This is a genomic window from Mesorhizobium sp. M8A.F.Ca.ET.208.01.1.1 (genome assembly GCF_004791315.1).
Classification (GTDB): domain Bacteria; phylum Pseudomonadota; class Alphaproteobacteria; order Rhizobiales; family Rhizobiaceae; genus Mesorhizobium.
Map to the genome: position 1 here is coordinate 57,672 of NZ_SRUT01000010.1, position 115,343 is coordinate 173,014.

Here is a 115,343-nt window from a genome sequence, read left to right on the forward strand (position 1 = left end):
CTGGCTGACGCGCACCATTCCGGGCCGCAATGTCTTTGCCGTCGGCTCCAATCCGGCGGCCGCCAAGGAGAGCGGCATCGCATCGGACCGCATCGTCTTTCTCGGCTTTGTCTTTGCCGGCACGCTTGCTGGCTTCGCCGGGGTTCTCCAGAGCCTCGTCACCAACACCGGGTCGCCCGTCTTCGGCTCGGAACTGACGGTTGCCGTCATCGCCGCGGTCGTTGTCGGCGGTACCCGCCTCGAAGGCGGCAGGGGATCCGCGCTCGGCACGCTTGGCGGCGTGCTGACGATCGGCTCGCTGACCATCGCGATGGAGTTCCAGTCCTTTCCCGCATACGTCCAGCAGGTCGTATCGGGGCTCATCCTGATCCTGCTCGTCATGCTCGATCGGGCCGTTACCACCACGGGGAGGGCTCAGGGCACACGCCCCGCGCTCGTTCGCGACAATCCAATCACTCAAGGAGGAAAAGCATGATTGGGAGGAAAAGCATGATTGGGAGGAAAGATATGATTGGCAAGAGAAGCATGCTCCAGATCGCCGCCGTGGCGTTGCTGGCGTCGACAGGCTGGGCCAATGCCAAGACGGTCTGCTATGTGACGGCGGCGGATTCGCACGCCTATGCGACGCCGGCCAACAAGGCGCTCGAGGCCCGTGCCAAGGAACTCGGCGTCGAGATTCTCAGCCTGAGTCAGGACTTCGACGTCCAGAAGGGCACCGAGCAGCTCAACACCTGCGTGGCGCGCAAGGTTGACGGCATCATCCTGTGGCCGCTCGACCCGCAGGCCTACATCCCTGGCCTGGCCCGCGCGCAGCAGGCCAACATCCCGGCGATCCTCATCAATTCGCCGATGAGCGACGACGCCAAGCCGTTCATCAAGTCCTTCACCGGACCTGACGTCTACGAGGAAGGCAAGCTGGCGGCGGATTCGCTGAGCAAGGCGCTCGGCGGCAAGGGCTCTGTCGTGATCATCGCCGGCCAGGCCGGCAACGGCACGACGATCGGCCGTGTCAGCGGCTTCACCGACCGCCTCAAGGAAACCAGCGCCGACATCAAGGTGCTCGACACCGTCAATGCCGATTTCGACCAGCAGAAGGCGCTTGTCGTGAGCCGCGACCTCATCACCCGCTTCGGTGATCAGATCAGCGGCGTCTATGCAAATGACGATACCATGGCACGCGGCTTCATCGACGCCTGGAAGGAGGCCAATCCCTCCAAGGCGGCGCCGCCGATCGTCGGCATCAACGGCCAGAAGGACGCGTTCGAATCGATCCGCACCAACGAAATGTATTCGACCATCGTGCAGTCGCCGGTCGAGGACGGCCGCCTGGCGATCGACACCATGGCCGAGATCATCGACGGCAAGGAGGTCAAGGACCGGCTGCCGATCCCGCTGACCGTCGTCACCAAGGACAATGTCAACGCGGTGGAACCGGCGTTCTGACAAGGCCAAGGCCGGCCCTGCATAGTGGGCCGGCCTCTCCGCTCGTTGCGGACGGCGCAGCATGAGGAAGAATTTCTAATTGCGGCGGAGGATTTGGAATAAACTAACTCTACAGAATTTATAGAATAAGCAATCTGCATCGGCGATCTGTTTCCCGGACAGGACCACGCCATGCCCGACCTTTTGCGCCTGCCTTCAACCGCCCCAGACCTAGGCCGTCACCGCCGCCATCCAGCGGGAGGCAGGTCATGAGCCGCGATGTCGCCGACCGCATCAAGGTGCTCTGGTTCCTGCCGACACATGGCGACAGCCGCTATCTCGGCACGACCGAAGGCGGCAGGGCTGTTGACCTGCCCTATCTGACGCAAGTGGCGAAAGCGGCCGACACGCTGGGCTATTACGGCGTGCTGTTGCCGACCGGCCGGGCCTGCGAGGATTCCTGGGTGATTGCCTCGGCGTTGGCGCCGCTGACCGAGCAGCTGCGTTTCCTCGTAGCCGTGCGGCCCGGCCTGCAGTCCCCAACGCTTGCCGCGCGCATGACCGCCACGCTCGACCGCATCTCCAACGGCCGCCTGCTGATCAACGTCGTCACCGGCGGCGATCCGCTGGAGAACAAGGGCGACGGCATTTTTCTCTCGCATGCCGAGCGCTACGAGGTGACGCAGGAATTCCTCCACATCTACAAGCGCGTGCTGAGCGGCGAGACGGTCGAGCACCAGGGCAAGCATTTCCGCATCGAGGACGGTCGCCTGCTGTTCCCGCCAGTGCAGACGCCGTATCCGCCGCTCTATTTCGGTGGCTCGTCGGACGCCGGATCGCAAGTGGCGGCGCAGGAAATCGATAAATATCTGACCTGGGGGGAACCCCCGGCCGATGTCGAACGCAAGCTCGACGCCGTGCGCGAGTTGGCCGAAAAGGCCGGCCGCAAACTTTCCTTTGGCATTCGCCTGCATGTCATCGCCCGCGAGACGACCGAACAGGCCTGGGCCGCCGCCGGCCGCCTGATCAGCCGGCTCGACGACGCGACCATCGCCTCGGCGCAGAAGGTTTTTGCCCGCATGGATTCGGTCGGCCAGGCGCGCATGAGCGCGCTGCATGGCGGCCGCCGCGACAAGCTCGAGATCGCGCCCAATCTGTGGGCCGGCGTCGGCTTGGTGCGCGGCGGCGCCGGAACCGCACTGGTCGGCGACCCGGACACGGTCGCCGAGCGCATCGACGAATACCGGCGCCTCGGCATCGATACCTTCATCCTGTCCGGCTACCCGCATCTGGAGGAAGCCTACCGTTTTGGCGAACTGGTGCTGCCGAAACTGCCGACCGATCATCCGGTCAAGGCCGCCAGCTCTTCGGTCAACACCGGACCGTTCGGCGAGACCATCGCCGGCGACCATCGGCCGAAGTCGCTCGCCAGCGCCTCGTGAACGCGCTGCCTCCGGCCCGCCGATTGCGCATCGCCATCATCGGCGGCGGTTTTTCCGGTGCCGCCGTGGCCTGGCACCTTGCGCGGACAAATCGGCCGGAGCGCCTGTGGATCTCGGTGATCGAGCCGCGTTCCGCGCTTGGCGGCGGCCTTGCCTATTCCAGCGAAGAACCATCCCACCGCGTCAACGTCCCGGCCATCCGCATGAGCATGGCTCCTGAAGACCCGCAGCATTTTGCGCGCTGGTTGGCCGGCAGTGGCGAAATCGAACGGGACCCGGATGCCTTGTGGAAGAACGGCGATGTGTTTCCGCGCCGGCGTGTGTTCGGCCGCTATGTCGCCGAGCACCTTGCACCCTGGCTCGACTCCGGTGCTGTCCGCCATGTCGAAGCTCAGGCTACGCAGGTAATACGAGAAGCCAATGGCGCGGCCTGGACCGTGCAGACCTCCGCCGGACCTGTCGCGGCGGACATCGTCGTGCTTGCCGCGACGCATCCTCTGCCGGCGATCCCAACTCCACTTGCCTCCTTGGCTGAAGCCCCCGGCTTCATCGCCGATCCCTATGCACCGTCGGCACTTGCCGGGATCGGCCCGGAGGCGTGGGTCCTGATCGTCGGCTCCGGGCTGACCTCGGCCGACATGGTGGCCGAACTTGATCGCCGCGGCCATCGCGGCCGCATCCTGGCACTGTCGCGCCGCGGCCTGCGCTCGCGCGGCCACCCGGATATCAGACATGAGCCTTTCGGCGACTTTGCGTCGGCACCGGCCACATCGGCGCTCGGCCTGCTGAAGAACATTCGCGGCACACTGGCGGCGGCGCAGGCCGCCAGGGTCAACTGGCAGTCGGTCTTCGACCAGCTGCGCCTGCAGGGGCCGGCGCTGTGGGCGGCCCTTTCTCCGCCGGAGCGTGCAAGGCTGGTCCGCCAGCTGCGCGTGTTCTGGGACGTGCATCGCTTCAGGATCGCCCCCCAGGTCGCCGCCGTGCTCGACCGCCGCCAGACGGACGGCGCGTTCGACACCATCGCCGCCAGGCTTGTCGCGTCGAACGACGAGGGCGAGAGCCTCGCGGTCAGCTTCCAACGGCGCGGACAGACGCGGATCGAGACGGCACGCTTCGATGCCGTCATCAACACGACAGGGCCGGCTCATGGCCAGGCGCTCCAGTCAAACCCGGCGCTGCTTTCGCTGACTGAGACCGGGCTGATCAGGGCCGACACATACGGGCTCGGTATCGAGACCAGCCTCGATAGCCTTGCGATCGGCAGCGATGCCAAGCCGGTTGCCGGGCTTTTCGTCGCCGGTCCGTTGGCGCGGGGCACGTTTGGCGAACTCATGGGCCTGCCGGAGGTCGCTCGTCATGCCCAAAGGGTCGCGGCCGAAATCGCTGGGTTGTTCGACACGCTCCCCTCAGCCGAACCGGTTGGCGCCAATGCCGGGAGCGTTGCGGTCGCGCGCTGACAAGCGCAAGCCGCCCCGGCCGGAGAAAATTGGTATTTCCGTCCCGCAAAGGGTTCAAAAACGGAAAATCCTTCTTTGTATATAAATTCCATAAACATAATAAATATTGAAGAAACCCGGCTACGCGCCGGACCGATCAACGACACGGCCTGGAATGGGAGACAGTTCATGGCACATGCAGGAACCGACGCGGTCAAATTCGCCTATTGGGTGCCCAATGTTTCGGGCGGCCTGGTGATTTCCAACATCGAGCAGCGCACCAACCATTCGGCCGAGTACAACCGCAAGCTGGCCCAGATCGCCGAAAAGGCGGGCTTCGACTACGCGCTGAGCCAGATCCGTTTCACCGCCGGCTACGGTGCCGACGAGCAGCATGAATCGGTCGCGTTCAGCCATGATCTGCTGGCGGCCACCACCACGCTGAAAGTCATCGCCGCGATCCTGCCTGGCCCCTGGAACCCGGCGCTGGCGGCCAAGCAGATTGCCACCATCAGCTATCTGACCAATGGCCGTGTCGCCATCAATCTCGTCTCCGGCTGGTTCCGTGGCGAATTCCACGCCATCGGCGAACACTGGCTCGACCATGACGAGCGCTATCGCCGCTCGGAGGAATTCATCCGCGCGCTGCGCGGAATATGGACGCAGGACAGCTTCACCTTCCGGGGTGATTTCTACCGCTTCAACGAATACTCCCTGAAGCCGAAGCCGCCGCAGCCGCTGCCCGAAATCTTCCAGGGCGGTTCCTCGCGCGCCGCCCGCGACATGGCATCGCGTGTTTCGGACTGGTACTTCACCAACGGCAACTCGCCGGCCGAAATCGCCAAGCAGGTCGATGATCTCAAGACCAAGGCACAGGCCAGCAATCATTCCGTCAAGGTCGGCGTCAACGCCTTCGCCATCGTCCGCGAGACCGAGGACGAGGCCAAGGCGGTGCTCGCCGAAATTATCGCCAAGGCTAACCCCGAGGCTGTCAACGCCTTCGGCCACGAGGTCAAGAATGCCGGCAAGGCCTCGCCGGAAGGCGAGGGCAACTGGGCAAAATCCTCCTTCGACGATCTGGTCCAGTACAATGACGGTTTTCGTTCGAACCTGATCGGCACGCCGAGGCAGGTCGCCGAGCGCATCGTCGACCTGAAGCGCGCCGGCGCCGATCTCATCCTGCTCGGCTTCCTGCACTTCCAGGAGGAGGTCGAGTATTTCGGCAACCACGTCATTCCGCTCGTTCGCGAGTTGGAAAACGCCGAACAGGCAGCGTCGCTGGCAGCGGAATAGTCATCTCCCCCAAAGGCTGGCCGGGCAGCCCGGCCAGCACAGGTTTTCAAGCGCGCTCGATCTTTCGGGCGGCATCGAGAATTCGTGCGCCTGCGGGCGAAATCGAGGACGATTGGAATGCCGTTGCCCAGCTATGCCTTAGGAGCGATGGAAGCCTCGGTCTACGCGCCGGAAGTCTTTGCGCGCGGCCTGCCCTCCGTGCTCCAGCCTGCACAGTTGTCCGAAGGCGACGCTGGGGCGGCCGGATCTACTGCCAATGCAACTGCTCCGCTGCTGTCGCTTCAGGGCATCGCCCTGTCGTTCGGCGGTGTCGTCGCGCTGGCCGATATCGACCTATCGGTTCGATCAGGTGAAATCCGCGCCATCATCGGCCCGAACGGCGCCGGCAAGAGCTCGCTGATCAACGTCATTAGCGGCGTCTACCGCCCAGATCGTGGCCAGGTCCGGCTCGCCGGCGTCGGCTATACCCAGGTGCCGACGCAGCGGCTGGCGCATTTGGGCGTCGCCAGGACCTTCCAGAACCTCGCTCTGTTCAAGGGGCTCACCGTCCTCGACAATGTTGCCTCCGGTCTCGCCTACAAGGTCCGTTCCAACTTCGCCGGCCAGGTGCTCGGCATCGGCCGCTCGCGCGGCGAGCGGCGCGACGCCTTGAGCCGCTCCGCCCAGATCCTGGAATTTCTCGACCTCGCCGCCGTTCGCGATCGTCTTGCCGGCACGCTGCCCTATGGATTGCAGAAACGGGTCGAACTCGCCCGGGCGCTGGTGGCGGAACCGCGCCTGCTGCTCCTCGACGAACCGATGGCCGGCATGACAGCGAGTGAGAAAAGCGAAATGGCTGATTTCGTCCGCGCCGCGCGCGACCGCTTTGCCACCACGGTCGTCCTGATCGAGCATGATGTCGGCGTCGTCATGGGCCTGTCCGACCGCATCGCCGTTCTGGACTATGGCCGCAAGATCGCTGACGGCACCCCCGAAGAGGTCCGCAACGACCAGCGCGTCATCGATGCCTATCTCGGCATCGCCTCCGACAATGAGGCCCTCTCCTGTGATGAAGGAAGGGCGGGCATATGATCGCCGATTTCGACTACCAGTTCTTCATCGAAGTGCTCGTCGGCGGCCTGCTGTCCGGTGTCATGTACTCGCTGGTCGCGATCGGCTTCGTGCTGATCTACAAGACCTCGGGCGTGCTCAACTTCGCCCAAGGCGCGATGCTGCTGTTCGCCGCGCTGACTTTCGTCAGCCTTGTCGAACGCGGTGTTCCGTTTGCACTGGCATTGGTGGCAACCTTCGCCATCATGGTGGTGATCGGCATCGCCATCGAGCGCACGGTGCTCCGGCCGCTCACCAACAAGCCGCCGATTACCCTGTTCATGGCGACGCTTGGCCTGTCCTACATCATCGAGGGCGCTTCCCAATTGATCTGGGGTACGCAGGTCCACGGTCTCGATCTCGGCATCGAGGACGTGCCGCTGGAAATCGGCGGCGTGCTGATCAGCCAGTTCGACATCTTCGCGGCGGTGGTCGCGGCCGGCATGGTTGTCGTGTTGTCGCTGTTCTTCCGCTACACCCGCATCGGCCTCGCCTTCCGCGCCGTCGCCGACGACCAGTTCGCCGCACTCGCGGTCGGCCTCAGGCTGCCGCTGATCTGGGCGACCGTCTGGGCGGCGGCCGGCCTCGTCGCGCTGGTCGCCGGGCTGCTCTGGGGTGCCCGCCTCGGCGTGCAGTTCTCGCTGTCGCTGGTGGTGCTCAAGGCGCTGCCGGTGCTGGTGCTGGGCGGCTTCGATTCCATCCTTGGCGCCATTGCCGGCGGGCTCCTGATCGGCGCCAGTGAGAAGCTCGCCGAGGTCTATATCGGCGACTATTTCGGCGGCGGCATCGAGAGCTGGTTCGCCTATGTCGTCGCGCTGGTTTTCCTCTTGATCCGTCCCTCCGGCCTGTTCGGCCAGAAGCTCGTGGAAAGGGTCTGACCATGGCCGCTATTGCAGCCGACTTCTCCGCGCCGGTGCTGCCGAAATGGATCGCGCCCGTCCTGTTGCTTGCCTTCGCCTATGGCGTGGTGCCGCTGATCGGATCGAGCTATTTGTTCGAGGCCATACTGCTGCCGTTCCTGGCGCTCGGTCTCGCCGGTGTGGGGTTGAACATCCTCACAGGCTATGCCGGCCAGGTCTCGCTGGGCAGCGCCGCCTTCATGGCGGCCGGCGCCTTCGCCGCCTATAATTTCAACTTGCGCGTCGAGGGCCTGCCGCTGATCGGCAGTATCGTTCTCGCCGGCATCGTCGCCGCTTCGATCGGCATCGTCTTCGGCCTGCCGAGCCTGCGGTTGAAGGGCTTTTATCTCGCCGTCTCGACGCTTGCCGCTCAGTTCTTCGTGCAATGGGCGCTGACCAAGTTCAGCTGGTTCTCGAACAACTCCGCCTCCGGCGTCATCGACGCGCCGAGGCTTTCGATAGGAGGCTTCGCGCTCGACGGCGCCGTCGGCCGCTATCTCTTCGCGTTGACCATCGTCAGCATCCTCACCTTCCTCGCCTACCGGCTGGTGTCGTCGCAGACGGGACGAAACTTCATCGCCATCCGCGACAATGAAATCGCCGCCCGCATCATCGGCATTCCGGTGCTGAAGACCAAGCTGCTGGCCTTCGCCATCTCCTCCTTCATCATCGGCGTCGCCGGCGTCATCTGGGCCTTCGCTTATCTCAGGACAGTCGAGCCTGATGGCTTCGACCTCGACCGCTCGTTCCAGATCCTGTTCATCATCATCATCGGCGGCCTGGCCTCGATCCGTGGCGCCTTCTTCGGTGCCGCCCTCATCGTCGTGTTCCCGCTCGCCCTGTCGCGCCTTGGCGGCTTCCTGCTTGGAGACGTCTTTGACTCGGGCGTGCTCGACATGAGCCAGCGCATCGTGCTCGGCGCCCTCATCATCCTGTTTCTGATCCTGGAACCCGATGGGCTGGTGGCCCTGTGGGACAGGGTCCGAAGACGGCTCCTGTTCGCCTGGCAGTCGACCTGAGCCCCGCATTCACGCCTGAAAATGAACCAGAGGCCGAACCCAAGACGGCCCATACCGGGAGTACCCCAACCATGACCTTCCTCAGCACACTCAAGGCGGCGGCTTTGTCCGCGGCGATGATCGTGTCGGTGGCCTTGCCATCAGCCCATGCCGACGAACAATATTTCCCGCTGCAGAGCTACCGCGTCGGGCCTTATGCGGCCGGCGGCACCGGCTTCTTCGGCGGCTTCATCGACTATCTCAACCTCATCAACATCCGCGACGGCGGCGTCAACGGCGTCAAGCTGACCTGGGACGAATGCGAGACCCAGTATGAGGTCGAGCGCGGCGTCGAATGCTATGAGCGCCAGAAGAGCCATGCCGGCGCGGCCGCCTGGAACCCGCTCTCGGTCGGCATCGCCTACGCCATGATCGACCGCATCACCGCCGACAAGGTGCCGCTGATAACGGTCAACCACGGCCGCACCGATTCCACCGACGGGCGTGTTTTCCCCTACGTCTTCCCGCTGCTGCTCAACCCCTACAGCGAGACGTCGGGCATCGTGAACTACATCGCCTCGAAGGAGGGCGGCATCGACAAGCTCAAGGGCAAGAAGATCGTCGTGCTCTATCACGGCTCGCCCTATGGCAAGGAGACCATACCGATCTACGAACTGCTGGCGCAGAAATACGGCTTCGCCGTGCAGCAGATCGAAGTGCCGCATCCCGGCAACGAGCAGCAGTCGCAGTGGCTGACCATCCGCCGCGCCAAGCCTGATTTCGTCGTCCTGCGCGGCTGGGGCGTCATGAACCCGGTGGCGCTGAAGACCGCCGTCAAGGTCGGCTACCCCGTCGATCACATCGTCGGCAATGTCTGGTCGAACTCGGAAGAGGACGTCATTCCCGCCGGCGACGCCGCCAAGGGCTACACCGCCATCACCACCCAGGCTTCGGGCAATTCCTATCCCGTGGTGCAGGAAATCGTGAAGACCGTCTACGGCGCCGGCAAGGGCAACCTCGAAGACAAGTCCCGCATCGGCTCGGTCTACCACAATCTCGGCATCGTCAACGGCATCCTGAACGTCGAGGCGATCCGCGTCGCCCAGGAGAAGTTCGGCCACCGCACGCTGACCGGCGACGAGGTCCGCTGGGGTTTCGAGCATCTCAAGCTCGATCCGGCCAAGGTCGAGGCGCTCGGCGCCAAGGACCTGTTCCACTCGATCAATGTCAGCTGGGACAACCATGAGGGCGAGGGCTACGTCACCTTCCAGCAGTGGGACGGCAAGAAGTGGAACGTCGTCTCCGACTGGATCGCGCCGGACTGGGCGCTGCTGCGGCCGATCATCGAGAAATCAGCCGAGGCCTATGCGGCCGAGAAAGGCATCAAACTACGCACCGCCGACGATGCCAACGCAGTGACCACCAACTGATCAACAGGCCGGGTGCCGCGGATGCCTTCCGCGGCGCCGGGCCGGTTCGGTTCCGACAAGTACGGAAGACAGTCATGCCCGACACCGAAATCATCCTTGCTGTCGACGCGGTCCACGCCACCTACAACCACGCCATCACGGCGCTGCACGGCGTCAGCTTCGAGATCAGGCGCGGTGAGATCCTGGCGCTGCTCGGCGCCAATGGCGCGGGCAAGACCACCACGCTGAAGGCCGTCTCCAACCTGCTGCCGGCCGAACGGGGCCAGGTCAACGCCGGCACCATCCGCTATGAGGGCTCGGATGTCGCGCGCCGCAAGCCCGGCGATCTGGTGCGTGCCGGCCTGGTGCCGGTACTGGAAGGCCGCCACTGCTTCAAGAGCCTCACCGTCGAGGACAATCTGGTCGCCGGCGGCATCGGCCGCAGCGGCCGCCGCGCCGAGATCAGCGCCGACCTCGAACGGATCTATGCCTTTTTCCCACGTCTGAAGGAAAAGCGCCGGACCTTGTCGGGCCTGACCTCTGGCGGCGAACAGCAGATGACGGCAATAGGCCGGGCGCTGATGTCGCGGCCGCGCCTGCTCGTGCTGGACGAACCGTCGATGGGGCTCGCCCCGCTCATCGTGCAGGACATTTTCCAGACGTTGAGGAAACTCAACCGCGAGACCGGCCTGTCGATCCTGGTCGCCGAGCAGAACTCGGCGGTAGCACTTCGCTATGCCGACCACGCCACCGTGCTCGAAAACGGCGTCTCCGTGCTCTCCGGCACAGCCGCCGATCTCCGCCAGCGCGAGGATATCAGGGCGCTCTATCTCGGCCAGCAGCCGACGCCCGCCGCCAAGTCCTCCCATCTCCATGCCGTTGCCTGAACCGAAATTCGAAGGAGCAATGAAATGACCGTCTCGACCGTCAAGACCGACCAGGCTTCCGCCGCCGTCCTGCCTGTCGCAAGGCCCTCGGCGCCGGCACACATCATCAGGGATGATGCCGAGGCGATCGCCGTCGCCCACGCGCTGGCCGCCGAATTCGTCAAGGATTCGTCGAAGCGCGACCGCGAGCGGATTTGGCCAGTCGCCGAACTCGATGCCTTTTCGCAAAGCGGCCTCTGGTCGATCAACGTGCCCAGGGCGTTCGGCGGCCCCGAAGTCTCCTATGCAACGCTGGCCAAGGTGATCGAGATCATCTCGGCGGCCGATTCTTCGATCGGCCAGGTCGCGCAGAACCATCTCGGCGTCGTCGCCGCCATCCGCACCGTCTCCGACATCGAGCAGCAGAAGCTGCTTTTCGCCGAGGCGCTGAAGGGCACGCGGTTCGGCAACGCCTTTTCCGAGTTCGGCTCCAAACGCGCCGCCGATTTCGAAACCCGCTTCACCGATGCCGGCGACCATGTCGTCGTCAATGGCCGCAAATTCTATTCCTCTGGCGCGCTGCTCGCCCATCTGGTGCCGATCGTGGCGCTCGATGACGAGGGCCGTGCCTGGTATGCTATCGCCGATCGCGGCGCGCCGGGCCTGACGGTCATCGACGACTGGTCGAGCTTCGGCCAGCGCACGACGCTGTCGGGCACCGTCATCATCGACAACGTCAAGGTGCCGAAGACGCATCTGGTGCCCGGCTACAAGGGCTACGACAAGCCGACCGCCGACGGCGCCATCTTCCAAATCATCCAGGTGGCGGTGGATACCGGTATCGCCCAGGCGGCGATCGACGAGACGGTCCACTTCGTCAGGACCAGGAGCCGCGCCTGGATCGACAGCGGTGTCGACAATGCCTGGGACGATCCCTACACGATCCAGGCGATCGGCGACCTGACGCTGCGCCTGCACGCGGCGCAGGCGCTGCTCGAAAAGGCTGGCCACGCGATCGACAAGGCGGTGGCCGAGCCGACCGCCGAGACGGTGGCGCACGCCCAGATCGTCACCGCGGAAGCAAAAATCCTGTCGACCGAGATCGCCATTGCGGCGACGAACAAGCTGTTCGAACTGGCCGGCACGCGCTCGACATTGGCCGAGCACAATCTCGACCGCCATTGGCGCAACGCCCGGACGCACACGCTGCACGATCCGGTGCGCTGGAAATATTCGATCCTCGGCAAATATTTCCTCAATGGCGAGAATCCGCCGCTGCACGCCTGGAGCTGATTTCCCACCGGCGGCCGGACGCGCGCCATCGTCGATACGGTCATCGCCAAGTGATTTCGCCCTGCCGGTTACCCCCTTCGGGGTGCCGATGGCGGGGAAAGCTTACGCGCAATTTACGACCATCGGCTACACCGGTTCCTGTCTGATTCGCCCGGGACAGGAACATCATGAGCAAAGCCCTCACATCCTTCGCACTGGTCGCGGTGCTGACCGCCTTGCTCATGGCGCTGAGCCTGGCGGTGGCCAGGCACGGCTATCCCTATGGCGCCATCGGTGTGAGACGGCTTGACGGCATCGCCGATGCAGGCACGTTCATTCCACTTGCCGCGGTCTATTTCTTCAGCGCCCTGCTGATGATGCTCCTGCCGATCAGGGCAGCCAGCATTGTGCTGACCAACGCCGCGGACGCGATCTTCTGGACCGTCATCGTACTGTTCGCGGCTATCCTTGGCTGCCTCGTCGCCAGATGGGCTTTCGGTCAGCGGGATGTCTTGTGGGCGGTGCTGAACTGGCGTTTCCTGTTTGCGGCCGCGATCATCGGCTGCCACTTCGTCATGAACGAGCTGCGCCGCAACGTGCTGCTGCGCAGCCTGTTCTTCGTGATCTTTGCCGCCGCTACGCTGGCCTGCCTGTTCTGGTCTTTCACGCTCTGAGCGTGAATGTCGCCGCCTAACTAACTCGGTGATTCGGCGGCGATGTTGGCGGCAGCCGTCTCCATCCACGTCCAGAGATAGGCGGCGAGACCGCGATCGACGTGGATGCGCAGCTTGCCGTCATGGCGATAGACGATGGCGCTGATGCCGGCGAAGGACAGCGCCGCGCTGGCACTTGGCTGCCTTGGGTCGAGCGTCGTTCCACGCGCGATGAAAGCATCGAGTGCCGGGCCTTCGGCCTCGAACACCTGCAGCCCGGCGCCGATCGCCGTCACCGCGAAGCCGTCCGCGTGCCAACCGGCGGAAATCGCAAGCGGCGTGTTCGACACGGCGAGCAGCCGGTCGCGCGCCAGCCGCGCGCCATAGCGGTCACCCTGAGCCGCGCCAAGGGCGCCCACGCCAGTCCCGTCCATGTCGGACAGGCGAGCCCAGGCGTCGAGGTCGCCGCTGACCAATATCTGGTCGAAGCCAGGGACAGCGCGCACCGCCAGGCCGGGGGAATTGATGGTCGCCGACGGCCAGTCCGGCGCGACAGACCATTTTTCCGCGAGATCAAGCATTGAGCCGGTCTCCCGACGGGTCGTAGGCGCAAGGGGCGGCGATCGTCGCGGTCCTGAGCTTGCCGAGATGTTGGATTTCGATCGTTTCGCCGTGCCGCGCCGCACCCCGTTCGATCAGGCCAAGCGCAACCGGCTGACCGAGGGTGGGGCTCTGATAACTGGAGGTGACAAAGCCCTGACTGTGCAGTCTGCCATCGCTCCGCTTGACGCCATGCGCGCCGGTTGGCAGAGGCGCTTCGCCTTGCGGCACCGTCAGGCCTACAAGCTGCAGGCGGTCGCCGCGCGAAGCCTCCTCGGTGAACAGCGAGCGGCGGCCGACGAACTCGCTCTGGCGCTTCGTCCGGGGACCCGCCACACCGAGATCGTGCGGCAGCGTGGTGCCGTCAGTGTCCTTGCCGATGACGATGAAGCCCTTCTCGGCACGCAGGATCATCAGTGCTTCGAGCCCGATGAGAACGGCATCGAACGCCTGGCCGGCCTGGCGCAGATGCGCCCACAAAGGTTCGGCGCGGTCGGCGCGGATAGAGACTTCATAGCTCCTGTCGCCGGTGAAACTGACGCGGGCAATCCGAACCTCGTCTTCGGCATAGTTGCCATGGCCGATCGCCATGTGCGGGAGGTCGGCGTCGGCGAGTGAAAGGCCGAGCCCCACCGTTTCGAGCAGCTTGCCGGCGTTCGGCCCGGAGACGGTCAGCGTCGCCATCTCCGAAGTCGCGTTGTGGATGTAGACGGCGCCGCGCGCGAACCGGTCCTGGCGCCATTCCTCCAGCCTGGCATGCACGGCGGTGACATGCGAGGACGAGCACGACACGACGAAACGGTGCTCGTCCAGCCGCACCAGCACGCCGTCATCGAAGACCACGCCGTTCTCCGACAGCATGAAGCCGTAGCGGCAGCGGCCCGGCTTCAGCGTCGACATGGTGTTGTAGTAGAGGAAATCGACGAATTCGGCCGCCCGGGGTCCGATCACCTCGATCTTGCCGAGCGTCGAACCGTCGAACAGCGCGACCGACCGGCGCGCGCGAAACGCCTCGTCCTGGATGGCGCGTCCCGCGTCCGCATTGGGACCGCCATAGTGCGCCGGGCGCAGCCAGCCGCCATATTCCTGGAAGACGGCGCCGCTGGCGCGGTGGACGTTTTCCAGCGGCAGCCGGCGCACCGGCGCCATCAACTCGCCAGCGCGCGCGCCGGCGAAACTCGCCAACGGCACCGGCGTGAAGGGTGGGCGGTAGGTGGTGGTGCCGACTTCCGGCACCGTTCGGCCGGTGATCCCGGCCATCAGCGCCAGTCCGGGCAGGTTGGAGGTCTTGCCCTGATCGGTCGCCATGCCGAGCGTGGTGTAGCGCTTCAGATGTTCGACCGAGACGAAGTTTTCGCGGGCCGCCAGTTCGACGTCCTTCACCGTGACGTCGTTCTGGTAGTCGATCCAGATTCGTCCTTTCGAGCCAGGCACCGGCCAGGCGGCTACAATCCCGGCTGTCGCTTCCGGACCGGTGCTGCGCGGGGTTACCGCCTCCGTCTGGCCGAGCGATGCGCCGGCTTTCTCCGCGGAGGCGAACACGTCCGACAAGGAAACCGCGCCGGCGGCGGCGCCCGCCACGGAAATGCCGTCAACCGGATTGCCAGGCAGGAAGGCGGCGCGGGCCTCGCTCCAGGCAAGCTTGCCCTTGGCCTGGCCAAAGAGATGAATGGTCGGCGTCCAGCCCCCCGAGACCAGCACGCAATCGGCGTCGAGCCTGGTGCCGTCGTCCAGCGTCACGCCTTCAACACGCAGCCTGCCCGCCGCAGAGGCAAGCGCCCGCCCCTTGAACAGCCGTATCCTGGCCGGCGCGGCGGGCATCCCGTCACGCCTGATGTCGACAAGCGTCACTTCGGCGCCGGCCTCGGCGATCGCCTCCGCGACCTCATAGGCGCTGTCATTGTTGGTGGCGACGACGACGCGCCGGCCAACCAGCACCGCGTGGCGCCTGAGATAGGCGAGCGCGGCATCGGCCGACAGGATTCCCGGCAGATCATTGTTGGCGAAAGGCAGCGGCCGCTCGATGGCGCCGGTAGCCAGCACGATCCGGCGCGGCCGGACCCGCCATAGCGTATCGGGCCGCCCATCGAAATGGCGCTGGTTCAGCCCGACCAGATTGTGGTCGTAGATGCCAAAGGCCGTGGTCGAAGGCAGGATCAGATGGCCCCCGGCGGCAAGTGTCGCGAGCGTCTCCTCGAGCCACCCGGCAGCCGGCCCGCCGTCGATCTCGCTGGCGCGGTGGCCGAGGGACCCGCCCGGCTTCCGCTGGTCGTCGACCAGCGTCACGGAGAGGCCCACGCCGGCCGCGAGCTTGGCCGCCGCCAGTCCGGCCGGACCGGCGCCCACCACCAGCACGTCGCAATGATGATTGATCTGGTCGGCCGGGCCTGATGAGGTCCAGTCCGTGTCGACCTTGCCCAGTCCGGCCATGGCGCGGATGCGCGGCTCGAACATGTGCCAGTCCGGCCACATGAAGGTCTTGTAGTAGAACGCCGCCGGAATGAAGCGCGAGAAGCGGTCGAGGAAGGCGTTGCGGTCGCTCAATGCATTGGGCGTCGCATTGACGCTTTTCGCCACCAGCCCATCGCGTGCCGGCTCGGTCGTGGCGCGCGTGTTCGGCGTCGCGCGTGAGCCGCCTATATCGACCAGCGCGTTGGGCTCCTCGACGCCGGCGCCCCAGATGCCGCGCGGCCTGTGGTATTTGAAACTGCGGCCGACGACCGCGACGTCGTTGGCGAGCAGCGCGGAGGCGATGGTGTCGCCGGCAAAGCCGTCCACGCTTGTGCCGTCGAAGCTGAAGCGGAGCGGGCGCGAGCGGTCGATGGCGCTGCCGCCGGTAGCAAGACGCGAGGCGGTCATGCCGCGTGCTCCTCGCCCAGCGCGGACGAGGACAGCACCTCGTGCGTGAGCGTGTCGCGCTCCATGACGAAGAACTCGCCGCAGTTCATGTGCACCCAGATTTCGCGCGCCGCGCCTTTCGGATTGGAGCGCAGGTAGAGATAGTTGGCCCAGCGATCGATGGGCACATCTCCGCCATCCGGCCTGGTATTGCCGGCATCGCCGCCATAGTGGAATTCGGTCTCGTCGCGCGGGCCGCAGAACGGGCAAGGAAAGAGCTGCATGACGCCTAGTCCTGGTCTCTGTGCATATCAGTGCGCGATGCCGGAGCCGGCCGCTTCGTCGATCAGCCGCCCACTGGCGAAGCGGTCGAGATCGAAGGGCCGGCTGATGTCGTTGTGCTTGCCGCTCGCCAGCAGGTTCGCCAGCAACGTGCCGCCGGCGGGGATCGCCTTGAAGCCGCCCGTGCCCCAGCCGCAATTGAGGAACAGGTTGGGCAGCGGCGATTCCCCGATGATCGGCGAGGAATCCGGCACGACGTCGACAATGCCCGCCCATTGCCGCATCAGCTTCAACTGGCCGAAGATCGGGAACATCTCCAGCACCCCCGCGATCACCGTCTCCAGCGTCGGCAAATTGCCGCGCTGTGCATAGGAAGGGATGCGGTCGAGCCCGCCGCCAATGACGATCTCGCCCTTGTCCGACTGGCTGACATAGACGCCGGTGCCGGGCGACAGGACCACCGTGTCGAGGATCGGCTTGACCGGTTCGGAAACGCAGGCTTGCAGCGCGTAGGAGTTGATCGGCAGCCGGAAGCCGGCTTTTTCAGCCAGAACCGAGGAGTGCCCGGCCACCGCCATGCCGATGCGCTCGGCACGGAACGTGCCGCGCGTCGTCTGGACACCGCGGCAGCGGCCGCCCTCGACGATGAAATCAGTGATCTCGCAATTCTGGATGATGTCGACGCCGAGCCGGCTCGCCGCGCGCGCATAACCCCAGGCGACCGCGTCATGGCGCGCCGTGCCGGCCCTGCCTTGCCAGATGCCGCCGAACACCGGAAACCGCGCGCCGGCCGAGAAATTATAGATCGGCGCCACCCGGCGCACGTCCTCGGGCGAAAACAGCTCCGCATCGATGCCGCTGATCTGCATGGCGTTGACGGTGCGCGCGCCGACTTCCATTTCGGCGGTCGAGTGACACAGATTGACCATGCCGCGCTGCGACAGCATGACGTTGTAATTCAGATCCTTGGACAGGCCTTCGTAGAGCCGGTGCGCCAGCCCGTAGAGCTCGACGCTCTGAGGATAGTAATAATTGGAGCGCACCACGGTGGTGTTGCGGCCGGTGTTGCCGCCGCCGATCCACCCTTTTTCCAGCACGGCCACTCGGGCGATGCCGTGATTCTTGGCCAGGTAATAGGCCGTCGCCAGTCCATGGCCACCGCCGCCGATGACGATCGCGTCGTAGGACGGCTTCGGCTCGGGCGAGCGCCAGGCCTGTTTCCAGCCGGTCTGGCCGGCCAGGCCTTCCTTGAACAGCGACAAAGCGGAATAGATGCGGGTCATTGTGTGGGCGACAAGCCTGGTTGATCAGGGCAAACCTAGTGGTAGTGGACATATCTGTCTAGTTGCCGGTCATCCCGACTTGCGGCAGCCAACGCTAACGGTTACGCGAGATGGTCTCCTCCACGTAACGTGAAAAATCCTCGACATCGCCCGCCGTAGGCTCTCGGCCTGTGAAGCTGCGCAGATACGCGGCAACATGCGGCAGGCGGCTGCTCATCGGCTCGTCGAGTTCGAGCGAATAGTAGCCGATCTGCATGAAATAGAGCACCCGAGCCCGCACGAACGCGTCTTCCTCCTCGTAGCCATGACGCATGAACATGCCGCGGATGGCATTGACCCGTTCTTCGTCGGCCTCGTCCAGCGCGCGCCTTGTCGCGGGGGAGCGGCGAGCCCATGCCCGGATCGCGAAATCCAGCCGCGGGTCGAACAGCTTTTCGTCCACCCAGCATTCGAAAATGCTCATCACCCCGCGAATGACAGTCGCGGAAGGGCGCCCGGCGCGCTCGACGATGAATCGGGTATTGGTCTGCCGCCAGTGGTCCAGCAACTGGTCGAGCAGGTCCTGGCGGCTCTTGAAATACCAGTAGAAGCTCGAGCGCGAGACGTCGAGCTGCTGGCCAAGCGTCAGCACGCGGACGCGTTCGACGCCGTCCGAGATCAGGGTTTCAAGCGCAAGCTTCAGCCAGTCTTCGCGAGTGGCCTTGATATTGCCGGTGGCGCCGGCACGCTGGATCGTCGTCTCGAGTGCTGTCATCGCCACGACGCATGACATGCCGGATCAGGCAAATCAAGGTCGTGGACATATGTGTACAGGGCAATTCGACCTTGACCCGGAGAGCCATCCAGCGATGTTGGCTGGATTGGTTGTCGGCACGGCACTGTCGCCGCTGCGCCGAAGGCATGAGCGCAGGCCCGGGGACTTTTGTCGCGGCCTTCGAGCCCAGTGCGTGCTTTCCCGCAAGGCAATTGTCTGGCAAATACCACTTCAGACAGATGCCGCCGCGCGGCCAACAGCCAGGGAAGGCAAGGACATGACAGCGTTTCGAAAGAACCTCATCGATGGCGAATGGGTCGGCGATGCCGGATCCCGCAACATCAACCCCTCGGATACCGGCGACGTCGTCGGCGAATATGCCTCGGCGGGGGTCGAACAGGCGGGCCAGGCGATCGCGGCGGCCAAGGCGGCGTTTCCGGCATGGTCCCGCTCCGGCCCGCTGGCGCGCCATGCGGTGCTGAAAAAGGCCGCCGACGAGATCATGGCGCGCAAGGACGAACTCGGTCGCAACCTGGCGCGCGAGGAAGGCAAGACGCTGGCCGAGGGCATTGGCGAGACCATCCGCGCCGCCCAGATATTCGATTTCTTTGCCGGCGAAACACTGCGCTTGTCGGGAGAGGTGGTGCCAAGCGTGCGGCCGGGCGTCGGCGTCGAGATCACGCGCGAAGCGGTTGGCGTTGTCGGCATCATCACGCCATGGAATTTCCCGATCGCCATCCCCGCCTGGAAGATCGCTCCGGCGCTGGCTCACGGCAACACCGTCGTCTTCAAGCCGGCCGAACTCGTTCCCGAAAGCGCCTGGTCCATCGTCGACATCCTGCACCGCGCCGGCCTGCCCAAGGGCGTGCTGAACCTCGTCATGGGCAAGGGCTCGGTGGTCGGCCAAGCAATGCTCGACAGCCCCGACGTCAACGCCATCTCCTTCACCGGCTCGGTCGGAACCGGCAAACGCGTCGCCGCGGCAAGTGTCGAGCACATGCGCAAGTTCCAGCTCGAAATGGGCGGCAAGAACCCGCTGGTCGTGCTTGACGACGCCGATCTCGCGGTCGCTGTCGATTGCGCGCTGAACGGCGCCTTCTTCTCGACCGGCCAGCGCTGCACGGCCTCGTCGCGTTTGATCGTCACCAACGGCATCCACGACCGTTTCGTCGACGCGCTCAAGGAGCGCATGGAAAAGCTGGTGATCGGCGACGCGCTCGACGCGCAAACGCAGATCGGCCCGGTGGTCGACGCGACCCAGCTCAAGCAGGACGAGGACTATATCGCCATCGGTGTCCGGGAAGGCGCCACGCTCGCCTTCGGTGGTGAACGGCTCGACCGCAAGACGCCGGGTTTCTATCTCAAGCCGGCGCTGCTCACCGAGGCCACCAACGCCATGCGCAGTTCACGCGAGGAGATTTTCGGCCCCGTCGCCAGTGTCATCCGCGTCCAGGACTATGACGAAGCGCTTGCCGTCGCCAATGACACGCCGTTCGGCCTGACCTCGGGCATCTGCACCACGAGCCTCAAGCACGCCACGCATTTCAAGCGCAACTCCGAAGCCGGCATGGTCATGGTCAATCTGCCGACGGCGGGCGTCGACTTCCACGTCCCCTTTGGCGGGCGCAAGGGTTCGAGCTTCGGCCCGCGCGAACAGGGCCGCTATGCCATGGAATTCTACACCACGGTAAAGACCGCTTATACGTTCGCGGGATGATCCGGCGCCGGCTTGCCGGTCGGCGTGCCGCCACCTCCTCGAGAAACGGACCGGCGCGATGACACTGCAGGACCTGACCTGGCTCAACCCGCCGCCGCACCATGCCGTCGACGGTGATGCCGTGCGCGTGCGCACCGGCAAGGAGACCGATTTCTGGCGCGAGACCTTCTATGGTTTCTGGCGCGACAACGGCCACTTCCTCTGCCGGCAGGTCGAGGGCGACTTCACCGCCGAGGTCACCGTCAAGGGCGACTACAAGGTGCTTTACGACCAGGCCGGGCTGATGGTCCGGCTGAGCGAAACGCACTGGATCAAGGCCGGCATCGAATACACCGACGGCCTCGCCTATTTATCCGTCGTCGTCACCAACGACATGTCGGACTGGTCGCTGGTGGCCATTGCCGCCGGCCCGGACGGCGTCAGGATCCGCCTGACCCGTCATGGCGAGGCGATCCGCGTCCAGTATCTCGACGCTTCCGACGGTCATTGGAAGCCGGTGCGGCTCGCCTATTTCCCGATCTCGAAGCTGGTCGATGTCGGTATGATGTGCTGTTCGCCGCAGCGTGAGGGTTTCGAGGTCACGTTCTCCGGATTTTCGATCGGCCCGCCGATTGCGCGGGACCTGCACGACTGACGCCACGAGCCCGCCTTGGCCTGTGTGAGCAAGCAGGCCGGACGTTGCGGCCATAACGGCGTCTGGGCTAAGGGTTGCCCATGGGCATGTCGCGTTGGCGGGCAAAACTCAAGAAACCCATTCGTTCCGGGGCGCTGAGGTTTTTCAGCGTTCCTTCCGTGCTTTGGTCGCAAGGGATCGGGCGTTTCTGCGACTTCGCCGGACCCGATTGGTATCGCTGGGCGCCGACCGAATCGACGCAAAGCGAGGCTTTTTTCCGCGACCATTATAGCGGCGCGCATGGCATCGTCTGGGTGCGGCTGAGCACCCTGGCCAGGCTTGCGCGAAATTGTGATCTCGACACTTTCGCCAGGATAGCCCTGCCCACCATCAAGGCTCCCTTCATCCTGCTGACGACCGACGGTGATTCCTCGGTGCCTTCGGATCTGGCCAAGGACACCGTCGAGCGGCTTCTCGCCAACCCCTATCTGGTCTCCTGGTACAGCCAGAACTGCGACGGCGGTCATCTCAGGGTCAAGCCGTTTCCGATCGGGCTGGATCTCCACACCCCACGTTCCCTGGCGACCCCTGCCGGACTGGTGAGACACCTGAAAACCCTGCGCGGGCAGGGGAGTGCGGATCGTCGTCCAGCCAGGATATTCTGCGATTTCAGCGTCAGCAGAGAGTCCGGCGAGCGTCGGGAATTGCTTGATGCTCTGGACGGATGCCCGCATGTCGATTTTCTAGGGCAACGCGTATCGCAGCGCTCGATATGGCAGCTCTATTCGCAATATCCGCTCGTGCTGTCGACCGTCGGAAACGGCCTGGACTGTCACCGGACATGGGAACTGCTTTATCTCGGCTGCATCGTGGTGACCAAGACTTCACGGCTCGATCCGCTTTACGAAGGCCTGCCTGTCATCATCGTCGACGATTGGCGCGAGGTGCGGGACCCCGATGCCCCGGGGCGCTGGATCAGGCAGGCCGCGCATTTGACGGACCGGGACTATGTATGGAGCCGTCTGCGCCCGCAAGCCTATCTGCAGCCTCTGCGCGAAGAGCTTCGGCGGGCCGTCGTTTCACCACGGGACGTGTAGGATTTCCAGCTTGGGCAGGCCGACCGGCCGGATGCCGAGGTCGTTGGCAAGGAGGCCAAAGGCTTCGGTCTCGATCAGATCGCGGTAAGGAATTTCGGGGAAACGAAGACCGCCGCGATGCAGGGCGGCGTCGACCAGGAGCATGGTTCCGCCGACCGCATCGAGGCCGATGATGTCGAGATGCCTGACATCGCTGAGATGATACCGGCTTGGCGTTTGCACGGGAGGCTGATGAAGGCCGCCGCGTATCTCGCGGTAATAGCGATAGTCCTTGGTCTGCCGTCTGATGACAAAGCTGTTGAGGTCGAAACTGGCGCCACCGGCGATCTTCACGCAGTTGGGCACCGCGATGCGATGTGCCGTGGCGATCAGGCGGTTCAGCACATCGCCGGGAAAGCGCCAGACGTCGATATCGATCCACAGCGCCCAGTCATCCTCCTCGCTGAGCCCGTGATCGATCAGATAATTTCGCACCTTGGCGATCGCGCCGCGCCTGACGCGCTGCATTCTGGGCTTTGCCCGTTTTGCCCTGTCGAGGCGGGTGCCGACCTGTCTTTGCAACAGGATGATGTCACGATATTTGCCGGCCAATCCAGCGGTTGCGGCCTGTAGTCGCTCCCAGCTTCCGTCCTGGCTGTCGCCTTCGCAGAAGACCAGCTTGATCCGGTCCTTGGGATAGTCGAGCCCATCCAGCGCATCGAGAAAGGGCTGGATAAGGTCGGCGGAGTCGCGAAGCGGCACCAGGACAGCGATGTTTCGGCCCGATGGCGGCGGCGCCGACAGGACCGCTCTGTCGACGCCTGCTTTCGCCTGCGCCTCATCCAGATACGCGCCGCGCGTCAGGTGATACCGGAGCCCATAGGCCCGATTGCGAAACTTGGTCCACCAGTTCGGCGGCGGTTCCGGGGTCCACCATGTGCCGGCCCAGTGATGGATCGAGAGCGACGCCGTGTCGTCGCCGGCGTCGCTCTCCATGCTCCCGGCCGACGTCACCGGCACGAACAGGGCGGAAGGATGAATGGCGAAGGCCGTCTGATCGCCATAACAGCGTTGCGCCGAGGTGAGCAGACAAGGGCCGGTCGCGTCGAGCACGTCCTTGGCGCCGGCGAGCCCGGGCATCATCGACAGGAGATGCAACCAGAATGGATGACCGGGCGGGCTCGCTATCGTCCCGTTGAACAGAAGGTAGGGCAGGCCCCGGAAATCCGCCTGGACGGCCGCATGCGAAGCCGGCTCCTTGCACAGCACGACCCGTGTCTCGTTCATGATCGCATCGAAGGGCGCGACGCATTCGCAGTCGATGTCGGCATAGACCCCACCGAAGTGATGCAGAAGCATGTAGCGGGCCGCGTCCGACCGTTGAACGCCGTTGGTGTAGCCACAGAACATCGGCAGATAATCCGGGTAGTGCTCGGCCACGAATTCGAGCAGCATCCGGTCGCTCCAGAGCATGACCGTCCAGTCTGGATTGTGCCGCTTCCAGCTGTCGGCATAGGCCTGGAAGCGGACGGGAACGCTGTCGGTCTTCCAGGTCTGGTGCAGGATCGGCGGAATCATCGACGGCTCATGGGGTGATGGGGTGGCCTGGTGTCACTTGCCGTCATTGTCCAGTGCAAGCCCGGCGCGGACGGCATCGCGGATCGCTTGCGGGCCAAACCTTGCCCATACGGCCTGATGCGCGCGCGTGCGCTGCCGCGCCCGGCGTTCGGCGTCGAGAGAGAGTTCGATGGCCATGTCGGCCAGTCCTTCGTCGCTGGTCGACAGCATCACTTGGTCATTCTCGACCATGTCCAGCCCCTCGGCAGCGAGCGGTGTCGCGATCACCGGCACCCCCCAAGTCATCGCCTCCAGGATCTTGATGCGCGTGCCCCCGCCGGCCCTGAGCGGGATGATGCTGAGATGCGCGCCGGACAGGAGTGGCGCCACGCTTTCGGGGTCTTCGACAAGCTCCACACCAGGCAATCTGGTCAGCGCCCGTACGGCCGCCTTTGGGCTTCGTCCGGCAAGAGTAAGTCTTGCACCCGGCAAGACCTGCCGAATGCGGGGCAAAATGGTGCCCGCCAGGCGCTCGGCCGCATCGACGTTCGGCGGATAGCCGAGATGCCCGATAAACACGATCGTCGGATAACCGCTGTCGGTAGCGGCTTCGGCGGGCAGCACCTGTGGAATGTCCTCGACGTTGGGGATTCCATTGGGAACGACATCGATCGGCACATTGTGCCGGGATGCGGCCATCAACCTTTCGCGATCCTGGTTCGAGCAGACCCACACCCTGTCGACGAGGGATTGCGCTTTTCTCTCCAGCCGCCGGATGCCAAGCACCGCCGGGGATCGCGCTGGACTGATATGCCGCAGCTGTGCCGCCAGGTCGGATTCGACATTGTGCATGTCGAGGATGAGCTGCCTGGTCAGCGGCCGCAAAGGTCGCAGCAGCTTGAACAGGCCGGTCCCCTCGACGATCACCGTATCGGGTTTGAAGGTTTGCACCAGTTTCCGCAGCCGCACCAGTGCCGTGCGCGGGATACGGTTCTCCCCCGCGATCCTCCACCAACCGAGAGAGGCCGAACGCGGTTCTCCATCGATCACCAGGCCAACCGCGTTGATGCGCGCGTCGGACGGTTGTCGTGGGTCGCCCAGCGGTCTGATCGAGGCAAGCCGGACCGGGCCGAACTCGGCCGCAAGGCTGGCATTGTTGAAATTTCTCAGGTCCGCACCGGAAACCGGCGGAAATGCCGGGTCGAAGGACACGATCAGCGTGCGTCTTTCCGTGACCGCGCCAGCGCTGGACGAGTGGTCAGGCCGTTCCATCATGGCTCCGATGCGAATTCGTATGCGATATTGCGACGCCTTCCAGCTCGGCCCCAGGCTTTTGTGGGCGCGAACGGCACGCATCATGCTCATCGCATAGCTGTATCGGTTGTGTTTGATAAGCTGCCTTGAGATCCGCAAGGCTATCCAGGCCTTCCTCCACTGCAGAACGTCCCTGGCAATCGCCGGATCGGCAAGCTTGTCCAGCTCCAGTGCTATCGCGAGAAACGTGGCCCGCGGGGTTTCGACAAATCGCCGCGCCATTCTCTCTTCGTCATGGTGGTAGAGAAGCACCGGAGAAGAGATCGTTGTCACGTCGGCTTGGGCGAGCACGGCCGCCCAATAGCACGTGTCCTCATCCAGGCTGGTAGTTTCCGGAAAGCGGACGGTGGCCGTTGCCGAGGCTGCGACCAACGCGCTGCCCATGGCGATCGGCCATGTCTCGTTAAGAAGGTAGCGGCGGGCGTTCAATGCCCGGTCGCTCGTGTACCCATGCGGAACCTTGAGCTTGTCCGGCCTCCCCCTGGTGCGGCGAATGCTGGCTCCTATCGACAGGCCGGCCTCGGGATTGCGCAGGAGCGCGTCATGCAGCAGTCCCAACCCTCCCGCCATCACCTCATCGTCGGCATCGAGGAAAAGTATGAACTTGCCTTTGGCTCGCGCAATTCCGGCGTTGCGGGCAGCGCCCGCGCTGCCCAGCCGCACGGCGAGGATCTCCAGCGGCAATCCGTACTTGCGGGCGCTTTGCATCGATATCGCCGTGGTCTGGTCGATGGAGCCATCGTCGACGAGAAGAATCTCGCTGATCAGGCCCCTCTGCGGCAGAAGGCTTCGCAGCGTGGCGTCGATCGTCGCGGCGGCATTTCTTGCCGGGATGACGATGCTGATGTCGGGTTGATCACGCCCCGAAATGCTCATTGCGGCACGAAAAAACCGCGCTTCAGAACGCGGTCATAGCAATGTTTGAACGGCGAGACCGCGCGAAGTGAAAGACTGGCCAGGCTTTCGACTGGCTGCGGCTCGACGTCGAATGGCGACTGGTCCTTCAACCAGCTGTAGCAGCAGCCATCCTTGAGTACGGAAGGACTTCCAACGACGTAACCGCCAAGCGCCTTCAGGTGGCCGATCCGCCGCATGCCGAGATACAGGCTGGATGATACTGCCGGTTCGCGCGTCCTGAGATAGATGTGGAATCCATTCGGTGATTTCGCGACCGGCGTGCAACTTGAAAGGTGCGCGTGCTTGCCAGACCAGGCGCGATAGTCTGCTGAATCGTCGAAATCCAAGATGAGAAGGTTGCCGTATCCTCCGATGATGCCGACATTTCCAGCAAAGTCCCGAAACCAGCGCCGGATTTCCTCCGGTGTTGGTGGCTTCTGCGACAACTGAAAGGCAATCGACCGGAACGCCAATTCTTTCAGATCCTTTCGACGGGCCTTCAAATGCAGCGGATGATATTCCATCGCCTCAAGATCGAGATGCTTGCCACCTTCGCGCAGAGGCACACAGATGTAACCCTTGGACAAGAGCTCGATTGCGTATTCCGTTTCGACTAAAGGCTGCATCCACGAATGTTCCGCGGCCGAAGGCGTCGTCTCGATTTCATTAGCCTCGCAGGGATCCGTCAAGCGCCGCCGCGCACTTGGTTGCGTATTTGTGAGCATTTCGGCATATGTGATGGCTTTGGGCTTATCGTCTGGACCACGCCAGCCAGTGCGCCGCAAGGCGCCTGCGCAACGAGGTGAGGCGTGTCCGCCTATAGGCGTCGCCCGCCATCTTGATGCCTTGCGCCTGTGTCGGGAAGGGATGGATGACGTCGGCCAACGCATGCAGTCCCATGCCGGACCGGATGGCGAGGGTCACCGCGTTGATCATCTCGCCGGCATGGCTGGCGACGACCGTCGCGCCCAGGATGCGGTCGGACCCCTCCCTAACATGGATCTTGACGAATCCTTCCTCCTCGCCGTCCATCACGGCGCGGGCGACATCGTGCATCAGTATCGTATAGGTTTTGACCGGAATGCCATTGCGGCGCGCTTCCAGGGGATAGAGGCCGACATGGGCGATCTCCGGATCGGTATAGGTGCACCAGGGAACGACGAGGTCGCTGAGCCTTTCGCGGCCGCGAAACAAGGCATTGCGCACGACAATGCGCGCCGTTGCCTCGGCGGTATGGGTGAACTTGTATTCGAGGCAGACGTCGCCCGCCGCATAGATGTGCGGGTTGCTGGTTCGCAGATAATCATCCACCTTGATGCCGTCGGCGTCATACGCCACGCCGGCCTCTTCGAGGCCGAGACCATCGACGTTGGGTGAACGGCCGACGCCGGTGATGATCTCGTCGACGGAGATCGTCGTCGTGTCACCATCCCGCATCAGGTCGGCGAACTTGGCGGTACCTTCCCTGCGCACCGCCACCACTTCGGTGTTCAGGCGCACCTCCACCCCCTCGCGCGCCAGGGCGTCCGAAAGGATTTGCGCGGCGTCGCGCTCCTCGCCGGGCAGGAACATCGGATCGCTCTGCGCCAGGATGACCTTGGCGCCGAGCATGCAGAAAGCCTGCGCCGTCTCGCAGCCAAGCGGCCCGCCGCCGATGACGAGGAGCCGCGGCGGGCATTGCGTCAGGTTGAACATCGTCTCATTGCTGAGATAACCGGCTTCGACCAGCCCCGGAATAGCAGGGAAGGCCGGGTGTGCGCCCGTTGCAATCAGCGCCTTCTTGAAATGCAGCGTGCTTTCCTCGACCGTGACCGTATCGGGGCCGGCAAATCGCGCCGCACCGAAATAGAGGTCGATGCCTTCCGAAACCAGGCTCGCGGCGGAATCGGCACGGCTGATCCGCTGCCGGATCTGCCGCATCCGTGTCATCGCCCGTTGAAAATCGACACGAAGATGATCTGGCGGGTCGCCGCCGAAGCTCTCGGCATCGCGCATGTCGGCATAGAGCCTGGCTGTGCGAATGATCGACTTCGACGGAATGCCACCGACATTGATGCACGCACCGCCAATCAGCCCGCGCTCGATCAGCGCGACCTTCGCGCCAAGGCTCGCCGCGTCACGCGCGGCGGTCAACCCGGCCGGCCCGGCGCCGATGACGACGAGATTGTAGGAGCCGTTCGGGGTCGGGTTCTTCCAGTGCGGAGGATGCGCGCCCCTGACCAGCTCGACGTCGTTGTGGTCGACGGGGAAGGCGGCGGCTCTCGTCGGTTCACGTGACATCGCGCCCCCCGGATGCCGGGCTTGCCGGCCGCGACAGCCATCCGCCGGTAAAGCCGGCCTTGTCCAGCCCACGACGGATATGGGGATTGCAACGCATGAGCTCCCAGATCATGCCGGAACGGTGGTTTTCGATCATCATTACCGCAATGCCCTGGTCCAGCCCGTAATGGCCTTCCGACACCCAGCCGTTGCGGCCGAAATTTCGCCGGTTGGCCAATGTCGGGTTGAAACCGCTCGGCAGCCGGAAATTGTCGATCACCTCCGGGTAACGATCGGCGAGATGGCGCATCGCCGCCAGGCAAATATCAGGCGCGAAAGGCAGCGACGCCGGATAGGACCATGGCGCGATCGTGCCGTCATCAGGACCGAAAGGCGCGCCGCGCGCCGCGTAACCGGAAAACCGGTGGCGCCGTCGCTCCACGCTGGCGCGGAAGCCGCCTGGTCCGTCCCCTGCCGAAAGACCCCACAGGTTCTCGCCATAGCCGACAAAGCCGTAGGGGTTGTGCCGGGCGTAGTCGCGGTGAAGGTATGTCGAGCGGCGGCTGTTTTCGAAATAGTCCGAATTCTTCTCGCGCATGAAAGCGTCGCGGATGCCTGCGAAATCGATCCAGGCATGCGAGAATTGGTGCATGAACAGCGGCCCGCCATAGAGCACGTCGTGGCCGTAGATGTTTTCCCACTGGTAGGTCGCCGTCCAGGCCTCGTAGCTGTCGTCGGAGGTCGGCCGGTCCGGTGAGGCCATGGACAGCACATAGAGGATCGTCGCCTCGTTGTAGCCTTCCCAGCCATAGTGCAGAAAGCCGGTCCTGGCCTTCCAGCCCTGGCGGAGCGTCGGGCTGCTGCCTTGCGCCCATTGCCAGTCGACACGCCTGTAGAGCGCCTCGGCCAGACGGCGGATTTCGGCCTCGTCGTCATTGTCGCCGGAAAAATAGGCGCCCGCCACCAGCATGCCGGCAATCAGCAGGGCGGTATCGACCATCGACAACTCGCAGCGCCAGACGCGCAAACCGGTTCGCATGTCGAGGAAGTGGTAGTAAAAACCCTTGTGGCCGGTAACGTCGGGGCCGCTGCCTTGCGTGCTGGCCTGGAAAAAGCGTAGCGCCGCAAGGGTCAGCCTGGCAGCCGCGTCGCGCGCCATCCAGCCACGTTCGACGCCGATCGGATAGCAGGACAGGGCGAAACCGACCACGGCGATGCTGCACGGTGAATTCGGCCGCGAGGTGTCGGCGACCAGCCCGTTGTCGGGGTTCACATTCTCCAGGAAATAGCCGAAGGCGGCGCGCTGATAGCGGTCCAGAAGCTCGTCATCGGCCAGCGCGGTGGGATCTGCTCTAAGCAAACGAAGCAAACTCCGGCCTGGTGATCGCCGCTTCCGTCGATCGCAGGCCACCGGCACAGTGGCCGGGGGACATCGCACCTGCCGGGCTCTCTCGTCGTGTCATGGCTTTCCCCTGTTGTGGCACGCTCATTCAGACGCCAGCTACCATAAGCCTGTCCAGCTCCAATCGTTGCTTCGTCACGCGGAATTGTAGTTGGCTCGGGCGAACTCGGAACTGCCTCGACCCGGCTCAATACGTAGCGCGGCCGCCCGAAACGTCGAACACGGCGGCCGTGGTGAACGAGCATTCCTCGGAAGCGATCCATGAGATCAGCGCAGCCACTTCTTCGACCTCGCCGAAGCGCGCCATCGGTATCTTCGACAGCATGAAGTCGATGTGCTCCTGGCTCATCTGCTTGAAGATCGCCGTGCGTACAGCTGCCGGCGTCACGCAATTGACCGTCACCTTGGTCTTGGCGAGTTCCTTGCCGAGCGACTTGGTCAGGCCGATCACCGCCGCCTTCGAGGTGCTGTAGGCGGAAGCGTTGGGATTGCCTTCCTTGCCGGCGATCGAGGCGATGTTGACGATGCGGCCGTAGTTGCGCTCGAGCATGTGCGGCACCAGCGCCTTGTTGCAGTAGAAGACGCCGTTGATGTTGATATTGATGACCCTTTGCCAGTCCTCGGCCGAATAGGCCCAGGTCGTCATGTTGGGGCCGGTTATGGCCGCGCTGGTGACCAGTATGTCGACGCCGCCGAGGACTTCGATCGTCGATTGTGCGGCGGCCTCCACACTTGCCGCATCCGCAACGTCCATCGTCACCCCCTGCAGGCTGGGAATGACGGCTTTCGCCTGTTCGATCTGTGCGGGATCGCGATCCCAGACGCTGACGCGCCCGCCTTCGTCGACGATCCTGTTCGCGACCGCCAGGCCGATGCCCGAGGCGCCGCCGGTAATCACCGCCGATCGGCCGGCGAATCGTCCCGCGAAGGTCATCGGCATGTCACTCCCCCTGTCCATCCCGGTCCATGTGATGGCTCGTCCGGACTGTGAGGTGACCGCCGATCGAGTTCAAGCCGGCATGTGGCCGGATCGTCTGTGCCAACATCGGCCGGATTATCTCTCGGCGATCGCTTCGCTGTAAGACAAGGTGACCGGATTTGCCATTGAGCATGGGGTGCGATAAGTTATATTGCACTGCACAATGGAGACGCCGTTTCTTGTACGCCCCTGTTTGCGGATATGCCGGCTGGTTTGCGGCCCGGCGGTTCGGGGTCGTGTCGACGGGACCCTTTAGATGAAAATTCCCAAATCCCTGCTCGTCGATCCCGAAAAGAACTCGGTCTATGGCAGTTTTGCCGTTGCCGTCTCGATCTGGGCGTTCTCCTATTCCGTCATTTTCGGCCAGGTGCTGATCCTGGCCTACTATGCCGTCTGGCTTCCGCTCATCATGGTCGACTACCGGCGGTTCCTGCGGCAATTGTCCAGTGCCTGGCTGCCGCTGCTGTTCGCCGCCTATGTCTGCTTCTCCGTGTTCTGGTCGCAGGCGCCCGGCACGACCGCCAGAACGGCGGTCCAGTACCTTTCCCATATCGCCTGTGCCTATGTCGCGGCACGCACCGTCAGCGTGCGCACCCTGACGATAGGCGCTCTGGTCGGCATATTCTTCGTCCTGATCTATTCGCTGAAGGTCGGCGCCTATTCCGAGGACGTCCTCGACGGCACCTATAATTTCGTCGGCGCCTTCGCCTCCAAGAACCAGATCGGCTTCGTCGGCTCGCTCGGCATCTATTTCTCCGTCGTTTTCCTTGCTTTCCTTCGGCGAGGTCGCCTGAGCTTCATGCTGACCGTGCCGGTCGTGCTGTTGTCGGCCTATGTGCTGGTCGTCTCGCATTCCGCCACCTCGATGGCCTCGATACCGGCGGTTCTGGCGCTGGTGGCGCTGCTTGCGATGAGCAAGCTTCTGTCGCGGCGCTATCGCCGGGTAATCTTCCTGATCGGCGCCGGCATGATCGTCGTGGTGGCCATCGTCGCCCTCAATCTCGGGCTCATGGACTTCGTGCTTGGCATCTTCGGCAAGGATTCGACTCTCACCGGGCGGACCTATCTATGGGAGCAGGGCTGGAACGCCGCGATGCGGTCGCCGATCCTCGGCGTCGGCTATGCCGCCTATTGGGTGCAGGGCTTTGCCGAGGCCGAGCGGCTGTGGAACGAATTCTACATCACCACCCGCACCGGCTTCCATTTCCACAACACCTATGTCGAGGCCCTTGTCGAACTCGGCTTCACCGGGGCGGTGCTGATATCGCTGATTATGCTGCGCACGCTTTTCGGTCATATCGCGGCGGTGGTCTTCAAGACATGGCAGGCCGAATCGGTGGTTCTCATCGGCGTGATGGTGCTGCTGCTCATCCGCTCCTTCGTCGAGGTCGAGATCCTCAACCCCTACATCATGGGCTCCTTCCTGATGTATTTCAGCTTCTTCAAGCTGGCCCGGTTGCCGGTCACGCGCACGCGGTGGTCGCCGGCCTTCGAGCCAGCGGATGCGAAGGGTGGGGAGCCAGCCTGGCCGCACCGTCCGGCGGCGGCCGAGTAATGATGAGGGTCCGCCAGGGCAATTCCAGGAAAGTGTGTAACGGTTTCCCCGGGAGAAGCGCATAGCGCTTCCCCTTGGGAATTGCGTAAAAACAAGAAGTTAGAGCGGGTCAGAGATTCTATCAAACACTAAACCGTTCTTGGAGCAATGCCGGGAAAAGTGCGTAGCGGTTTTCCCGTCCGCAATTGCGTCAACAACCGTTCTGGTTTTCCGGTTCTGGAAACCCTGTCAGCAAAAACCTCCGCCAGGCAGGCCAGGCGGAGGTTCAAAGTCTTTGTGTTAGAGGATCGAAGCGGCGGGTCGTGCGAACTTCCGCGTCCCTACTGGCTCGCCAGCGGCGCCAGCTTGATCTTGATCACATCGCCGGGCAGCACCGGCGTGTCTTCCTTGGCGGCGATTTCGCTGGTCTTGCCGTCGACATTGCGCACCAGCGAATAGAGCAAGGTAGGCTGCTGGTCGTTGGTGATGGCGGCCGTCGTCGCCGGATCAGTGGCCTGAGCGATCAGGCCTTTCTGCATATTCACCTTCAGCGCGGCCTCGTTCAGGTCGGCTTCGGTCTGTTGCCGGGCGGCGGCGAGGCTCGAGCTCAAGGTGTTCTGGGCGTCGATGGCGTCCTGCGTCGCCTTGCTGATCGCCTGCTTGGCGGTGAGGATGGCCGTCTCATAGTCCAGGATCTTGCCTTGCAGGTCGGTGACGGACTGCTGCGAATCCAGAAGTCTCGCATTGGCGACCAGACCCTTCTGCGCCAGCGGACCGATGCTGGCCAGCTGTTGCTGCGCAAGATCGACCTGCTTCTGCTGGTTGACGATCTTCTTCTCCAGCGATTCGATTTCGGCCTGCAGCACACCCTTGAGATCGTCGAGTGACTCGAGCTTCAGCTTCAGCGCCTTCTGGTCGGCGGTCAGGATCGTCATCTCGTCGTTGACGATGGTCGGCAGCCGAGGATCGCCCTCGACCTCCTTCGGCGCTTCGAAGCTCGTCTTGCCGGCCATATCGGCGTCGATGCGGGCGCGCTTGACGATCAGCCGCACACGCAGGTCGTCGGAGATATCGAAATTACCCTTGGCGGTGACCAGGTCCTTGCCGAGCTGGGGACCGTAGTCGGCGCTGCGCCTGATGCCGCCGGCGACGCTGATCGCCTTCAGCACCGTAAGGTCGGGCACATAGGGAAACTGGCCGGGATTCTGCACTTCGCCCGAAATGTAGAACGGCCGGAATTGCGCCATTTCGACCGAGGCTTCGGGCTTGTCCGACAAAGCGAGCTTGTGCTGCAGCGCCTCGCCGATCGCCGCGGCGACCTCTGCCGTGGTCTTGCCGGCCGCCGGCAGTTCGCCGACGAAAGGCACCGACAGCGTGCCGGCCGGACCGACCGTGTATTGGCCATTGACCGACGACCAGTCGCGGAACGTGCTTTCGACGGTCTGCCATTCGGCGATGCGGATGGTGAGTTTGTCCTGGGAGCCCAGACGGTAGTCGTCGGCGGCGGCCAGCTGGGGAAAAGCGAGCGACATCGCAAGGCACGTCGCCACGAGCCGCGAGCGGCCGAAAAACGGGCCGCCGCCAAAGGCTTCGAACATGTCTGTTTTCAACTGAACGTTCCGATCCGTTTTAGCCCCATCGCCCGATGAGCTTGCCGCCGGATGGCTGGGTCAGCCCGGCCGATCAATAAGAACCGCGTGACATCCAGACGGCCGGCACGGTCCTGATGATGATGCGAACGTCCTCGAACAGCGACCAGTTCTCGACATAGTGGCGATCGAACGCGACGCGGCTGTCATAAGAGACATCGTTGCGGCCGCTGACCTGCCACAGGCCGGTCAGGCCGGGCCGGGACTTCAGATAATAGACAGCCGCGCTGCCGTAGATTTCCAGTTCGTCGCGGACCACCGGGCGAGGCCCGACAAGGCTCATGTCGCCCTGGAGGATGTTGATGATCTGCGGCAACTCATCGAGGCTGAGCTTGCGCAGGACCGCTCCGACGCGGGTGACGCGTGGATCGTTCTTCAGCTTGCGGGTCGCTATCCATTCCGCATTGGCGTCTGGATTGGTCGCAAGATAGGCGGCCAGCACCTTGTCCCCGTCGGGAACCATGGTGCGGAATTTGAGGCAGGAGAACAGCCGTCCGCCGCGCCCGATTCGGCGGTGACCGTAAAAAATCGATCCGCCATCGGAGAACTTGACCAGCAATGCTATCATGATGAACAGCGGGCTGAGCGCGATCAGCCCAACCAGCGAACCGGCGACATCAAAACTCCGCTTGATGAGACCGCCGATCGGCGGCGGAAAGTCGGTGTCAGCCTGCGAAAAGCCCGCCGTGGCCGACTTGGCAATATCCCTCATACGGAAACTCCATGCGGTGAACGAATGGTTGACCGCACGATATCAAAAAAATGCTGCAGCGCAACACACAATTTCCCATCCCATTGAAATAGTCGCGTCATGAATTGACTAAATAGTAAGCTCGCTCTGCACAAATTTCGAAATTTTTAGCACATTTGTGACAATAAATGGGCACGGATAAAAAAATCCGGACATTTTTGAGGCGATTCCTAGGCGACGCGTTCTCGGCGTCGAGGGGCGGAACATATAAGTGCTTTAGGAAGGTGCCATATTTGAAACTATTCACATAAAATACTGCTTAATATTATGGATTGTACTCGCGCCTTATAACGGCTGCAGGTTGAGTGAAATGCGGCCGTGTGCGTTGCAGCATGGCAGAGTCGAACGCGTAAGCTCATTCAAAAATATGTGCGGTTGCCCTTGCCGCCTTCTGCTCGCCTTAATAGAATTGCAAATTATACCTGTCATGGTGGCGACAGGTTGAAAGGCCGGAAGCAACCGGTCGGCAGCGGGTGACTTAACAAGCCCGCATGACAAGGGACGGCGCTCGGGTGGGGCTATCGATTGGATATAACCCGAGCCGGTTTATGGGCTGTTGGGTATGTCGCTTCCAAAATTCATCCTTGGGATGCTTTTCGCGCTCGCGATCGTCGTTGCCTGGTCGTGGCTGGGTGGGGCTTCGCTCGGCACGACACTGCTGCGCGTCGTCATCTGCGCGGTGGTCATCCAGGTCGGTTATTTCGCGGTCGTCTACGCCATGATCGCCAGGAGCGAGCCGACGCCGGCCGACAGGCTGCGCGAAGCCGAGAGAAAGAAGAAATCCACCGACGTGCCCGAGGGCGAGAAGCTTGGCAGCGCCCGGCGGAGCCTGCATTAGGCGCAGGGCGCACGCCGGGTCAGGCCACGTCCGCGGGTTCGGTCTCCGATTGTTCTCCCGACAGCATCCTGGACAGCCGGCTCCCCGGCTTCGCCTTCAGGCGCCGATATTGCCCGACTTCCACGACACGGCCGTCCTCCATTGCCACCACCCAGTCGGCGAAGGCGATCATCGACGGCCGGTGAGCGATTGTCAGGATCGTCATTGAGCCGCGCAGGCCGTCGATCGACTTGGCGATAAGTGACTGGTTCTGCCAGTCGAGCGCGCTTGTTGCCTCATCCAGGATGAGCAGTGAAGGCTTGCGCAGCAGCGCGCGCGCCAGCGCGATGCGCTGACGCTCGCCGCCCGACATGCGCACGCCGCGGTCGCCGACCACCGTCTCCAGTCTGAGGTCAAGCCGTTCTACGAATTCGCCGGCATGCGCGGCGCGGAGTGCCGTCCACAATTCGTCGTTGCTGGCCTGCGGTGCGGCAAGCCGCAGGTTCGCCGCGATCGTGTCATGCAGCAGGAATACGTCCTGCGGCACATAGGCCACCTGATCGCGCCAGCGGCGGCGGTTGGCGGCATCGACCTCGACGCCATCGACGAGGATCTTGCCCGCGGTCGGCTCGAGCAGCCCGAGCAGCATGTCGGCGATCGTACTCTTGCCTGATCCGGACGGGCCAATCAGGGCGGTGACCTTGCCGGCCGGAAGGCCGAAGGTGACGTCGCTCACCACCGCCTTGCCGGCGCCGCCGTCATAGGCAAAGGAGACGTCGCGAATGTTCAGCCCCGTATCGAGGGCCAGCTTGCGGGCATCCCCGGATTCGATATGGCCCGGCTCGCGCTCGGCGTCGAAACGTGCCTGCAGGCTGCGCATTGCCGTATAGGCGGGCAGGTTGATCAGCACCTGCTGGGCCTGCGTCTGCATGTCCATGAAGCGCGGCGCGATGCGCATGAAGACCAGGAGCAGCACGACGATCTCGGCCAGCGACAGGTTGAAGCGGACCAGCGCCACATAGATGAAGACGCTCAAGCCCACGACGCTCGCCACCTGGAACACGGCGGTGCCGATCGAGCTGTTCCGCACATAAGCGATGTTATCGGCCTTCATCTTTTCGAGCGTGGCCTGCAGCTGCGCGAAATAGCTGCCCTCGACATTCAGGCTCTTGGCCACCTTGATGCCGCCGAGAAATTCCGAAACCGTACGGTACTGGTCCTGGCGATTGCTCGTCAGGATGCGGCCGAAGGCCGTGGCCCGCGAGCGAAACGGCTGCAGCGCTATGAACATCACGATGCCGATGACGACGGCAAACGCCGTCATAACCGGGGAGATGAACATGGAAATCACGAGATAGCCCGCCAGCAGCACGGCGATCTGCACCAACATCAGCAGGGAAAAGGCGGCCCCCTGGACGCGGTCGATGTCACCGGTCAGGGCATGGTCGAGATCGGAGCCGCGCATGCGCGTGAACACGCCCCACCGCGCCTTGCCGATGCTCTCGAACAGGTTCATGCGCAGGCGGTTGATGAAATCGAAGAGCAGCCTTGCCATGTAGACCGACTTGAAGCGGTTGAAGGCTGCCTGCACGGCAACAAGCCCGACCAGCGCGCAAAGCACCGTCGTCAGTTGCAGCGTTCCGCCGGGCACCAGCCAGCGGACGAAATCGATATTCGGCAGCCTGACCGCGAAATCCTGGTCGGCGCGCCCAACCAGGTGCAGCAGCGGAATCAGCAGCAGGATCGAGATGCCTTCGGTCAGGCTGCCGAGGATCAGGAACAACAGCGCCGTCCAGGTCCGCCGCCCGCCGATCTGGGCAATGACGGCGCCAAATGCCGCGACATCGCGAAACAGCGACAGGCTGAAGACCGATGACCTAGGCATCTCCGGCCAATTCCTTTTCGATCAGCGCCACAGCCTCGCCGATCCTGTCGATGCCCGTTGGAACGTCCAGCCGGCACACGCCGACATGGTTAGCGATTGCTGAACAGTGACGAAGGTGCATCGCGGCGAAATCGCCGGAGAGCGCCGCGCGGCCGAAACGCGTCACGTAGGAGAATTTGATGATGGCCGGCAAGGCGGCAATGGAAGGCAAGGGGGTGATCCCAGCCCTTTCGCCACGCTCGAGTATGTAGATCCTGGCCGCCGGCACCCTGTTGCCGGAGAAGGCGCCGTGCAGGCGATGCTGCATCTTCTCGATCGCGGGATGCACTTGCGGCCGCACTTGCGCCTGCCCAAGCGAGATTGCCGCTGCGGCATCGGCGGCAAGCTTGATCTGCGGAAACCCCGGAACGATCATCGGCTGGTTCGGGTTTGCCAGGTCGAGCGCGACGACATCGTCGGTAAGCAGATCGTGTCCGGCCCGGATCAGCGCGCTTGCCGTCGTCGATTTGCCGGCGCCCTTGTCGCCCATGAAGATGGCGCCCCTGCCGGTTACCGCAATGGCGCTGGCATGAAGAACCAGCAGGCCGCGCTGGTGCAGAAGCAGCGCCAGCACCGGCCCCAGCAACGGAAAGGCAAGCAAGGCGTCGTCGACGCCGGGCGCCGGCTGGACATCGATGCGGCGGGCGTCGCTGATCAGGAATGCGCCGACGGCCTCCCAGGCCAAATACTGCCGGCCGGGCTCGAAGCGGAAGACGGTCGCGGCCTCCGCCGAAGGCTTGGGCATATCGATCGGGCCGATGGCGATCTCGATGTCGGCCGACGCCGGGTCCGCCGGCTCCAGTTCGGGCAGGGACACGCCGGATGCGATGATCAGGCCGTAGGCGCGGTAGTAACGTCGTTCTCCCGCGATCCCGCCGCGCCGGGGAAGATGGTCGAGATCGCCGGCGAACGGCTCTTGGCGGGACATCATGCCGGGCTCCCGCCATGCTGGACCTGCCGCAGCCACAGCGACAATGACGCCGAGCGCCAGACATACTGGACATCGAGCGGCGCCACCTGGTCCGGCTGGCGCAACAGCCGCGCATAGGCAGCGGTTACTTCCGGCAGGTTGACATAGGGCGCGATGCGACCCGCGTCGCCAACCAGCAACTGGTCCAGCAGGTCGCGATGGTTGCGCACCATGCCGTTGACGAGATTGGCGGTGAAATCGATCTTGTCGCGCCGCCACTGGACCGCCGCCGGCAGGATGCCCTCCATGGCCCGGCGCAACACGTAGCGGCCAAAGCCGTGACTGAGCTTCTGCTCGCCCGGCAGCCCCAGGCAGAATTCGACCAGCGGCTTGTCCCAGAACGGATAACGCGGCTCGACGCCGAAATTGGCGGCGGCCTTGTCCAGAACCTCGAAAGAGTGCGGGACATAACCGTTGGACAGGATCCAGCGGTGACTGAGAGCATCGCTGGCCTGGACGCCGGGTGGCATATAGCCGGCTCGGTGGAACCGGTCGATGAGCTCGGTTCGCCTGGCAAGGTCCGGATTGATCAGGTCGCGCCAGCTCCGGCCACGCCGCGATTGGGCAGGTTTGCGTATTTTGTTCAGGGCTCGGTTCCCCAACTGCCGCAGCCTGGCGATGCGCCAGGCCGGCCCGTAAATAGTGAGGAACTGAAAATAGAGGCCGAGCGTGCTGTCGCCATAGGTGTTGGAGGCGCTGCGGACCTCGCGCCAGAGGTCCAGCCATCTGCCGCCATTGGCAAGCTCGTGCAGATGGCCATGTCCCTGCGAAACGACCTCGTCGCCGCCATGGCCATCGAGCAGCACCTTGATGCCCTTGGCGCCCGCCGTCCGGTAGATACCGCGTGTCAGCGTCAGGCCCGGCGCCAGGAAGGTGCCTTCCTGTTCCTCCAGCACCCGTTCGAATTCGGCGAAAGGCGCATAATTGCCGACAGGGATCAACGTCGGGTCGGTCTTCTGCTGATCCAGCACGGCATCGATGAAGGAGCGCTCGTCCATCGACGAACCCTTCTCGAAAACTAGGGAGAAGGTCGGCAGCTTCGGTTTGCGCCCGGCCGCATTTTGCAGCCCGGCCACGCAGGCGATCGAGGAGGAATCGAGGCCGCCGCTCAGCATCGCGCCGACCGACGGACTTCCCCGCATGCGATTGCGGACCGATTGCGAGAAAAGATGGGCGAATTCCTCCGCGGCATCCGACCGTGGCACTCGCTGTGATGGCTCGATCTGCCAATACCGGCGCAGCACCAGGCGTTGCGCGGTGACGGTAAGGCTGTGACGCGCCGGCAGGGCGAAGATGTCGCGGTAGGGCGTGGACTGCGGGTCGTCGGGCAACCCGGCCAGGAAGCCCGAAATCCGGTGCTCGCTGAGGTGCGCACCAACCCCGTCGAGGCCGAGCATTGGTCCGATCTCGGAGGCAAAGGCAAAGCGTCGTTCCGCCGCGTGGTAATAGAATGGCTTGACCCCGAAATGGTCTCGCGCGCAGAACAGAAGCTGCCGCTCGGCATCCCAGACGGCAAAGGCAAAATCGCCTTGCAGATGCACGGGGCAGGCTTCACCCCAACGCAGATAGGCCCGCATCAGCAATGCAGCATCGGCGACTGAGCTGTCCCTGATGCCGAGCCTGGCGAGCAGCTCGTCGCGGTTGTCGAGCCGGCAGTCGGCGGTGATGGCGAGCTTGCCGCCGGCCATGGTCAGCGGGCCGGGGCCGGCTTCGTCGGTCGTGTTCAGCCAGGCGTGGCCAAGCGCGATGCCGCTGTCCAGCCACCATGAGCTTCCGTCGGGACCACGATGTCGCATGCGCGCCAGCATCTGCTGGATGCCGCTCGCCGCTTCAGCCGGCGCGGGGCCTCGGACCGCTACGGCGTGGCCCTGCCGCAACAGGATTCCGGCCACGCCGCTCATCGGCTGCCGTGGTCGACCAGATGTGCGAAACCATCGATGGATCCGCCGAGCACGATGTGGTTGTCGCTGACCAGCCAGGCATGCGCCTTCAATTGCTCGCCCGTGCCGCGCTCGATGCCGATGCGGATATTCGACGCATTGCCCTTGCGCGCGAGAAGATATTGGCCCGAAAGCGCCTGGGTCAGGCATGTGGCGCCCGGCACGAACCGCGCGGCCGCTGCAACCCCCCAGGCGACAAGCCGCAACTCGCCCATGCTCGCACATTGGCGCGCGTTGAGCCGTGTCACCATCCCGCGGACGCGGTTGTAGGAGAACACTGTCAGCCCGAGCCGCACGGTCGCGACCACCAGCAGGCAATGGGCCAGGAAAAACGCTTCCGAACCGCTCAAGGCCAAAATCCTGGCCAGGCTCCGCCTGCCAGGCCGCTTCATCGGCGCGGGGGGTCTCTGCGTCACAGGTCTTTGCCGCGCAACCATGGCCTTCTGCGACACCTGCCTAGACGACGGCCTCATGCTCAAGCCTCGCAAGCCCGTTTTCCGCCAGGCCTTTCAGCAATGCGTCGACGTCGCCCTTGCAGCGCTCGGCGTCGACATTGTAGCGAGCGAGGACGGCGCTGCGGATATCGGCGACCGGCTTGGGCTCCTGGATCAGGTCCCAGATGAAAGCGCCGACACCGTTGAGGCTGTAATAGATATTGGATTTCAGGTTGAGAAGCGCGAGGCCTTCGCCGAATTCGCAGGCCACGGCATCCTTGGTCGCGCTTACGCAATCGCGGTCGGATGGGTTCCAGTTCATCCTAAAACCTCTTTCGCAACACGTTGCCCCGCATCGACAGGCTGGAGGAGTCGGGGATTTTCACCCCCGGCTCCTTCTTATGATTTTTGGATACTGGAGGTTCCAACGTCATCCTCCGGGATCAGGATAGTCTCAAGAGAACGTGAGGTCGCCAATTGGCGTATGTGCGGGGAACGACGCATCGATCGCCGTGCTGCCGCCGCCGCCCTGGGTGATGGTCTCGATCGAACCATGCACGGTCAGGTTTGGCGTTTCGTACTCTTGCTTTTCAACATTCTGTTCCATTGTACTCTCCTATCAAGGACTGGAAACGGCCTGTCGATTACCGTCAGCACTTTCATGCTGCGGCGCAATAGCTGCATAGCAGCATTTATGAGTCAAGTCTCATTTACCCGCCGTTAATCAATTATGGGTTGCGAACGTCACTCCCCATGTGAGAAATCCGCCATTTAGGAAGGGAAGCTGCTTCACTTCGGCGTCTGCTAGTGACAAAACTTTAAATCATTGATTTGGTCATTTTTAAGGGGAATTCCTGAAGGGAAATTCACGCAAGCGATTGATTTTAGATAGCGCTAAACTATATCCCTCTTTCATCTGGCCACCGCCGATAGCACCGCGACGGGGTGTTCCGTCCATCACCTCGTCACCTTCGGAGGAAGCCGGCAAACGCTATGGTTGCAAAATCTTGCACCGCGAAAGGAAAGGCTTTACGGCGCCGCGGTTTTTAAGGATGCTTTGTTTCGCACTTGCAGCATACGCGACGCGCAAACCGTTTTTTGGAGACTGTGCGCTCAATGGCCTTGCCGGAAAGCTCTTATGAACGACTGCGCGCAACCGACTGCGCCGACGAGATCGCCTATGTGCGGGCCTGCTTACGTTTGTATTTCGCGGCGCCCGCCGCCCCGGCCGCCGAGGCGTTGCCCTCGGGCCTTTCGGTCGAGGCCGTCACCGATATCGCCAGGCTGAACAAGGTCGGTGTCTTCGTTCTGAAGGCGCTGGCGCGTGCGCCGGCGCATGAGAGGCCGGGCGAGCTCTTCCAGTGGCTCGAAACCTATCGCAGAAGGACGGTTTCGATGAACGCCGCCTGCCTGATGGATTCGATGGCCATCAACGAGGCGCTGTCCGACCGGCGGATCAATTTCGTCTTCCTGAAGGGGCCGTTCCAGCAGCATCTGCTTTACGACGATCACTTCATGAAGCCTGCGGGCGATGTCGACATCCTGGTCGCGCCGGCCGGGTTCCTGAAGACGCGCGAAGCGTTGCGCTTGATTGGCTACGAGGTGTCGGGCCAGTCGCGTTCGGTCTGGTGGATCCGCTTCCTCGGCGAACAGCACATGGTTCGCGGCAGCGGGCCGAGATCATCCACGGTCGATCTTCATTACCGGCTCCAGCAGCCCGGCTCGCCCAGCCCGCGCGATGCCGACGGGTTCCTGCGGCGGAAACGGTTGGTCGAGATCACCGGCGTCGAGGTCCCTTTCACTTCGGCCGCCGACACACTGATGCTGTCGTGCATCAGCGTCGCCAAGGCCCTGTTCAACCGCGAGCCCTGCGCCGGCTATGTCTGCGATATCAGGGCCAGCGCCGCTCGCCTCGGCGAGGCCGATCAGCAGCGTGTGCTCGATGCCGCGATAGGCCAGGGACTGGACGACACCTTGCTGCTCGGCCTGCGCGCCGCCGACGTGCTGCTGGGCGGCACCGGCACGCTTCTATCGGAGCGGGCCAAGCCGATCCTGTCGCGCATCGGCAATGAGGACCTGCTCAACATGGTCATCGCGCCATGGCTGTCGTCGCTGCGCTGGCCGCAGCGGCGGACTGTGTTGTGGGAATTGTGCGGCCGGGCTCCCGTCCGCTACCTGGCCGAGGCTGGCTGGGCCGCGTCGGCGGACATCAGCCGCCGCATCTTCGAACGGCCGGCCAGTCCATGAGGGCAATGGATATCGAACGTGTACAGGGCGAGGGCAGAACGAAACCTGTGCAAGAGGCAAATTCCATGTCGATGACGAAATCCGAGGTTTGCGTGATCATCGCGGCCAAAAACGCGGCGCGCACGATCGCGGTTGCCATCGCATCCGCGCTGCGCGAACCGGAAGTGGCGGAGGTCGTCGTCGTCGACGATGGCTCTACCGACAATACCGCCGAGGTCGCCCGCTCGGCCGACGACGGCAGCGGCCGGCTCTCGGTGATGCGCCTCGACGTCAATCGCGGTCCATCCTTCGCCCGCAACGCCGCGATCACCCGCTCACGAGCGCCGTTCGTCAGCATTCTGGACGCCGACGATTTCTTCCTCAATGGCCGGTTTCGCAACCTGTTTGCCAGCGCCGATTGGGATTTCGCCGCCGACAACATCATGCTCATCAGGGATGACGCGACCGGCGACGCGACCAAGATCGTCGCCCCGGATTTTGCCGCCGATCCCGAATTCCTCAATCTCGAACGGTTCGTGGAAGGCAACATCTCCAGGCGCCGCGTGCAAAGAGGCGAACTCGGTTTCTTGAAGCCCGTGATCAGCCGTGCCTTCCTCGACCGCCACGGATTGCGCTACGACGAAAGCCTGCGACTGGGTGAGGACTATGAGCTTTACGCGCGGGCGGTCGCCCACGGGGCCCGGTTCAAGGTCATCCGTTCCTGTGGCTACGGCGCTATCGTGCGAGCCGATTCGCTCAGCGGCCGCCACAAGACGCAGGATCTGAAGCGACTGGCCGATGCCGATCTGGCGCTGCTGGCCATCGACAGCCTGCCGGAAGGGTCCAAGGCGGTATTGCGGCGGCACGAGAGGCATGTGCGCGACAAATATCGGCTGCGCAATTTCCTCGACGTGAAGGCCGAGCGGGGCCTGGCTTCGGCCGCGGCCTATGCGTTCGCAAGCCAATCCAACTTCTTTCCCATCGTCCAGGGCGTGGCATCCGACAAACTCGAGGCGCTGTTTCGCAGCGTTGGCCTCGTGTCCAGGAACAAACACGTGCCGCCGCTGCGTTTCCTGATGGCCGGAACCAGCACGGGCAAGGCACGGTAAGGTGCGGGAGCGTTGGCTCTTGCCGGCCCGCCGCCCGCCCACCACGCAACCATTTCGATCGGATTTATGAGTTTACGAATTGGGTGGTTGCCTCGCGGCTCCGGGGATGGCAGTCTATGTTGCGGTGCAGCAAACTGAACGACCAGCCGAACTGGCCCCCGATCGGACTGGTCCGAAGTCTCTCTTCGGCGGAGGAGTGGACGACGCGGTACGAGTTTTCAGCCCCGGTTGCGGGGATTGGCCAGTGGCCCGGCCAGAAAGCCGGCCCAAAAAGCCAGCGATGACGGGAATTTAAGTTCATGGCCTCGATATTCGGCTTCAGATCAAGGGATCCGGCCCGCGACAGGCAGACCGATGTTGCGCGTCTCGACCGGCTGGCGAAGCTGTTCGAGCAGATCGCGGCCGAAATCGATGCCGAGAAAACCGGCCTGGAGAGCCGCTATCAGAAGGAGGCGACCAACGCGGCTTTCCTCGTTGAAGCCATGGAAAATGGTTCCGCCTCCGACCGCCGCTCGTCCGAGGTCAGCGCGTTGACGCAGTCGATCTTGAACAGCGAGCGCCGCATCGCGGCATTGGCGCGCCAGGGCGGCATGATGCGCGAGCTCCGTCATTCGCTGGATGCGGTCTTCGACGAGAATGCGGACGCCGATTCGCCGGCTGCGGTCGAATCGGCCAGGCAGACGGGAGTCGGCCGAGGGTGAAGGTGGCGGCGCGGGACCGTTACGACGGAGGTGATGCAAGTTTGGCAGTCGGGAGGGTGATTGAAGAGGTCAAGGTTGGCCCGTTTGGAAGCGGTTCAAACGTCGACTTTGGGTTGGGGACACAGCGCAAAGGTGAGTTTGTCATGAGTTCGGAACCAAAAACCATGTCCACGACAGCAATCGACGCCCTTTCAACCCGGCATTTCGGCCGCCGGTCCGGCCTTGCGGCCGCTTTGCTGCTCGCCGCTCTTGGCAGCCTGCCGGCAACCCCGTCTCATGCGCAGGATATCCAGTCCGCGCCCTCTTTCGTCGACGATTTCAAAAGTTTCGACCGTGAGCGCTGGTACGTTTCAGACGGCTGGACAAACGGCAGCCATCAAAATTGCACCTGGTCGAAAGGCTTGGTCGAGCTTTCCGACGGCGTTCTTTCGCTCGGTTTCGCGAAGCAGAAGACCAAGGATCGCGAGTTCGCTTGCGGCGAGATCCAGACCAAGCAGCGCTTCGGCTATGGTACCTATGAGGCACGGATGAAAACCGATACGGGCCCCGGCCTCAACGCGGCTTTCTTCTCCTATATCGGCCCGTCCGACAAGCAGCCTTGGGATGAGATCGATTTCGAGATCCTGACCAAGGACACGTCCAAGGTGCAGGTCAACGCCTACATCAACGGCAAAGGCAAGAACGAGAAACTGGTCGACGTGGCCGGCGGCACCGACAGTGCCTTCAACGACTATGCCTTCGTATGGGAGAAGGATAGTCTGCGCTGGTACCTCAACGGTCAGTTGGTGAACACCATCACCGATCCCGCCAAGCTGCCCAGCCATGCGCAGAAGATTTTCTTCAGCCTTTGGGGCAGCGAGACGATGAAGGGCTGGATGGGAGCGTTCGCCGATCCGGGCCGCAAGCTTTCGCTGCAGGTAGAGCGCGTTGCCTTCACCGCGCTCGGCCAGCCCTGCCAGTTTCCGGAATCGCTGGTCTGCAGCCTAAAAGAGTTGGGAAAGACGAATTGAACCGGCCGGACCGAAAACGGCTCCAGGCCCTGGATGGGAATGAAACCGAATGAACTTGACGGTGTTTGGAATTGGCTATGTCGGCCTCGTACAGGCGGCGGTGCTTGCCGAGGTTGGTCACCAGGTTGTCTGCGTCGACATTGACGCTAGCAAGGTGGAGCGGCTCAACCAGGGCTTCGTCCCGATCTTCGAGCCAGGCCTTGAAAGCATCGTCAGGGAGAACCATGCCGCTGGCCGCATCAAGTTCACCACCGATGCGGCGGCTGCCGTCAGGCACGGCGAAATCCAGATGATCGCGGTCGGTACGCCGCCCGGCGAGGACGGTTCGGCCGACCTCAAATATGTGCTGGCGGTCGCCGAGACCATCGGCCGGGAGATGGATGCCGCCAAGATCGTCGTCGGCAAGTCGACCGTACCGGTCGGTACCTGTGAAAAGGTGAAGGCCAGGATCGCCGAGACGCTGAAGAAAAGAGGCCGCGACGATCTGCGCTTCGACGTCGCCTCGAATCCTGAATTCCTCAAGGAGGGCTCTGCCGTCGCCGACTGCATGAGGCCGGATCGCATTATCGTCGGCACCGACAGCGAGGAAACCGAGGCGGTGATGCGCGAACTCTACGCGCCCTTCAACCGCAACCACGAGAAGATGATCGTGATGGACGTGCGCAGCGCCGAATTCACGAAGTACGCCGCCAACTGCATGCTGGCGACCAAGATCAGCTTCATGAACGAGATGGCGAACCTCGCCGAACAGCTCGGCGCCGACATCGAGGAGGTGCGCAAGGGCATCGGCAGCGATCCGCGCATCGGCTATCACTTCATCTATCCGGGTCTCGGCTATGGCGGCTCGTGTTTCCCCAAGGACGTACGCGCCCTGATCAAGACCGCCGAGGGCGTCAAGTTCGACGCCAAGCTGCTGCGCGCCGTCGAGGAGCGCAACAACGACCAGAAATCCATCCTGTTCGACAAGGTGCATCGCTATTTCAAGGGTAGCCTCAAGGGCAAGACCTTCGCGCTGTGGGGCCTGGCCTTCAAGCCCAACACCGATGACATGCGCGAGGCGCCAGCGCGTGTGCTGATGGAAGCGCTCTGGAAGGCCGGCGCGAACGTGCAGGCCTATGACCCCGAGGCCATGCAGGAATGCCAGGCCATCTACGGGCTGCGCGACGACCTGATGCTGTGCGGTACCAAGGAAGCGGCCCTGCGCGGCGCCGATGCGCTGTTGATCGCCACCGAATGGAAGAGTTTTCGCGCACCGTCCTTCGATGCGCTGAAGGATGCACTGACCACGCCGGTCATCTTCGACGGCCGCAACCTCTACGATCCCAAGGTCGTGGCGCGCCACGGCATCGAATATCACTCGATCGGCAGAATGGCGGCATGAGACCGCTCGACCCTACGGCTGCGCCCGGCGCGGAAAGGAGTTGCGACTGATGGTGCTGGACGTCAAGCCCGAGCAAGTCACCAAGGATCATTTCGATGTTGTCGCGATCGGTTCCGGCTTCGGTTCGGCTTTCTTCCTGCATGAATTCGCCAGGCGGCGTAAGGCGCGCATAGTCGTCCTCGAATGGGGCCGTCACAACACGCATCAATGGCAGCTCGACCAGAACGTCAACACCGACATCGACGACGAGACGACCTACAAGACCAATTCCGACAAGCCGTGGAATTACACGATCGGGCTGGGCGGCGGGACCAATTGCTGGTTCGCGCAGACGCCACGCTTCCATCCCAACGACTTCAGGCTGAAAAGCACCTACGGCATCGGCAATGACTGGCCGATCAGCTACGACGATGTCGAGCCGTTCTATTGCGACGCCGAAGACATCATGTCGATCTCGGGCGATCCGGACATGGCGGCGATGCTGCCGCGCTCAAGGCCGTTTCCGCAGCCGCCGCATCGCATGTCGACGCCGGACAGGATGATGAAGGCGGCCCAGCCCGACCAGCATTTCGTCATGCCGACCGCGCGGGCCCGCGTGCCGACCGCGCAACGCAGCTCCTGCTGCGCCAATCTGCGTTGCTGGCTGTGCCCGGCCGATGCCAAGTTCACCGCCAATAATGGCCTGATGCATGTCTTCGAGCATCCCGACGTATCGGTCTGCCTCGGCTCCGAGGTGCGGCGGCTCGACCATGTCGGCGGCACGGTGCGTTCGGTCGCCTTCGTCCATGAGGGCAAGGAATATCAGGCCAGCGGCGACCTCTTCGTTCTCGGCGCCAATGCCATCCAGAGCGCGGCGATCATGCTGCGCTCCGGCCTCGGAGATGAATTCGTCGGGCGCGGCCTGCATGAATCCTATGGCTGGAATTTCGAGGTCTATCTCGACGGCGTCGACAATTTCGACGGCAGCACCATCACCACCGGCCTGAATTTCAGCCTCTATGACGGTCCGCACCGGTCCGAGCATGCGGCGGCCCTGGTCTATTTCGAGAACCGCTGGCAGCACGGGATGCGCGCCGAGAAGGGGCGGCTGCGCCAGGCGCTGCCGCTGGTCGTGGTCACCGAAAACCTGCTCGACCACGAGAATTTCGTCACTCTCGACGAGGACGACAATGCTTTCGTCAGCTTCAAGGCACCGTCGGACTACGCGGTCAAAGGCATGGCCCGGGCGCTTGAGAAATTGCCTGGACTGCTTGCCCCGCTACCGGTGGAGCGGTTGTTCGACCGCGGGATCCGGCCAACGGAATCGCATGTCCAGGGCACGTTGCGGATGGGCACCGGCCCGGCCGATTCGGTGATCGACAGCAACATGATCCATCACCGGTTGAGAAACCTGGTTGTCGTCGGCACCAGTACCTATCCCAGCTGTTCTTGCGCCAATCCGAGCCTGACCGCGGCAGCTCTGTCCTTGCGGGCAGCGAGCCGGATGGCGTGAGGGGAGGTATGCGATGATCGAAATCACGCGGCGTTCGGCACTGGCCATCATGGCAGGCGGAGTTGCATCGACGGGCGTGGCCTACGCGGCCGTGTCCTCGTTCTCGGACGAGGACCTGGTTCGCGTCACGCTCGAAAGATACCTCGGCAGGCTGAACATGCGCATCGAGCACCTGCAGCAGTTCGTGCTCGAGTTCCGCAACCGCAATCCGGGAATGTTTCCCAGCGAAAAACTGAGCGATGCCGTCACCTTGCTCGAGAAGGCGAAGCTCGGTCAGGCACGCCAGTTGTTGCCAAAACAGAAGCAGCGCGACCTCGGGCATTTCGACCGCTGGGTTGTTGCCGAATTCCACATGCTGACGGACTACGCCTGGCGCGGTTCGCCCAATGATCCCATCCGGTTCACCGGATGGCAGTCATGCACAAATCCGTTCGCGACGCTTGATCCGCCAAAGACTGCCTGAAGCGGCCTTGGACGCGGGCCTTCATCGGGCCGAGGCATTGAAATGGATAGACGAGGAGCCGGGATCATGAAAGTTCTCTTTGCAGGCGGCAATGGCTACCCACCGGAGTTCAGCGGCGGCGTCCAGTCGAGCACTCACCATCTGGCAGAGCAGTTGATCGAGCATGGGCATGAGGCCGCGGTGCTCGCCGCCCTGTTTGGCGATGGTGTCTTCGGCTTCAAGGCGCGTGCAAAGATGAAGCTGTTGCGCCAGCCCGCGGTCGTCGACAGTTTTCCCGGCTACCCGGTGATCCGGGCATGGTTCCCCTGGGAGGCGGCGGCCTTCGCCGTCAACAGGGTGAAGCCGGATGTCGCGGTGGTCCAGTGTCACAAATCGGTTCCGCTCGGCAAGGCGTTGCAGGCCAAGGGCGTGCCGCTGGTCGTCTATCTCCGCAATGTCGAGTTTCACGAACTGGGAGGCGACCTGCGCGAATTGGGCTCGGCGCTCTATATCGCCAATTCCGAGTTCACCGCGCGCACCTACGCCAGGGAGTTCGGCATCGAGACAACCGTAATCCCGCCGACCATCAATCCGACGCACTACAGCACGCCGACGTCGGGCCAGTTCGTCACCCTGATCAACCCATATGAGGAAAAGGGCTTCGAGCTTGCGGTGCGCATCGCCGGCGCGTGCCCCGAAATCCCTTTCCTGTTCGTCGAAAGCTGGAAACTGGCGGACGATCACCGGGCACGCATCGAGCAGACGATCGCGCCGCTCGGCAATGTCACGCTGGAAGGCCGCACCAGCGACATGAAGACGGTCTATGGCCGCACCCGGATCCTGCTGGCGCCCAGCAAATGGGAAGAGGCCTGGGGGCGGGTGGCCTCGGAGGCCCATTGCAGCGGCATTCCCGTCGTCGGCTCCCGCCGCGGCGGCCTGCCCGAAGCGATCGGCCCTGGCGGCGCGGTGCTCGACTATGATGCTCCGCTCGCCGACTGGGTCGCCGCCGTCAGGCTTTTGTGGAATGACAACAAGGAATATGAGCGGGTCTCGGCCCTCGCGCGCAGCTTCGCCGGGCGGCCGGAGCTCGACCCCGACCGTCAGTTCGTCACCTTCTTCTCGATATTGGACAGGGCGGCACAGCAGAGCGCGCGCCAGGCCGCTTAGTCAAACAGCGACCCGATCGCGCCGCGTCAGGCTGGGCGCTTGACCCGGTTCTTCAGCGTTTCATAGCCGCGCGCGCCAAGCAGGGCGCGGGCGATGGTCTTGGCGGCGCTCTTGCGGCCCTCTTGCGAGTTGACCTGGCGCAGCCTTGCCGGCAGGTTCCGCGCGGCTTGGCCCAGGGCCGGAAGCGACAGCGCATCGGGAAAACTGACCATGTGCGTTTCGACACACAGGACCGGTTTGCCCGACAGTTCCGTGATCCTCAGCGCCTGGGCATGCTCGCTTTCGATGAACAGGATGGCATCGGATTTGCGATAGAAATCGGCCTTGAAACTGCCATGCGCGCCAAGCCGCTGGCGCTCCGCCTTGCTCGGCAGATCGAGCATGATGAGCTTGTCGTACTGGATCTCGTGCTTGGCCAACCACGCCTCGGTCAACGCACGGTATTTCTCGAGCCGGCTGGTGACCAACCAGCCGATCTTTTGGGTCACGGCATGAAGCGGCCGCGCCTCGCTCAGGAATTTTTCATAGGCCGGCCCGTCGTCGTTCTCGGCCTCGGTCGGATCGAGACACAGCACCCCATCTATGTCGACGCAGCATTGCGCCAGGAATTTGTGATGCATGAAGTTCCACTGGAACATGCGCGGATGCGGAACGACCTCGAACACCAGATCGGTCTCCTGATGCTCGGGCTCCAGACCGAAGACGGCGGCAAAGGTGTAGTCGGCCTCGATGCCGGCGCCCTTGATGCGGGCACGGGCGTCGCGCATGGCATTGCCGCCGGAAACGCTGTCGTCGATCACCAGCACCTTGCGCATTTCCGAGACTTTGCGGTCGAGTGCGGCCCTGCGCTTGGTGATGCCTGACGTGTAGACCCGGCCTTCCAGGAAGCTATCCAGGTCGGTCATCGGAATGTTCGCCGCAAGGCTGACCAGCGTCGCGGCCAGCACGCCGCTTCTGGGGACGCCGACGACCAGGTCGATGTCGCGCGGCAGCCGGTGAAGGTTGCTCACAATCGCGTCGTTCATGTCGGAGATCGATCGGTAGTGCATGGATCAGGCCTGATGCTCGGGTGGGATAGGGTTAGACGACAAAGGCGCCGAAATTATTGCGCCTCACGCGGCGTCGCCGCCGGCGTTCTTGCAGGCAGCATCTTCAAGGCCTCCCGCAAGGCTTCGCGTCCGGCCGCGAATGCCAGGGCGACGACGATGGTGATCGCGTAGGCCAGGATGGCGCCGCTGGCCAGGGCAACGACATGCTGCTGCGGCAGCATCGGCTTGACCAGCCAGACCGCGCCCAGCGCCAGATGCGCGCCAAGCACGAACGGCGTTGCCGCGCGCAGCACATGGCCGGCTTGCAGCGGTCCGCTCCTGCCGACATAGAGCCACAGGAAGGGCGTGCGCAGATACTCGCTGACCGCATAGGCGACCGCCACGCCGAGCGCGCCGTAGGGTAGGCCGAGCGCGAAGGCAAGCACCGAGGTCACCGCCGTGATGATGCCCCAGCGCATGAAGTCTCCGGAGCGGCCCTGGCTGACGAAAAGCCAGCCCGCCGGATTGTTGAGCGGCTGCAGCAGGCCGGCAAAGCCGAGCGCCAGGAAGATCGAGGCGCTGGCGCGCCACTGCTCGCCGAGCACGAAGGGAATCAGCACATCGGACATGGCGGTGGCGAAAGCGACGCCGGGCAGCGCTACCAAAAGGATCAGCGGCATGACGCGCAGATAGGCGCTGCGATAGCGGTCCGGCTCGTCCTTCAGCCGCGACAGCGCCGGCACCATCACCTTCGACAGCGGATTGGTGATCTGGCTGAGCGGGAACAGGAGCAGCTTGTAGGCACGGTCGTAAAGGCCGAGCTGGGCCTCGCCCCAGTATTTGCCGATCAGCACGTTGTCGAGATTGCGGGCAAAGAAATTGGCGAAATTGAAACCGGTGATGCCGGCGCCGAAATTGATCAGCTCGCTGATGCCCGCGACCTTGCGCGGCATGCCCGGGCGCCAGCGCGAGCTTGCCCAGTAACAGAGCGTCGGAAGCACCGCCCCGGTCAGCGTGCCGGCAAACAGCGCCCAGTAGGAGCGGTCGATGAAGGTCCAGGCAATCGATACCGCCAGACCCGCCACGGCCCCGGCGACGTCGATGATCGCCAGGCGGCCGAACTGCATGCGGCGCGTCAGCAGCGCCAGATGCTGTGCGCCCAGGCCGTAAGCCAGGATCTGCAGCCCCAATGCCGCCACCAGGCCAGCGACACGCGGCTCGCCGTAGAAGGCAGCGACCAGGGGTGCCGCGCCCGCGAGCACGCAGGCCAGGATGGCGCTGACGGCGACGTTGATCCAGAAGAGGTAGTTCACCTCCTCGTGCCGGATGCCTGTCTTCTGGATCGTCGCCTGGGTCAGGCCGAAATCCTGGAACAGGGCGATGAAGGCGAGCACCGGCGCACACATGGCCACGACACCGAAATCCTGCGGCGACAAGAGCCGCGACAGCACGATGACGGATATGATCTGCGTGGCGACCCGCACCGACTGCGCCATGGCGGTCACGACGGCGCCGCGGCCGACCGATTTGCGCAGAGAGCCTTCCGGCGGATCGAATGGATTGGCTTCCAAATTCAGGATTCCTGATCTTTGCGCGGATTCCGGGGCCCGAAATCCACAACCGCCGCCGACCACAAACTACGGCAATAATTTTGCAGTGCAACAGAAAACGTGGATCGCCGTGCCAAAAATGTTGCGATGCAGCAAGAGCTGTACTAGGCTTTCCCTGGGTGGGTCAAACAGCGGTCGAGTTTTCATGCTGCATGTCTTGTACCTGGTGCACGATATTTCCGACCCGGCGGTTCGCCGACGGATCACGATGCTCCGGACAGGTGGCGCCCGGGTCACCCTGGCGGGCTTCCGCCGTACCGCCGCCCCTGTCGCCGATATCGAAGGATTGCGGCCCATCGACCTTGGCGCGACGCGTGATGGCCGATTCGCGCAGCGCCTGACGGCGGTGGCGAAAGCAGCGGTATCGATAGGTTCGAAGCTCAAGCGCATGCCGAAGCCGGATCTCATCATCGCGCGCAATCTGGAAATGCTGGCGCTGGCGCGCCGGGCAAGGTCGGCTTTCGGCGCCGCGGTCCCGATCGTCTATGAATGCCTCGACATTCACCGCCTGGTGCTCCGCGATGATGCTCTGGGCAAGGCGCTGCGCGCCACCGAGCGCCATCTGGCGCGCGACGTGAAGCTGCTGGTGACCAGTTCGCCCGCCTTCATCGCCAATTATTTCAGGCCCTTCCGCCAGGTCGCGGCACCGGTGGAACTGGTCGAGAACAAATATTTCGAGGCAGCGGCTGTTCTGCCTGGCGAGCCTGAGGCGGTCGAAGGACCCGTAGCCCCGCCATGGCGGATCGGCTGGTTCGGGGCGCTGCGCTGCCGCCGCTCGCTCGAACTGCTTGCCGGGTTCACGCGCCGCATGGAGGGCCGGTTCGAGATCGTGCTGCGCGGCCGTCCGGCACTTTCCGAATTCCCGGATTTCCATGCCTTCGTTGAGGCCGAACCTTACCTGTCGTTTGGCGGGCCGTATCGCAATCCGGAGGACATGGCGGCGATCTATCAGGACGTCCATTTCTCCTGGGCGATCGATTTCTTCGAGGAGGGACAGAACTCCGAATGGCTGCTGCCCAACCGCCTTTATGAAGGCTGCCGCTTCGGCGCGGTGCCGATCTCGATGGACAACACCGAGACCGGACGGTTCCTGCGGCAGCGCGATATCGGCGTTTTGTTGCCGCAGGCCACGCCCGAGGCGTTGGAAACCGCGCTTGGCGGGATGGAGCAGCACCGTTTCGGCAGGCTGAAGACGCGCGTGCTGGCCCACAATCCGAGGATGTGGAGCTACGATCGCGGCGACTGCAGCGCCCTGGTCGAAAAACTGCGCCGCCTGACCACCATGCGCGAGCCCCTCGCAGCCGAAGCCTTGGCATAGGATGGACATCGCCCGATGACGCAAGCGCTTGCCCCCAGCCTGATCGTGATCCCATGTCTCAACGAGGCAACACATATCGGTGCGCTGCTCGACCAGCTCTGCCCGGCGGCGGAACGGCTTGGCGCGCGGATCGTCGTTGCCGATGGCGGCAGCACCGACGGCACGCTCGCCATTGTCGGCGAGCGCCAGAAGAACGATCCGCGCATCGTGCTGCTTCACAATGAAAAGCGCATCCAGAGCGCCGCGATCAACCTGGCGGTGGCCAGATTTGGCGAGGGCGCGCACTATCTGATCCGCATCGATGCCCATGGCGGCTATCCGGAAGACTATTGCGACCGGCTGGTCGAGGAGGCGCAGGCCACCGGTGCCGATTCGGTCGTGGTTTCGATGCTGACCAGCGGCAGCGGCACCGTGCAGAAAGCGGCGGCGGCGGCGCAGAATTCCAAGCTCGGCACCGGTGGCTCGAAGCACCGCCACCTCTCCGCCGGAGAATGGGTCGACCACGGCCATCACGCGCTGATGCGGATATCGGCCTTCCAGGCCGTCGGTGGCTATGACGAGACGTTCAGCCACAACGAGGATGCGGAACTCGACTATCGGCTGAGGCAGGCCGGCTACAGGATCTGGATGAGCGGCAGGACGCAGATGGTCTATTATCCGCGCACCTCGCTGCGCGGCCTCTATTTCCAGTATCTCGGCTATGGCCGCGGTCGGGCCAAGAACGTGCTGAAACATCGGGTGATCCCGAAGGTCAGGCAGATGGTGCCGCTGGCGGTCTTCCCGGTGGTCCTTCTCGCGGCCTTCTCGTTCGTGCACTGGATTGCGGCGCTGCCGCTGCTGCTGTGGGTGGCGGTGTGTTTGGGCTACGGCCTGGTGACGGCCATCGGCCAGCGCAATGCCGATATCGCGCTTGCCGGCGTCTCGGCGATGGTCATGCATTTCGGCTGGTCCGTCGGCTTCTGGCTGCAGCTTCTCGGCCTCGGCGCACGGCGGAGGGCGGTGTGATGGCGGTTGAGACCAGGAACCGCCGCATCGACATCGGCGTGTGCACGTTCCGGCGGCCGGAACTGGCCGAGACGCTGCGCTCGCTTGCCGCGCTTGCCATGCCTGACGGCTTCGAGGTCGGCGTCATCGTCGCCGACAATGACGACACGCCAAGCGCCAGGGAGTTGGTGGCGACGCTGTCACGGGACTTGAAGCTGACGGTCCGCTACCGGCATTGCCCGGCGCGCAACATCTCGATTGCCCGCAACGCTTGCCTCGATGCCAGCGAAGCGGATTTCCTGGCCTTCATCGACGACGACGAAACCGCCACCGCCCGCTGGCTGGCCGAGCTGGTCGCGACAGCTGAGGAAAGCGGTGCAACAGCCGTGCTCGGCCCGGTGCGCGCGCTTTACCGTCCGGATGCGCCGGACTGGATGCGCCGCGGCGATTTCCATTCCACCTTGCCGGTACGAGTGCGCGGCGAAATCCGCACCGGCTACACCTGCAACGTCCTGCTGCGCATGGGGTCGGACAGCCTGCGCGGCCGCCGCTTCAGCCTGGCGCGCGGCCAGACCGGCGGCGAGGACACCGAATTCTTCGACCAGATGCACAAGGCAGGCGGCCGGATCGCGTTTGCGCCGGAGGCATGGGTGGATGAGGCCGTGCCACGGGCCAGGGCGGCATTCGACTGGCTCAGCCGCCGCCGTTTCCGGGTCGGCCAGACGCACGGCCATCTCCTGGGCCGCGACGCCGGCGGCATTGCACGGGTGAAGCAGGCCGCCCTTGCCGCGGCAAAGGCCGCTTATTGCTTTGCCGCCGCCCTTCCGGTTGTCGCCAGCCCGATACGCAGGAACCGCAGCGTGCTACGCGGCATCATGCATGTCGGCGTCGTCAGCGGCCTTGTCGGCGTTCGCGAACTGCGCCTCTACGGCCAGCCTTCACCAGGGGAAGGAGGCAAGCGTGCGGCCTGACATTTCCTCCGTTCCCGATGTTTCTTTTGTGATTGCCGCCTACAACGCCGAGGCAACCCTCGATCGGGCGATCGCCAGCGCCATCGCCCAGAAGGGTGTCAGCTTCGAGATCATCGTCGTCGACGACAAGTCCCGTGACGGCACCCTCGATGTGGCGCGGGCCTATCCCGAGCACATCGTGCGCGTCCTGGCGCTGGACAAGAACAGGGGCCCCGGCGGGGCCAGGAATGCCGGGCTCGACGCCGCCCGGGGCAGGTGGATCGCGGTTCTCGATTCCGACGACGCCGTCTTTCCCGGCCGTATCGCCGCCATGATCGGCCGCGCCGAAAGGGCGAACGCCGAGATCGCCGTCGACAATCTCCAGGTCGTCCGTGAGGACGGCGTGGTCGAGGACGCGATGTTCCCGCGCCAGTATCTGGAAGGCCTGGGCGAGATTTCGTTGGCCACCTACATCGCCGGCAATGTCGTCTTCGAATCGAAATTCAATCTCGGCTACCTCAAGCCGATCTTCCTGCGCAGTTTCCTCGACGAAAACCGGCTGCGTTATGAGGAGGAACTGAGGATCGGCGAAGACTACATCCTTTTTGCCGAAGCCCTGGCCATGGGCGGCAGATGCGTGGTCGAGCCTGATATCGGCTATGCCTATCATATCCGCAGCGGTTCGATCTCGCGCGTGCTCGAGCCTCATCATGTCGAGGCGATGCGCAAGGCGGATGCCGAATTCGCGCAAACCCATCGGATGGACGAGGAGGCCCAGGCAGCCTTCGCCCGGCGCGGCCGCAGCTTGCGCAAGGCGGCCTCGTTCCTGGCGATGGTCCAGCACATCAAGGCGCGGTCCCCGCTCAAGGCGATCCGGACGGCGCTCAGCGACCCGGCGGCGGTCAGGCACATGGGCATGCCGATCGCCGTGCGGTTGCGACGAGTAGCGGCACAGTTTGCCGTGGGGGTGGGGAGGTGAAGATGCAGGCACATGGAGGGATTTTTCGTGGCCTGTGAATGGACTGAAGTCGATCTCCTCAGAAGGAATTTGCGATGAAGAAAATCAGGAAGGCCGTGATACCGGTGGCGGGGCTTGGAACAAGGTTTCTGCCGGCGACCAAGTCGATGCCGAAGGAAATGCTTCCGGTGGTCGACAGGCCCGTCGTGCAATATGCGGTGGACGAGGCCTTCGAGGCCGGGATCGAGCACATCGTCTTCGTCACCGGCCGCAACAAGGCGGTCATCGAGGATTATTTCGACCTTCATCCGGAACTGATCGGAACCCTGGAGCAGACCGGCAAGAAGACACAGCTGGAAGCGCTCGAAAGCATGCTGCCGGTGGCCGGCGCCACCTCTTTCATCCGGCAGCAATCGCCGCAAGGCCTCGGCCATGCCGTCTGGTGCGCGCGCGAGGTCATCGGCAACGAGCCCTTCGCCCTGCTTTTGCCTGACATGGTCTCCTTCGGCGGTCGCGGATGCCTGGCCGAGATCACCGACCTCTATGCCGAGACCGGCGGCAACGTCATCGCCGTCGAGCGCTGCGATCCCACCGAGACCAACAAATATGGCATCGTCGGCCGTGGCGCCGACATTGGCGGCGGCTTCGAGGTGACGGCCATGGTCGAAAAGCCCGCGCCGGCCAACGCGCCGTCGAACTTCTACATCAACGGCCGCTACATCCTGCAGCCCGAGATTTTCCAGCTTCTGGGCAACCAGCAACGCGGCGCCGGCAATGAGATCCAGCTGACCGACGCCATGGTCCGCCTGTCGCAGGAGCAGCCATTCTTTGCCCAGCCTTTCAAGGGCCGCATGTTCGACTGCGGTTCCAAGGAAGGGTTCATCCAGGCCAATATCGCCTTCGCGCTGGCGCGCGACGACATGAAGGGCCCGGTTTTCGAGATGCTCCGGGAGTTCGTCCGGACGCATGAACGCCAGGAAGAAGCCGCATAATGCCCATCTTTCGGGAGTATTGTCGGGTGGCTGACGGCGGAAGGGCCGGCCGGCTCCGCGCTGTCCGGCACCAAGCGTGTGTCGCGTCCGCCAATGCTCCCGATCTTTCTGGGGCCTGCGAGCGAGACAAGCCAGAATTGGACCGAAGATGAATTATGCCAACTTTCCTCTCGACAAGAGGATGCCATTGCCGAATTCGGACGCAGGAGACGGCGACGACTTCATCGATATCGAGCGGCTGCTTGGCATGGCCGCACGGCAGGCCAAGGTGGTTGGCGTGTGCGCCGTCATCGGCCTTTTCCTGGGCATGCTCTATCTGCAGACCACGCCGCCAAAATTCGTGTCGGTCTCCAGCGTGCTGATCGATGAGGGGCTGAACAAGATCGTCGACGACATTTCGGCGGCGTCGACGACCATGCAGACCGATTCGGCCATTCTCAGCCAGATCGAGATCCTGACCTCGACGCGGCTCGCCGCCGTGGTCGTCGACAAGCTCAAGCTCGATCAGAACGAAGCGTTCATGAACCCGCCGCAATCGGCGCTTGCCCAGGGCATCGGCTTGATCCGCGGACTGATCCAATATGTCCGGCCAAGCCCGGTCATGCCGGGCGTCGGCGATATCAGCAAGCTCGACCCCGCCGCGCGCGACGCGTTGATTGCCGCATCCGGCCGTGACTACGCCATCCTCAAGCTGCAGAACGAGATCCAGGCGGATCGCGTCGGACGAAGCTACGTCATCGCGCTTGGCTACCAGGCGACGGATCCGGCGCTGGCGAAGGCCATCACGAAGGCCTATGCCGACGCCTATCTCGCCGACCAGCTCGATGCCAGCTTCGACGCCACCGAGCGCGCGGCGGTCTGGCTGCAGGGCCGGCTGACCGAACTGCGCGAAAGCTCGCAGCAGGCATCGCTGGCGGTCGAGAAATTCAGGGCCGAACATGGCCTGTCCGCCAGCAGCGACGGCCAGCTGATGAGCGCCAAGCAACTCGCCGACCTGAATGCTCAGCTCATCGTGGCGCAGGCCGACACCGCGCGTGCCAGCGCCCGTTACCAGCAATACAAGTCGATCGTCGACAGCGGTTCGGAGAACGCTTTCAAGGACGCCGCAATATCCAGCGACCAGCCAAGCAGCTCCGTCATCGCGGCGCTGAAGACACGCTACCTCACCGTCGCCAAACGGCAGCAGGATGTCGAGGCGAATTTCGGCCCGCAGCATCCGCAAGCGGTGGCGCTCGCCAAGGAGAAGGCCGACATATCGGCGCAGATCTTCGGCGAACTGAAGCAGCTGACCGAAAGCTACCGCAACGAGTATGAGGTGGCGCTGGCGCGCGAAACCGCGCTCAGGGCCAATGTCGCCGCCGCGCAGGGCAAGAGCTCCATCGACAACCAGTCGCAGGTCCAGTTGCGTGATCTCGACCAGAAGGCGACGGCGCTGACCACGCTCTACCAGACGTTCCTCGGCCGCTACGAGGAAGCCGCCCAGCAGCAGTCCTTCCCGGTCGGCAAGATCCGTATCATCTCGGATGCGTCGACGCCGCTTGCCGCCTCGAGCCCGCGCACCATCATCGTGCTCGGTCTTTCGCTGGTGCTCGGCGTTCTGATGGGCGCGGGCTTCGGCGGCCTCAACGAGTTCAACGAACGGTTCTTCAGGACCGGCGAGGAGGTGCGCGACCGCGTCGGCCTCAAATTCCTCGGTTACCTGCCCACCATCGGTAGCAAACCGACGAAGGAAGGCAAGCCGGCCGAGCCCGATCTCAAGGTCGCCAGATCGCCGGCCGCCATCGAAAGGCGGGCACGAATGCGGGTGAGTATCGACGCTCCGGCATCGATGTTCTCCGAAACGCTGCGCAGTGCCAAGATCGCCTTCGATGTCGTCATGGAAGGGCAAGGCAGCCGCGTCATCGGCGTGATCTCGGTCCTGCCCGGCGAAGGCAAGTCGACGGTCGCGGCCAATCTCGCCGGGTTGCTCGCCGCCAATGGCGCCAGGACGCTGCTCATCGACGGCGACCTGCGCAATCCGGGCCTCAGCCGCAGCCTCGGCATGGAAGCCGAGCAAGGGTTGATGGAAGCGGTGGTGAGCGGCCAGACATGGCAGTCCGTTGGCAAGATCGACAGGCAGACCAAGCTGGCCATCATCCCGGCCGTGTCGCGTGGGCATTTCTCGCACACCAGCGAGCTTCTCTCCTCGGCCGGCATGCGGCGCTTCATCGAGAACGCCAAGGAGACGTTCGAATACATCGTCGTCGATCTGCCGCCGCTCGGGCCGGTGGTCGACGCGAAGGCCTTCGCGCCGCTCGTCGACGGCTTCGTGCTGGTCACCGAATGGGGCCGCACGCCGCGCGCCATGGTGCGCTCGATGCTGGAATCCGAACCCTATGTCGCCAACAAGATCGTCGGCGCGGTGCTGAACAAGGTCGACCTGAAGAAGCTGGCCAAATACGGATCGTTCGGCGCATCGGAGAAATTCTTCGACAAGTACTCGAGCTACTATCTCGACAAGTCGGAAGTGCGGTCGAAGACAGCGGTCTGAGATAGGCCGTTGCCTACCATCTCCTGAGAGCGCGCTGCGCTTCTTGTTTCGAGACTACGCAAAGTTCCGTCTGCCGCCGCCTTTATGCGGCTGGACAAGAAGCGCTGCGGCGAAGCTGGACGGCTACGCTGCCTTAAGCCGGTAGCGGAAAACCGTGTGGTCGAGCAGTAGCCGGATGCGCGGCTCGGCTTCGGTCGCCACCAGCCAGCTTGCCGCGATCATGGTCGCGGCGACGATAGCCATCGAGAAGAGATATGGCAGCCCGGCGCGCACCATGGCGCCGAGCATCGCCGCGCCGATGACGTCGTGGATCAAATAAAGCGGATAGGTCATCATGCCGATCCGGCGCCAGCCGCTCCAGCTGAGGTTGAGCCTGAGCGACCACGCCATCAGTGCGATGGCTACGAGGAAGATCAGGATTGGCGGTGCGTAGGGCATCACGGCTCCGACCTTGATGCTGTGGACGTCGACGGAACTCGCGATCTGCAGCACGCCGCCGCCGAGGAACAGCAGGCAGAAGCCAAGGCGCGAAGGCGTCACCGCCTTGAACCGCATCAGCCAGATGAGCACGCCGACCGCGAAGAAGCAGCCATGATGCACCAGGATGAGCTGCAGCCAGCGCGTCTCGGCGAAGTCCGACCAGCCGAGCGGATAATAGAGGCACCAGAACAGCGTGCTGACCAGGCCGATGACGATGGCAACCGCTTCCATCAGATGGAAGCGGCCGAGCCGCAGCAGCACCCAGACGATGGCATAGAAGGCGATCTCGATGCCGAGCGTCCAGTAGACGCTGTCAACCCACGGACCATAGGGCGCGAACAGGGCCGTTCGGGCGAGCCTTACCACCGCATCGGTCGGCCAGCTCGAGCCAATCAGCAGCAACAGCGCCGCGGTGATCGGCGCACAGATCCACACCGCCGGCGCCAGCCTTTTGACCCTTGCCTCGAAGAACCGCAGCGGCGTCGAATTCTCGGCGCTGAAGGCAATGACGAAACCGCTGATGACGAAGAAGATCTCGACGCCGACCCAGCCGGATTCGACCCAGGCGCCGATACCGGGCTGTGCGGGAACGCCGCCGGTCGCTTGCGCCGAGATGCCGTCGGGATAGGCCCACACCCAGAAGCCGTAGTGGTAGACCATGACCAGCACGGCGGCGAGAAACCGCAGGATGTCGATGCCGCCGAACGTTGTTTTTTGCTGAGCCATGCGATCCCATCGAATGGCCCCCCACGCGAACTGTAAGGCGGAATGTTGCATCGCACAATCAACGATTGTGCGATGCGTCCATCACAAAGTTCGCCGCGCCGCAACATCGCGGAACTGAAGCTCCACTCATCTGCCGGCAGTGCTCCTCAGACGCCGATACCGCGCGCCTTCAGAGCCGCCGTGATTTCCTCGAGGATGGCGGGGTCGTCGATGGTCGCCGGCATCGTCCACGCTTCCTTGTCGGCGATCTTCTGCATGGTGCCGCGCAGGATCTTGCCCGACCGTGTCTTGGGCAGCCGCTTGATCGTTATCACCGTCTTGAAGGCAGCGACCGGGCCGATGCGCTCGCGCACCAGCGCGACGACCTCCTTTTCGATGGCGCCGCCGTCGCGCGCGACACCGGCGTTCAGCACCACGAAACCGAGCGGAATTTGCCCCTTCATCGCATCGGCGATGCCGACGACGGCGCATTCGGCGACATCGGGATGGGCGGCCAGCACCTCTTCCATCGCGCCGGTCGACAGCCGGTGGCCGGCGACGTTGATGATGTCGTCGGTACGGGCCATCACGTAGAGATAGCCGTCCTCGTCGACCATGCCGGCATCGGCCGTCTTGTAGAAGCCGGGGAACTCATCGAGATAGGCCTGGCGGAAGCGGTCGTCGGCATTCCACAGCGTTGGCAGGCAGCCGGCCGGCAGCGGCAGCTTGACCACGACATTGCCCAGCGTCCCGCGGGGCACTTCATGGCCGGCATCGTCGAGCACGCGGATGTCGTAGCCCGGCATCGGCACCCCGGGCGAGCCGTATTTTACCGGCAAGAGGCCGAGCCCGGCGGGGTTGATCGTCATCGGCGAGCCGGTCTCGGTCTGCCACCAATGGTCGACCACCGGCACGTTGAGCTTTTGCTCCGCCCATTTGATGGTTTCGGGGTCGGCGCGTTCGCCGGCGAGGAACAGCGTGCGGAATTTCGACAGATCGTATTTCGGCACGAACTCGCCCTTGGGGTCCTGTCCCTTGATGGCGCGGAAGGCGGTCGGCGCGGTGAACAGCGCGACCACGCCGTGCTCCGAGATCACCCGCCAGTAGGTGCCGGCATCTGGCGTGCCGATCGGCTTGCCTTCGAAGAGCACGCTGGTGCAGCCATGCAGCAGCGGTCCGTAGACGATGTAGGAATGCCCGACCACCCAGCCGACATCGGACGCTGCCCAGAATACTTCTCCCGGCTTGACGCCGAACTCGTTGTCCATCGTCCATTTCAGCGCGACCATGTGGCCGCCATTGTCGCGCACGATGCCCTTGGGCTGGCCGGTCGTGCCCGAGGTGTAGATAATGTAGAGCGGGTCGGTGGCCAGCACCGGCACGCAGTCGACATTGGCGCCGGCCGCCCGTTCGCGGGCGACCGCGTCGGCATAGTCGATGTCGAAATGGTCCTTCAAATCGCAGCGCAACTGGTCGCGCTGCAGGATCAGGCAGGCGTCCGGCTTATGGCGGGACATCTCGATCGCTCTGTCGAGCAGCGGCTTGTAGGCGACGACCCGGCCCGGCTCCAGGCCGCAGGAGGCCGAGATGATCAGTTTCGGTTTCGCGTCGTCGATGCGGGTGGCAAGCTCATGCGAGGCAAAGCCACCGAACACGACCGAATGCACGGCGCCGATGCGGGCGCAGGCGAGCATGGCGATGGCCGCCTCTGCCACCATCGGCATGTAGATGATGACGCGGTCGCCCTTGCCGATACCGCGGTTCTTCAGCACCGAGGTCAGCGCCACCACTTCGCGTTTCAACTCGGCATAGGTGAACTTCTTCACCGTTCCGGTGATGGCGCTGTCATGGATCAGTGCGATCTGGTCGGCCCGCCCACCGGCGACATGCCGGTCAAGCGCGTTGTAGCAGGTGTTGCAGGTCGCGCCGGTGAACCAGCGGCCATAGACGCCGGCTGCTGCATCGAACACCTTGTCCCAGGGCGAATACCAGTCGATGGCCTCGGCCGCGTCGGCCCAGAATTTTTCCGGGTCGCGTTTCCAGCCGTCATAGACCTCGTGATAGCGTGAAGCCATCCATATCCTCCCCAGGAACCATCTGCCGTCCTCGCCAGTAGCCTATGTTGTTTCTTCGGGCGTTGTCTCCCTGCATTTTCGTCTCAGTTGGCCGCGTCTTGACCTGATAGGCGCGGTGTCGTGAAGCGCGCCATCGAGGGGTGAACGAATGCACCATCGGTGGCGTATCGCGCCAGGGCCCGCGATTGTGCTGGTTCAAGACCCTGCATGAGGACAAGGCCGTGCCGGGCTACAGCCTGTCGGAATCCTATGAAAAACACACCGGCCGGCAAGTCGGCGGTGATCGTTGTGCTGGTGCAGCGCTTCAGCCAGGGCTTTGAGGGGCGCGATCGCCGCTTCATCGCGGTGACCGGACAACCCCGCTGAGCAACCCGTCGATAGCCGTCTAAAGAACCGGATTTGCTGGACAAAAGTCGATCACGCTAGATCGGCAAGGCCACCAGCATGAGGCCGACGCCGCCGAAGATCAAAATGGCTGTCGCAAGCGCTTTTCGATGACGTTCGAAAGTCGTCGGAGCCCGCTCCCAATTGTAACGCATACCCTATCTCCCCAACATACGGGGAGTTCTTACCTTACCTGAGGGAAGAAAAGCAACGGTCCTGCCGGTCCACGCGCTTGCCTAGCGTGTCATTCCGGCGGCTATTTCTGGGAGGATTTCAGCTGTGGATGGATGTTGCGACTGACAAGGATCTGTCGCTCACACAGAGCTGCGCGGGCCATCCCCCAGCCGGTCGATAGACAGAGCCCCACCACCGCGCTATCTCATTCCGGGGTTTCGCATGGCTTTTGGGGTTCGTGATGGAAATTGCCTCTGGAACGGTTCTGAGATTGGCGGAAGATGCCTCGGTCCAGCATGTCGGCGACGGTGCGGTCGTGCTTTTGGCCCGCAGCGGCCAGCTCTATACCTGCAACGGCACGACCGAAGCCTTTCTCGACAAGGTGGATGGCGCGCGCAGCCTCGGCCAGATCGTCGGCCTGCTTTGCGAGGAGTTCGAGGTCGACAAGGGCACGCTTGACGAGGACATGGCGGCACTGGCCGCCGATCTGGTCTCGGAAGGCATTCTGGCCGCTCCGGGACTGGATAGCTGAAAGTATTGCTTGATGGCGGACAGTCCTCTCCTGCGCGCCTTGTTCCGCTGCCATCTCTGGGCAAGCGCGCGGCTGATGCCGGTCCTCATTGCCAACCGCAGCTTCGAGGAGGTGCTGAAATGGGCGCCGCTCGCCTCGCCGACGCCCTATCGCGGCTTGCCAGCCGCCTACATTGTCGCTCGCGTCAACCGCATTGTCCGCCATCCCTGGCTGATGCGTGACCGCAGATGCCTGCGGGAAGGGCTGCTCGGCCACCGTTTCCTGCGCCTTGCCGGCTTCGATCCGGAGTTGCGTTTCGGCGTCGATCCGAAGTCGCTGCAAGCGTCCCGGCTGTCGGCGCATTGCTGGGTCTGCCTCGACGGCAGGCCGGTGGTCAGCCACAGCCTTCCCGGCATGGTCGAAATCTATCGCCACCATGACCGCGCCACGAAGGTGCGCCCCGCTTGACCAGACCTTGCGTCTACTATGATCTCAACGGCCAGGTGCTCGGCATTTCAGCCGAACGGGCCGAACTATGGCTAGACTTCGACAGGATGCTCGCCGGCCTGCGCGTCGAAGGTTCGACCGAAGCGGATTTTCGTTTCGACATCGCCGACGCGGAAGCATTGGACGAGACACCCGCCGGATCCCTGGTTTTCGAGGGCGAGATACCGGACGACGGCTACTGCCGGATGATCACCCACGGCGCCAGCGTCCATCTGGTCTTGCCAGGACGCCAGACCGTCGAGATCAGCGAGAAGGGCTGGGCTCGGCTTTGCATCGTGCCCGACAGCAAGGCCGCCTGGACGCCCTCGATGCTGATGCTGGACGCCGCGCTCGATGCCGGCGGCCAGCATATGCTGCATACCGCGGGCCTGACGCTGCCGGGTCGGGATGCCGTCGTGCTGGTCCATGCACCGAGCGGCACCGGCAAGACCACGACCTCGCTGGCCCTGGCAACGCAAGGTTTCGGCCTGTGCTCCGACGACGCCATGATCCTGAATGTCGCCGGCGCCACGCCGGTTGCCTGGGGTTTGCCACGCCACGTCAAGATCCATGAGAAGACCGCGCGAATGATCCCGCAGGTGGCGCCATGCCTCGGGCCATCCTGGGACCGCAATGGCGAACAGGCTGTTTCGCTGGAAAAGCTGGGCGGGATCGTGAAAATCGAAACCCCGACCGCCCGTCCGGTGGCCGCGCTCCTGCACCTCGCGCGATCCGCCGACGAAGAGACCCGGCTCGTGCCGATGGCCAGGACCGACGCCATGGTGGCGCTGGCGATGGACAACGTCCGAACCGGCGCGACCGGCCTGCTGCCGCTGCAGAAGCGCCGGCTGGCGACGATCGGCAGACTGGTCTCGTCGGTGCCGACCTTCACGCTGGAAGTAGGCGCGCGCCCGGCCGATGCGGCGGCGCTGATAAGCGCCACGTTGACATCACGGGACTGACGGCCACTTCAAGCGGCGTATGGCCTGGCCTTGGCCAGGCGCTGGATCCAGCGAAAGGCATCGCGGCGCAGGCGCGAGCCGATCTTCTCCCTGGAATTGACTCTGAGCAGCGTGTTCGTCGTGATCAGCTTCTTGGCCAACCGTATCGACAGGTCGGGTTTGATCCGCCCGGCAAGTTCGAGCGCATGCGGTTCGCCGAACAGGCGGCCGGTCACGTTGAGCACGATCGCCAGTTCGAGTTCGATGCCGGTCATGCGGGCGGCGTCGAGCAGGCGGGCTTCCGATTCGGGTGATCGCAGCGCGCGTACGCCTTGCAGCACGTCGACACAAAGCTGCAGCCGGTGGAATTTATGCCCGCCGGCGGCATGCACGATGGCGATCGTCAAAAGGGCTGCCGGCGTGTCCATAGCCTCGCCGTCGATGATGCCCAGCTCGCGAAACCCCAGCGACAGGCGGCGACGCATGCCGGTGTCGTGCACAAGGTCGCCATGCAGCTCGACCAGCAGGCTGGAATTCTCCTTTTCCAGCCATTTGAATTCCTGCAGCTGGTAGGATTCCGCCTCGTTGCTGCCAAGCTCGAAGCCTGACGCCGCGATCACCTGGTTTGCCCGTGCAAGGTTGGCGGGCTCGACGAGGATGTCGATGTCGGTGAACGGCCGGTCGGATGCGTTACGGTAGAGTTTTCGCGCGAACACCGGCCCCTTGACGATCCGCGCTGGAATGCCTTCCGCCGCCATCCCCTTCATGATGCGGTCGCCATGATACTGCAGCAGCATCGACTGGCCGGTAGCGATCGTCGCCTTCTGGCGCAGATCGTCGAGTTTGTCCTGCAAGCCAGCGTTCGACGGAAGGTGCGCGTCGCCGCGCTCCCTGAGCTTGCGCAGCATGATCGGCAGGACGCCGTGGAATTCGGCATTGTCGAGCAGAGCCGACAGCGCCTTTGCCGACAAATTGTCCTCGACCGCCGCGGCCTCCGGGTCGGCGAAGCGCAGCAGCAACTTTTCCTCGGCGGGCGTAAGGGATGGCAGCATCAATCCGGACAGGTGTTACCGATAGCGGGATCGCCCGGATGGTCGCAGAAAAGCCAAGGGGAAGCCAGCGTTACATGCCCCAGCGCAGCGCCGCCGTGTGGACAGGTGCGTCCCACCAGCCCGTCAATTCGTCGTCAAGCAGGGTCAGCGTGACCGAGCAGCCGGCCATGTCGAGCGAGGTGACATAGGTGCCAACCAGCGAGCGGGCAATCGTCACGCCATGCTGCTCGAAAATCCGGCGGGCGCTGTTGTACATCAAATAGAGCTCCATCAGCGGCGTGCCGCCGAAGCCGTTGACGAACAGCAGCGCCGGGCCGTTCGCCCTGTCGCCGAGATCGCCCAGGATCGCGGCGCAGATCTCGTGCGCGATCGCATCGGCGCTCCTCAAGGTGTCGCGGCGGCGGCCGGGCTCGCCATGGATGCCGACGCCGAATTCCATCTCGCCATCGCCGATGTCGAAGGTCGGTTTGCCGGCCGCCGGCACGGTGCCGCTGGTCAGTGCCACGCCCATCGAGCGGGTCGCCTCGTTGACGCGGTCGCCCAGCGCCTTCAACGCCGGCAACGCCAGGCCGTGCTCGGCGGCAGCGCCGACGATCTTTTCCACCACCAATGTGCCGGCGACGCCGCGCCGTCCGGTCGTATAGGACGAATTCTCGACGGCGACGTCGTCATTGGTCACCACCTGCAGGACGCCTTCCGACATCTCCGCCGCCATGTCGAAATTCATCACGTCGCCCTCATAGTTCTTGACGATGAACAGGCAGCCGGCGCCGGTGTCGACAGCTTGCGCGGCTGCCAGCATCTGGTCCGGCGTCGGCGAGGTGAACACCTGGCCGGGACAGGCGGCGTCCAGCATGCCATGGCCGACAAAGCCGCCATGCAGCGGCTCGTGGCCGGAGCCGCCGCCGGAGATCAGCGCCACCTTGCCCGGCTCGAGGGCCTTGCGGCGGATGAATTTGTGCTCCTCGCCAAGCACGAGGATGTCGGCATGGGCGGCCACGAAACCGTCGAGGCTCTCGGTCAGCACCGTGTCCACCGAGTTCATGAATTTCTTCACGGCCGTCTCCTCCCGAAATAGCCTGGCATCAAGGGTCGATCAGCCACTCTTGCCGGTGATGCTGGTGACCTTCTGGATGAATTCGTTGATCGCGCGGTCGAGCGCTGCATTCTGCTTGTCATCGCCGAAATCCGGCACGATGAGCGAAACGTGCCTTGTCTTGCGTGCGCCCGCGGCGACCGAGATCTTCCCGGGATGTGCCTGGTGATAGGCGGCGAGAAACTGGTCGCGCTCGGCTGGGCTGAAATGGCAGACGGAAAAGATGGCGGGCAGATGTTTTGACGGGATCGGGATCGAATAGGCGGGGCTCGAAATCTGCGTGACGAAGCTGCGGTGCTTGCCGAGCGCGTCGGCGAGGCGCTGGCGCATGCCCGACGGGCGCTGGTCGATGACCTGCGACAGGATCGTCTTGTAGGCGCGGATCGCCTCCTCGGAGCCGGGTTGGTATGCTTTGTCGATCATGCCAGCCGCCTAGACCGGGACGTCCGCGATGGCCGCCTTGGCCATGGCGAGTTGCGCCGGCGCGACCGAGAGATCGCGCAGGCCGGCCTCGAGCAACGATGGGATCGAAGCAGGATCACCGCCGGCGTCGCCGCACAGGCTGACGGGGATACCGTTCTCCTGTCCGAAGGCCGCGACCGAACCGACCAACCGCAGGACGGCCGGATGGCGGACGGAGTTGAGATGCGCGACCGCGGCGTTGTCGCGGGCAGCCGCCATCACATATTGCGTGAGGTCGTTGGAGCCGATCGAGAAGAAGGCGACGCCGGCGAACGCCTCCGGCGCGATGGCCACCGAGGGCACCTCGACCATGATGCCGAGCGGCGGCATTTTGTGCGCGACGCCGCGCGCGGCGAGCGCCGCCCGCTCCTCGGCGAACAGGGCGGCGGCGCGTTCATACTCTTCTGATGTGGCGATCATCGGAAACATGACTTTGAGATTGCCGTGTGGTGCGGCGCGCAGCAATGCCCTGATTTGAACACGGAATATATCCAGCCTGGCCAGCGACAGCCTGATGCCGCGCAGGCCGAGGAACGGATTTCCTTCCTCGACGGTGAAGCCCGGCACCGGCTTGTCGCCTCCGGCATCGACGGTGCGGATCGTCACCGGTTTTTCGCCGGCCCATTCCAGCACCTTGCGATAGGCGCGATACTGCGTCTCTTCATCCGGCAGCGTCTTGCCGAACAGGAATTCCGTACGCATCAGGCCGACACCATCGCAGGTCGCGATGTCGATGGCATCGACATCGCGGGGGTCGGCGATGTTGACCTGCACGCGCACCGCGGTGCCGCGCTTCGTCGCCGCCGGCCGCGCCAGAAATGTCTGTGCCTTGCCCTGTCGAGCCGCGAAGGAAGACGACGCCTGTCGGAACGAGCCGATCTCCGTGAGCGAGGGCGCCAGAACGATAGTCCCGTGCTCGGCGTCGAGCAGCGCCATGCCGGAACCAGCGGTGAGCGGCTCGCGCAGACCCACGACCATCGGCACGCCACGCGAGCGCGCCAGCATGGCGACGTGGCTGGCAGTGCTGCCTGCCTTCAGCGCGATGCCGCCGCCATGGCTCCAGTCGGTTTCGAGAAACCGCGTCGGCGCGATATCCTCGCCGCAGAGAATGGCGCCGGCCGGTGCCGTGCTGTCACCGTCCTCGGTGAGCGCGCGCAGCACCTGGTCCCTGATATCGCGCAGGTCCGCGGCGCGGGCGCGGAAATAATCCTGGTCCGAGGCGTCGTAGCCGGCGATCTCGGCATCGAGTGCCTGCCGCCAGGCCGCGTCGGCGGTTTTTCCGGAAGCGATCGATGCGAAGGCCGGCCCGCTCAGCGCATCGTCTTCCAGCATGGCGATGTGGAATTCGAGTATGCCGGCGGCATCGCTGTCGGCGGTCCCGACCATGGCCACGAGCCGGCTCACCGCCTTGCCGATCGCGGCTTCCAGCGACAACGTCTCCTCGGCGGAGCTTGCCTTGCTTGCATAGACGCCGGCAGGCCGGTCCAGTTCGAACAGGGGCCCCTCGGCATAGCCGGCCGAGGCCGGAACACCTTCAATGCGCATGGCCCGCATTCCCTGCGGGCCGGCCAAGGCATGCAACGGCCTCAAGCCGAGCGGACATGGCCGGCGTCCTCGTCGAAATCGCGCTGCACCAGTTCGATCAGCGCGCGGATCGCATCATCGGCGCCATCGCCTTTGGCCCTGATATGCAGCACCGTGCCCTTCGGCGCCTTGGCTGCCATCACCTTGACGATGCTTTTTGCGTCGAACCACGGGCCGTTGGCGGCGAGTGCAATTTCCACATCGGCGGCAAAGCTCTTGGCCAGCTTGGTGAACTTCACCGAAGGACGCGCATGCAGGCCCACATCGTGGGTGATCAGGACGGTCGCTTCTGCGGTTGCGGACATGTCTTCAAAAACCCCGTTCACTCACGACGGCGACAATTCGTGCGCCGTCGCCACCACTTCCCGGAGCGAGGCGCCGCCGGAGGCCTCGGTCGCCGCCATTACCGCGCCCTCGACGATCGGCGCGTTGCAGACGATGATCTTCTGCGCGCGCGGTTCGCCGATCATCTCCACCGCCATCTCCGAATTGGTCTCGGCGCCGCCGAGATCGACAAGGATGGCGACACCGGCTTCCGACCAGGCCTTGTCGATGGCGCCCATGATCGCCTCGACACTGGTGCCGAGCCCGCCATGGCCGTTTCCGCCGCACCATGCAAGCGGCACTTCGTCGCCCACCATCTGGCGTACCATGTCGGCTGTGCCCTCCGCGACCAGCGGCGAATGCGAGACGATCACGATCCCGACATTGCTCATGCGCTTTCCCCGATCGCCTGTCCCACCGTGCGCACCAGCAGCGCGGTCGAGCGCGCGCCGGCATCCATATGGCCGATCGAGCGGTCGCCGAGGAACGAGGCACGCCCACGCAGCGCCTTCATCGGCACGGTCGCCTCGGCGGCGGCGTCGGCGATGTCGACTATTTCAGCTACCGTCTTTCCCCCGGCTAACGCGTCATGCACCGGTTGCAGCACATCGAGCATGGTTTTCTGGCCAACCTGTGACTTGCCGCGCGCGGCCACCGCTTCGATCGCCTTGCCGAAGGCAGTCGTCAGGTTGGCGCGATCAGGTTCCGCCGAAATCTCCTTGCCGAGCGCCATGAACAACGTGCCGAAGAGTGGGCCGGACGCACCGCCCACCGTCATCACCAGCTTGGTGCCGATCGCCTTCAGTGTGTCTGGCAGCGGCTTTGCCGCGAACACATCCGCCTCGGCGCGCACGGCCTCGAAGCCGCGCTTCATGTTCAGTCCATGGTCGCCGTCGCCGATCGCCTGGTCGAGCGCCGTCAATTCCTCGGCGTGCTCGGCAATCGTATCCGCGGCGGCCGTGATCAGCTTCGAAAGATTCAGCGCCGTCATGTCGCCCGAATTCCCGGTTTGCACCTTGCCGGCAGTAGCGAAAGAACGGTCGTTCGGCAACTGGAGCATGCGTCAGGCCGTGGCATGCTGCGCGGCGGCGGCCGCGAACACTTCGGCCACGGCATGAGCACCGGGGTCGACCACACCTTGCAATTTGGTGCCGACATAAGCCGACCGGCCGGCCTTCGCCCTCTCCATCGCGGCCGTGGCTTCGGCGCCGCGCGCGGCCACTATCGCGGCTTCCTCCAGGCCCTTGGCGTCGAGCGCCCTCAGGGCCGGCTCCAGCGCGTCGACCATAGTGCGATCGCCGGGTTTTGCGCCGCCGTAGAAGGTCATTCGTTCAAGCCCGGCAAGCAGGGCCTTGGGCACATCAGTGCCGCCATCGAGGGCCCGCGACGCCGCTGTGAAGAAGATCGACAACAACACCCCACTGGAGCCGCCCATCGAGGCGCTCAGAAGGTCGCCGACGGCGCCAAGCGTCGCTGCGGGGTCGGCAAGCGGCAGCGTATCGAGCCGTTCGAGGATGCTGCGTGCGCCGGTCGCTGCCGTCGAGCCGGTGTCACCGTCGCCTGCCTTGGCGTCCAGGCCGTTCAATGTCGCTTCAAGCGAAATCAGCTTTTCACAGACCGTCACGATCAAGCGCCTTGTGCCTGCGTCGTGGCTGGCCTTGCGTGCCGCGCCTTCGTGCGCTGGTTTGACCAGCGGCACGACATAAGGCTCCACGACCGGCTTTGCCGGCATCCAGGCGTGCGGGCCGACCGGCGCCAGCAGGGCCGCTTGGCGCGCCGCATCGAGCCGGATCAGCGACAGCGAGAACCCGTTCATGTTGAGCGCCGTCATCAGCGGGCCGGGACCGATCGTCAACTTGACGGCCCTGGCGAGCGGCGAGGCAAGTACCGCATTGGCGACCAAGGACATTTCGAGCGGTGGCACCGAACCGAGATTGTTGATCAGCAAGGCATAGGTGGCCTTCGGGTCGAGCCGCACTGCCAAGCGCTCCGCCATGATCGCCACCAGCCGGTCGACGCTCTGCACCGCGATGCGCTCGACGCCAGGCTCGCCATGGATGCCAAGGCCGAGTTCGCCATCATCGGCTCCAAACCTGTCTTCATGCGGCTGGCCCGGGATCGAACAGGACGACAGCGATATGCCGAGCGAAATGATATCCTTCGCCGCCGTCCGCGCCGCGGCCGCGATCTCGGCCAGATCCTGGCCGGCTTCCGACAGATGGCCTGCAATCTTGTGCACGAACAGGGTGCCCGCGACACCGCGCGGCTGGGCGATGTCAGGCAGCGCGATGTCGTCGGCGACGATCACCATCTCGACTCGAAAGCCTTCGGCGCGCGCCTTTTCCGCAGCGAGGCCGAAATTGAGCCGGTCACCGGTGTAGTTCTTGACGATCAGCAGGCAGCCGGCCGGTCCGGTGACCGCGCGAATGGCCGCCAGCACCGCTTCCACGCTCGGCGAGGCAAAGATCTCGCCCGAGACGGCAGCTGTCAGCATGCCCTTGCCGACGAAGCCGGCATGCGACGGCTCGTGCCCGGCGCCGCCGCCGGAGACGACGCTGACCTTGGACTTGTCCCAATCGGCGCGCAGCACGACCTTGATCTCGGGATAGCCGTCGAGGCGCGCGAGGTTGCCTGAGCCAATGGTGCGCAACAATCCGTCCAGCGCCTCGGTGACGATCGTTGCCCTGCGGTTGAAAAAGTGCTTCATCGAATTGGTCCCGTATTTCGTCAATCAGAAGCCGGCATCACCTTGGCGAGGGACGCCGAAAAACCATTCACGTCAGTCGTTGTCCGTCAGCGCCGAAATAGAGCGGCGAGCGATAGCGGATCACCACTTTGTCGCCTTGCCCCAGATCCGTGTCGGGATCGGTCAGCGTCACCAGTTTCTTCGGCCCCACCGTCACATGCAGATGGTTCTGGTCGCCGAGATGCTCGACCCAGTCGACGACGCCGTCGGCATGGCCATTCACGGCTTTCTCGATCGCCAGGTGCTCGGTCCGCGCGCCGATCGTCTTGGTGCCGGCCGGCGCGCTGCCATCCGGCAGCAGCCCCGTCGGTAGAAGATTGATGGCGGGCTGGCCGAGCCTTGCCGCGACGTGCAGATTTGCCGGCTCGGAGTAGATGGTTCGCGGCGTGCCGATCTGCACCAGCACGCCATCGGCCAGGATGCCGATGCGATCGGCCATGGTCATGGCTTCGATCTGGTCGTGGGTGACGTAGAGCATGGTGGCGCCGAGTTCGGACTGGATGCGCTTCAGCTCGAGCCTCAGATCCGCGCGCAGCTTGGCGTCCAGCGACGACAGCGGCTCGTCCATCAGGTAGATGGACGGCTTGCGGACCAGCGCGCGGCCGATGGCGACGCGCTGCATTTCGCCGCCCGACAATTTGGTCGAACGGTTGGCGAGCTTGTGATGGATGCGCACCATCTTCGCCACCTCCTCGACCCGGCGGCGAATCTGGTCTTCCGGTATTTTTCGTGCCGGCGAGCGCAGGGGAAAGGCGAGATTGTCGAACACCGACAGATGCGGATAGAGCGAATATTGCTGGAAAACGAAAGCGGTGTCGCGCTCGGCCGGTGACAGGCTGGTGGCATTGTGGCCGCCGATCTCGATCGTACCGGTATCCGGCCGCTCCAGTCCGGCGATCAGGCGCAATGTCGTCGTCTTGCCGGCGCCGGTCGGCCCGAGCAGCACGACGAATTCGCCGTCTGATATATGCAGGTCGAGACCGTTGACGGCGACATGCTCGCCGAAACTCTTGGTCACGCCTTTGATGCGCACATCAGCCATGCTGCACTCTCCCCTGAGAGGCGGTATCGTGGATCGCCGTCTTCACCGCGCGCCCTGAGCCTTTTTCGAACAGCGACAGCCGCGCGCTGTTCAGCGTCAGGCCGACATGGTCGCCGGCGTTGAGCCGGATTTCGGCCGGCACACGCGCCTTGATGATGCCGTCCGATGTCTCCACCGCGACGATCTGCGTGGTGCCGAGATATTCGGTGCCGTAGATTGCGCCGCGCAGTTTCGATGCGTCGTCGAAGCGGATGTGTTCGGGGCGGATGCCGAGCGCCATGTCGGCCGGCGCGACATCCTCGCGTACCTCCGGCACCGTGACTTTGGCGCCCTGCACGACGATCTCCCTCGCGCCCTTGGCGATCCCGCCGCCGAAGCCCAGAAAGTTCATCGGCGGCGAGCCGATGAAGTCGGCGACGAACATGGACGCCGGGCGGTCGTAGATCTCGCGTGGCGTGCCGAACTGCTCGATGACGCCATGGTTCATGACGGCGATCTTGTCGGCCATCGACATCGCTTCCATCTGGTCATGCGTGACATAGACCGTGGTGGCGTGGATGCGGTTGTGCAGTTCGCGCAATTCATGGACCATCAAATCGCGGAATTCGGTGTCGAGCGTCCCCAGCGGTTCGTCCATCAGGAAGCATTTTGGCCGCCGCACGATGGCGCGGCCGAGCGCGACGCGCTGGCGGTCGCCACCGGCGAGGCCGGAGACGGATTTGTCGAGCAGATGGTCGATGCGCAGAAGCTTCGCGGTTTCCTCGACGCGGCTGCGGATTTCGGCGGAGGACATGCCTTGCGCCAGCAGCGGGAAGCCGATGTTCTTGCGTACATTCATGTGCGGGTAGAGCGCGAACAGCTGGAAGACGAAGGCGATGTCGCGCTCGCGCGCCCTGAGCATGGTAACGTCGTCGCCGCCGAGCAGGATCTGGCCGCCGGTCGGCAGCTCCAGCCCGGCGATCATGCGCAAGGTGGTGGTCTTGCCGCAACCGGACGGTCCGAGCATGACGAAGAACTCGCCATCCTCGACGACGAAGTTGGAGTCTTGCACGGCGACGAAATCGCCGAAGGCCTTTCTCAGATGCTGGACGCGGATTTCGGCCATGATTATTCCGGGAACTTGGAGACGATGATGAACATCACCGTGCCGGCAAGCATGGTGATGAAGGAATAGGTGTAGAGCGACAGCGCGAAAGGCTGGAACAGCATCAGGAAGCCGATGGCGATCAGTGCCGTCGCTATGTTTTCCATCAGCCCGCGCCTTGCCCAGCGTGGCCAAGATGGGCGCTTGGAGATAACCGAGCGGCTCATGCGTTCCTCCCCTCCTTCTCCCCGTTCACAGGGAGAGATGGTTGCCAGGTGGTTCCCCCACTCCGTCGCTGCTTTACAGCGCCACCTCTCCCCCCTCCGGAGGGAGAGGAAGGGAGCCTGGCTGAATGAAGTTCGCGCCCTTCCTCTACCCCGTCGATCGGGGGGTCCGAAGGACGGGCGAGACCCGTGGCTCGCCCCGGCAAGGTGTCGAGCGAAGCTCGACGGAGTGGGGGGCGACTTTGTGCCAAGGCCATCATTTGCGCACCGCGCCGAAGGTGATGCCGCGCAGCAATTGCTTGCGGAGCAGGATGGTGAAGACAAGGATCGGCACCAGGAAGATCGTCGTGCCGGCTGCCACCGCCGGCCAGTCCTGGCCGCCTTCGCCGATGATGGTCGGGATGAAGGGCGGCGCGGTCTGTGCCGTGCCCGAGGTCAGCAGCGCGGCGAACGCATACTCGTTCCAGGCGAAGATCAGGCAGAAGATGGCGGTCGCGGCGATGCCGGTCGTGGCCTGCGGCAGCACGGTGCGCCAGAATGCCTGCAGCCGCGTATAGCCGTCGATCATCGCCGCTTCCTCGTATTCTCGCGGGATCTCGTCGATGAAGCCTTTGAGCAGCCATACCGCCAGCGACACATTGACCGCCGTGTAGAGCAGGATCATGCCGAGCGCGGTGTCGGACAGGCCGAGTTCGCGGTACATCAGGTAGATGGGAATAGCGACCGCGATAGGCGGCATGAAGCGTGTCGACAGGATGAAGAACAGAAGGTCGTCGGCGAGCGGCACCTTGAAGCGCGAGAAGCCATAGGCCGACAGCGTGCCGAGAAAGACGGCGCAGAAGGTCGAGCCGAAGGCGATGACCAGCGAATTGATGAAGCGCGGCAGGAAGTTGGATGGTCCGGCGATCACCATGTTGCGCTTGCGCACGGTCTCGTCGCAGAAGCCAGTCGCCGGCCCCAGCGAATTGATGTATTCCGGCGTCTGCCTCGTGCGCGTGGTGAACAGGTTGCAGTAGCCCTCGATGCTCGGCTGGAACACGATCTTGGGCGGATAGGCGATCGAATCCGGCGGCGTCTTGAAGCTGGTGGCGAAGATCCACAAGAGCGGCACGATCGAGATCAGCGCATAGGCGATGATGATCGCGCCGGCGATGCGCTTCGAACTTGCCGAGGGGGCGACGACCGAATGGGCTGTGGTCAGGCTCATCTCTGCTTCACCTTGTTGAGCGCCTTGACGTAGATGTTGGCGAGACCGAACACCGCGACGAACAGGATGATGGCGAAGGCCGAGGAATAGCCGGTGCGCCAGCTTTCGAAGGCTTGCCGTTTCAGCGTGATCGAGGCCACCTCGGTGGTCGAGCCCGGCCCGCCGCCGGTCAGCAGATTGACCATGTCGAACATCTTGAAGTTCTCGATGCCGCGAAACAGCACCGCCAGCATGATGAAGGGCAGCGCCATCGGCAGTGTGATCGACCAGAACTGCCGCCAGTTGGAGGCGCGGTCGACCTCGGCCGCCTCATAGATATATTCGGGGATCGAACGCAGGCCCGCGAGGCAGATCAGCATCACGTAGGGCGTCCACATCCAGGTGTCGACGATGATGATCGACCACGGTGCCAGCGAGACGTTGGAAAGCATCTGGATGCTTGTCGGCGGGATGCCCGACACGAACGAGATGACATAGGAAAACAGGCCGATCTGGGGTTCGTAGAGGAAGCGCCAGAAATTGCCGACCACCGCCGGCGACAGCATCATCGGCACCAGGATCAGCGTCGTCCAGAAAGCGTGGCCGCGGAACTTCCTGTCGATCAGCCAGGCCAGCGTGAAGCCGATCAGCGTCTGCAACAGGATGGTCCAGAACACGAAATGCGCTGTCGTTTGCATGGCGATCCAAATGTCCTGGTCGCCGAGGATGCGCTGGTAGTTGGCGAAACCGAGGTTCTTCACCACCTCGTTCGGGCGGTTGGCGCGAAAATTGGTGAACGACAGATAGATCGCCCAGAACAGCGGGAAGATATTGATAGCGAGCAGCAACAGGATCGTCGGCGAGATGAACAGCCAGGCGAGGCCCTTGTCGCTGATGCCCCGGACCTTGCGCGCCAACGGTTCCGGGGTCGCCCGGGCAACGTTCTCCGCGGTCCGATTGAGCATGGTAAGTCCTGCTTCGGTCACTTGGGTCGTCTCTATCATGGAATTTATCTGAACTGCGTCCCGTGCCAAGGGCGGCACGGGACGCTTGGGCCTGGCTCGGGAGGAGCCGGTTACATCTTGCCCCAGTTACATCTTGCCATCGTCCTGGAACACTTGGGTCCAGTCCTTGACCAGCCCGTCGAGCGCATCCTTGGCCGAACCCTGGCCGGCGACGACATAGTCGTGGAAGCGCTTCTGAGAGGCCTGCAACAGCGGCGCGTAGCTCGGCTCGGCCCAGAAGTCCTTCACGATGGCCATCGAGTCGAGGAAGGTCTGAGCATAGGGCTGGCTGGCGGGGAATTTCGGATCCTTCACCACCGCGTTCAGGCAGGAATAGCCGCCGAGCGACCACCACTTGGCCTGCACGTCCTTGTTGGCGAACCACTTGATGTATTTCAGCGCCGCTTCCTGCTTGTCGGAATAGGACACCACCGAAATGCCCTGGCCGCCGAGCTGGGCGAACTGGTCGCCGTCAGGACCCTTCGGGTTGACGAAATAGCCGATCTTGTCGCCGCCGACGTTCTCGTCCTTCTGCAGGCCCGGCCATGTGAAGGCGAAGTTCATGTGCATCGCCACCTGGCCGGATTTGAAGGCATCGACGCCTTCACCCATGTAGCTGTTCGAGGCGCCGGGTGGGGTGCAGCAGTCATAGAGAGCCTTGTAGAATTCCAGCCCCTTGACCGATTTCTCGGAGTTGACGAAGCCTTCCATCTCGTAGGGCTTCTTCGGGTTTTCGTACTGGAAGCCATAGCTGTAGAGCACGTCCATCGCGCCCATGGTGATGCCTTCGGAACCGCGCTCGGTGTAGATCGAGGCGCCGTAGACCGTCTTGCCGTCGATCTGCCGCTTCTGGAAGAATTCGGCGATCTGCTTCAACTGGTCGAAGGTGGCAGGCGGGCCGAGATCCCAGCCATACTTCTCCTTGAACTCCTTCTGCAGTTCGGGCTTGGAGAACCAGTCCTTGCGATAGGTCCAGCCGACGACGTCGCCCATGGCCGGCAGCGCCCAGTAATTCGGCGTGTTCTTCGGCCATTCGGAATAGCCCACCACGGTCGCCGGTACGAAGTCGTCCATGCTGATCTTCTCCTTGTCGAAGAAGTCGTTCAGCTTGACGTAGTGGCCGTTCTCGGCCGCGCCGCCGATCCACTGGCTGTCGCCGATGATCAGGTCGCAGAGCTTGCCGTGCGAGTTCAGCTCATTGAGGAAACGGTCTGCATAGTTGGTCCACGGCACGAATTCGAATTTCATGCCGATGCCGGTTTCCTTGGTGAAATCCTTCGACAGTTCGACAAGCGCGTTGGCCGGGTCCCAGGCGGCCCAGCACAGCGTCAGGTCTTCAGCGTGCGCGGCGTTCGAGACGGCTGTCGACGCTGCAATCGCAGAGGTCAGTCCCAAAGCCAGTTTAAAGCTCGATTTCATGCCTTCCTCCCATTTGTGAAACACGTCCGGATGACGGTTTCAAGAACTCTCAACCTCTCTCCTCAGAGGCCCAAACATGGCGGCATCGTCGCGCCGCAGATGTTTAGTAATTTGTTTAGTGATGCTCTTTTTACTAAACAACGCAAGCGAATTCGTTGCTGCGCCGCAGCATGTTTGCGCCGGTATCTGAAAACGTTGGGAAAAGCGCCGAGCGCCGGTCGGATGATCGCGGAGTGTGGACGTGCTCCGAGGGGTCAGTCGACCCGCCTGGTGCTCATCATCACCGTCCGGATCGGGGGCGCCGGCGGCAGCAGCGCGCGGATATCCCCGAAGGGAAACATCGGTTCGAAGCGAAAGGCTTCAGCCTGCGACCCCGGTGCGCCATTGCATTGGCCTGAGCGAAAAAGGTTTTGCGTCCGGGCGATATCTACGAAGCGATCCGGGTCCTGCGACTGGTGCATGCGGATTGCCCTGGCCTTGATCTCGGCATGGGCGGAAACATCGACATAGTGCGTCGGCGAGAATCCGGTGCCGCCCATCGTGTCGGCATGCAGCACGGGGACGCCGAACGACGCCGCGATGCGCACCCCGTCCGACAATCCGCGGTGGTCGGCGTGGTAGTCGTTGGGCGCGTGCGTGATCACGAGGTCCGGCCCGATTTCGCTGATCAGCGTTTTCAGCGCATCGATCAGGGCGGCATCCGCCACTAGGCCGCCATCGGGAAAGTCGAGAAAGCGCGGCGCGGCCCCGAGCAGCGCGGCGGCGGCCATCGCTTCCTCGCGGCGGACACGAGCCAGAACGGAGGGATCGCTCTTGCCGCCCCTGGCACCATGGGTGGCCACGGCAAAAGTGAGTGCTGCGCCTTGCGCGGCATAGGCGGCCATCGTACCGAACATGAAGATCTCGATGTCGTCCGGATGCGCACCGAGCGCCAGTATTTTCAACTATTCTCTCCCGGAAATGAAAAAACGTGCCGAACGGAATCCTGCTCGCCCTCATCGCCTATGCAAGCTATTCGTGCAGCGATGCCGTTATCAAGAGCCTGGGCGGCCAATTCACGGTGTTCGAGATCGGCTTCTTCTCGACATTGTTCGCCGGCTGCTTCCTTTTCTTCAGCCGGCCGGCCAGCGAGCGCTGGCGTGATTTCTGGCGCACCAAACGTCCCTGGGCGGTGCAGGCGCGGGCCTGGGCCGGCATCGCATCAGGCGTGCTCAGCGTCTATGCCTTCACCACCATTCCGCTGGCCGAGGCCTATGCGCTTATCTTTCTGGCGCCGCTCTGCGTCACCATTCTTTCCACCGTGATCCTCAAGGAGAAGGTTGGCCCCTGGCGCTGGCTGGCGGTGGTCGCCGGCTTCGCCGGCGTCATGCTGGTGGTCAGGCCGGGCTTTCGCGAGTTGCACCTAGGCCACCTTGCCGCTTTCATCATCGCTTTCCTCGCCGCCACCAACGTCATCCTGATGCGTTCGCTGGCGCAGCGGGAAAAACGCACAACCATTCTCGGCGTACTGATCGGGTACGGACTGCTGTTCAACGGCATCGGTGCCGCCGCGACCTCCTTCACCGTTCCGGATGGAAAGCAGCTGGTCTGGCTGGTGATGGCGGGCGCCTTCACCGCAGGCGGACAATTGCTGCAATTGCTGGCCGCCAAATACGCCCCCGCCAACCGGATCGCGCCGACGCATTATTCGCAGATCGTCTGGGCGGTGATCCTCGGCGCGCTGTTCTTCCAGGAATATCCGGACTGGCTGTCGCTTGTCGGCCTCGGGGTCGTCGGCGGCTCCGGCCTGCTGACCATGGTGCGCGAAGAAGTGCGGCTGGGTACGGTGCGCTGGAACCCGTTTTCGCGCACCCGGCTTTGAGTCGCCGCAATTCGATAAGTTGCACCGCCCCCGTGACGGCTGATATGCGGGCGCAATGACGACCAAGTCCTTGCCGGAGCTTCCAGTATCCGCCGTGCTGCCGGCGCTGAGCGAGGCGCTCGGCTCCGGCAACAGCGCCGTGCTGGTGGCGCCACCCGGCGCCGGCAAGACCACGCTGGTGCCGTTGGCGCTGCTCGATGCGCCCTGGGCGGGCACGGGCAAGATCGTGTTGCTCGAACCGCGCCGGCTCGCCGCCCGCGCCGCCGCGCGCCGCATGGCCGAACTGCTTGGGGAGGAGCCGGGCGCTACGGTGGGCTATGCCATGCGGATGGAAAACCGCACCTCGGCACGGACGAAAATCCTGGTCGTCACCGAGGGCGTTCTGTCGCGGATGATTCTTGACGACCCTGAACTGCCCGGCGTTTCGGCGGTCATTTTCGACGAATTCCACGAGCGCTCGCTCGACGGCGATTTCGGTCTCGCTCTCGCCCTCGACGTCCAGGGCGCACTGCGGCCGGATCTGCGCCTGCTGGTGATGTCGGCGACGCTCGACGGCGCACGGGTCGCGAAACTCCTGTCGGGCGCGCCGGTGATCGAAAGCCAGGGCCGCGCCTTCCCTGTCGATGTCAGGTACGACGAACGGCCGGCTGGCGCGGCAATCGAGGATGCCATGGCCAGGGCGATCCGCTCCGCCCTTGCCGACGAGAGCGGCAGCCTGCTTGCCTTCCTGCCCGGCCAGCGCGAGATCGAGCGCACCGCCGAGCGGCTGTCCGGCAAGGTCGGCGCCGACACCGATATCGTCCCGCTCTATGGTCAACTCGACGGCAAGGCGCAGGACGCGGCGATTAAGCCGGCACCGGCGGGCCGCCGCAAGGTGGTGCTGGCGACCTCGATCGCCGAGACCTCGATTACCATCGACGGCGTGCGCGTCGTCATCGATTCCGGCCTGTCGCGGCTGCCGCGCTATGAACCGGCCAGCGGCCTGACACGGCTGGAGACAGTTCGCGTCAGCAAGGCTTCCGCCGACCAGCGCGCCGGCCGCGCCGGTCGCACGCAGGCCGGCGTCGCGATCCGGCTGTGGCGCGCCGAGCAGACGGCGGCACTGCCCGCCTTCACGCCGCCGGAAATCCTCGAGGCGGACCTTTCCGGCCTGCTGCTCGACTGCGCCGCCTTCGGCGTCGCCGATCCAACCAGACTTGCCTTCCTCGATCCGCCGCCGGCGCCGGCACTCAATGAAGCAAGGGCGCTGCTGCGCGCGCTCGATGCCATCGACGAGGCCGGGCGCTTGACGGAAGCGGGCGCTTCGATCCGCAAGCTCGCCTTGCCGGTGCGGCTGGCGCATATGGTCGCCGAGGCGGCCGGCAGCGGTCATGCCGGCGAGGCGGCCATGCTTGCGGTGTTGCTCACCGAACGCGGCCTTGGCGGCGACGGTGCCGATCTCGAACGGAGGCTGATGCGCTTTCGCGGCGAGAAATCGCCACGTGCCACGTCGGCGCGCCAGCTTGCCGAGCGCCTGGCCAGGCAGGTCGGCGATGCGAAGACCAGCGGAGCTGTTCACGCCGGGACCCTGCTCATCCATGCCTGGCCGGACCGCGTCGCCAAGGCGCGCGGCGAGCGCGGCCGTTTCGTGCTGGCCAATGGCTCCGGCGCCATGCTCGACGCTGCCGATCCGTTGGCGGGCGAACCCTTTCTGGTCGTCGCCGACCTCCAGGGCAAGGCGCAGAATGCCCGCATCACGGCGGCGGCGGCAATCAGCGAGGAGGATATCCGGTCAGCCCTTGGCGGCAAGATCGAAACGCGCAGGCAGACGAGTTTCGATCGCGAGCGCCGCGCCGTGCGGGTGCGCGAAACCGTGCGCCTCGGCGCCATCACACTCGCCGAACGTATGCTGCCTCCGCCGGCCGGCGCCGATGCCGACCGCGCTATTCTTGAGGCCTTGCGCGAGCATGGGCTTTCCCTCCTGACCTGGAGCAAGGAGGCTCAGACGCTGCGCCAGCGGCTGTCCTGGCTTCACAAGGGCTTAGGCGCGCCCTGGCCAGACATGTCGGATGAAACGCTCATCGAGCGCCTCGATGACTGGCTGCTGCCGTTTCTGTCCGGTGCGGCGTCCCTGGCTGCCATCGATGCTGGTGTGATCGCGGCCGGGCTGTCGTCGCTCGTGCCGCATGACCTGCAGCGCAAGGTCGATGCGCTGGCGCCGACCCATTTCGACGTCCCGTCGGGCAGTCACGTGCCGATCCGCTATGACGGCGAATGGCCGGTTCTGGCGGTCCGCGTCCAGGAACTGTTCGGCCTCGACCGCCATCCTTCGATCGCCAACGGCACCGTGCCGTTGACACTCGAACTGTTGTCGCCGGCGCATCGGCCGATCCAGACGACGCGCGACCTCCCAGGCTTCTGGCGCGGCTCCTGGGCCGATGTACGCGCCGACATGCGCGGCCGCTATCCCAAGCATGTCTGGCCGGAGAATCCGCTGTTCGCCGTCGCGACCGCCCGCGCCAAACCGCGCGGGACCTAGCCATGGGCGCTTTGGCGGGCCGCTTGGGTCAGCGGGACTTCCCTCGAAAATTTCGCGAAAGCATCAATCACTTCGTCATCCACGGGCGAAGCAAGGAGCGTAGCGACGCGGCGCAGACCCAAGGATCCATGCCGCGACTTCAAGGTGGCTACGTCGGCGCGGAATCCTGCCCAGCCGCACCAGGTCGAAGGTCACGGAATGGATCCCAGGGTCTCCGCGACGGAGCTACGCTCCTGCTCCGCCCTGGGATGACGAAGTTTTGAGGCCTCGGCCAATCCCGAATGTCCCTTTGCGCCGCTACTAGCGCTGTCCATCCCGCGGCTGTAATCCATGGCCATGATCAACATCCTGAACACGCCCGATTTCCAGCAAAGCCAGCGGCTGCGCCTCAACACGCTGATCCGGCTGCGCTGGCTTGCCATTGTCGGCCAGAGCCTGACGGTTCTTGTCGTCGCCTACGGCCTGAAATTCCCGCTGCCGGTCAGCCTGTGTTTTGCGCTGATCGCCTGTTCGGCCTGGATGAACCTGTTTCTGGCCTTCCGGTTTCCGGCCGCGCATAGGCTCACCCCGTTCGCCGCCTTCGGCATCCTGATCTTCGACAGCCTGCAGCTTGCCGGCCTGCTCTACATGACCGGTGGCCTGACCAACCCGTTCTCGCTGCTGATGACCGTGCCGGTCGTCATTTCGGCGACGTCGCTTCCCCTTCGGCTCACCGCCATCCTTGGTGGGCTGGTGATGATAGCGGCGACCTTGCTGGTCTTCCGCCATCTGCCGCTGCCCTGGCATGAGGACGCACCGCTGGCCATGCCCTTCGTGTATGTTGCAGGCATGTGGATGGCGGTGCTGTCGTCCATCGCCTTCACCGCCATGTACGCCTTTCGGGTGGCCGCCGAGGCCCGGCTTCTGGCCAACGCGCTTGCCGCCACCGAACTGGTGCTGCAGCGCGAGCAGCATCTTTCCGCGCTCGACGGGTTGGCCGCCGCCGCCGCGCACGAACTCGGCACGCCGCTCGCCACCATCACGCTGGTCGCCAAGGAAATGGAGAAGGCGCTCGGCACCGATCCGAAATACGGGGAAGACGTGAAGCTGCTGCGCTCGCAGAGCGAGCGCTGCCGCGAAATCCTCAAGCGCCTGACCAGCCTGTCGTCGGAGGGCGAGGCGCATCTGTCGCGCCTGCCGCTGACCTCGCTGGTCGAGGAGGTCACCGCGCCGCATCGCGACTTCGGCATTTCGATCAAGCTCCGCCCCGGTGACCGGACTGGGCCGGAGCCTGTCGGGCGGCGCAATCCGGGTGTCATCTACGGCCTCGGCAACCTGGTCGAGAATGCCGTCGATTTCGCCCGCAACAGCGTCACCGTGCGCTGGAGCTGGGACGAGGCGATGGTCTCCTTCTCGATCACCGATGACGGCCCGGGTTTTCCGCCCGAGATCATCGACCGCATTGGCGAGCCCTATATGTCGACACGCCAGGGTACGGAAGCTGGCGGCGGCCTCGGGCTCGGCCTGTTCATCGCCAAGACTTTGCTCGAACGGTCTGGCGCCACGCTCGATTTTCGCAATTCGAGCGGCCTCGGCGAAGGGGCGGTGGTGCGGATTTCGTGGCCGAGAACTGTCTTCCTGAACCCGCAATCGTCCCCGGCGACCATGTTTGACACTGCGTAAATTGGACAATAGCCCCGCAAAACTATATCTGCGTAAAAATAAGGCAGCAGGAATTTTTTAAGACGATGACAGGCGATGAAAACAGTGGGCCTATGGTTGAAGGCGAGGACACCTCGCTTCTGATCGTCGACGACGACAAGCCGTTCCTGACCCGTCTGGCCCGTGCCATGGAAACCAGGGGCTTCGTGGTCGAGACGGCGGAGAGCGTCGAGGAGGCCGTGGGCAAGGCCCGCGCCAATCCGCCCGCCTATGCCGTGGTCGACATGCGGCTGGGCGACGGTAACGGCCTCGACGTGGTCGCCGCCATCCGCGAGAAGCGCGAGGATTCCCGCACCATCATCCTGACCGGCTACGGCAACATCGCCACCGCGGTGACGGCGGTGAAACTGGGCGCCGTCGACTATCTTTCGAAGCCCGCCGATGCCGACGATGTCTTTGCCGCACTGACCCGCACCACCGGCGAGCGCGCCGCCCCGCCGGAAAACCCGATGTCGGCCGACCGTGTCCGCTGGGAACATATCCAGCGCGTCTACGAAATGTGCGAACGCAACGTCTCCGAGACCGCGCGCCGGCTCAACATGCATCGCCGCACGCTGCAGCGGATCCTGGCCAAGCGCGCGCCGCGCTGAGGCGCGTCAACCACGCGGGGCATCAGACCAATATCAGTTTACAACGCGCAGTAGAGACCGCCTATTAGATGGGTCAGTGCCGCCCCTCATTGCCCTGCCGGGCATTTCTCCCCGTATAGTGACGGGGAAAGCGGCCTGCCGCAAGGCGGCGCCATGTTGCGACATCGGCGGTTGGCGAAATCGGCGATAACAGCGCCCCTCTCCCCGTCACTATACGGGGAGAGGATGCCGGCAGGCAGGTGAGGGGCAGCGCCGACGCCTGGACAATGAAGCCCGCCGAGCAGGCGGCATGACGGAGGCGACATGCAGGATCAGAAGCAAAGGCCGGTTTCCGTCTTCCGCGAATTCCTCGACAGCGAGGCGGCCGGCGGCATCATCCTGATGGTTGCGGCCGCCCTTGCCCTGATCGTCGCCAATTCGCCGCTCGCCGAAACCTATTTCGCCGTTCTCCACGCCTATCTCGGCCCGCTCAGTGTCTCGCACTGGGTCAATGACGGGCTGATGGCGGTGTTCTTCCTGCTCGTCGGGCTGGAGATCAAGCGCGAGATGCTGGATGGCCAGCTCTCGACCTGGCCGCGCAGGGTGCTGCCCGGCATCGCCGCGGCAGGCGGCATGGTGGTGCCGGCGCTGGTCTATGTCGCCGTCAACAGCAACAATCCGGCCGCACTGTCCGGCTGGGCGATCCCGACCGCCACCGATATCGCCTTCGCGCTTGGCGTGCTGTCGCTGCTCGGCAGCCGCGTGCCGGCTTCACTGAAGGTCTTCCTGACCGCGCTTGCCATCATCGACGACCTCGGCGCGGTCATCATCATCGCCATATTCTACACCAGCGGCCTGTCGCTGGCCTATCTCGGCGCGGCCTTCGCGGTCATTGCCGTGCTTGTCGTGCTCAACCGCATGCGGATGATGCGCCTGGTGCCCTATCTCGTGCTTGGCGCCATCCTGTGGGTGCTGGTGCTGAAGTCGGGCGTCCATGCCACGCTGGCCGGCGTTGCGTTGGCGCTCACCATTCCGCTCGAACGCTCCGCCGGGATCGGCCACGATCTCGACCATTCGCCGCTGCACCGGCTCGAGCATGGCCTGCACAAGCTGGTGGCGTTCATCGTCATCCCGATCTTCGGCTTTGCCAATGCCGGCGTTTCGCTCGCCGGCCTGAGTTTCGGCGCCCTGATCGAGCCGTTGACGCTGGGCGTCGCGGCCGGTCTCGTCGTCGGCAAGTTGGTCGGCGTGTTCGGCTCCTCCGCGCTCGCCATCCGCTTCGGCCTTGCGGACCTGCCGGCCCATGCAGGCTGGATGCACATGCTGGGCATCTCGCTGCTGTGCGGCATCGGCTTCACCATGAGCCTGTTCATCGGCCTGCTCGCCTTCGCCAGCGACATGGCGCTGCAGGACGCGGTCAAGGTTGGCATTCTCGCGGGTTCATTCGTTGCCGCGCTGCTTGGCGCCGCCCTATTGCTGATGGCGCCGGCGGCGGGTGGGGAGGAAGTGGGGGAGTAGAGCGGGTTTTGCAGGCCTTGGTTCTGCGAAGCTGCCGTTGACACTTGGCGCAATTGCCAGCCGCTACTCGCTTTCCCCCTCGAGCACCGGCACCGCGACACCCGCAAGCTCCGCCGAGAGCAGCCGCGAAGCACCGGCGCGCGCGATGCGCAGCATCAGCGCCTTGCGCGTTGCCGCCGCCATGCGGTGTTCGGGTGCGTCGCGCAGGATTTCAGCGCCATAGCCGTCGGAGAGGATGAACCCGCACTCTTCCGGAAAAATCTCCGCCGGCACGCCGGGATGGGTGGCGAAGAAAAAACGGTCGGAATGTAGCCGGTAATCAGGCCATTTGCGGTCGACGCGAAAATCCTCGATCGAGGATTTGATCTCGATGATCCAGATGTCGCCCTGCCGGGTCAGCGCCACCAGGTCGGCTCGGCGGCCGGTGGCCAGTGACAGTTCAGGCAGTACATGCGCGCCCATTTGCATCAGCAACCGCTGCACGCCGCGCCGCACCAGCATGGCGCGCTCGGACTGGCGGCCGTCGATCAGAGGATTCAGGGGAATCGGGGAGATGATTGGCATGGCAGGCACCATGCCAGATTTTGTTCACGGTTTGAACCCGGCGATTGGATATTTGACAACCCACCCCTTGGGCGCAATGAACCCCTACCGCTGCCAGAAGCCACGGTGCACCGAGACCAGTTCGTCCGCAATTTCGGGGAAGGGGCCGTGAACCTCGATCTTCTTCTGTCCAGAGCCGAGCACAATGCGCGAGGACAGGCTCATCGTCGGGTTTTCGGGATGGTCGCCAGTCAGCGCGAGGAGTTCGGTTTCCTCGAAGCCGTAGACCAGCCGGCCGATATTTGCCCAGTAGAGCGTTCCGGTGCACATCGCACAGGGCTCGCCGGTCGAGACCAGCGTGCATGTCCAGAGAAACTCCGGCGAATAGGCTGCCGCCGCGCGCCGGGCAAGTTCGGTCTCGGCATGATGCACGGTGTCGATATTGCCTTGGCGCATGAGGATCGCGTCGTCGGGGCCGACCAGCACCGCACCGAACGGATGGTGGCCGTGCGCGGCAGCCTCGCGAGCGACCGCATCGGCGGCGCGAAGGTGGGCGAGCATCTGGTCGCGGGTCATGCGGTCTCTCCGATCACTGGGGTCACCGGTCAGTGGGACAGCGGCAGTGCCTATATCCTACGCTCATATTAGAGCATGCAATATACCACACGAACCAATGCTGGCGGCCTTCACGGAGAAGTAGCAAGGCCGCTCGCACCGCCAACACCTATCCGGCTTGTCGCCCTTCGGCACCCTGGCGTTGATCACCGTCTTCAACACGTTGTCCATCGATCCTGCGCTGGGGTTTGTCGCCGACTAACGCCGCCCCCGCCATATCATCCAGGATCGGACAATCCGGCCGCTCGTCGCCATGGCAGGCGTGGACGAGCTTCTGCAGCGTCGAGCGCATCGATTGCAATTCGCGCACTTTCTCCTCGATGGCCGTGACATGGGCGGCGGCGATCGCGCGCACATCGTGGCTGGCGCGGCCGCGATCCCTGTAGAGCGCCATCAGCTGACGGCAATCGTCTATGGAAAAGCCGAGATTGCGCGCGCGGCGTAGGAAGGCCAGCCGGTGGATGTCGTCGCCCGAATAATCGCGGTAGCCATTGGCGGCGCGCGCGGGCGCGATCAGGCCGATCTCCTCGTAGTAGCGGATGGTCTTGGCAGGCAGGCCTGAGCGGTGGGCGGCGTCGCCGACATTCATGGCGGGTCCTCGATTTTGCGGGGCCTGTGATTCAGGCCTCATTGAATTTCCTTCACAATCCGGTGAGGTATGTTGCCGAAATGCCATAGTGATACGCATACCAGCACGTAAGTCCCCGCATATAGGCATCGTGTGCTTGGCAAGCAAAGCAAATGCCAGCATGAATGATGGCGAGAAAGCGGCCGACTCGTGCCGCTCCAGTTTGGGCAGGGCACCGGATCACCACATGCGCATGAAGTCGCTTGCAATACTTGGCGCATTGGCGCTGTCCACCGCTATTGCCGGTTGCAGCACCATCGGCGGGCAGATCTTTTCCAACGACTATGGCGCGGTGACCGATGCCGGTTACCAGCTGCCGCGCATCCCGATCGAGAAGGTGCCCTCGAAGTACCATCGCCAGGAAGTCAGCTACGACACCAAGGAAAAGCCGGGCACCATCATCGTCGATACGCAGAACAAGTTCCTGTACTTCGTCGAGGGTGATGGCCGGGCTATCCGCTACGGCATCGGCGTCGGCCGCGAGGGCTTCGAATGGCACGGCACCGCCCATATCGCCATCAAGCGCGAATGGCCGACCTGGACGCCGCCCTCGCAGATGATCAAGCGCCAGCCCGAACTCGCCAAGTTCGCCGGCGGCATGGATCCAGGCCTGAAGAACCCGCTCGGCGCGCGCGCCATGTACCTGTTCAACAAGGGCGGCGACATGGGCTACCGCCTGCACGGCAGCCCGGAATGGAACTCGATCGGCAAGGCGATGTCGTCGGGCTGCATCCGGCTGATGAACCAGGATGTCATCGACCTCTATGATCGCGCCGAGGTCGGCGCCAAGGTCATCGTTCTTTAGGCCATGATGCCGGGAAGCCTGTCCGCTTTTTCGACATATCGTGGTTAAATTGGAAGTCACCTTTCATACGCGGACCGTCTAGGCAACAACGGACGTCCCAAACAGAAAACCGGGCAATTCGGCCCGGTTTTTTGTTGTTCGCGGATAGGATGTTTCAGGCCGCGCTCGCAGATCGACTGGCGGCGCGGAAGAAGAATCAGGAAACCTGTTCGACCTGCTGTACTTCCGGCACGAAATGGCGAAGCAGGTTCTGGATGCCGTGCTTCAACGTCGCCGTCGAGGACGGGCAACCGGCACAGGCACCTTTCATGTGCAGGAACACGGTGCCGTTCTCGAAGCCACGGAAGGTGATGTCGCCGCCGTCCTGGGCGACCGCCGGGCGCACGCGCGTGTCGAGCAACTCCTTGATGGTGATGACGAGCTCCTCGTCGGCCTTGTCGTAGAATTCGCCCGTCTGGCTGGTCTCGGCGGCGGGGCCGGCCTTGGCCATGACAGGCGCGCCGGACATGAAATGCTCCATGATGGCGCCGAGGATCGCCGGCTTCAGGTGCTGCCAGTCCGGACCGTCCTTCGACACGGTGATGAAATCATAGCCGAAGAACACGCCAGTGACGCCAGGGATTTCGAACAGCCGCCCAGCCAGCGGCGAGGCCGTCGCCGCACTGTCAGCATCGCGGAAATCGGCGGTGCCTTCGAGCAGCACTTCCTTGCCAGGCAGGAACTTCAACGTTGCGGGATTGGGCGTCGACTCGGTCTGAATGAACATGGCCGTCTCCATGCCCGTTTTGGGCAACTAGTTTGGAATAGTTCTAAATAGGCTCTATCGGCGGGACATTCAAGCGAAACGCATCGCCGGAACGGCCGGCCGGCGGAATGTTTTTGCTGGCTGGGGAGATGAATCCCGGGCGGGCCTCAGGCGAGGCTGTCGATTTCCTCATCCGACAGATTCTGCGGTACAACGGTGACCGGAATGGGGAAAGCGGCACCCTTGCCGGCCACGGCACCGACCAGCGGGCCCGGCCCTTCCTTGCCGGCGCCGGCCGCCAGCACGAGAATGGCGATGTCCTGGTCTTCCTCGATCAGCTTGTGGATCTCTTCGGTCGGCTTGCCTTCGCGCACGACCATCTCCGGTTCGATGCCGAGCTTCTGGCGCACCTTGTTGGCGTAGCCGTCCAGCGCCGCGCGCGCCGTGGCGTTCGCCTCCTCGCGCATGATCTTCTCGACGCCCAGCCAGTGCTGGAAGTCGTCCGGCACGATGACATAGAGCAGCACCAGCGTGCCGCTGGTGCTCTGCGCCCGCTTCGAAGCGTAGGCGACGGCGCGTTCGCATTCCGGCGTGTCATCGATGATCGTCAGGAATTTCCTGCGATGACCGGCTTCGCGGCTGAGGCGTTTGGAGACCATGTCTATCTACTCGGTATCTTTTCGGCCGCAATCTGCCACCGCGGCAGGCCGGCGGCAAGCCGCCGGCCATAGGCCAGTATGTCTTGGACCGGTACGAGGCGGCGCATTGACGATCGGGCTTAGCCCTGCAGCAGCCCGATAATGTCGCGCACCGTCTTCATAGTCGTCTCGGCGAGCACGCCGGCGCGTTCGCCGCCATCCCGGAGCACCGCGTCGACATAGGCGCGGTCGCCCTGGATGCGGCGCATCTCGCTGGCGATCGGCGCCAGTTTCTCCACCGCGAGATCGGCCAGCGCCGGCTTGAACACGGAGAATTGCTGGCCGCCGAATTGCTTCAGCACATCGGCCTTCGACATTTCCGCGAGGCCCGCATAGATGCCGACCAGGTTCTCCGCCTCGGGCCGGCTTTCCAGTCCGTCGACCTCGCTCGGCAAGGCCTCCGGGTCGGTCTTGGCCTTGCGGATCTTCTTCGAGATGGTGTCGGCATCGTCGGTCAGGTTGATGCGCGACAGATCCGATGGGTCCGACTTCGACATTTTCTTCGACCCGTCGCGCAGGCTCATGATGCGCGCCGCCGGGCCGCCGATGACCGGTTCGGTGATCGGGAAGAAGCCGTTCACCGTCTCCTCGCCGACCTGCATCTCGACGCCGACGCCAAGACCGGCGATGCGGTTGGAGAAATCGTTGTTGAATTTCTGGGCGATGTCGCGGGTCAATTCCAGATGCTGCTTCTGGTCCTCGCCCACCGGCACATGGGTGGCGCGATAAAGCAGGATGTCGGCCGCCATCAGCGAGGGATAGGCGAGCAGGCCCAGCGAGGCATTCTCGCGGTCCTTGCCGGCCTTGTCCTTGAACTGCGTCATCTTGTTCATCCAGCCGATGCGCGCGACGCAATTGAAGATCCAGGCGAGCTCGGCATGCTGCATCACCCGCGACTGGTTGAAGACGATGTGCTTCTTCGGGTCGATGCCGGAGGCGAGGAACGCCGCGGTGATCGACCGCGTCTGGTCGGCAAGGTCGTCATGGACGAGTTGCGCGGTCAGCGAATGCAGGTCGACGACGCAGTAGATGCAGTCGGACGTATCCTGCAGGGCGACGAATTTCTTGATGGCGCCGAGATAGTTGCCGAGATGCAGATTGCCGGTCGGCTGGACGCCGGAGAAGACGAGTGGCTTGAAGGCGGACATGGATTTCCTCGTGGCTTGTGGAGGGCCGTTTCGCACGCGGCGAAAGTCTTTCGACGGCGCGCTTATGAACGAAGGGGCGGACGGGATCAAGAGGCGGAAGTTGGGCCGCTGGGCGGATGACTTCGTCCTGACAGGTTCGCGCCGCCCCTCATTGTCCTGCCGGACATTTCTCCCCGTATAGTGACGGGGAGAAAAAGCGCCGTAGCCCGCTCAGCCTCTTTCTCCCCGTTCTACGGGGAGAAATGCCCGGCAGGGCAATGAGGGGCGGCGCAGACACTATAAATCCTGGGACGGGTCCTTGACCGCCGCCTTGCCTGAGCCACGTTTCACATTCCTGCGGATCATGCCGAAATCGGCGCCGCCCGTGGCGAACGCCGTGACGAAATAGAGCGTCGCCCCGCCCGCCACCAGCGCCAGCACGGTCGTTGCCTTGATCACCAGCGGCGAGCCCGGTCCGAGCCTGACGGCGAAATAATGCTCGGCGAAATAGAGGGCGACCCCCATTACCACCGCTGACAGCACGAGGCGCGGAATGCGTTTCAAGAGCGGAACGTCGCGACCCCAATGGCCGCGCCGGATCAGCACGGCAAGCAGCATCAGCGCGTTGACCCAGCCGGCGACGGCCGACGCCACGGCGATTCCGGGCGCGCCCATCCTCGGGAACAGCGTCAGCGCGGTGGCGACGTTCACCGCCACGGAGATTGCGGCGAAGATCATCGGCGTGCGCGTGTCCTCGCGGGCGAAATAGCCTGGGGTGAAGGCCTTGATCAGGACGAAGGCCGGCAGGCCGAGACCGAAGATCGCAAGGATCGCCGCCACGACAGGGGTCGAATGGTTGGCGGCGAAGGCGCCGCGCTCGTAGACCAGCCGCACGATCGGCTCCGACATCACCCACAGCGCCGCCGCCGCAGGCAAGGTCATGAAAAGGGTGAATTCGACGGAGCGGTTCTGCAGATTGGCAGCCTCGATCAGGTTGCCCGACTTCAGCGCCCGCGACAGCTCGGGCAGCAGGACGATCGCCACCGCGACGCCGACGACACCGAGCGGCAGCTGGTAGACGCGGTCGGCATAGGCCAGCGAGGAGACGGCACTGTCCTGCGCCGAGGCGATGGCCGTGCCGATCAGCTGGTTGATCTGGGTGATGCCGCCGGTGATCGCCGCCGGCAGCGCCAGGATCAGGAGCCGTTTCACGTTCGGCGTCATCTTCGGCCGGCGGAAGCCGATCGAGATGCCGGCATTGCGCACCGCCACCCAGACGATGGCGAGTTGCACCATGCCCGCCGCCAGCACGCCCCAGGACAGGGCGAAGCCGACAGCATGTGCATCCAGCCCATGGTACCAGGCGTAGCCAAGCACGCTGATCAGGATGATGTTGAGGAAAGCCGGCGCGATGGCCGCCGCGAAATAGCGGCGCAGCGAGTTCAGCATCCCCGCCATCATGGCGGCGAGCGACATGCAGATGAGATAGGGGAACATGATCGTCGCAAGCGTGACGGTCGTCTCGAACTTGCCCGGCGTGTCGGCGAAGCCCGGCGCCACCAGGTAGCGCACGATCAGCGGCATCGCCAGTTCCATGGCGATGGTCAGCGCCAAGAGCGCCGAGAACAGGACCCCGAACACTTCTTCCGAGAAACGCTTGGCGCCGTCGGTGCCGTGCGTCTCGATTTCCTTGGCGAACAGCGGCACGAAGGCGGCGTTGAAGGCGCCCTCGGCGAACAGCCGGCGAAACGTATTGGGGAACTGGAAGGCGGCGTTGAAGGCGTCCGCGACCGGTCCGGTGCCCAGTGCGGCTGCCATCAGCATCTCGCGGCCGAAACCGAGCGCACGGCTCATCAACGTGCCGGAAGCGACGGTGGCGAATTTCTTGACGAGACTCATGCGTTCGCAGACTGCCTGTGGGATTGGAAGAAGGAGATGATGGCCGTCACTCGGCGGCTGCCCTGGCCCTGCCGCCGCGTTCGAGTGCCGCGCCTTCGAGCGTCGCTATCAACCTGTTGCGAATGGTGGCGATGCGGGCCGGGCTGTCGATCTTCTGGCCGGTGAGGTCGGTGACATAGAAGGTGTCGATGACCTTCTCGCCGAAAGTGGTGATGTGCGCCGAGGCGATGTCGAGCGACAGGTCGGACAGCGTCCCGGTGATTTCCGACAGCAGGCCGGGCCGGTCGAGCCCCTCGACCTCGATGACCGAAAACCGGTTCGACAACGCGTTGCGGATTTCGGCGCGCGGCGGGATCTTGAACACCTTGGATCCGCGCCTTGGCTTGGTCCGTTTCTCGATCATTTCCGGCAGCCAACTCTTGCCCGACAGCACGTCCTCGATCAGCTTGCCGACGCGCTCGGCGCGCCGGCGCTCGTCCTCGTCGCGGTCGAACTCCCTCGATATCAGGATCGTGTCCAGCGCGCGCCCGTCCGACGTGGTGAAGATCTGCGCGTCGACGATGTTGCCGCCGGCGCCGGCGCATGCCCCGGCAATGACCGAGAGAAGACGGGGATGGTCCTGCGCCAGCACGGTGATTTCGGTCACCGCCTCGAACTGGTGGGTCTTGACCATGGTGGCGAGCTTGTTGCCCGCCGCGTCCGCCTCGCGGATGAATTCGGCGTGGCGAAGCTGGTCCGGCAGGTCCACGGTCAGCAGGTAGTTTTCATAGTGCAGTCCGACATAGCGCTTGCGCGCCTTGTCGGGCCAGTCGGCGAGCGCCTCCGCCAGGCGTTCGCGTGCCGCCGCCGTGCGTTGGGCGCGCGAGACTTCCGAAAAACCGCCGGTCAGCAGCAGTTCGGTCTCGTAGTAGAGCGTGCGCAGCAACTGGCCCTTCCAGCCGTTCCACACGCCCGGTCCGACGCCCCTGATGTCGCAGACGGTCAGGATCAACAGCATCTTCAGCCGCTCGACCGACTGCACGATCGAGGCGAAGTCCTCGATCGTCTTGCGATCGTTGAGGTCGCGGGTCTGCGCCGTCATCGACATGACGAGGTGGTTCTCGACCAGCCAGGCGACGGTTTCCGTATCGGCCGGCGAAAGCCCCATATGCGGGCAGATCCGCCTTGCGATCCTGGCGCCGGCCTCGGAATGGTCTTCAGGCCTGCCCTTGGCGATGTCGTGCAGCAGCACGGCGACATAAAGCGCCTCGCGGCTCTTCTTCAGGCCCGGCATCAGCGAATGCGACAGCGGATGCACCTTCTCGCCATCGCCGCGCTCGATCTCGGCCAGCACGCCGATGCAGCGGATCAAGTGCTCGTCGACCGTGTAGTGGTGGTACATCGAGAACTGCATCATGGCGACGATCTTGCCGAAATCCGGGATCAGCCGGCCCAGCAGCCCCGCCTCGTTCATGCGCCGCAGGTTGAGTTCGGCATTGCGGTCCGAGGTCAATATGTCGAGAAACAGCCGGTTGGCTTCCTCGTCGCGCCTGAGCGACTTGTTGACCAGGCCGAGCGAACGGGTGAGCAGTTTCAGCGCATCGGGATGGAATTCCAGCCCGTGCTTGTCGGCGAACCAGAACAGCCTGAGAAGATTGACCGGATCGCGCTCGAACACCTGGTCGTCGGCGATGTTGATGCGATGGTTGTCGACGATGAAGTCTGACGTCCCGGCCAGCTTGCGCTTGCGGCGCTGGAAGGTCAGGAAGATGCGGTTGAAGCCGGGAACGTGCTTGGCCTGCTCCTCTTCCAGCGCGGCGCAGAAGATGCGGGTCAGGTCGCCGACATCCTTGGCAACGAGGAAATAGTGCTTCATGAAGCGTTCGACCGCCGACAGGCCGGGATGGGTCGTATAGCCGAGCCGTTCGGCGATCTCGCGCTGGATGTCGAAATGCAGCCGCTCCTCGGCCTTCCCGGTGAGGAAATGCATGTGGCAGCGCACCGCCCACAGGAAATCCTCGGCCTTCTGGAACTCGCGATACTCGGCCTCGGTGAAGACGCCTTTCTCGACCAGTTCCTCGCCGGTGCGCACGCGGTAAAAATACTTGCCGATCCAGAACAGCGTCTGCAGATCGCGCAACCCACCCTTGCCGTCCTTGACGTTGGGCTCGACCAGATAGCGGCTTTCGCCGGCCTTGGCATGGCGCTCGTCGCGTTCGGCGAGCTTGGCCTGCACATATTCCGGGCCGGTCGTGCGCACCACCTCGTGGTCGAAGCGCAGCATCAGCTCATCATAGAGCTTGCGTTCGCCCCACAGGAATCGCGCCTCCAGGATCGAGGTGCGGATGGTGATGTCGGTGCGCGACAGCCTGAGGCACTCATCGATGTTGCGGGTGGCATGGCCGACCTTCAGCCCCATGTCCCACAGCATGTAGAGCATGTACTCGACCGTTTGTTCGCCCCACGGCGTCTGCTTGTAGGGCAGCAGGAACAACAGGTCGATGTCGGATCCCGGCGCCAGCGTGCCGCGGCCATAGCCGCCGACGGCAACGACCGCCATGCGTTCGGCCGAGGACCGGTTCTTCACCCGGTAGACATGCGTCGCGGCAAAATCGTAGAGCGCCCGGATCAGCTCGTCCATCAGGTGCGACAGCCGTTCGGCGCAGGCGTTGCCGCCGCCATCTTGCATCAGCATGGCCTCGGCTGTCTTGCGGCCCTCGGCGAGGCGCCCCTTGAGAAGCTGAAGAACGGCGGCACGGATGGCCTGGCTGGAACCGTCGCCGGCGCTGGCCGCGGTCAGCGCCGTCATCTCGCGGCGCAAAGCGTCGCCGTCGATCAGTTCATCGAGCTTCAGGGAGATTTTCGCCATGGATACCGGTTGGCCTTGCCTTTTGGGCGGCGTCTATAGCGTGTTTTCTCGGCGCTGGGTATGGCCTGCTGTCAATCCGGCAAACGCTCTAGTCGTTTGCCTCGACTGGAGCGAGCGGGACGACAATCCGCCGCCGCAGCTTAAAGAAATCGGTGATCCGCCGCGCTGCCCGCCCGGCTTCCCTGCTGATTCTCACGGTTGTCGGCTTCCTGTGCTTTGTCATAAGTCCACTCGCGGTCCGCGCGGCATCCCGTTCCGGAGCAAGCAGGCTTGGCAGCCCGTCGCCAATGAACTGGTCCTGCGCGCAGAGCGCTGGAACGAGTTGGTAGACGGTTTTGCCGGCTGAAATGGTGGGGTCGAAGATGAGATCATCGACAGCTATGTTGACCTGCGCCGTTGCTTCCAGGAAGTCGCATGCGGTTTGCCGCGAGAGGAGATAACCCCCGGCCCCGGGATGGCCCTTGCGGAGCCGGACCACGGAAAAACCGTTCCTGGCGGAAGTCCTTCTCCTTTGAATGACGGTTCTGGAAAAGAACGTCTCGAGCTTCACCACGTCCGCGTCTGCTGGCACCCAACTCGTATCGCCAAGCAATGCACCGGCTTTGCCAGAGAAGACCATGTCGTCCTCGAACACAACACCGTACGGGGCGTCGCCCTTGGCAATGATCGTCCAGCAGGCGCGATGGCTGTGCAGGCAGGCGATCTCGCTGCCGGAAAGAGGCCGGATGGCGTGTATCGCGTGCTGCGGCTGCAGCACCAGGTCGGGATGTTGCCTGGCATCGATCCCGTCGACTCGCTCAAACCCGATGCCGATGCGGGCAAATTCGGCGGTCATATGGGCAAGCCGCTCGGGAGAACGATCGAGATTGATGACAAGGCACTTCATATCGGACGCAGGCTTTACCTTCAGCGGATCGCCAGAGCCGTCTAGCACGTGAAGGTCTAGGGATTGCTGATCATTTCTGGGGCTAATTTGCGGTGCGACGAAATGAGCGCGGCTAAAACAGGGCGTGAGCCTTCATTCGAAGCAGCGTCAGAGATCAATCCTGGCGAGCTTCAGCAGGAATTTCGACACGGGCACCGAAAGGCCTGCCTCAAGCCTGCTTTCGCGGCGTGGGCACGGGCACGCCGGCGGTAGCGGCAAGAGATCTAACGTCCGGCTTCGGGCGGATCGAGCGGGATAACCGCGTGTCGCCGCAACTGGCAGTAGTCGAGGATCCACTCGGCGACCCGCCTGGTCTCCACCGCTACCTTTTTCGACAATGGCCTTCGGCGTTTTTCGGCCTGCCCGCTCGCGGTGCAGCGACGAAGCGGCTCTTGAGCTTCCGGTTACTAGATCGATGACCCGTTTCTGGACGCAGGACAGGGTTTCTATTTCGCGACATCGGACGCGAAACGGAATTCGATTCGGTTGCTCGACAGCATCTTGGCGAGTTGGGTGGAGCTGCCCTGTGGCGGCATTTACGCCCGGTTTCGGCGGCGCTGTGAGTGGGTCCCGGAGAAGCCTGCTTAATCCCTTGGCCCCGGCGAAGCGAGAGGGATGACGGTCCGTCGCCGCAACTTGCAGAAATCGACGATCCATTCCACGACCCGCCCGATCTCGATCCTGATCTTCTCGGTCATCGGCCGCCGGCGTTTTGTCATCAAGCCGCTGGCGAGCCATTTGCATTCGCGTCCGTGGTCGAGCAGGCTTGGCATCCCCAGCGCCCTGTCGCCGAGGACTTGATCCTGTGCGCACAGTGCCGGGACAAGTTGGTAGATCGCGTTGCTCGACCATGTCGCGAACGCCGGGTTGAAGATCAGGTCATCGGCGGTCAGGTTGATCCTTTCGGTCGCCTCGAGAAGATCGCGCGCGGCCTGCCTGGAGATGATGTAGCCCCCGGTTCCCGGATGGAACTTGCAGAGCCTTGACACGGAAAAACCATGACCGGCGGAAATGCTCATCCGCTGGATTATGGTCTTGCTGAAGTACGTCTCCAGCTTGACGATGTCGGCGTCGGCCGGGATCCAGCCGCAGTCGGCAAGCAAACAACTGGCATTCGCGGAAAAGACCACGTCGTCCTCGAAGATGGCGCCGTAGCGCGCCTCGCCCCGCGCCAGGATCGACCAGCAGGCACGATGGCTGTGCAGGCAGGCGATTTCGCTGCTCGATAGTTGCCGGGGTCCATACATTGGATGCTGAGGTTGCTGTTCGAGTTCGGGATGGCTGTGTCCGTCGACCGCCACGACGCGCTCGAACGCGACGCCGATACGGCCGAATTCTGCTCTCATATGGGCAAGTCGGTCCGAGGACCGATCGAGGTTTATGACCAGGCACTTCATTGTCGACCGAAATCTAGCGAGATGAACGTGATGCGGCGAGTAATATTAGCAAGCAAAGTTTTAGCACGAGATGTACCTTTGTGCAGGGGGTGTTCGATCGATTTCACGGCGCCCGAATCGGAAAATCAAAACAGCCCTTGACCTTCCAGTTACTGGAAGCACTACCTCGACCTCGAAGCAGTGACATCAAGGCATTTTCGAAATGAAGCATTCAGATCACCATCATCACACGCATGGCTCGCACGGCGGCTGTTGCGCGCCCAAAGGCGCCGCGAATGCGGTTCCGCGCGACCCGGTCTGCGGCATGATCGTGGATCCGGCCGCCGGCAAGCCGACATCAGAGCATGGCGGCCGCCTCTATCATTTCTGCAGCGAGCGCTGCCGTTCGAAGTTCCAGTCCGAGCCGGAAAGCTACCTGACGGCCACCGACCCTGTCTGCGGCATGAGCGTCGACCGCTCGACGGCAAAACATTTCGTCCGCCATGAAGGCCAAGGTTTCTACTTCTGTTCCGCCGGCTGCAAGGCGAAGTTCGAGGCGGCGCCACAAACCTATCTCGGCGACAGGCCGGCACCGGCGCCGATGCCCAAGGGCACGCAATACACCTGCCCCATGCATCCCGAGATCATCCGCGACAAGCCCGGCTCCTGCCCGATCTGCGGCATGGCCCTCGAGCCCATGGGCGTGCCGACAGGCGATGAAGGGCCAAATCCCGAACTGGTCGATTTCACGAGGCGGCTCTGGGTGAGCGCGGTGCTGTCGGTCCCGCTGCTGGTCGTCGCCATGGCGCCGATGGTCGGCCTGTCGCTGGAGGGCTTGGTCGAGGATCGCGCAAAGGTCTGGATCGAACTGGTCCTGGCGAGCCCGGTGGTGCTCTGGGCTGCCTTCCCGTTTTTCCATCGCGGCTGGGACTCGATCCTCAACCGCAGCCCCAACATGTGGACGCTTATCTCGCTCGGTGTCGGTGCCGCCTATCTCTACAGCGTCGTCGCCACGCTCTTCCCGGACATCTTTCCGCACCAGTTCCGCGGCCATGGCGGTACGGTGCCGGTCTATTTCGAGGCAGCCGCCGTCATCGTCGCGCTGGTCTTCCTCGGCCAGGTACTGGAACTGCGCGCTCGCGAAAAGACCGGATCGGCGATCCGCGCCCTTCTTGATCTCGCGCCGAAGACCGCGCGGCGGATCGCAGACGACGGCGGCGAGACCGATGTAGCGCTGGACGAGGTCAAGGCCGGCGATCGCCTGCGCATCCGTCCCGGCGATGCTGTCCCGGTCGACGGCACGGTGCTGGAAGGCCGCTCCTCCATCGATGAATCGATGATCACGGGCGAACCCTTGCCGGTCGAGAAGGCCGAAGGCGACGCCTTGACCGGCGGCACGCTCAACAAGAACGGCTCGCTGATCATGCGCGCCGAGCGGATCGGCGCCGAGACGACGCTGTCGCGCATCGTCGAACTCGTCGCCAAGGCACAGCGCTCGCGCGCCCCGATCCAGGGCCTGGCCGACCGCGTTTCCTTCTACTTTGTCCCGGCCGTCGTCCTGGTCGCCGTCGCCGCGTTCATCGCCTGGGCGATCTTCGGCCCCGAGCCCAGTCTGATCTTTGCCATCGTCTCGGCGGTTTCGGTGCTGATCATCGCTTGTCCCTGTGCGCTGGGCCTCGCCACGCCGATGTCGATCATGACCGCCACCGGGCGCGGCGCGCATGCCGGTGTGCTGATAAAGGAAGCCGCCGCGCTCGAACGCTTCGCCGCCGTCGACACGTTGATCGTCGACAAGACCGGCACGCTGACCGAGGGCCGGCCGAAACTGACCGACGTCGTCGCGGCCGCGGGCTTTTCCGAGGACGAATTGCTGGTGTACGCCGCGACCCTGGAAAAGGGGTCGGAGCATCCGCTGGCCGAGGCCATCGTCGATGGGGCGGGCCAGCGCGGCGTGAAGATCGCCGAGGCCAGCAGCTTCGAGGCGGTTACCGGCAAGGGCGTTTCCGGCACGGTGTCGGGCAAGAAGGTCGCGCTCGGCAATGCCGCGATGATGGCCGATCTCGCCATCGACGTTTCCGCAATCCTGGGCCGCGTGGAAGCATTGCAGGGCGATGGCAAGACGGCGATGTTCGTCGCTGTCGACGGCAAGCTGGCCGGCATCGTCGCCGTCGCCGATCCGGTCAAGGCGACCACGGCGGAGGCGATCAGGGCGCTGCATGACAGTGGGCTGAGGATCATCATGGCGACCGGCGACAATGAGCGCACGGCCAAGGCGATCGCCGGACGTCTCGGCATCGACGAGGTTCGGGCAGGTCTATTGCCGGAACAGAAGGCAGCGCTCGTCGACGAACTGCGCGGCAGGGGTGCCGGCGTCGCCATGGCCGGCGACGGCGTCAACGATGCGCCGGCGCTTGCCGCCGCCGATGTCGGCATCGCCATGGGAACCGGCGCCGATGTCGCCGTCGAAAGCGCCGGCATCACCTTGGTCAAGGGCGACCTAAACGGCATCGTCCGCGCCCGCACCCTGGCCCGGGCGACCATCGGCAACATCCGGCAGAACCTGTTCTTCGCCTTCCTTTACAATGTGCTTGGCGTGCCGGTCGCGGCCGGCGTGCTCTATCCGCTTACCGGCACGCTTCTGTCGCCGATGCTGGCGGCGGCGGCGATGAGCCTGTCCTCCGTCTCGGTGATCGCGAACGCATTGCGGCTCAGAACGTTGAAACTCTGAGATTAACCCCCAGATACGAAATCCAACCAACAGGAGACCATGAATGACCTTGGCTAAAAAACTCGTGCTGCTGCTGATGGCGGCCGGAATGCTGCTTGCCGTCTTCCTCGAAAGCGTGCCGGCGCAGAGCGAGGAGATGAAGCACGACATGGGCGCCATGGCCATGGGGGCGGAAAGCCCTTCGACGGCGGGCTACAAGGCGGCGATGGACAAGATGCATACCGACATGATGGCCTCGCAATATACCGGCAACGCCGACGTCGATTTTGTCCGCGGCATGATTCCGCATCATCAAGGCGCGATCGACATGGCCAAGGTCGAGCTGGCCAACGGCAAGGATCCGGAAATCCGCAAACTCGCCGAAGGCGTCATCGCCGCGCAGGAAGCCGAAATCAAGCAGATGCAGGACTGGCTCGCCGCCCATCCGGTGAAGTAAGCTTCCCGGCATCGCTAAGCAGGGTCCGGCGAGAACTCCTTGCGGAGTCTCGTCGCGGCCTCGATGCGATCGAGTACCGACGGAGCCATGCCATGGAATCGAGCGTCAGAACCACCACGCTACCCTGCGGCGAGGCCATACCCGTTCTCGGCCAGGGCACGTGGAAAATGGGCGAGGATTCGCGGCGCCGCTCCGACGAGGTAAATGCCCTCAAGCTCGGTCTCGACCTCGGCGTTACGCTGATCGACACCGCCGAAATGTATGCCGGCGGCGGCGCGGAAGAAGTGGTGGCCAAAGCCATCGCCGGCCGCCGCGCCGAGGTCTTCCTGGTCTCGAAGGTCTTGCCTTCCAACGCTTCAAGGGCCGGCGTGCAGCGCGCCTGCGAGAACAGCCTGAAGCGCCTCGCCACCGACCGCATCGATCTCTATCTGCTGCATTGGCCGGGCAGCGTGCCCCTATCGGAAACGGTGGAAGCCTTCGAGGCGCTGAAAAAAGCCGGCAAGATACGGCATTGGGGCGTCAGCAATTTCGACACCGAGGAGATGGAGGAACTGGCTGGCCTGCGCGACGGCGGCAATGTCCAGACCAACCAGGTGCTCTACAATCTGGTTCGCCGCGGCCCGGAATTCGATCTGGCGCCCTGGAGCCGAACACGCGGCATCCCGCTGATGGCCTATTCGCCGGTCGAGCAAGGCGCGCTGGCGCGCAATGCCAGGCTTGACGCCGTCGCCGCCCTGCACGGCGCGACACCGGCGCAAATCGCCCTGGCCTGGGTGATGCGGCAGGACGGCGTCATCGCCATTCCCAAGGCCGGCAGCCAGGAGCACGTCCGCCAGAATGTCGCTGCGTTGGACATAAAGCTTACGCCGCAGGACATCGCCGATCTCGACCGTGCATTCCCGCCACCGAAGCGCAAGCGCGGGCTGGAGATGATCTGAGGCGGCGGTGCTGCCAATTTCCCCCTCCGCCGCCCAGATTGCAAAATTACTTCCCCGCCAGCCCTTTCAGCCGGTAGAGCGCCTCCAGCGCTTCCTTCGGCGTCATCTCGTCGGGGTTGATCTCGCCGAGCGCGGTCCCCAGCGCGTCGCTCTTCACCGGCTTTGGCGCTTCCCGTTTCACCGCCACCGAAAACAGCGGCAGGTCGTCGACCAGCCGGTTGGTCTTGCCGGAGACCTCGCCTTCCTCCAGCTGGTGCAGCACCGCCTTGGCCCGCTCGACCACCGCCTCCGGCAGGCCGGCGAGCCGCGCCACCTGTACGCCGTAGGACCGGTCGGCGGCACCCTTGCCGACCTCGTGCAGGAAAACGACGTCGCCCTCCCATTCCTTGACGCGCATGGTGACGTTGGAAAGCCGCGCCAGCTTGCCGGCGAGCGACGTCATTTCGTGGAAATGGGTGGCGAAGATCGCCCGGCAGCGGTTCTTCTCGTGCAGATATTCGACCGCCGCCCAGGCGATCGACAGGCCGTCGAACGTAGCGGTGCCGCGGCCGATCTCGTCGAGGATCACCAGCGCGCGTTCCCCGGCCTGGTTGAGGATCGCCGCCGTCTCGACGATTTCGACCATGAAGGTCGAACGGCCGCGCGCCAGATCGTCCGAAGCGCCGACGCGCGAGAACAGCCGGTCGACGACGCCGATATGGGCAGACGCCGCCGGTACGAAGGAGCCGGTCTGGGCCAGGATCGCGATCAGCGCGTTTTGCCGCAGGAACGTCGATTTACCTCCCATGTTCGGGCCGGTCAGCAGCCAGATCGCGCCGTTCTTGGCAGTCCCCTCGGGCGAGAGGTGGCAATCATTGGCGACGAACGGGCCTTCGCCCGAACGGCGCAGCGCCTGTTCGACCACCGGATGCCGGCCGCCTGAAATCTCGAAGGCAAGGCTGGAATCCACCACCGGCCGGCACCAGGCCTCGCTTTCCGACAACAGTGCGAGGGCCGCCGATACATCGAGCACGGCGAGCGCATCGGCCCCGGCGCGGATCGCCTCTGCCTCGCCGACCGCCTCCGCCGTCAGCGCATCGAAGGCTGCCAGTTCGATGCTCAGTGCCCGGTCGGCGGCATTGGCGATCTTGGTCTCGAGTTCGGCGAGCTCGGTCGTGGTGAAACGCATGGCGTTGGCCATGGTCTGGCGGTGGATGAAGCGCGCCTTGGCGCCATCGCTGCCGGTCATGATTGCATGATGGTTGGCCGTCACCTCGATGTAGTAGCCAAGCACGTTGTTGTGCCGGATCTTCAGCGAACGGATGCCGGTTTCCTCGATCAGCGAGCGCTCCAGCCCGGCGATCACTTTGCGCGACTCGTCGCGCAGCGCCCGCATCTCGTCGAGTTCGGCATGATAGCCGCCGCGAACGAAACCGCCGTCGCGTTTGAGCAGCGGCAGTTCCTCGCCGAGCGCCTGGGTGAGATGCTGGGCGAGTGCCTTGGGCAGCGCTTGAATCGCGGCCATCGCGCCGGCCAATTCCTGGGGCAGGGCGGCCGCGGCAAAGGTCTCGGCGATGGCGCCAGCCGCCTCGAAGCCGGCGCGCAGTGCGCCGAGGTCGCGCGGGCCGCCGCGATTGAGCGCCAGTCTGGACAGCGCACGCGGCATGTCGGCCACGCTCTTCAGGCTCATCCGCACTGCCTGGCAAAGCCGCACTTCGGAACGGAAGAACGACACCGAATCCAGCCGTGCGACAATGGCCGCCGGGTCGGTCAGCGGCGCCATCAGCCGGTCGGCGAGCAGCCTTGCGCCGCCGCCGGTCACCGTGCGGTCGATCGCCTTGAACAGCGAGCCCTCGCGGCTGCCGGACAGCGTGCGCAACAGTTCGAGATTGCCGCGCGTCGCCGGATCGATGAACAGGGTGGAGCCCTGCTCCTCGCGCTCGGGGCGCGACAGCGGCGGCCGCTCGGCCTTCTGCGTCTTCTCGACATAGGCGATGGCGCCCGAGATCGCCGACAGTTCGGCGCGCGAAAACGTGCCGAAACTGTCTGGTGTCGCCACCTCGAAGAACCGCGCGATCCGCCCCGTGGCCGAGGCCGAATCGAACAGCGAAGGCGGCTGCGGGCTGGCAATGCGGCCGAGCACGTCGAACACCGGCTTCAGCTCGGGATCATGGAAGACCGGCTCGGCCATGATAAGCTCGCGCGGGTCGACACGGAAGATGTCGGCCATCAGCCGGTCGGCGGAGGTCTCGGCGACGCGGAAGGCCCCGGTCGAGATGTCGATCCAGGCAATTGCAAAGCTGTGGTCCGCTCCGCCCTTCACCCTGCCCAGCGCCATCAGGAAACTCGATTCCGACGGCGCCAGCAATTTGTCCTCGGTGATGGTGCCCGGCGTCACCAGCCGCACCACATCGCGGCGCACCACCGATTTGGAACCGCGTTTCTTGGCCTCGGTCGGATCCTCGATCTGCTCGCAGACGGCGACGCGGAACCCCTGGCCAATCAGCTTCTGCAGATAGTCGTCGGCCGCATGCACCGGCACGCCGCACATCGGAATGTCGTGGCCTTGGTGCTTGCCGCGTTTGGTGAGCACGATGCCCAGCGCCCGGCTCGCCTTCTCGGCATCGTCGAAGAACAGCTCGTAGAAATCGCCCATGCGGTAGAACAGCAGCGAATCCGGGTTGGCCGCCTTGATCTCGATGAATTGCTCCATCATCGGCGTGACGGCGGCGCCTGGCTGTGGCGCCGCCGTCAACTCGGGAGCGGCGTCGGGCTCGTTCGGGCTGTGCATGTTCATGGCGCGGCACGCTAGCAGATGTGGTGGCGGGGTTTAATGCCGGGCCATCGAAAAGCAGGGGAAGATCGCAAGCCATCGTCCATGGCCGGCTATTCAGCGGCATTGCCCGATGCCGTGATCGCGAATATCTGTCGTCTTGGGGGTATAATGGTCATGGACAGGGATGGGCACGAAACGTTCGAGGAGATGGTAGGGCCGATCGACTCGGCCCTCGAACGGCTCTGGCTCATGACGGTTCGGCATGCCAGTCAAAGGTTGGGCTGGCTTAAGTTTTCGGCGGCCAAGCGCCTCCCTTTCGCGCTGCCGCTCAGCGGTCCGTTGTCCCATCTGGACGGCGGCATTCGGCTCGCGGTTTACGTTCTCAGCCACGATCCGCTGTTGATCTACACGCCGATCGGCGGCGCCCGTCCCCTCAACTCGATCGTCGCAATCGGCCGTCGCCTGGCCTCGCGGCGCGCCGTGTTCCTGCTGATGCCGAGTTGGACGCTCGAGCGGCCGCACGTCGTCGCAAAGCTGGGCCGGGATCTCGCCTGGTACCGTGAGAACTTTCCGCTTCACGAACTGATTTTTCTTTGCAACACGCCGGAGGAGCGTCGTCTGGTCACCGCTGTCGGAGGAACCGCGATCGTCTCCAACCACAATCTGATGGTCTCAGAGGACATCTTTCGGCCATTGCCGGATGTCCCCGTCGAATTCGACGCCGTCTATAACGGCCGCATCTCGTACACCAAGCGTCATTACCTCGCCTTCGACGTCGAAAGGCTCGCCCACATCACCTTTTCGATCGGCGAGCTGCCCCGGGCCGGCGACCGCGCCTTCATCCGTCGCCTGCAGGCGCAATCGCCGCTGCATCGTATCGCCAACCCGATTATCGATGGCCTGGCCGGCTGGCTGGCGCCGCAGGAGGTCAATCGCGTCTACAACCAGGCCGCGGTTGGGCTCTGTCTGTCGGCGGCGGAAGGGGCGATGTGTTCCAGCATGGAATATCTGATGGCCGGGTTGCCGGTGGTCAGCACGCCCAGTCTTGGCGGCCGGGATGTCTTCTTCGATCCGGACTATTGCATCATCGCCGAGCCCGATCCGGCGGCGATCCGGCGGGCTGTCGAGACGCTGCGCGACCGCGCCATACCGCGCGAGGAGATCCGTAACCGCACGATGGCCAGGGTCGAGCCGCAACGGCGGCAACTCATGGAATTCCTGTCGGAGCTGTTCGAGCGGATGGGAAGCCGACGGCCGCCCTTGTCGCAATGGCCGTTCCCCGGAACCAGGACGCTGCGGCGATGGGCAACGGCCCGCCAGCATGCGCATGAAATCACCGCATTCAAGCCAGCGCAGCCCAGTCCCTGACCGAGCGCGTCCGCTTTGAAGCAGCTTTGCAGAGCTTCGTGGTTTACACGCGGCGGCCCGTGGTCTTAATTCGCAAGGACACAGGCACCCGCTTCAAGGAGGTGCCGCACCGGCGAGGAAATCAAAAAGCATCATGGCCAGGAAAACCGAGAACAACGGTCCGTCCGTCAGCGCACAGGAAGCGCTCGAATTCCATGCCATGGGCCGGCCGGGCAAGCTGGAGATCGTCGCCACCAAACCGATGACGACGCAGCGCGATCTCAGCCTCGCTTATTCGCCGGGCGTCGCCGTGCCCGTGCGCGCCATCGCCGAGGATCCTTCGAGAGCCTTCGACTATACGACGCGCGGCAACATGGTCGCCGTCATCTCCAACGGCACCGCCATCCTCGGCCTCGGCAATCTCGGCGCGCTGGCCTCGAAGCCGGTCATGGAAGGCAAGGCGGTGCTGTTCAAGCGCTTCGCCGATGTCGATTCCATCGACCTCGAGGTCGACACCGAGGATGCCGACGAGTTCATCAACTGCGTGCGCTTCCTCGGTCCCTCCTTCGGCGGCATCAACCTGGAAGACATCAAGGCGCCGGAATGCTTCATCATCGAGCAGCGCCTGCGCGAACTGATGGACATCCCGGTCTTCCATGACGACCAGCATGGCACGGCCATCATCTCGGCCGCCGGCCTGATCAATGCGCTGGAGGTAACCGGCCGCGACATGAAGACTACGAAGCTGGTCTGCAATGGCGCGGGTGCCGCCGGCATCGCCTGCATCGAGCTGATGAAGGCGATGGGTTTTTCGCCCGAAAACATCACCTTGTGCGATACCAAGGGTGTGGTCTTCCAGGGCCGCACCGAGGGCATGAACCAGTGGAAATCGGCGCATGCGGTCAAGACCGACGCGCGTTCTCTGGCCGAAGCGCTCGACGGCGCCGACGTCTTCCTCGGTGTTTCCGCCAAGGGCGCGCTGACCACCGCCATGGTGCAGTCGATGGCCAAAAACCCGATCATCTTCGCCATGGCCAATCCCGATCCGGAGATCACCCCGGAGGAAGTGGCCGAGATCCGCACCGACGCCATCATGGCCACCGGGCGTTCGGATTATGCCAATCAGGTCAACAACGTGCTCGGCTTCCCCTACATCTTCCGCGGCGCGCTTGATGTCAGGGCCACCACCATCAACGACGACATGAAGATCGCCGCCGCCCGCGCTCTCGCCGAACTGGCCCGCCAGGACGTGCCCGACGACGTCGCCGCCGCCTATCAGGGCAACCGGCCGAAATTCGGCCCCAACTACATCATCCCGGTGCCTTTCGACCCGCGCCTGATCTCGGCCATCCCGATTGCCGTGGCCAAGGCGGCAATGGATTCGGGCGTCGCCCGCAAGCCGATCCTCGATCTCGACCGCTACGCGCAGGAGCTTTCCGCCCGCCGCGACCCGATCGCCTCGACCCTTCAGCGCATCTACGATCGCGTGCGCCGCCAGCCCAAGCGCATCGTCTTCGCCGAGGGCGAGGAGGAGCAGGTGATGCGCGCCGCCGTCTCCTATGTGAACCAGCGGCTCGGCACGGCCATCCTGCTCGGCCGCGACGATGTCATCAAGGAGAACGCCAGGCACGCCGGCATCGACTTGAACAAGCAAGGCATCGAGATCATCAATGCGCGCCTGTCGCGCCGCAATTCGATCTACACCGACTATCTCTACGAACGCATGCAGCGCAAAGGCTTCCTGTTCCGCGACTGCCAGCGCTTGATCAACAACGACCGCAACCATTTTGCCGCCTGCATGGTGGCGCTGGGTGATGCCGACGGCATCGTCACCGGCGTCACCCGCAACTATTCCACCGCGCTCGACGATATCAGGCGCGTCATCGACGCCAAGCCCGGCCACCGCGTCATCGGCGCCTCGATCGTGCTGGCGCGCGGCCGCACGGTGATCGTCGCCGACACCGCCGTCCACGACATGCCCAACGCCGAGCAGATCGCCGACATCGCCGAGGAGGCGGCAGGCTTTGCCCGCCGCATGGGCTATGAGCCGAGGCTCGCCATGCTCGCTTATTCCACCTTTGGCCATCCGCAGGGCGAGCGCTCCGAGCGCATCCAGGAAGCCGTGCGCATCCTCGACAAGCGCCGCGTCGATTTCGAATATGACGGCGAAATGGCCGCCGACGTGGCGCTCAACGCCCGCGCCATGGCGCAATACCCGTTCATCCGCCTGACCGGCCCGGCCAACGTGCTGATCATGCCGGCGTTCCACTCGGCCTCGATCTCGACCAAGATGCTACAGGAACTCGGCGGCTCGACCGTCATCGGCCCGCTGCTGGTCGGCCTGAACAAGCCGGTGCAGATCGTCTCGCTGAACGCCAAGGACAGCGATATCGTCAACATGGCGGCGATCGCGGCGTACACGGCGGGGACTTGAGGAGCGTCCCGCCTAGCGGACGAAAGCTTCTGCATCAGACAAGCCCGAAGCGCGCCGCAGGCACCTTCTCGCGCCGACTTCACCCCGGCGCAAACACCCGCGCCGCCTCGACCACCTCTTCCGCCTGGTCCTGCCGCAGCAGGTCGATCGGGATGCGGCCGTCGAGCTGTGCCGCTGGGCGGGTCAACCATAGCCATGCGAGCCTCGGGTTGCCGATGAGGTCCAGCACGTCGCTTATGCCCGCCACCGGCCTGCCGTCGACGAATTGCGCCAGCGGGAAGACGTGCTTGCGGCCGCCCTTGCGCAGCGCGATGACGTCGCCGCGCCGTTGCCAGCGGTGCAAGGTGGAGCGGGCGATGCGCAGGTTCTCTTCCAGATAGGTCGAGCCGGCGACGCGGCCGGCCCAGTCCTCGATCAGCATCGATTCGAGGTCGTCGGACTGGGGGAGCGCGGCCAGCGTTTCGGCCTCTGCGGACAGCGTCGTCGTGCCGGTGGTGCCGGCTTCGCTGCGGCGCGCGGCTTCGGCCGCGAGCGCACGCACGAATTTCGCGGCAAGGCCGGGAAGGTCGGCATGGATGGCGTCGATGGCGCGCTGGTGCTTGGGCGACAGCAAGGTAACGGCGGACGCTATGCTGCCGGCGATCTTGCCGACCGAGACCATTGTCGGCCCGTTGATGGCCTCGTCATAGTGGGCAAGCGCACGCTCGACCTTTTCCGCGACCATGTCGGCGAAATCGTCCTGCGTGATGCCGGTCGTCTTAGTCTGAAATCTGGTCATGCATCTGTCTTCTGGGCCGCGCGCTCGCCTCCCTCAGCCGCGGCCGGTCGTTGAACGGTTACGGCGGAAAGTGGAAAGTGTGACGGCAACAGATGCAGCGGCCCGACAGGTTGCTGTCCTGCATTGCTCCACACTCCGATAAGCGTGCCGAAATGTCAGGCACGGCACACTCTCATTTTCGTGTAGGGGCGGTATGTGACAACCGCGCGACGGTGAGAAGCGGTCTGTGCAGCGGACGAAAAGCCGATTGCTTGGGGCAGCAGCGCGACCAGCTCCTTAAGTTACAACAACCCCGCCTGCTCGGCTTCCTTGCGCAGATTCTGCCGTGGCCTCGGGCCGATCTGCTGGATCACCAATCCGGCTGCGAGTGAGCCAAGGTCGCCGCAGGTCTGGAGGTCGCGTCCCTGTGTATAACCATGCAGGAAGCCGGCGGCGTAGAGGTCGCCGGCGCCCGTCGTGTCGACCAGCTCCTTGATGGCGGTCGCCTTTATGACCACCGTCTCGTCGCCGCGCACGATGACCGAGCCCTTTTCGGAGCGGGTCACCGCTGCGATCTTGCAATCCTTGCGAATCTGCGCCAGCGCCTCGTCGAACGACGAAGTCTGGTAAAGCGACTTGATCTCGTGGCTGTTGGCAAAGACGATATCGACCGTGCCCGAGCGCATCAGGTCGAGGAACTCGTCACGGTAGCGGTCGACGCAGAACGAGTCCGACAATGTCATCGACACTTCACGGCCCGCCGCATGCGCCAGCTTCGCCGTCTGGCGGATGGCTTCCTTGGCCCGCGGCGGGTCCCACAGATAGCCTTCGAAATAGGTCACCTTGGCGCCCGACGCCTTGTCGGCCTCGACATCTTCCGGCCCGAGTTCGACGCAGGCGCCGAGATAGGTGTTCATCGAGCGCTCGCCATCGGGGGTGACGAAGATCATCGAGCGCGCCGTCGGCGGCTCGCCCTCGAGCGGCTTGGTGTCAAAGGCGACACCTTGCGCGTGGATATCGTGCGCGTAGATTTCGCCCAGCGCATCGTTGGAAACCTTGCCGAAGAAGGCGGCGCGTCCGCCGAAGGAGGCGACCCCGGCCGCCGTGTTGCCGGCGCTGCCGCCGGAGGCCTCGATTGCCGGACCCATGCGGCTGTAGAGCAATTCGGCGCGGTGGGTGTCGATGAGATTCATCGCGCCCTTGATGATGCCGTTGGTCTGGAGGAAGTCCTCTTCGCACTGGGCGATGATGTCGACAATCGCATTGCCGATGCAAAGCACGTCATAATCCGGCATCAATGTCTCCGCCAAAAACCCGAGCCGGCTTCTTGCCATGCCCGCGCGGGTCTACAGCATGACGCTGAAAACAGGCAACCGATTTTCTGTCCTTGCCGCGCCAGCCAGGCGCTACGACAATTCGACCGTGGCCGAAACATTTCGTCGCGATGTCGCCTACATCTGCGCTCCTGAGATCACGGTCCGAAGGCGCGAGCCCATGCCTGCCAAAAACGACACGGCTACCGACCTGGCGCTGCTTGGCATACTGGCTGTCCTGTGGGGCGCCTCCTACACCTTCATCAAGATCGGCGTCGAGACCATCCCGCCCATCACCTCCATCGCCGCCCGCACCCTGATCGCCGGCGCCATCCTGTTCGCCATCATCCGCTGGCGTGGGCTTGCCTTGCCGGGAGACGCGGCTAGCTGGCGCCGCTTCGCCTTCCAGGCCTGCCTCAACAGCGTCATCCCGTTCACGCTGATCGCCGCGGCCGAGCGCTCGGTCGACGCCGGCCTTGCCACCATCCTCAATTCGACCTCGCCGATCTTCACCTTCCTGCTAACGGCACTCATCACCCGCCATGAGCCGGTGACGGCGCGCAAGCTGGTCGGCGTCGGCGCCGGTATTGCCGGCATCTGCCTCATCGTCGGCACGCAGGCGCTTGGCGGCATCGGCGACCAGCTCTGGGCACAGATCGCCATCGTCGCGGCAACCGTGTGCTATGCGGGCGCCGCCATCTTCGGCCGTGGCTTCAAGGGCCTCGATCCGATGCTTCCCGCCGCCGGCTCGATGCTGTGCGGCGCCGTCATGCTGGTGCCGCTCAGCCTGGTGGTCGACCGGCCATGGACGCTGGCCCCCTCGGCGGCTTCCATCCTCGCTTTGCTCGGCCTGTCCGTGTTTTCGACGGCACTGGCGTTCGTCATCTATTTTCGCCTCATCCACTCGCTGGGTTCGGTCGGCACGACGTCGCAGGCCTATCTGCGGGTGCCGATCGGCGTCGGCATCGGCGCCATCTTCCTCGGCGAAAGCCTGGGTCCGACGGCATGGCTCGGCATGGGCTTTGTCGTTGCCGGCGTGGCGGCCATGACCATACCTGTCCGCAAACCGGCCTTCGCCCGATAGGCGGATTTCGGCAGCGTCCAAAGACAAGCAAAGGCCCGCGCTTGTGCTCGCGGGCCGCACTGCCTATTTCGGAGATGTCCCGCCTCGAGCGGTTCCGTGTTTGATGGAATCTCCGACCCGCTGTAATTTCTTGTTTTAACGCAATCCCGGGCGGAAAACCGCTACGCACTTTTCCTGGAATTGCTTTTGTGTCCGCTGACCTGGGGTTGAAGCACGGTGATTTTCGACGCTGCCCGTACCGCGGCCCTGGAGCTGCTCTCGCCTCCGTTCCGCGCCGTGTTCATCAAGACGCTCGGCCTAACCCTGCTGGCGCTGGTCGCCCTGTGGTTCGGCCTGACCAGCCTTGTCGAATGGCTGGCCCTGCCGTGGCTCCAGACCGTGTTGCCCGGCATACCGTCCTGGGCCGGCTGGCTGGGCGGCATTGTCGCGGCCATCGCGCTGGCCTTCGGCATGGCGCTGCTTGTTGCGCCGGTCACGGCCGTCATCGCCGGCCTGTTCCTCGACGATGTCGCCGAAGTGGTCGAGCGCACCGATTACCCAAGCCACCCGGCCGGACGGGCCATGCCGGCATTGCGCTCGATGGTGCTGGCGATAAAGTTTTTCGGCGTCGTCATCCTGGGCAACATCGTGGCGCTCATGCTTCTGCTGGTGCCGGGCATCAACATCGCAGCCTTCTTCATTGTCAACGGCTACCTGCTGGGGCGCGAATTCTTCGAATTCGCCGCCATGCGCTTTCGCCCCGAGGAAGATGCGAGGGCCCTGCGCCGGCGCTATGCCGGTACGGTGTTTCTGTCCGGGCTGGTGATCGCGGCATTCCTTGCCGTGCCGCTGCTCAACCTGCTGACGCCGCTCTTCGCCGCCGCCATGATGGTGCATCTGCACAAGGCGGTCTCGGCGCGGGAAGCGGTCCGTTCCGCAAACGGTTGAGCCTTCAGCGCAAGAGGAAACCACGCCCCAGCTCGTCGTCCGGTTCGACAATGAATTCGGCTCGTCCGGAATAATAGGCGCGGCCGCCGACGCGGGCGACGATCGCTTCGTGCGGGCCGGCCTGTGCCGTTCGCACGACCGCCCCGGAAAAGCGCGAGCCGGCGATGCTCTCGAAACTGCGCGTCTGCCCGATGGCGATCTCACCCTTGGCATGCATGGCCGCCAGCCGGGCGGTCACGCCGGAACCGGTCGGCGATCGGTCGACTTCCGCCTCGGCGAAGACGCAGACATTTCTGGTGACTTCCCCGGAAAAGGCGTCCTTTCCGTCGGTCAGGATGGTGCCGTAGAGGAAGGCGAGGTCGTCATGATCGGGATGCGACAGCGCAAACTCGGCCTTGAGCCGGTTCGTCAGCGCCGTTGCCGCATCGACGAAATCGCGCACGCGGTCGCGGCCGAATTCCAGCCCGAACTGATGGCAGTCGGCCAGCGCGTAGAAAGCCCCGCCATAGGCGATATCGAAACCGATCTTGCCATACTCTGTCAGCTCGATCTGTTGGTCGCGGGCGAACAGGAAGGCAGGCACGCTCTCGAACGACACCGCACCGGCCTTGCCGTCGCTGACCTCGACCGAGGCGACGACCAGGCCACAAGGCGCCTCGATGTTGACGGTGGTGAACGGCTCCTGTTTCGCCACCAGGCCTTCATCGATGGCATAACGGCCGAGCGCGACGATGGCGTGGCCGCACATGGTGGAATAGCCCTCATTGTGCATGAACAGCACGGCAAGGTCGGCGCCGGGCAAATCGGGCTCGACCAGCAAGGCGCCATACATGTCGTAATGGCCGCGCGGCTCGAAGATCAGCAGTTTGCGCAAATGGTCGAGGTTGTCCCGCACATAGGCGCGCTTTTCAAGGATGGTGCCCTTGGGGATAGCGGGATAACCCCCGGTGACGATCCGCAGCGGCTCGCCGCCCGTATGCATGTCGACGACGGTAAGGTTCA

General features: G+C 64.0%; 100 protein-coding genes (2 of these 100 cut by a window edge). 48 read left to right on the forward strand and 52 right to left on the reverse strand.

What is annotated here, in order from left to right; genetic code table 11:
• The 12 genes from EN851_RS29395 to EN851_RS29450 form a co-directional block, all read left to right on the forward strand.
• Positions 1 to 475: the 3' portion of an ABC transporter permease gene (locus EN851_RS29395; RefSeq protein ID WP_135930577.1), read on the forward strand. It extends 521 nt beyond the left edge of the window; only the last 475 of its 996 coding nucleotides appear in the window; its start codon lies beyond the left edge, outside the window; it ends in the stop codon at positions 473 to 475.
• A 32-nt stretch (positions 476 to 507) separates the two neighbouring features.
• On the forward strand, positions 508 to 1,443 hold the full coding sequence (locus EN851_RS29400; RefSeq protein ID WP_135862367.1) for a sugar ABC transporter substrate-binding protein: 936 nt from the start codon (positions 508 to 510) through the stop codon (positions 1,441 to 1,443).
• A gap of 248 nt (positions 1,444 to 1,691) precedes the next feature.
• Positions 1,692 to 2,864 (forward strand): FMNH2-dependent alkanesulfonate monooxygenase, encoded by a 1,173-nt coding sequence (gene ssuD, locus EN851_RS29405; protein WP_135930578.1) that lies wholly within the window; start codon positions 1,692 to 1,694, stop codon positions 2,862 to 2,864.
• On the forward strand, positions 2,861 to 4,321 hold the full coding sequence (locus tag EN851_RS29410) for an FAD/NAD(P)-binding protein (protein WP_135930579.1): 1,461 nt from the start codon (positions 2,861 to 2,863) through the stop codon (positions 4,319 to 4,321). Before ssuD ends, EN851_RS29410 begins: the two co-directional genes overlap by 4 nt.
• A 168-nt stretch (positions 4,322 to 4,489) precedes the next feature.
• Positions 4,490 to 5,593: a dimethylsulfone monooxygenase SfnG gene (gene sfnG / locus EN851_RS29415; RefSeq protein ID WP_135921627.1), complete on the forward strand. Its 1,104-nt coding sequence runs from the start codon at positions 4,490 to 4,492 to the stop codon at positions 5,591 to 5,593.
• A 117-nt stretch (positions 5,594 to 5,710) separates the two neighbouring features.
• Entirely contained in the window at positions 5,711 to 6,664 is a 954-nt protein-coding gene (locus EN851_RS29420; RefSeq protein WP_135921626.1) for an ABC transporter ATP-binding protein, read from the forward strand.
• Positions 6,661 to 7,560, forward strand: coding sequence for a branched-chain amino acid ABC transporter permease (locus EN851_RS29425; RefSeq protein WP_135930580.1), 900 nt, complete (start codon positions 6,661 to 6,663; stop codon positions 7,558 to 7,560). Before EN851_RS29420 ends, EN851_RS29425 begins: the two co-directional genes overlap by 4 nt.
• A 2-nt stretch (positions 7,561 to 7,562) precedes the next feature.
• Positions 7,563 to 8,600, forward strand: coding sequence for a branched-chain amino acid ABC transporter permease (locus tag EN851_RS29430; RefSeq protein ID WP_127872965.1), 1,038 nt, complete (start codon positions 7,563 to 7,565; stop codon positions 8,598 to 8,600).
• Between the two features lie 71 nt (positions 8,601 to 8,671).
• Entirely contained in the window at positions 8,672 to 10,009 is a 1,338-nt protein-coding gene (locus EN851_RS29435) for an ABC transporter substrate-binding protein (RefSeq protein WP_135930581.1), read from the forward strand.
• A gap of 74 nt (positions 10,010 to 10,083) precedes the next feature.
• Positions 10,084 to 10,875, forward strand: a complete 792-nt coding sequence (locus tag EN851_RS29440; protein ID WP_135921625.1) for an ABC transporter ATP-binding protein — start codon at positions 10,084 to 10,086, stop codon at positions 10,873 to 10,875.
• Between the two features lie 24 nt (positions 10,876 to 10,899).
• Entirely contained in the window at positions 10,900 to 12,147 is a 1,248-nt protein-coding gene (locus EN851_RS29445) for an SfnB family sulfur acquisition oxidoreductase (RefSeq protein WP_135930582.1), read from the forward strand.
• 167 nt (positions 12,148 to 12,314) lie between these two features.
• Entirely contained in the window at positions 12,315 to 12,800 is a 486-nt protein-coding gene (locus EN851_RS29450) for a hypothetical protein (protein WP_127872968.1), read from the forward strand.
• Between the two features lie 20 nt (positions 12,801 to 12,820).
• On the opposite strand, the gene EN851_RS29455 is transcribed toward EN851_RS29450, so the two are convergent.
• The 5 genes from EN851_RS29455 to EN851_RS29475 all read right to left on the reverse strand — a co-directional run bounded on the left by EN851_RS29455 (position 12,821) and on the right by EN851_RS29475 (position 18,536).
• Complete coding sequence (locus EN851_RS29455; protein WP_135930583.1) at positions 12,821 to 13,360, reverse strand: hypothetical protein; 540 nt, start codon at positions 13,358 to 13,360, stop codon at positions 12,821 to 12,823.
• Positions 13,353 to 16,238, reverse strand: coding sequence for a sarcosine oxidase subunit alpha family protein (locus EN851_RS29460; protein WP_135930584.1), 2,886 nt, complete (start codon positions 16,236 to 16,238; stop codon positions 13,353 to 13,355). The genes EN851_RS29455 and EN851_RS29460 overlap by 8 nt, the downstream gene beginning before the upstream one ends.
• Complete coding sequence (locus tag EN851_RS29465) at positions 16,235 to 16,501, reverse strand: sarcosine oxidase subunit delta (protein ID WP_127872971.1); 267 nt, start codon at positions 16,499 to 16,501, stop codon at positions 16,235 to 16,237. Before EN851_RS29465 ends, EN851_RS29460 begins: the two co-directional genes overlap by 4 nt.
• A gap of 27 nt (positions 16,502 to 16,528) precedes the next feature.
• Entirely contained in the window at positions 16,529 to 17,782 is a 1,254-nt protein-coding gene (locus EN851_RS29470; protein WP_135883701.1) for a sarcosine oxidase subunit beta family protein, read from the reverse strand.
• 94 nt (positions 17,783 to 17,876) lie between these two features.
• Positions 17,877 to 18,536, reverse strand: coding sequence for a TetR/AcrR family transcriptional regulator (locus tag EN851_RS29475; protein WP_189521955.1), 660 nt, complete (start codon positions 18,534 to 18,536; stop codon positions 17,877 to 17,879).
• Between the two features lie 277 nt (positions 18,537 to 18,813).
• Between EN851_RS29475 and EN851_RS29480 the strand changes: the two genes are divergently transcribed.
• The 3 genes from EN851_RS29480 to EN851_RS29490 all read left to right on the forward strand — a co-directional run bounded on the left by EN851_RS29480 (position 18,814) and on the right by EN851_RS29490 (position 21,963).
• A complete protein-coding gene (locus tag EN851_RS29480; RefSeq protein WP_127276000.1) occupies positions 18,814 to 20,253 on the forward strand; it encodes an aldehyde dehydrogenase family protein in 1,440 nt (479 codons plus the stop codon).
• Positions 20,254 to 20,311: 58 nt separating this feature from the next.
• Positions 20,312 to 20,887, forward strand: a complete 576-nt coding sequence (locus EN851_RS29485; protein ID WP_135930586.1) for a DUF1349 domain-containing protein — start codon at positions 20,312 to 20,314, stop codon at positions 20,885 to 20,887.
• A 158-nt stretch (positions 20,888 to 21,045) separates the two neighbouring features.
• Positions 21,046 to 21,963, forward strand: a complete 918-nt coding sequence (locus tag EN851_RS29490) for a hypothetical protein (RefSeq protein ID WP_245520829.1) — start codon at positions 21,046 to 21,048, stop codon at positions 21,961 to 21,963.
• Here the strand turns inward: EN851_RS29490 and EN851_RS29495 are convergent.
• The 6 genes from EN851_RS29495 to EN851_RS29520 form a co-directional block, all read right to left on the reverse strand.
• The gene (locus EN851_RS29495) at positions 21,946 to 23,520 is read right to left on the reverse strand and encodes a glycosyltransferase (protein WP_135930587.1); all 1,575 of its coding nucleotides are present in this window, start codon (positions 23,518 to 23,520) and stop codon (positions 21,946 to 21,948) included. The two genes, EN851_RS29490 and EN851_RS29495, sit on opposite strands and share 18 nt — an antisense overlap.
• Positions 23,521 to 23,553: 33 nt before the next feature.
• Positions 23,554 to 25,689, reverse strand: coding sequence for a glycosyltransferase (locus EN851_RS29500; protein WP_135930588.1), 2,136 nt, complete (start codon positions 25,687 to 25,689; stop codon positions 23,554 to 23,556).
• The gene (locus EN851_RS29505; RefSeq protein ID WP_245520830.1) at positions 25,686 to 26,336 is read right to left on the reverse strand and encodes a bifunctional DNA primase/polymerase; all 651 of its coding nucleotides are present in this window, start codon (positions 26,334 to 26,336) and stop codon (positions 25,686 to 25,688) included. Before EN851_RS29505 ends, EN851_RS29500 begins: the two co-directional genes overlap by 4 nt.
• Before the next feature lie 124 nt (positions 26,337 to 26,460).
• Positions 26,461 to 27,990 carry a mercuric reductase gene (locus EN851_RS29510; protein ID WP_135917307.1) on the reverse strand — a complete coding sequence of 510 codons (1,530 nt, stop codon included), beginning with the start codon at positions 27,988 to 27,990 and terminating at the stop codon, positions 26,461 to 26,463.
• On the reverse strand, positions 27,980 to 29,329 hold the full coding sequence (locus tag EN851_RS29515; protein ID WP_135930589.1) for a glucoamylase family protein: 1,350 nt from the start codon (positions 29,327 to 29,329) through the stop codon (positions 27,980 to 27,982). Before EN851_RS29515 ends, EN851_RS29510 begins: the two co-directional genes overlap by 11 nt.
• A 229-nt stretch (positions 29,330 to 29,558) precedes the next feature.
• Positions 29,559 to 30,311: an SDR family NAD(P)-dependent oxidoreductase gene (locus tag EN851_RS29520; RefSeq protein WP_135930590.1), complete on the reverse strand. Its 753-nt coding sequence runs from the start codon at positions 30,309 to 30,311 to the stop codon at positions 29,559 to 29,561.
• Positions 30,312 to 30,606: 295 nt separating this feature from the next.
• Here EN851_RS29520 and EN851_RS29525 point away from each other — a divergent pair, with 295 nt between their 5' ends.
• Positions 30,607 to 31,905 carry an O-antigen ligase gene (locus EN851_RS29525; RefSeq protein WP_127872978.1) on the forward strand — a complete coding sequence of 433 codons (1,299 nt, stop codon included), beginning with the start codon at positions 30,607 to 30,609 and terminating at the stop codon, positions 31,903 to 31,905.
• 320 nt (positions 31,906 to 32,225) lie between these two features.
• On the opposite strand, the gene EN851_RS29530 is transcribed toward EN851_RS29525, so the two are convergent.
• Entirely contained in the window at positions 32,226 to 33,482 is a 1,257-nt protein-coding gene (locus EN851_RS29530) for a polysaccharide biosynthesis/export family protein (RefSeq protein ID WP_167531474.1), read from the reverse strand.
• Positions 33,483 to 33,567: 85 nt separating this feature from the next.
• Positions 33,568 to 34,245 carry a sugar transferase gene (locus EN851_RS29535; RefSeq protein ID WP_135917304.1) on the reverse strand — a complete coding sequence of 226 codons (678 nt, stop codon included), beginning with the start codon at positions 34,243 to 34,245 and terminating at the stop codon, positions 33,568 to 33,570.
• A gap of 601 nt (positions 34,246 to 34,846) precedes the next feature.
• Between EN851_RS29535 and EN851_RS29540 the strand changes: the two genes are divergently transcribed.
• Positions 34,847 to 35,122, forward strand: a complete 276-nt coding sequence (locus tag EN851_RS29540) for an exopolysaccharide production repressor protein (RefSeq protein ID WP_127275989.1) — start codon at positions 34,847 to 34,849, stop codon at positions 35,120 to 35,122.
• A 19-nt stretch (positions 35,123 to 35,141) separates the two neighbouring features.
• Here the strand turns inward: EN851_RS29540 and EN851_RS29545 are convergent, their stop codons facing one another.
• From EN851_RS29545 to EN851_RS29570, 6 genes are all read right to left on the reverse strand, one after another.
• On the reverse strand, positions 35,142 to 36,986 hold the full coding sequence (locus EN851_RS29545; protein WP_135862322.1) for an ABC transporter ATP-binding protein: 1,845 nt from the start codon (positions 36,984 to 36,986) through the stop codon (positions 35,142 to 35,144).
• A complete protein-coding gene (locus EN851_RS29550) occupies positions 36,979 to 37,956 on the reverse strand; it encodes a serine kinase (protein ID WP_127279244.1) in 978 nt (325 codons plus the stop codon). Before EN851_RS29550 ends, EN851_RS29545 begins: the two co-directional genes overlap by 8 nt.
• Positions 37,953 to 39,896, reverse strand: a complete 1,944-nt coding sequence (locus tag EN851_RS29555; protein ID WP_127279243.1) for a lasso peptide isopeptide bond-forming cyclase — start codon at positions 39,894 to 39,896, stop codon at positions 37,953 to 37,955. The genes EN851_RS29550 and EN851_RS29555 overlap by 4 nt, the downstream gene beginning before the upstream one ends.
• Entirely contained in the window at positions 39,893 to 40,285 is a 393-nt protein-coding gene (locus EN851_RS29560) for a lasso peptide biosynthesis B2 protein (protein WP_245464424.1), read from the reverse strand. The genes EN851_RS29555 and EN851_RS29560 overlap by 4 nt, the downstream gene beginning before the upstream one ends.
• Positions 40,286 to 40,391: 106 nt before the next feature.
• Positions 40,392 to 40,691 (reverse strand): PqqD family protein, encoded by a 300-nt coding sequence (locus tag EN851_RS29565; RefSeq protein ID WP_127279241.1) that lies wholly within the window; start codon positions 40,689 to 40,691, stop codon positions 40,392 to 40,394.
• A 132-nt stretch (positions 40,692 to 40,823) separates the two neighbouring features.
• Complete coding sequence (locus tag EN851_RS29570) at positions 40,824 to 40,976, reverse strand: lasso peptide (RefSeq protein ID WP_127279240.1); 153 nt, start codon at positions 40,974 to 40,976, stop codon at positions 40,824 to 40,826.
• A 509-nt stretch (positions 40,977 to 41,485) separates the two neighbouring features.
• On the opposite strand from EN851_RS29570, the gene EN851_RS29575 reads away from it, so the two are divergent.
• The 8 genes from EN851_RS29575 to EN851_RS29610 all read left to right on the forward strand — a co-directional run bounded on the left by EN851_RS29575 (position 41,486) and on the right by EN851_RS29610 (position 49,897).
• Positions 41,486 to 42,616 (forward strand): nucleotidyltransferase family protein, encoded by a 1,131-nt coding sequence (locus EN851_RS29575; protein ID WP_127279239.1) that lies wholly within the window; start codon positions 41,486 to 41,488, stop codon positions 42,614 to 42,616.
• Between the two features lie 65 nt (positions 42,617 to 42,681).
• A complete protein-coding gene (locus EN851_RS29580) occupies positions 42,682 to 43,704 on the forward strand; it encodes a glycosyltransferase family 2 protein (RefSeq protein WP_135862318.1) in 1,023 nt (340 codons plus the stop codon).
• A gap of 299 nt (positions 43,705 to 44,003) precedes the next feature.
• Positions 44,004 to 44,405, forward strand: a complete 402-nt coding sequence (locus tag EN851_RS29585) for a hypothetical protein (RefSeq protein WP_135862315.1) — start codon at positions 44,004 to 44,006, stop codon at positions 44,403 to 44,405.
• Between the two features lie 143 nt (positions 44,406 to 44,548).
• Entirely contained in the window at positions 44,549 to 45,415 is an 867-nt protein-coding gene (locus tag EN851_RS29590; RefSeq protein WP_127280012.1) for a family 16 glycosylhydrolase, read from the forward strand.
• Positions 45,416 to 45,464: 49 nt separating this feature from the next.
• Positions 45,465 to 46,796, forward strand: a complete 1,332-nt coding sequence (locus EN851_RS29595; protein WP_127280009.1) for a UDP-glucose/GDP-mannose dehydrogenase family protein — start codon at positions 45,465 to 45,467, stop codon at positions 46,794 to 46,796.
• 49 nt (positions 46,797 to 46,845) lie between these two features.
• A complete protein-coding gene (locus EN851_RS29600; protein WP_135930591.1) occupies positions 46,846 to 48,288 on the forward strand; it encodes a GMC family oxidoreductase in 1,443 nt (480 codons plus the stop codon).
• A gap of 13 nt (positions 48,289 to 48,301) precedes the next feature.
• Positions 48,302 to 48,751 (forward strand): hypothetical protein, encoded by a 450-nt coding sequence (locus EN851_RS29605; RefSeq protein ID WP_127279649.1) that lies wholly within the window; start codon positions 48,302 to 48,304, stop codon positions 48,749 to 48,751.
• 66 nt (positions 48,752 to 48,817) lie between these two features.
• A complete protein-coding gene (locus EN851_RS29610; RefSeq protein WP_127279645.1) occupies positions 48,818 to 49,897 on the forward strand; it encodes a glycosyltransferase in 1,080 nt (359 codons plus the stop codon).
• Between the two features lie 26 nt (positions 49,898 to 49,923).
• On the opposite strand, the gene EN851_RS29615 is transcribed toward EN851_RS29610, so the two are convergent.
• Positions 49,924 to 50,946, reverse strand: coding sequence for a phosphoribosyltransferase family protein (locus EN851_RS29615; protein WP_127279646.1), 1,023 nt, complete (start codon positions 50,944 to 50,946; stop codon positions 49,924 to 49,926).
• 53 nt (positions 50,947 to 50,999) lie between these two features.
• Positions 51,000 to 52,496, reverse strand: coding sequence for a lipopolysaccharide biosynthesis protein (locus EN851_RS29620; RefSeq protein ID WP_135862310.1), 1,497 nt, complete (start codon positions 52,494 to 52,496; stop codon positions 51,000 to 51,002).
• A gap of 184 nt (positions 52,497 to 52,680) precedes the next feature.
• On the opposite strand from EN851_RS29620, the gene EN851_RS29625 reads away from it, so the two are divergent.
• The 6 genes from EN851_RS29625 to EN851_RS29650 all read left to right on the forward strand — a co-directional run bounded on the left by EN851_RS29625 (position 52,681) and on the right by EN851_RS29650 (position 60,267).
• Positions 52,681 to 53,853, forward strand: coding sequence for a glycosyl transferase family 1 (locus tag EN851_RS29625; protein ID WP_127872991.1), 1,173 nt, complete (start codon positions 52,681 to 52,683; stop codon positions 53,851 to 53,853).
• Positions 53,854 to 53,868: 15 nt separating this feature from the next.
• A complete protein-coding gene (locus tag EN851_RS29630; protein ID WP_127872992.1) occupies positions 53,869 to 54,858 on the forward strand; it encodes a glycosyltransferase family 2 protein in 990 nt (329 codons plus the stop codon).
• Entirely contained in the window at positions 54,858 to 55,808 is a 951-nt protein-coding gene (locus tag EN851_RS29635; RefSeq protein ID WP_127281152.1) for a glycosyltransferase family 2 protein, read from the forward strand. Before EN851_RS29630 ends, EN851_RS29635 begins: the two co-directional genes overlap by 1 nt.
• Positions 55,798 to 56,766, forward strand: a complete 969-nt coding sequence (locus EN851_RS29640) for a glycosyltransferase family 2 protein (protein ID WP_135930592.1) — start codon at positions 55,798 to 55,800, stop codon at positions 56,764 to 56,766. Before EN851_RS29635 ends, EN851_RS29640 begins: the two co-directional genes overlap by 11 nt.
• A 74-nt stretch (positions 56,767 to 56,840) precedes the next feature.
• Positions 56,841 to 57,737, forward strand: a complete 897-nt coding sequence (locus EN851_RS29645) for a UTP--glucose-1-phosphate uridylyltransferase (RefSeq protein ID WP_127279770.1) — start codon at positions 56,841 to 56,843, stop codon at positions 57,735 to 57,737.
• A gap of 148 nt (positions 57,738 to 57,885) precedes the next feature.
• Positions 57,886 to 60,267 (forward strand): polysaccharide biosynthesis tyrosine autokinase, encoded by a 2,382-nt coding sequence (locus EN851_RS29650; RefSeq protein ID WP_135930593.1) that lies wholly within the window; start codon positions 57,886 to 57,888, stop codon positions 60,265 to 60,267.
• A 123-nt stretch (positions 60,268 to 60,390) separates the two neighbouring features.
• Here the strand turns inward: EN851_RS29650 and EN851_RS29655 are convergent, their stop codons facing one another.
• Together EN851_RS29655 and EN851_RS29660 are read right to left on the reverse strand one after the other, a co-directional pair.
• The gene (locus EN851_RS29655) at positions 60,391 to 61,473 is read right to left on the reverse strand and encodes an acyltransferase (protein ID WP_135930594.1); all 1,083 of its coding nucleotides are present in this window, start codon (positions 61,471 to 61,473) and stop codon (positions 60,391 to 60,393) included.
• A 146-nt stretch (positions 61,474 to 61,619) separates the two neighbouring features.
• Positions 61,620 to 63,527 (reverse strand): propionyl-CoA synthetase, encoded by a 1,908-nt coding sequence (locus EN851_RS29660; protein WP_127872996.1) that lies wholly within the window; start codon positions 63,525 to 63,527, stop codon positions 61,620 to 61,622.
• 249 nt (positions 63,528 to 63,776) lie between these two features.
• Between EN851_RS29660 and EN851_RS37405 the strand changes: the two genes are divergently transcribed.
• The 4 genes from EN851_RS37405 to EN851_RS29675 all read left to right on the forward strand — a co-directional run bounded on the left by EN851_RS37405 (position 63,777) and on the right by EN851_RS29675 (position 66,044).
• Complete coding sequence (locus tag EN851_RS37405) at positions 63,777 to 63,893, forward strand: DUF2259 domain-containing protein (protein WP_245520831.1); 117 nt, start codon at positions 63,777 to 63,779, stop codon at positions 63,891 to 63,893.
• A gap of 433 nt (positions 63,894 to 64,326) precedes the next feature.
• A complete protein-coding gene (locus tag EN851_RS29665) occupies positions 64,327 to 64,617 on the forward strand; it encodes a PqqD family protein (protein WP_127280436.1) in 291 nt (96 codons plus the stop codon).
• A 12-nt stretch (positions 64,618 to 64,629) separates the two neighbouring features.
• Complete coding sequence (locus EN851_RS29670; RefSeq protein ID WP_135883682.1) at positions 64,630 to 65,064, forward strand: lasso peptide biosynthesis B2 protein; 435 nt, start codon at positions 64,630 to 64,632, stop codon at positions 65,062 to 65,064.
• Positions 65,061 to 66,044 carry a serine kinase gene (locus EN851_RS29675; RefSeq protein WP_135930595.1) on the forward strand — a complete coding sequence of 328 codons (984 nt, stop codon included), beginning with the start codon at positions 65,061 to 65,063 and terminating at the stop codon, positions 66,042 to 66,044. The genes EN851_RS29670 and EN851_RS29675 overlap by 4 nt, the downstream gene beginning before the upstream one ends.
• Before the next feature lie 8 nt (positions 66,045 to 66,052).
• Here EN851_RS29675 and EN851_RS29680 read toward each other — a convergent pair whose 3' ends face one another.
• The 15 genes from EN851_RS29680 to EN851_RS29750 all read right to left on the reverse strand — a co-directional run bounded on the left by EN851_RS29680 (position 66,053) and on the right by EN851_RS29750 (position 80,190).
• On the reverse strand, positions 66,053 to 67,075 hold the full coding sequence (locus EN851_RS29680; protein WP_127872998.1) for a nucleotidyltransferase family protein: 1,023 nt from the start codon (positions 67,073 to 67,075) through the stop codon (positions 66,053 to 66,055).
• A 70-nt stretch (positions 67,076 to 67,145) separates the two neighbouring features.
• Positions 67,146 to 68,132, reverse strand: a complete 987-nt coding sequence (gene dhaK / locus EN851_RS29685) for a dihydroxyacetone kinase subunit DhaK (RefSeq protein WP_127278064.1) — start codon at positions 68,130 to 68,132, stop codon at positions 67,146 to 67,148.
• A 39-nt stretch (positions 68,133 to 68,171) separates the two neighbouring features.
• Positions 68,172 to 68,594 carry a hypothetical protein gene (locus EN851_RS29690; protein ID WP_135930596.1) on the reverse strand — a complete coding sequence of 141 codons (423 nt, stop codon included), beginning with the start codon at positions 68,592 to 68,594 and terminating at the stop codon, positions 68,172 to 68,174.
• Between the two features lie 9 nt (positions 68,595 to 68,603).
• Positions 68,604 to 70,178: a phosphoenolpyruvate--protein phosphotransferase gene (gene ptsP / locus EN851_RS29695; protein ID WP_189521957.1), complete on the reverse strand. Its 1,575-nt coding sequence runs from the start codon at positions 70,176 to 70,178 to the stop codon at positions 68,604 to 68,606.
• 41 nt (positions 70,179 to 70,219) lie between these two features.
• A complete protein-coding gene (locus EN851_RS29700) occupies positions 70,220 to 70,522 on the reverse strand; it encodes an HPr family phosphocarrier protein (protein ID WP_127278067.1) in 303 nt (100 codons plus the stop codon).
• A gap of 21 nt (positions 70,523 to 70,543) precedes the next feature.
• Positions 70,544 to 70,933 carry a dihydroxyacetone kinase phosphoryl donor subunit DhaM gene (gene dhaM, locus EN851_RS29705; protein WP_127278068.1) on the reverse strand — a complete coding sequence of 130 codons (390 nt, stop codon included), beginning with the start codon at positions 70,931 to 70,933 and terminating at the stop codon, positions 70,544 to 70,546.
• Positions 70,930 to 71,532: a dihydroxyacetone kinase subunit DhaL gene (gene dhaL / locus EN851_RS29710; protein ID WP_127278075.1), complete on the reverse strand. Its 603-nt coding sequence runs from the start codon at positions 71,530 to 71,532 to the stop codon at positions 70,930 to 70,932. Before dhaL ends, dhaM begins: the two co-directional genes overlap by 4 nt.
• 72 nt (positions 71,533 to 71,604) lie before the next feature.
• Entirely contained in the window at positions 71,605 to 73,248 is a 1,644-nt protein-coding gene (locus EN851_RS29715) for a dihydroxyacetone kinase subunit DhaK (protein WP_135921607.1), read from the reverse strand.
• Between the two features lie 67 nt (positions 73,249 to 73,315).
• Positions 73,316 to 74,329, reverse strand: a complete 1,014-nt coding sequence (locus EN851_RS29720) for an ABC transporter ATP-binding protein (RefSeq protein ID WP_127278070.1) — start codon at positions 74,327 to 74,329, stop codon at positions 73,316 to 73,318.
• A complete protein-coding gene (locus EN851_RS29725; RefSeq protein ID WP_135930598.1) occupies positions 74,322 to 75,434 on the reverse strand; it encodes an ABC transporter ATP-binding protein in 1,113 nt (370 codons plus the stop codon). Before EN851_RS29725 ends, EN851_RS29720 begins: the two co-directional genes overlap by 8 nt.
• Before the next feature lie 2 nt (positions 75,435 to 75,436).
• Entirely contained in the window at positions 75,437 to 75,640 is a 204-nt protein-coding gene (locus EN851_RS29730) for a hypothetical protein (protein WP_127278072.1), read from the reverse strand.
• A 253-nt stretch (positions 75,641 to 75,893) separates the two neighbouring features.
• A complete protein-coding gene (locus tag EN851_RS29735) occupies positions 75,894 to 76,844 on the reverse strand; it encodes a carbohydrate ABC transporter permease (RefSeq protein WP_127278073.1) in 951 nt (316 codons plus the stop codon).
• Positions 76,841 to 77,788, reverse strand: a complete 948-nt coding sequence (locus EN851_RS29740; RefSeq protein ID WP_095771946.1) for a sugar ABC transporter permease — start codon at positions 77,786 to 77,788, stop codon at positions 76,841 to 76,843. The genes EN851_RS29735 and EN851_RS29740 overlap by 4 nt, the downstream gene beginning before the upstream one ends.
• A gap of 126 nt (positions 77,789 to 77,914) precedes the next feature.
• Positions 77,915 to 79,246, reverse strand: a complete 1,332-nt coding sequence (locus EN851_RS29745) for an ABC transporter substrate-binding protein (protein ID WP_127873006.1) — start codon at positions 79,244 to 79,246, stop codon at positions 77,915 to 77,917.
• A gap of 254 nt (positions 79,247 to 79,500) precedes the next feature.
• Positions 79,501 to 80,190 (reverse strand): PIG-L deacetylase family protein, encoded by a 690-nt coding sequence (locus EN851_RS29750; protein ID WP_135930599.1) that lies wholly within the window; start codon positions 80,188 to 80,190, stop codon positions 79,501 to 79,503.
• Positions 80,191 to 80,216: 26 nt separating this feature from the next.
• Here EN851_RS29750 and EN851_RS29755 point away from each other — a divergent pair, with 26 nt between their 5' ends.
• The 5 genes from EN851_RS29755 to nhaA all read left to right on the forward strand — a co-directional run bounded on the left by EN851_RS29755 (position 80,217) and on the right by nhaA (position 87,413).
• The gene (locus EN851_RS29755) at positions 80,217 to 81,107 is read left to right on the forward strand and encodes a DMT family transporter (protein ID WP_135917287.1); all 891 of its coding nucleotides are present in this window, start codon (positions 80,217 to 80,219) and stop codon (positions 81,105 to 81,107) included.
• Positions 81,108 to 81,162: 55 nt separating this feature from the next.
• Positions 81,163 to 83,625, forward strand: coding sequence for an ATP-dependent helicase HrpB (gene hrpB / locus EN851_RS29760; RefSeq protein WP_135930600.1), 2,463 nt, complete (start codon positions 81,163 to 81,165; stop codon positions 83,623 to 83,625).
• Between the two features lie 330 nt (positions 83,626 to 83,955).
• Entirely contained in the window at positions 83,956 to 85,287 is a 1,332-nt protein-coding gene (locus EN851_RS29770; RefSeq protein ID WP_135930602.1) for an ActS/PrrB/RegB family redox-sensitive histidine kinase, read from the forward strand.
• 65 nt (positions 85,288 to 85,352) lie between these two features.
• Entirely contained in the window at positions 85,353 to 85,916 is a 564-nt protein-coding gene (locus EN851_RS29775; protein WP_015314185.1) for an ActR/PrrA/RegA family redox response regulator transcription factor, read from the forward strand.
• A gap of 303 nt (positions 85,917 to 86,219) precedes the next feature.
• The gene (gene nhaA, locus EN851_RS29785) at positions 86,220 to 87,413 is read left to right on the forward strand and encodes a Na+/H+ antiporter NhaA (RefSeq protein WP_135930603.1); all 1,194 of its coding nucleotides are present in this window, start codon (positions 86,220 to 86,222) and stop codon (positions 87,411 to 87,413) included.
• Positions 87,414 to 87,476: 63 nt separating this feature from the next.
• Here nhaA and EN851_RS29790 read toward each other — a convergent pair whose 3' ends face one another.
• The 3 genes from EN851_RS29790 to cueR form a co-directional block, all read right to left on the reverse strand.
• The gene (locus EN851_RS29790; protein ID WP_189521958.1) at positions 87,477 to 87,977 is read right to left on the reverse strand and encodes an MmcB family DNA repair protein; all 501 of its coding nucleotides are present in this window, start codon (positions 87,975 to 87,977) and stop codon (positions 87,477 to 87,479) included.
• An 84-nt stretch (positions 87,978 to 88,061) separates the two neighbouring features.
• Complete coding sequence (locus EN851_RS29795; RefSeq protein WP_127873015.1) at positions 88,062 to 88,532, reverse strand: nucleoside deaminase; 471 nt, start codon at positions 88,530 to 88,532, stop codon at positions 88,062 to 88,064.
• Positions 88,533 to 88,680: 148 nt separating this feature from the next.
• The gene (gene cueR / locus EN851_RS29800; RefSeq protein ID WP_245464435.1) at positions 88,681 to 89,160 is read right to left on the reverse strand and encodes a Cu(I)-responsive transcriptional regulator; all 480 of its coding nucleotides are present in this window, start codon (positions 89,158 to 89,160) and stop codon (positions 88,681 to 88,683) included.
• 226 nt (positions 89,161 to 89,386) lie between these two features.
• Here cueR and EN851_RS29805 point away from each other — a divergent pair, with 226 nt between their 5' ends.
• The gene (locus tag EN851_RS29805; protein ID WP_135862290.1) at positions 89,387 to 90,004 is read left to right on the forward strand and encodes a L,D-transpeptidase; all 618 of its coding nucleotides are present in this window, start codon (positions 89,387 to 89,389) and stop codon (positions 90,002 to 90,004) included.
• A 196-nt stretch (positions 90,005 to 90,200) separates the two neighbouring features.
• On the opposite strand, the gene EN851_RS29810 is transcribed toward EN851_RS29805, so the two are convergent.
• The 7 genes from EN851_RS29810 to EN851_RS29845 form a co-directional block, all read right to left on the reverse strand.
• A complete protein-coding gene (locus EN851_RS29810) occupies positions 90,201 to 90,770 on the reverse strand; it encodes a NifU family protein (RefSeq protein ID WP_027142904.1) in 570 nt (189 codons plus the stop codon).
• A gap of 146 nt (positions 90,771 to 90,916) precedes the next feature.
• On the reverse strand, positions 90,917 to 91,408 hold the full coding sequence (locus EN851_RS29815) for a universal stress protein (RefSeq protein WP_010913128.1): 492 nt from the start codon (positions 91,406 to 91,408) through the stop codon (positions 90,917 to 90,919).
• A 119-nt stretch (positions 91,409 to 91,527) separates the two neighbouring features.
• On the reverse strand, positions 91,528 to 92,595 hold the full coding sequence (gene trpS / locus EN851_RS29820; protein ID WP_127277841.1) for a tryptophan--tRNA ligase: 1,068 nt from the start codon (positions 92,593 to 92,595) through the stop codon (positions 91,528 to 91,530).
• Between the two features lie 276 nt (positions 92,596 to 92,871).
• On the reverse strand, positions 92,872 to 94,473 hold the full coding sequence (gene murJ / locus EN851_RS29830) for a murein biosynthesis integral membrane protein MurJ (RefSeq protein WP_135917283.1): 1,602 nt from the start codon (positions 94,471 to 94,473) through the stop codon (positions 92,872 to 92,874).
• Positions 94,474 to 94,519: 46 nt separating this feature from the next.
• Positions 94,520 to 97,321: a [protein-PII] uridylyltransferase gene (locus tag EN851_RS29835; RefSeq protein WP_135917282.1), complete on the reverse strand. Its 2,802-nt coding sequence runs from the start codon at positions 97,319 to 97,321 to the stop codon at positions 94,520 to 94,522.
• An 88-nt stretch (positions 97,322 to 97,409) separates the two neighbouring features.
• Positions 97,410 to 98,207, reverse strand: coding sequence for a glycosyltransferase family 25 protein (locus tag EN851_RS29840; protein WP_135930605.1), 798 nt, complete (start codon positions 98,205 to 98,207; stop codon positions 97,410 to 97,412).
• 623 nt (positions 98,208 to 98,830) lie between these two features.
• Positions 98,831 to 99,643, reverse strand: coding sequence for a glycosyltransferase family 25 protein (locus EN851_RS29845; protein WP_135862286.1), 813 nt, complete (start codon positions 99,641 to 99,643; stop codon positions 98,831 to 98,833).
• A gap of 202 nt (positions 99,644 to 99,845) precedes the next feature.
• Here EN851_RS29845 and EN851_RS29850 point away from each other — a divergent pair, with 202 nt between their 5' ends.
• The 3 genes from EN851_RS29850 (at position 99,846) to EN851_RS29860 (ending at position 103,724) form a co-directional block, all read left to right on the forward strand.
• Entirely contained in the window at positions 99,846 to 102,350 is a 2,505-nt protein-coding gene (locus EN851_RS29850) for a heavy metal translocating P-type ATPase (protein ID WP_135930606.1), read from the forward strand.
• Between the two features lie 43 nt (positions 102,351 to 102,393).
• Positions 102,394 to 102,786 (forward strand): DUF305 domain-containing protein, encoded by a 393-nt coding sequence (locus EN851_RS29855; protein ID WP_127277847.1) that lies wholly within the window; start codon positions 102,394 to 102,396, stop codon positions 102,784 to 102,786.
• A 92-nt stretch (positions 102,787 to 102,878) separates the two neighbouring features.
• On the forward strand, positions 102,879 to 103,724 hold the full coding sequence (locus tag EN851_RS29860; RefSeq protein ID WP_135930607.1) for an aldo/keto reductase: 846 nt from the start codon (positions 102,879 to 102,881) through the stop codon (positions 103,722 to 103,724).
• Between the two features lie 46 nt (positions 103,725 to 103,770).
• On the opposite strand, the gene mutS is transcribed toward EN851_RS29860, so the two are convergent.
• Positions 103,771 to 106,500 carry a DNA mismatch repair protein MutS gene (gene mutS, locus EN851_RS29865; protein WP_135930608.1) on the reverse strand — a complete coding sequence of 910 codons (2,730 nt, stop codon included), beginning with the start codon at positions 106,498 to 106,500 and terminating at the stop codon, positions 103,771 to 103,773.
• Between the two features lie 228 nt (positions 106,501 to 106,728).
• Here mutS and EN851_RS29870 point away from each other — a divergent pair, with 228 nt between their 5' ends.
• Together EN851_RS29870 and EN851_RS29875 are read left to right on the forward strand one after the other, a co-directional pair.
• Entirely contained in the window at positions 106,729 to 107,847 is a 1,119-nt protein-coding gene (locus EN851_RS29870) for a glycosyltransferase (protein ID WP_245464404.1), read from the forward strand.
• Positions 107,848 to 107,980: 133 nt separating this feature from the next.
• Positions 107,981 to 110,260, forward strand: a complete 2,280-nt coding sequence (locus EN851_RS29875) for an NADP-dependent malic enzyme (protein ID WP_127278928.1) — start codon at positions 107,981 to 107,983, stop codon at positions 110,258 to 110,260.
• Positions 110,261 to 110,339: 79 nt separating this feature from the next.
• On the opposite strand, the gene EN851_RS29880 is transcribed toward EN851_RS29875, so the two are convergent.
• Positions 110,340 to 111,038: an antitoxin Xre/MbcA/ParS toxin-binding domain-containing protein gene (locus EN851_RS29880; RefSeq protein ID WP_135930609.1), complete on the reverse strand. Its 699-nt coding sequence runs from the start codon at positions 111,036 to 111,038 to the stop codon at positions 110,340 to 110,342.
• 281 nt (positions 111,039 to 111,319) lie between these two features.
• A complete protein-coding gene (locus EN851_RS29885; protein ID WP_135862270.1) occupies positions 111,320 to 112,312 on the reverse strand; it encodes an adenosine kinase in 993 nt (330 codons plus the stop codon).
• Between the two features lie 199 nt (positions 112,313 to 112,511).
• Between EN851_RS29885 and EN851_RS29890 the strand changes: the two genes are divergently transcribed.
• Together EN851_RS29890 and EN851_RS29895 are read left to right on the forward strand one after the other, a co-directional pair.
• Positions 112,512 to 113,414: an EamA family transporter gene (locus EN851_RS29890; protein ID WP_135930628.1), complete on the forward strand. Its 903-nt coding sequence runs from the start codon at positions 112,512 to 112,514 to the stop codon at positions 113,412 to 113,414.
• Between the two features lie 216 nt (positions 113,415 to 113,630).
• Positions 113,631 to 114,341 carry a sulfate transporter family protein gene (locus tag EN851_RS29895; RefSeq protein ID WP_127873028.1) on the forward strand — a complete coding sequence of 237 codons (711 nt, stop codon included), beginning with the start codon at positions 113,631 to 113,633 and terminating at the stop codon, positions 114,339 to 114,341.
• Between the two features lie 4 nt (positions 114,342 to 114,345).
• Here the strand turns inward: EN851_RS29895 and EN851_RS29900 are convergent, their stop codons facing one another.
• Positions 114,346 to 115,343: the 3' portion of a proline racemase family protein gene (locus tag EN851_RS29900; RefSeq protein WP_135883664.1), read on the reverse strand. Its footprint extends 1 nt past the window's final position; the window shows 998 of its 999 coding nt (coding positions 2-999); only part of the start codon is in view: it crosses the right edge, with 2 bases visible at positions 115,342 to 115,343; its stop codon occupies positions 114,346 to 114,348.

Excerpts from the sequence above, each read along its gene's own strand:
- EN851_RS29400 (WP_135862367.1), top strand. The coding sequence starts at position 508 with ATGATTGGCAAGAGAAGCATGCTCCAGATCGCCGCCGTGGCGTTGCTG.
- ssuD (WP_135930578.1), top strand. The coding sequence starts at position 1,692 with ATGAGCCGCGATGTCGCCGACCGCATCAAGGTGCTCTGGTTCCTGCCG.
- sfnG (WP_135921627.1), top strand. The coding sequence starts at position 4,490 with ATGGCACATGCAGGAACCGACGCGGTCAAATTCGCCTATTGGGTGCCC.
- EN851_RS29420 (WP_135921626.1), top strand. The coding sequence starts at position 5,711 with ATGCCGTTGCCCAGCTATGCCTTAGGAGCGATGGAAGCCTCGGTCTAC.
- EN851_RS29425 (WP_135930580.1), top strand. The coding sequence starts at position 6,661 with ATGATCGCCGATTTCGACTACCAGTTCTTCATCGAAGTGCTCGTCGGC.
- EN851_RS29430 (WP_127872965.1), top strand. The coding sequence starts at position 7,563 with ATGGCCGCTATTGCAGCCGACTTCTCCGCGCCGGTGCTGCCGAAATGG.
- EN851_RS29435 (WP_135930581.1), top strand. The coding sequence starts at position 8,672 with ATGACCTTCCTCAGCACACTCAAGGCGGCGGCTTTGTCCGCGGCGATG.
- EN851_RS29440 (WP_135921625.1), top strand. The coding sequence starts at position 10,084 with ATGCCCGACACCGAAATCATCCTTGCTGTCGACGCGGTCCACGCCACC.
- EN851_RS29445 (WP_135930582.1), top strand. The coding sequence starts at position 10,900 with ATGACCGTCTCGACCGTCAAGACCGACCAGGCTTCCGCCGCCGTCCTG.
- EN851_RS29450 (WP_127872968.1), top strand. The coding sequence starts at position 12,315 with ATGAGCAAAGCCCTCACATCCTTCGCACTGGTCGCGGTGCTGACCGCC.
- EN851_RS29455 (WP_135930583.1), bottom strand. The coding sequence starts at position 13,360 with ATGCTTGATCTCGCGGAAAAATGGTCTGTCGCGCCGGACTGGCCGTCG.
- EN851_RS29460 (WP_135930584.1), bottom strand. The coding sequence starts at position 16,238 with ATGACCGCCTCGCGTCTTGCTACCGGCGGCAGCGCCATCGACCGCTCG.
- EN851_RS29465 (WP_127872971.1), bottom strand. The coding sequence starts at position 16,501 with ATGCAGCTCTTTCCTTGCCCGTTCTGCGGCCCGCGCGACGAGACCGAA.
- EN851_RS29470 (WP_135883701.1), bottom strand. The coding sequence starts at position 17,782 with ATGACCCGCATCTATTCCGCTTTGTCGCTGTTCAAGGAAGGCCTGGCC.
- EN851_RS29475 (WP_189521955.1), bottom strand. The coding sequence starts at position 18,536 with ATGACAGCACTCGAGACGACGATCCAGCGTGCCGGCGCCACCGGCAAT.
- EN851_RS29480 (WP_127276000.1), top strand. The coding sequence starts at position 18,814 with ATGACAGCGTTTCGAAAGAACCTCATCGATGGCGAATGGGTCGGCGAT.
- EN851_RS29485 (WP_135930586.1), top strand. The coding sequence starts at position 20,312 with ATGACACTGCAGGACCTGACCTGGCTCAACCCGCCGCCGCACCATGCC.
- EN851_RS29495 (WP_135930587.1), bottom strand. The coding sequence starts at position 23,520 with ATGATTCCGCCGATCCTGCACCAGACCTGGAAGACCGACAGCGTTCCC.
- EN851_RS29500 (WP_135930588.1), bottom strand. The coding sequence starts at position 25,689 with ATGAGCATTTCGGGGCGTGATCAACCCGACATCAGCATCGTCATCCCG.
- EN851_RS29505 (WP_245520830.1), bottom strand. The coding sequence starts at position 26,336 with ATGCAGCCTTTAGTCGAAACGGAATACGCAATCGAGCTCTTGTCCAAG.
- EN851_RS29510 (WP_135917307.1), bottom strand. The coding sequence starts at position 27,990 with ATGTCACGTGAACCGACGAGAGCCGCCGCCTTCCCCGTCGACCACAAC.
- EN851_RS29520 (WP_135930590.1), bottom strand. The coding sequence starts at position 30,311 with ATGCCGATGACCTTCGCGGGACGATTCGCCGGCCGATCGGCGGTGATT.
- EN851_RS29525 (WP_127872978.1), top strand. The coding sequence starts at position 30,607 with ATGAAAATTCCCAAATCCCTGCTCGTCGATCCCGAAAAGAACTCGGTC.
- EN851_RS29530 (WP_167531474.1), bottom strand. The coding sequence starts at position 33,482 with ATGTTCGAAGCCTTTGGCGGCGGCCCGTTTTTCGGCCGCTCGCGGCTC.
- EN851_RS29535 (WP_135917304.1), bottom strand. The coding sequence starts at position 34,245 with ATGAGGGATATTGCCAAGTCGGCCACGGCGGGCTTTTCGCAGGCTGAC.
- EN851_RS29540 (WP_127275989.1), top strand. The coding sequence starts at position 34,847 with ATGTCGCTTCCAAAATTCATCCTTGGGATGCTTTTCGCGCTCGCGATC.
- EN851_RS29545 (WP_135862322.1), bottom strand. The coding sequence starts at position 36,986 with ATGCCTAGGTCATCGGTCTTCAGCCTGTCGCTGTTTCGCGATGTCGCG.
- EN851_RS29550 (WP_127279244.1), bottom strand. The coding sequence starts at position 37,956 with ATGATGTCCCGCCAAGAGCCGTTCGCCGGCGATCTCGACCATCTTCCC.
- EN851_RS29555 (WP_127279243.1), bottom strand. The coding sequence starts at position 39,896 with ATGAGCGGCGTGGCCGGAATCCTGTTGCGGCAGGGCCACGCCGTAGCG.
- EN851_RS29565 (WP_127279241.1), bottom strand. The coding sequence starts at position 40,691 with ATGAACTGGAACCCATCCGACCGCGATTGCGTAAGCGCGACCAAGGAT.
- EN851_RS29570 (WP_127279240.1), bottom strand. The coding sequence starts at position 40,976 with ATGGAACAGAATGTTGAAAAGCAAGAGTACGAAACGCCAAACCTGACC.
- EN851_RS29575 (WP_127279239.1), top strand. The coding sequence starts at position 41,486 with ATGGCCTTGCCGGAAAGCTCTTATGAACGACTGCGCGCAACCGACTGC.
- EN851_RS29580 (WP_135862318.1), top strand. The coding sequence starts at position 42,682 with ATGTCGATGACGAAATCCGAGGTTTGCGTGATCATCGCGGCCAAAAAC.
- EN851_RS29585 (WP_135862315.1), top strand. The coding sequence starts at position 44,004 with ATGGCCTCGATATTCGGCTTCAGATCAAGGGATCCGGCCCGCGACAGG.
- EN851_RS29590 (WP_127280012.1), top strand. The coding sequence starts at position 44,549 with ATGAGTTCGGAACCAAAAACCATGTCCACGACAGCAATCGACGCCCTT.
- EN851_RS29595 (WP_127280009.1), top strand. The coding sequence starts at position 45,465 with ATGAACTTGACGGTGTTTGGAATTGGCTATGTCGGCCTCGTACAGGCG.
- EN851_RS29600 (WP_135930591.1), top strand. The coding sequence starts at position 46,846 with ATGGTGCTGGACGTCAAGCCCGAGCAAGTCACCAAGGATCATTTCGAT.
- EN851_RS29605 (WP_127279649.1), top strand. The coding sequence starts at position 48,302 with ATGATCGAAATCACGCGGCGTTCGGCACTGGCCATCATGGCAGGCGGA.
- EN851_RS29610 (WP_127279645.1), top strand. The coding sequence starts at position 48,818 with ATGAAAGTTCTCTTTGCAGGCGGCAATGGCTACCCACCGGAGTTCAGC.
- EN851_RS29615 (WP_127279646.1), bottom strand. The coding sequence starts at position 50,946 with ATGCACTACCGATCGATCTCCGACATGAACGACGCGATTGTGAGCAAC.
- EN851_RS29625 (WP_127872991.1), top strand. The coding sequence starts at position 52,681 with ATGCTGCATGTCTTGTACCTGGTGCACGATATTTCCGACCCGGCGGTT.
- EN851_RS29630 (WP_127872992.1), top strand. The coding sequence starts at position 53,869 with ATGACGCAAGCGCTTGCCCCCAGCCTGATCGTGATCCCATGTCTCAAC.
- EN851_RS29635 (WP_127281152.1), top strand. The coding sequence starts at position 54,858 with ATGGCGGTTGAGACCAGGAACCGCCGCATCGACATCGGCGTGTGCACG.
- EN851_RS29645 (WP_127279770.1), top strand. The coding sequence starts at position 56,841 with ATGAAGAAAATCAGGAAGGCCGTGATACCGGTGGCGGGGCTTGGAACA.
- EN851_RS29650 (WP_135930593.1), top strand. The coding sequence starts at position 57,886 with ATGAATTATGCCAACTTTCCTCTCGACAAGAGGATGCCATTGCCGAAT.
- EN851_RS29655 (WP_135930594.1), bottom strand. The coding sequence starts at position 61,473 with ATGGCTCAGCAAAAAACAACGTTCGGCGGCATCGACATCCTGCGGTTT.
- EN851_RS29660 (WP_127872996.1), bottom strand. The coding sequence starts at position 63,527 with ATGGCTTCACGCTATCACGAGGTCTATGACGGCTGGAAACGCGACCCG.
- EN851_RS37405 (WP_245520831.1), top strand. The coding sequence starts at position 63,777 with ATGAAAAACACACCGGCCGGCAAGTCGGCGGTGATCGTTGTGCTGGTG.
- EN851_RS29665 (WP_127280436.1), top strand. The coding sequence starts at position 64,327 with ATGGAAATTGCCTCTGGAACGGTTCTGAGATTGGCGGAAGATGCCTCG.
- EN851_RS29670 (WP_135883682.1), top strand. The coding sequence starts at position 64,630 with ATGGCGGACAGTCCTCTCCTGCGCGCCTTGTTCCGCTGCCATCTCTGG.
- EN851_RS29680 (WP_127872998.1), bottom strand. The coding sequence starts at position 67,075 with ATGCTGCCATCCCTTACGCCCGCCGAGGAAAAGTTGCTGCTGCGCTTC.
- EN851_RS29690 (WP_135930596.1), bottom strand. The coding sequence starts at position 68,594 with ATGATCGACAAAGCATACCAACCCGGCTCCGAGGAGGCGATCCGCGCC.
- ptsP (WP_189521957.1), bottom strand. The coding sequence starts at position 70,178 with ATGCGCATTGAAGGTGTTCCGGCCTCGGCCGGCTATGCCGAGGGGCCC.
- EN851_RS29700 (WP_127278067.1), bottom strand. The coding sequence starts at position 70,522 with ATGTCCGCAACCGCAGAAGCGACCGTCCTGATCACCCACGATGTGGGC.
- dhaM (WP_127278068.1), bottom strand. The coding sequence starts at position 70,933 with ATGAGCAATGTCGGGATCGTGATCGTCTCGCATTCGCCGCTGGTCGCG.
- dhaL (WP_127278075.1), bottom strand. The coding sequence starts at position 71,532 with ATGACGGCGCTGAATCTTTCGAAGCTGATCACGGCCGCCGCGGATACG.
- EN851_RS29715 (WP_135921607.1), bottom strand. The coding sequence starts at position 73,248 with ATGAAGCACTTTTTCAACCGCAGGGCAACGATCGTCACCGAGGCGCTG.
- EN851_RS29720 (WP_127278070.1), bottom strand. The coding sequence starts at position 74,329 with ATGGCTGATGTGCGCATCAAAGGCGTGACCAAGAGTTTCGGCGAGCAT.
- EN851_RS29725 (WP_135930598.1), bottom strand. The coding sequence starts at position 75,434 with ATGGCCGAAATCCGCGTCCAGCATCTGAGAAAGGCCTTCGGCGATTTC.
- EN851_RS29730 (WP_127278072.1), bottom strand. The coding sequence starts at position 75,640 with ATGAGCCGCTCGGTTATCTCCAAGCGCCCATCTTGGCCACGCTGGGCA.
- EN851_RS29735 (WP_127278073.1), bottom strand. The coding sequence starts at position 76,844 with ATGAGCCTGACCACAGCCCATTCGGTCGTCGCCCCCTCGGCAAGTTCG.
- EN851_RS29740 (WP_095771946.1), bottom strand. The coding sequence starts at position 77,788 with ATGCTCAATCGGACCGCGGAGAACGTTGCCCGGGCGACCCCGGAACCG.
- EN851_RS29745 (WP_127873006.1), bottom strand. The coding sequence starts at position 79,246 with ATGAAATCGAGCTTTAAACTGGCTTTGGGACTGACCTCTGCGATTGCA.
- hrpB (WP_135930600.1), top strand. The coding sequence starts at position 81,163 with ATGACGACCAAGTCCTTGCCGGAGCTTCCAGTATCCGCCGTGCTGCCG.
- EN851_RS29770 (WP_135930602.1), top strand. The coding sequence starts at position 83,956 with ATGGCCATGATCAACATCCTGAACACGCCCGATTTCCAGCAAAGCCAG.
- EN851_RS29775 (WP_015314185.1), top strand. The coding sequence starts at position 85,353 with ATGACAGGCGATGAAAACAGTGGGCCTATGGTTGAAGGCGAGGACACC.
- nhaA (WP_135930603.1), top strand. The coding sequence starts at position 86,220 with ATGCAGGATCAGAAGCAAAGGCCGGTTTCCGTCTTCCGCGAATTCCTC.
- EN851_RS29790 (WP_189521958.1), bottom strand. The coding sequence starts at position 87,977 with ATGCCAATCATCTCCCCGATTCCCCTGAATCCTCTGATCGACGGCCGC.
- EN851_RS29795 (WP_127873015.1), bottom strand. The coding sequence starts at position 88,532 with ATGACCCGCGACCAGATGCTCGCCCACCTTCGCGCCGCCGATGCGGTC.
- cueR (WP_245464435.1), bottom strand. The coding sequence starts at position 89,160 with ATGAATGTCGGCGACGCCGCCCACCGCTCAGGCCTGCCTGCCAAGACC.
- EN851_RS29805 (WP_135862290.1), top strand. The coding sequence starts at position 89,387 with ATGCGCATGAAGTCGCTTGCAATACTTGGCGCATTGGCGCTGTCCACC.
- EN851_RS29810 (WP_027142904.1), bottom strand. The coding sequence starts at position 90,770 with ATGTTCATTCAGACCGAGTCGACGCCCAATCCCGCAACGTTGAAGTTC.
- EN851_RS29815 (WP_010913128.1), bottom strand. The coding sequence starts at position 91,408 with ATGGTCTCCAAACGCCTCAGCCGCGAAGCCGGTCATCGCAGGAAATTC.
- trpS (WP_127277841.1), bottom strand. The coding sequence starts at position 92,595 with ATGTCCGCCTTCAAGCCACTCGTCTTCTCCGGCGTCCAGCCGACCGGC.
- murJ (WP_135917283.1), bottom strand. The coding sequence starts at position 94,473 with ATGAGTCTCGTCAAGAAATTCGCCACCGTCGCTTCCGGCACGTTGATG.
- EN851_RS29835 (WP_135917282.1), bottom strand. The coding sequence starts at position 97,321 with ATGGCGAAAATCTCCCTGAAGCTCGATGAACTGATCGACGGCGACGCT.
- EN851_RS29840 (WP_135930605.1), bottom strand. The coding sequence starts at position 98,207 with ATGAAGTGCCTTGTCATCAATCTCGATCGTTCTCCCGAGCGGCTTGCC.
- EN851_RS29845 (WP_135862286.1), bottom strand. The coding sequence starts at position 99,643 with ATGAAGTGCCTGGTCATAAACCTCGATCGGTCCTCGGACCGACTTGCC.
- EN851_RS29850 (WP_135930606.1), top strand. The coding sequence starts at position 99,846 with ATGAAGCATTCAGATCACCATCATCACACGCATGGCTCGCACGGCGGC.
- EN851_RS29855 (WP_127277847.1), top strand. The coding sequence starts at position 102,394 with ATGACCTTGGCTAAAAAACTCGTGCTGCTGCTGATGGCGGCCGGAATG.
- EN851_RS29860 (WP_135930607.1), top strand. The coding sequence starts at position 102,879 with ATGGAATCGAGCGTCAGAACCACCACGCTACCCTGCGGCGAGGCCATA.
- mutS (WP_135930608.1), bottom strand. The coding sequence starts at position 106,500 with ATGAACATGCACAGCCCGAACGAGCCCGACGCCGCTCCCGAGTTGACG.
- EN851_RS29870 (WP_245464404.1), top strand. The coding sequence starts at position 106,729 with ATGACGGTTCGGCATGCCAGTCAAAGGTTGGGCTGGCTTAAGTTTTCG.
- EN851_RS29875 (WP_127278928.1), top strand. The coding sequence starts at position 107,981 with ATGGCCAGGAAAACCGAGAACAACGGTCCGTCCGTCAGCGCACAGGAA.
- EN851_RS29880 (WP_135930609.1), bottom strand. The coding sequence starts at position 111,038 with ATGACCAGATTTCAGACTAAGACGACCGGCATCACGCAGGACGATTTC.
- EN851_RS29885 (WP_135862270.1), bottom strand. The coding sequence starts at position 112,312 with ATGCCGGATTATGACGTGCTTTGCATCGGCAATGCGATTGTCGACATC.
- EN851_RS29890 (WP_135930628.1), top strand. The coding sequence starts at position 112,512 with ATGCCTGCCAAAAACGACACGGCTACCGACCTGGCGCTGCTTGGCATA.